This is a genomic window from Pseudomonas paraversuta, from assembly GCF_904063065.1.
GTDB lineage: Bacteria > Pseudomonadota > Gammaproteobacteria > Pseudomonadales > Pseudomonadaceae > Aquipseudomonas > Aquipseudomonas paraversuta.
This window is the reverse complement of record NZ_CAJFCL010000003.1, coordinates 458,660-574,002: the sequence shown is the minus strand read 5'-3', so window position 1 is coordinate 574,002 and position 115,343 is coordinate 458,660. Positions and strand designations below refer to the sequence as shown.

At 59.4% G+C, this 115,343-nt stretch carries 93 protein-coding genes, 2 tRNA genes and 4 pseudogenes (2 of these 99 running past the window's edge); 51 read left to right on the top strand and 48 right to left on the bottom strand.

What is annotated here, in order from left to right; translation table 11 throughout:
• The 4 genes from JQ845_RS08635 to JQ845_RS08620 all read right to left on the bottom strand — a co-directional run.
• Positions 1-1,347, bottom strand: partial view of a CoA-acylating methylmalonate-semialdehyde dehydrogenase gene (locus tag JQ845_RS08635; protein WP_127196710.1) — the 5' portion only. It extends 156 nt beyond the left edge of the window; the window shows 1,347 of its 1,503 coding nt (coding positions 1-1,347); its start codon is at positions 1,345-1,347; the stop codon falls past the left edge of the window.
• Between the two features lie 18 nt (positions 1,348-1,365).
• Positions 1,366-2,175 (bottom strand): 5-deoxy-glucuronate isomerase, encoded by an 810-nt coding sequence (iolB, locus tag JQ845_RS08630; RefSeq protein WP_010656080.1) that lies wholly within the window; start codon positions 2,173-2,175, stop codon positions 1,366-1,368.
• On the bottom strand, positions 2,172-3,065 hold the full coding sequence (gene iolE, locus JQ845_RS08625) for a myo-inosose-2 dehydratase (protein ID WP_203008881.1): 894 nt from the start codon (positions 3,063-3,065) through the stop codon (positions 2,172-2,174). Before iolE ends, iolB begins: the two co-directional genes overlap by 4 nt.
• A 375-nt stretch (positions 3,066-3,440) precedes the next feature.
• On the bottom strand, positions 3,441-5,378 hold the full coding sequence (locus JQ845_RS08620; RefSeq protein WP_161719659.1) for a bifunctional 5-dehydro-2-deoxygluconokinase/5-dehydro-2-deoxyphosphogluconate aldolase: 1,938 nt from the start codon (positions 5,376-5,378) through the stop codon (positions 3,441-3,443).
• Positions 5,379-5,664: 286 nt separating this feature from the next.
• Here JQ845_RS08620 and JQ845_RS08615 point away from each other — a divergent pair, with 286 nt between their 5' ends.
• The 3 genes from JQ845_RS08615 to JQ845_RS08605 all read left to right on the top strand — a co-directional run bounded on the left by JQ845_RS08615 (position 5,665) and on the right by JQ845_RS08605 (position 8,738).
• Positions 5,665-6,585: a MurR/RpiR family transcriptional regulator gene (locus tag JQ845_RS08615; RefSeq protein WP_003447610.1), complete on the top strand. Its 921-nt coding sequence runs from the start codon at positions 5,665-5,667 to the stop codon at positions 6,583-6,585.
• Positions 6,586-6,775: 190 nt separating this feature from the next.
• A complete protein-coding gene (locus JQ845_RS08610; RefSeq protein WP_203008880.1) occupies positions 6,776-7,486 on the top strand; it encodes an HPP family protein in 711 nt (236 codons plus the stop codon).
• 178 nt (positions 7,487-7,664) lie between these two features.
• On the top strand, positions 7,665-8,738 hold the full coding sequence (locus JQ845_RS08605) for a GGDEF domain-containing protein (protein WP_203008911.1): 1,074 nt from the start codon (positions 7,665-7,667) through the stop codon (positions 8,736-8,738).
• Between the two features lie 34 nt (positions 8,739-8,772).
• On the opposite strand, the gene JQ845_RS08600 is transcribed toward JQ845_RS08605, so the two are convergent.
• The 5 genes from JQ845_RS08600 to tpx all read right to left on the bottom strand — a co-directional run bounded on the left by JQ845_RS08600 (position 8,773) and on the right by tpx (position 18,497).
• The gene (locus JQ845_RS08600) at positions 8,773-10,215 is read right to left on the bottom strand and encodes an efflux transporter outer membrane subunit (protein ID WP_010656083.1); all 1,443 of its coding nucleotides are present in this window, start codon (positions 10,213-10,215) and stop codon (positions 8,773-8,775) included.
• Complete coding sequence (locus JQ845_RS08595; RefSeq protein WP_203008879.1) at positions 10,212-13,319, bottom strand: efflux RND transporter permease subunit; 3,108 nt, start codon at positions 13,317-13,319, stop codon at positions 10,212-10,214. Before JQ845_RS08595 ends, JQ845_RS08600 begins: the two co-directional genes overlap by 4 nt.
• Positions 13,316-16,417, bottom strand: coding sequence for an MdtB/MuxB family multidrug efflux RND transporter permease subunit (locus tag JQ845_RS08590; protein ID WP_003447603.1), 3,102 nt, complete (start codon positions 16,415-16,417; stop codon positions 13,316-13,318). The genes JQ845_RS08595 and JQ845_RS08590 overlap by 4 nt, the downstream gene beginning before the upstream one ends.
• Complete coding sequence (locus JQ845_RS08585; RefSeq protein ID WP_029612455.1) at positions 16,414-17,715, bottom strand: MdtA/MuxA family multidrug efflux RND transporter periplasmic adaptor subunit; 1,302 nt, start codon at positions 17,713-17,715, stop codon at positions 16,414-16,416. Before JQ845_RS08585 ends, JQ845_RS08590 begins: the two co-directional genes overlap by 4 nt.
• Positions 17,716-17,996: 281 nt before the next feature.
• Positions 17,997-18,497 (bottom strand): thiol peroxidase, encoded by a 501-nt coding sequence (tpx, locus tag JQ845_RS08580; RefSeq protein ID WP_003447601.1) that lies wholly within the window; start codon positions 18,495-18,497, stop codon positions 17,997-17,999.
• Between the two features lie 251 nt (positions 18,498-18,748).
• Between tpx and JQ845_RS08575 the strand changes: the two are divergent.
• From JQ845_RS08575 to JQ845_RS08565, 3 genes and pseudogenes are all read left to right on the top strand, one after another.
• Positions 18,749-19,539, top strand: a pseudogene (locus JQ845_RS08575) (hypothetical protein).
• 9 nt (positions 19,540-19,548) lie between these two features.
• Positions 19,549-19,710, top strand: a complete 162-nt coding sequence (locus JQ845_RS08570; RefSeq protein ID WP_203008878.1) for a hypothetical protein — start codon at positions 19,549-19,551, stop codon at positions 19,708-19,710.
• Positions 19,707-21,146: a DUF1254 domain-containing protein gene (locus tag JQ845_RS08565; protein ID WP_203008877.1), complete on the top strand. Its 1,440-nt coding sequence runs from the start codon at positions 19,707-19,709 to the stop codon at positions 21,144-21,146. The genes JQ845_RS08570 and JQ845_RS08565 overlap by 4 nt, the downstream gene beginning before the upstream one ends.
• A 75-nt stretch (positions 21,147-21,221) precedes the next feature.
• Here the strand turns inward: JQ845_RS08565 and JQ845_RS08560 are convergent, their stop codons facing one another.
• Positions 21,222-21,893 carry a DUF3313 domain-containing protein gene (locus JQ845_RS08560; protein WP_003447598.1) on the bottom strand — a complete coding sequence of 224 codons (672 nt, stop codon included), beginning with the start codon at positions 21,891-21,893 and terminating at the stop codon, positions 21,222-21,224.
• A gap of 315 nt (positions 21,894-22,208) precedes the next feature.
• On the opposite strand from JQ845_RS08560, the gene ccoN reads away from it, so the two are divergent.
• The 3 genes from ccoN (at position 22,209) to tal (ending at position 25,005) form a co-directional block, all read left to right on the top strand.
• On the top strand, positions 22,209-23,636 hold the full coding sequence (gene ccoN / locus JQ845_RS08555; protein WP_003447597.1) for a cytochrome-c oxidase, cbb3-type subunit I: 1,428 nt from the start codon (positions 22,209-22,211) through the stop codon (positions 23,634-23,636).
• 61 nt (positions 23,637-23,697) lie between these two features.
• Entirely contained in the window at positions 23,698-23,925 is a 228-nt protein-coding gene (locus JQ845_RS08550; protein ID WP_003447596.1) for a hypothetical protein, read from the top strand.
• Between the two features lie 156 nt (positions 23,926-24,081).
• Positions 24,082-25,005 carry a transaldolase gene (gene tal / locus JQ845_RS08545; RefSeq protein ID WP_010656088.1) on the top strand — a complete coding sequence of 308 codons (924 nt, stop codon included), beginning with the start codon at positions 24,082-24,084 and terminating at the stop codon, positions 25,003-25,005.
• Positions 25,006-25,134: 129 nt separating this feature from the next.
• Here the strand turns inward: tal and rfaD are convergent, their stop codons facing one another.
• Together rfaD and JQ845_RS08535 are read right to left on the bottom strand one after the other, a co-directional pair.
• Positions 25,135-26,124 (bottom strand): ADP-glyceromanno-heptose 6-epimerase, encoded by a 990-nt coding sequence (rfaD, locus tag JQ845_RS08540; RefSeq protein ID WP_203008876.1) that lies wholly within the window; start codon positions 26,122-26,124, stop codon positions 25,135-25,137.
• A 568-nt stretch (positions 26,125-26,692) separates the two neighbouring features.
• A complete protein-coding gene (locus JQ845_RS08535; protein ID WP_003447591.1) occupies positions 26,693-27,970 on the bottom strand; it encodes a serine/threonine transporter in 1,278 nt (425 codons plus the stop codon).
• 227 nt (positions 27,971-28,197) lie between these two features.
• On the opposite strand from JQ845_RS08535, the gene JQ845_RS08530 reads away from it, so the two are divergent.
• Together JQ845_RS08530 and JQ845_RS08525 are read left to right on the top strand one after the other, a co-directional pair.
• Positions 28,198-28,728: a DUF4946 domain-containing protein gene (locus JQ845_RS08530; protein ID WP_010656090.1), complete on the top strand. Its 531-nt coding sequence runs from the start codon at positions 28,198-28,200 to the stop codon at positions 28,726-28,728.
• Positions 28,729-28,760: 32 nt separating this feature from the next.
• Positions 28,761-29,414: an HD domain-containing protein gene (locus JQ845_RS08525; protein WP_127196716.1), complete on the top strand. Its 654-nt coding sequence runs from the start codon at positions 28,761-28,763 to the stop codon at positions 29,412-29,414.
• A gap of 504 nt (positions 29,415-29,918) precedes the next feature.
• Here the strand turns inward: JQ845_RS08525 and JQ845_RS08520 are convergent.
• On the bottom strand, positions 29,919-30,878 hold the full coding sequence (locus JQ845_RS08520) for a quinone oxidoreductase family protein (RefSeq protein ID WP_202210497.1): 960 nt from the start codon (positions 30,876-30,878) through the stop codon (positions 29,919-29,921).
• A gap of 84 nt (positions 30,879-30,962) precedes the next feature.
• On the bottom strand, positions 30,963-31,748 hold the full coding sequence (locus JQ845_RS08515; protein WP_003447583.1) for an AraC family transcriptional regulator: 786 nt from the start codon (positions 31,746-31,748) through the stop codon (positions 30,963-30,965).
• Between the two features lie 176 nt (positions 31,749-31,924).
• Here JQ845_RS08515 and JQ845_RS08510 point away from each other — a divergent pair, with 176 nt between their 5' ends.
• From JQ845_RS08510 to JQ845_RS08455, 12 genes are all read left to right on the top strand, one after another.
• A complete protein-coding gene (locus tag JQ845_RS08510) occupies positions 31,925-32,371 on the top strand; it encodes a DUF411 domain-containing protein (protein WP_003447581.1) in 447 nt (148 codons plus the stop codon).
• A 397-nt stretch (positions 32,372-32,768) separates the two neighbouring features.
• A complete protein-coding gene (gene glgA, locus JQ845_RS08505) occupies positions 32,769-34,337 on the top strand; it encodes a glycogen synthase GlgA (protein ID WP_161719639.1) in 1,569 nt (522 codons plus the stop codon).
• Positions 34,338-34,351: 14 nt separating this feature from the next.
• Positions 34,352-36,163: a malto-oligosyltrehalose trehalohydrolase gene (gene treZ, locus JQ845_RS08500; protein ID WP_127196718.1), complete on the top strand. Its 1,812-nt coding sequence runs from the start codon at positions 34,352-34,354 to the stop codon at positions 36,161-36,163.
• The gene (malQ, locus tag JQ845_RS08495; RefSeq protein ID WP_203008875.1) at positions 36,156-38,237 is read left to right on the top strand and encodes a 4-alpha-glucanotransferase; all 2,082 of its coding nucleotides are present in this window, start codon (positions 36,156-36,158) and stop codon (positions 38,235-38,237) included. Before treZ ends, malQ begins: the two co-directional genes overlap by 8 nt.
• Positions 38,234-41,002, top strand: coding sequence for a malto-oligosyltrehalose synthase (locus tag JQ845_RS08490; protein WP_203008874.1), 2,769 nt, complete (start codon positions 38,234-38,236; stop codon positions 41,000-41,002). Before malQ ends, JQ845_RS08490 begins: the two co-directional genes overlap by 4 nt.
• A 16-nt stretch (positions 41,003-41,018) precedes the next feature.
• A complete protein-coding gene (locus JQ845_RS08485) occupies positions 41,019-41,270 on the top strand; it encodes a DUF2934 domain-containing protein (RefSeq protein ID WP_010656096.1) in 252 nt (83 codons plus the stop codon).
• Positions 41,271-41,435: 165 nt separating this feature from the next.
• Positions 41,436-43,598 carry a glycogen debranching protein GlgX gene (gene glgX / locus JQ845_RS08480; protein WP_161719632.1) on the top strand — a complete coding sequence of 721 codons (2,163 nt, stop codon included), beginning with the start codon at positions 41,436-41,438 and terminating at the stop codon, positions 43,596-43,598.
• A gap of 2 nt (positions 43,599-43,600) precedes the next feature.
• Positions 43,601-44,602, top strand: coding sequence for an acyl-CoA dehydrogenase family protein (locus JQ845_RS08475; protein ID WP_203008873.1), 1,002 nt, complete (start codon positions 43,601-43,603; stop codon positions 44,600-44,602).
• A complete protein-coding gene (locus JQ845_RS08470; RefSeq protein ID WP_003447564.1) occupies positions 44,599-45,363 on the top strand; it encodes a PIG-L deacetylase family protein in 765 nt (254 codons plus the stop codon). Before JQ845_RS08475 ends, JQ845_RS08470 begins: the two co-directional genes overlap by 4 nt.
• A gap of 3 nt (positions 45,364-45,366) precedes the next feature.
• Positions 45,367-45,966: an SAM-dependent methyltransferase gene (locus JQ845_RS08465; RefSeq protein ID WP_010656099.1), complete on the top strand. Its 600-nt coding sequence runs from the start codon at positions 45,367-45,369 to the stop codon at positions 45,964-45,966.
• On the top strand, positions 45,963-46,664 hold the full coding sequence (locus tag JQ845_RS08460) for a glycosyltransferase family 2 protein (protein WP_010656100.1): 702 nt from the start codon (positions 45,963-45,965) through the stop codon (positions 46,662-46,664). The genes JQ845_RS08465 and JQ845_RS08460 overlap by 4 nt, the downstream gene beginning before the upstream one ends.
• 61 nt (positions 46,665-46,725) lie before the next feature.
• A complete protein-coding gene (locus tag JQ845_RS08455; protein WP_010656101.1) occupies positions 46,726-47,526 on the top strand; it encodes an endonuclease/exonuclease/phosphatase family protein in 801 nt (266 codons plus the stop codon).
• A 234-nt stretch (positions 47,527-47,760) separates the two neighbouring features.
• Here the strand turns inward: JQ845_RS08455 and glgB are convergent, their stop codons facing one another.
• From glgB to JQ845_RS08440, 3 genes are read right to left on the bottom strand one after another with little or no spacing between them, the layout of a single operon-like run.
• Entirely contained in the window at positions 47,761-49,986 is a 2,226-nt protein-coding gene (gene glgB / locus JQ845_RS08450; RefSeq protein ID WP_003447556.1) for a 1,4-alpha-glucan branching protein GlgB, read from the bottom strand.
• Positions 49,986-53,333, bottom strand: a complete 3,348-nt coding sequence (gene treS / locus JQ845_RS08445; RefSeq protein WP_203008872.1) for a maltose alpha-D-glucosyltransferase — start codon at positions 53,331-53,333, stop codon at positions 49,986-49,988. The genes glgB and treS overlap by 1 nt, the downstream gene beginning before the upstream one ends.
• A 60-nt stretch (positions 53,334-53,393) precedes the next feature.
• Entirely contained in the window at positions 53,394-55,391 is a 1,998-nt protein-coding gene (locus JQ845_RS08440; protein ID WP_203008871.1) for an alpha-1,4-glucan--maltose-1-phosphate maltosyltransferase, read from the bottom strand.
• 214 nt (positions 55,392-55,605) lie between these two features.
• On the opposite strand from JQ845_RS08440, the gene JQ845_RS08435 reads away from it, so the two are divergent.
• The 4 genes from JQ845_RS08435 (at position 55,606) to mapR (ending at position 59,373) form a co-directional block, all read left to right on the top strand.
• Positions 55,606-55,764, top strand: a complete 159-nt coding sequence (locus JQ845_RS08435) for a hypothetical protein (protein WP_203008870.1) — start codon at positions 55,606-55,608, stop codon at positions 55,762-55,764.
• Positions 55,765-55,921: 157 nt separating this feature from the next.
• Positions 55,922-56,158, top strand: coding sequence for a DUF3203 family protein (locus tag JQ845_RS08430; protein WP_003447543.1), 237 nt, complete (start codon positions 55,922-55,924; stop codon positions 56,156-56,158).
• 265 nt (positions 56,159-56,423) lie between these two features.
• Positions 56,424-57,845: a cytochrome c oxidase accessory protein CcoG gene (gene ccoG / locus JQ845_RS08425; RefSeq protein WP_003447541.1), complete on the top strand. Its 1,422-nt coding sequence runs from the start codon at positions 56,424-56,426 to the stop codon at positions 57,843-57,845.
• A gap of 118 nt (positions 57,846-57,963) precedes the next feature.
• A complete protein-coding gene (gene mapR / locus JQ845_RS08420) occupies positions 57,964-59,373 on the top strand; it encodes a GntR family transcriptional regulator MpaR (protein ID WP_203008869.1) in 1,410 nt (469 codons plus the stop codon).
• Positions 59,374-59,650: 277 nt separating this feature from the next.
• Here the strand turns inward: mapR and JQ845_RS08415 are convergent, their stop codons facing one another.
• The gene (locus JQ845_RS08415; protein ID WP_127196726.1) at positions 59,651-60,061 is read right to left on the bottom strand and encodes a PA0061/PA0062 family lipoprotein; all 411 of its coding nucleotides are present in this window, start codon (positions 60,059-60,061) and stop codon (positions 59,651-59,653) included.
• A gap of 216 nt (positions 60,062-60,277) precedes the next feature.
• On the opposite strand from JQ845_RS08415, the gene JQ845_RS08410 reads away from it, so the two are divergent.
• Genes JQ845_RS08410 through JQ845_RS08400 form a run of 3 tightly spaced genes read left to right on the top strand, consistent with a single transcriptional unit; the run spans position 60,278 to position 66,051 of the window.
• The gene (locus JQ845_RS08410) at positions 60,278-63,499 is read left to right on the top strand and encodes an efflux RND transporter permease subunit (protein WP_203008868.1); all 3,222 of its coding nucleotides are present in this window, start codon (positions 60,278-60,280) and stop codon (positions 63,497-63,499) included.
• Positions 63,489-64,655 carry an efflux RND transporter periplasmic adaptor subunit gene (locus JQ845_RS08405; protein ID WP_203008867.1) on the top strand — a complete coding sequence of 389 codons (1,167 nt, stop codon included), beginning with the start codon at positions 63,489-63,491 and terminating at the stop codon, positions 64,653-64,655. Before JQ845_RS08410 ends, JQ845_RS08405 begins: the two co-directional genes overlap by 11 nt.
• Positions 64,639-66,051 (top strand): efflux transporter outer membrane subunit, encoded by a 1,413-nt coding sequence (locus JQ845_RS08400; RefSeq protein ID WP_160627214.1) that lies wholly within the window; start codon positions 64,639-64,641, stop codon positions 66,049-66,051. The genes JQ845_RS08405 and JQ845_RS08400 overlap by 17 nt, the downstream gene beginning before the upstream one ends.
• 58 nt (positions 66,052-66,109) lie before the next feature.
• On the opposite strand, the gene JQ845_RS08395 is transcribed toward JQ845_RS08400, so the two are convergent.
• The 7 genes and pseudogenes from JQ845_RS08395 to JQ845_RS08370 form a co-directional block, all read right to left on the bottom strand.
• Positions 66,110-67,318 carry an acyl-CoA dehydrogenase family protein gene (locus tag JQ845_RS08395; RefSeq protein ID WP_127196730.1) on the bottom strand — a complete coding sequence of 403 codons (1,209 nt, stop codon included), beginning with the start codon at positions 67,316-67,318 and terminating at the stop codon, positions 66,110-66,112.
• Between the two features lie 24 nt (positions 67,319-67,342).
• Positions 67,343-69,055, bottom strand: a complete 1,713-nt coding sequence (locus tag JQ845_RS08390) for a dipeptide ABC transporter ATP-binding protein (protein WP_127196731.1) — start codon at positions 69,053-69,055, stop codon at positions 67,343-67,345.
• Entirely contained in the window at positions 69,052-69,915 is an 864-nt protein-coding gene (locus JQ845_RS08385; RefSeq protein ID WP_003447523.1) for an ABC transporter permease, read from the bottom strand. The genes JQ845_RS08390 and JQ845_RS08385 overlap by 4 nt, the downstream gene beginning before the upstream one ends.
• A pseudogene (locus JQ845_RS23250) lies at positions 69,912-70,478 on the bottom strand (ABC transporter permease); the annotation flags it as partial. The gene JQ845_RS08385 and the pseudogene JQ845_RS23250, both read right to left, overlap by 4 nt.
• A gap of 141 nt (positions 70,479-70,619) precedes the next feature.
• Positions 70,620-70,892, bottom strand: a pseudogene (locus JQ845_RS23245) (ABC transporter permease); the annotation flags it as partial.
• 13 nt (positions 70,893-70,905) lie between these two features.
• Positions 70,906-72,591 carry an ABC transporter substrate-binding protein gene (locus tag JQ845_RS08375; protein WP_203008866.1) on the bottom strand — a complete coding sequence of 562 codons (1,686 nt, stop codon included), beginning with the start codon at positions 72,589-72,591 and terminating at the stop codon, positions 70,906-70,908.
• Between the two features lie 281 nt (positions 72,592-72,872).
• The gene (locus tag JQ845_RS08370) at positions 72,873-73,925 is read right to left on the bottom strand and encodes an NADP(H)-dependent aldo-keto reductase (RefSeq protein ID WP_203008865.1); all 1,053 of its coding nucleotides are present in this window, start codon (positions 73,923-73,925) and stop codon (positions 72,873-72,875) included.
• Between the two features lie 689 nt (positions 73,926-74,614).
• Between JQ845_RS08370 and JQ845_RS08365 the strand changes: the two genes are divergently transcribed.
• Positions 74,615-75,394: an IclR family transcriptional regulator gene (locus JQ845_RS08365; protein WP_003447517.1), complete on the top strand. Its 780-nt coding sequence runs from the start codon at positions 74,615-74,617 to the stop codon at positions 75,392-75,394.
• Positions 75,395-75,574: 180 nt separating this feature from the next.
• Here JQ845_RS08365 and JQ845_RS08360 read toward each other — a convergent pair whose 3' ends face one another.
• Positions 75,575-76,771: an MFS transporter gene (locus JQ845_RS08360; protein WP_010656113.1), complete on the bottom strand. Its 1,197-nt coding sequence runs from the start codon at positions 76,769-76,771 to the stop codon at positions 75,575-75,577.
• Positions 76,772-76,890: 119 nt separating this feature from the next.
• On the opposite strand from JQ845_RS08360, the gene JQ845_RS08355 reads away from it, so the two are divergent.
• Positions 76,891-77,514 (top strand): TetR/AcrR family transcriptional regulator, encoded by a 624-nt coding sequence (locus tag JQ845_RS08355; RefSeq protein ID WP_202210483.1) that lies wholly within the window; start codon positions 76,891-76,893, stop codon positions 77,512-77,514.
• Between the two features lie 379 nt (positions 77,515-77,893).
• On the opposite strand, the gene JQ845_RS08350 is transcribed toward JQ845_RS08355, so the two are convergent.
• Entirely contained in the window at positions 77,894-78,811 is a 918-nt protein-coding gene (locus tag JQ845_RS08350) for a LysR family transcriptional regulator (protein ID WP_003447511.1), read from the bottom strand.
• A 128-nt stretch (positions 78,812-78,939) separates the two neighbouring features.
• Here JQ845_RS08350 and araD1 point away from each other — a divergent pair, with 128 nt between their 5' ends.
• From araD1 to JQ845_RS08330, 4 genes are all read left to right on the top strand, one after another.
• Positions 78,940-79,938, top strand: coding sequence for an AraD1 family protein (gene araD1, locus JQ845_RS08345; protein WP_010656115.1), 999 nt, complete (start codon positions 78,940-78,942; stop codon positions 79,936-79,938).
• 65 nt (positions 79,939-80,003) lie between these two features.
• A complete protein-coding gene (locus JQ845_RS08340) occupies positions 80,004-81,323 on the top strand; it encodes an MFS transporter (RefSeq protein WP_010656116.1) in 1,320 nt (439 codons plus the stop codon).
• Positions 81,324-81,351: 28 nt separating this feature from the next.
• Complete coding sequence (locus JQ845_RS08335) at positions 81,352-82,908, top strand: UxaA family hydrolase (RefSeq protein ID WP_127196740.1); 1,557 nt, start codon at positions 81,352-81,354, stop codon at positions 82,906-82,908.
• A 46-nt stretch (positions 82,909-82,954) separates the two neighbouring features.
• Positions 82,955-84,541 (top strand): aldehyde dehydrogenase (NADP(+)), encoded by a 1,587-nt coding sequence (locus JQ845_RS08330; protein ID WP_161718499.1) that lies wholly within the window; start codon positions 82,955-82,957, stop codon positions 84,539-84,541.
• 1,624 nt (positions 84,542-86,165) lie between these two features.
• On the opposite strand, the gene JQ845_RS08325 is transcribed toward JQ845_RS08330, so the two are convergent.
• The 6 genes from JQ845_RS08325 to JQ845_RS08300 all read right to left on the bottom strand — a co-directional run bounded on the left by JQ845_RS08325 (position 86,166) and on the right by JQ845_RS08300 (position 93,370).
• The gene (locus tag JQ845_RS08325; RefSeq protein WP_003447493.1) at positions 86,166-87,224 is read right to left on the bottom strand and encodes a linear amide C-N hydrolase; all 1,059 of its coding nucleotides are present in this window, start codon (positions 87,222-87,224) and stop codon (positions 86,166-86,168) included.
• Positions 87,225-87,247: 23 nt separating this feature from the next.
• Positions 87,248-87,997, bottom strand: a complete 750-nt coding sequence (locus JQ845_RS08320; protein WP_236010199.1) for a porin family protein — start codon at positions 87,995-87,997, stop codon at positions 87,248-87,250.
• 183 nt (positions 87,998-88,180) lie between these two features.
• A complete protein-coding gene (locus JQ845_RS08315) occupies positions 88,181-89,587 on the bottom strand; it encodes a purine-cytosine permease family protein (protein WP_202210481.1) in 1,407 nt (468 codons plus the stop codon).
• Between the two features lie 66 nt (positions 89,588-89,653).
• Entirely contained in the window at positions 89,654-91,495 is a 1,842-nt protein-coding gene (locus tag JQ845_RS08310) for an amidohydrolase (RefSeq protein ID WP_203008863.1), read from the bottom strand.
• 118 nt (positions 91,496-91,613) lie between these two features.
• On the bottom strand, positions 91,614-92,618 hold the full coding sequence (locus tag JQ845_RS08305; RefSeq protein WP_127196745.1) for a helix-turn-helix transcriptional regulator: 1,005 nt from the start codon (positions 92,616-92,618) through the stop codon (positions 91,614-91,616).
• A 176-nt stretch (positions 92,619-92,794) separates the two neighbouring features.
• Positions 92,795-93,370 carry a TetR/AcrR family transcriptional regulator gene (locus JQ845_RS08300; RefSeq protein WP_010656122.1) on the bottom strand — a complete coding sequence of 192 codons (576 nt, stop codon included), beginning with the start codon at positions 93,368-93,370 and terminating at the stop codon, positions 92,795-92,797.
• A gap of 103 nt (positions 93,371-93,473) precedes the next feature.
• Here JQ845_RS08300 and JQ845_RS08295 point away from each other — a divergent pair, with 103 nt between their 5' ends.
• Positions 93,474-94,964, top strand: coding sequence for an MFS transporter (locus JQ845_RS08295; protein ID WP_160627205.1), 1,491 nt, complete (start codon positions 93,474-93,476; stop codon positions 94,962-94,964).
• A gap of 336 nt (positions 94,965-95,300) precedes the next feature.
• A tRNA-Gln gene (locus tag JQ845_RS08290) sits at positions 95,301-95,375 on the top strand.
• Between the two features lie 146 nt (positions 95,376-95,521).
• On the opposite strand, the gene JQ845_RS08285 is transcribed toward JQ845_RS08290, so the two are convergent.
• Entirely contained in the window at positions 95,522-95,965 is a 444-nt protein-coding gene (locus JQ845_RS08285) for a superantigen-like protein SSL4 (protein ID WP_203008862.1), read from the bottom strand.
• Positions 95,922-97,343, bottom strand: coding sequence for an aminotransferase-like domain-containing protein (locus tag JQ845_RS08280; RefSeq protein WP_203008861.1), 1,422 nt, complete (start codon positions 97,341-97,343; stop codon positions 95,922-95,924). Before JQ845_RS08280 ends, JQ845_RS08285 begins: the two co-directional genes overlap by 44 nt.
• Before the next feature lie 173 nt (positions 97,344-97,516).
• On the opposite strand from JQ845_RS08280, the gene JQ845_RS08275 reads away from it, so the two are divergent.
• Positions 97,517-98,290, top strand: coding sequence for a class II aldolase/adducin family protein (locus JQ845_RS08275; RefSeq protein WP_003447470.1), 774 nt, complete (start codon positions 97,517-97,519; stop codon positions 98,288-98,290).
• A 68-nt stretch (positions 98,291-98,358) separates the two neighbouring features.
• Entirely contained in the window at positions 98,359-99,393 is a 1,035-nt protein-coding gene (locus tag JQ845_RS08270; protein WP_127196751.1) for an ABC transporter substrate-binding protein, read from the top strand.
• 762 nt (positions 99,394-100,155) lie between these two features.
• Here JQ845_RS08270 and JQ845_RS08265 read toward each other — a convergent pair.
• Positions 100,156-100,431: an Ogr/Delta-like zinc finger protein gene (locus tag JQ845_RS08265; protein WP_003447468.1), complete on the bottom strand. Its 276-nt coding sequence runs from the start codon at positions 100,429-100,431 to the stop codon at positions 100,156-100,158.
• A gap of 204 nt (positions 100,432-100,635) precedes the next feature.
• Complete coding sequence (locus tag JQ845_RS08260) at positions 100,636-100,968, bottom strand: hypothetical protein (RefSeq protein WP_161718484.1); 333 nt, start codon at positions 100,966-100,968, stop codon at positions 100,636-100,638.
• 173 nt (positions 100,969-101,141) lie between these two features.
• Between JQ845_RS08260 and JQ845_RS08255 the strand changes: the two genes are divergently transcribed.
• Positions 101,142-101,552: a helix-turn-helix domain-containing protein gene (locus JQ845_RS08255; RefSeq protein ID WP_003447467.1), complete on the top strand. Its 411-nt coding sequence runs from the start codon at positions 101,142-101,144 to the stop codon at positions 101,550-101,552.
• Positions 101,553-101,676: 124 nt separating this feature from the next.
• On the opposite strand, the gene JQ845_RS08250 is transcribed toward JQ845_RS08255, so the two are convergent.
• Positions 101,677-102,027, bottom strand: a complete 351-nt coding sequence (locus JQ845_RS08250) for a putative holin (RefSeq protein WP_203008860.1) — start codon at positions 102,025-102,027, stop codon at positions 101,677-101,679.
• 835 nt (positions 102,028-102,862) lie between these two features.
• Between JQ845_RS08250 and JQ845_RS08245 the strand changes: the two genes are divergently transcribed.
• Positions 102,863-103,297: a DUF3757 domain-containing protein gene (locus tag JQ845_RS08245; protein WP_236010198.1), complete on the top strand. Its 435-nt coding sequence runs from the start codon at positions 102,863-102,865 to the stop codon at positions 103,295-103,297.
• A 100-nt stretch (positions 103,298-103,397) separates the two neighbouring features.
• Here the strand turns inward: JQ845_RS08245 and JQ845_RS08240 are convergent, their stop codons facing one another.
• The 6 genes from JQ845_RS08240 to JQ845_RS08215 form a co-directional block, all read right to left on the bottom strand.
• Positions 103,398-103,844 carry a cupin domain-containing protein gene (locus tag JQ845_RS08240; RefSeq protein ID WP_203008859.1) on the bottom strand — a complete coding sequence of 149 codons (447 nt, stop codon included), beginning with the start codon at positions 103,842-103,844 and terminating at the stop codon, positions 103,398-103,400.
• Positions 103,845-104,387: 543 nt separating this feature from the next.
• The gene (locus JQ845_RS08235) at positions 104,388-104,570 is read right to left on the bottom strand and encodes a hypothetical protein (protein WP_081481301.1); all 183 of its coding nucleotides are present in this window, start codon (positions 104,568-104,570) and stop codon (positions 104,388-104,390) included.
• A gap of 11 nt (positions 104,571-104,581) precedes the next feature.
• Positions 104,582-104,899 carry a DUF2388 domain-containing protein gene (locus JQ845_RS08230; protein ID WP_003447463.1) on the bottom strand — a complete coding sequence of 106 codons (318 nt, stop codon included), beginning with the start codon at positions 104,897-104,899 and terminating at the stop codon, positions 104,582-104,584.
• Between the two features lie 32 nt (positions 104,900-104,931).
• Positions 104,932-105,315: a DUF1090 domain-containing protein gene (locus JQ845_RS08225; RefSeq protein WP_003447462.1), complete on the bottom strand. Its 384-nt coding sequence runs from the start codon at positions 105,313-105,315 to the stop codon at positions 104,932-104,934.
• 27 nt (positions 105,316-105,342) lie between these two features.
• Positions 105,343-105,726, bottom strand: coding sequence for a hypothetical protein (locus JQ845_RS08220; protein ID WP_160627188.1), 384 nt, complete (start codon positions 105,724-105,726; stop codon positions 105,343-105,345).
• Between the two features lie 408 nt (positions 105,727-106,134).
• Positions 106,135-106,500 (bottom strand): DUF4236 domain-containing protein, encoded by a 366-nt coding sequence (locus JQ845_RS08215; RefSeq protein WP_203008858.1) that lies wholly within the window; start codon positions 106,498-106,500, stop codon positions 106,135-106,137.
• A gap of 175 nt (positions 106,501-106,675) precedes the next feature.
• Here JQ845_RS08215 and JQ845_RS08210 point away from each other — a divergent pair, with 175 nt between their 5' ends.
• Complete coding sequence (locus JQ845_RS08210; RefSeq protein ID WP_003447460.1) at positions 106,676-107,041, top strand: hypothetical protein; 366 nt, start codon at positions 106,676-106,678, stop codon at positions 107,039-107,041.
• A 136-nt stretch (positions 107,042-107,177) separates the two neighbouring features.
• Here the strand turns inward: JQ845_RS08210 and JQ845_RS08205 are convergent, their stop codons facing one another.
• Positions 107,178-107,729 (bottom strand): hypothetical protein, encoded by a 552-nt coding sequence (locus JQ845_RS08205; protein ID WP_203008857.1) that lies wholly within the window; start codon positions 107,727-107,729, stop codon positions 107,178-107,180.
• Positions 107,730-107,912: 183 nt separating this feature from the next.
• Between JQ845_RS08205 and JQ845_RS08200 the strand changes: the two genes are divergently transcribed.
• Positions 107,913-108,257, top strand: a complete 345-nt coding sequence (locus JQ845_RS08200; protein WP_236010197.1) for a tyrosine-type recombinase/integrase — start codon at positions 107,913-107,915, stop codon at positions 108,255-108,257.
• Positions 108,258-108,785: 528 nt separating this feature from the next.
• Positions 108,786-109,367: a hypothetical protein gene (locus JQ845_RS08195; RefSeq protein ID WP_203008856.1), complete on the top strand. Its 582-nt coding sequence runs from the start codon at positions 108,786-108,788 to the stop codon at positions 109,365-109,367.
• Between the two features lie 391 nt (positions 109,368-109,758).
• Here JQ845_RS08195 and JQ845_RS08190 read toward each other — a convergent pair whose 3' ends face one another.
• Positions 109,759-110,859 carry a hypothetical protein gene (locus JQ845_RS08190; RefSeq protein WP_203008855.1) on the bottom strand — a complete coding sequence of 367 codons (1,101 nt, stop codon included), beginning with the start codon at positions 110,857-110,859 and terminating at the stop codon, positions 109,759-109,761.
• 183 nt (positions 110,860-111,042) lie between these two features.
• On the opposite strand from JQ845_RS08190, the pseudogene JQ845_RS08185 reads away from it, so the two are divergent.
• From JQ845_RS08185 to JQ845_RS23060, 5 genes and pseudogenes are all read left to right on the top strand, one after another.
• Positions 111,043-111,402 (top strand): annotated as a pseudogene (locus JQ845_RS08185) (S-type pyocin domain-containing protein); the annotation flags it as partial.
• 1 nt (position 111,403) lies between these two features.
• Complete coding sequence (locus tag JQ845_RS08180) at positions 111,404-111,676, top strand: hypothetical protein (protein WP_203008854.1); 273 nt, start codon at positions 111,404-111,406, stop codon at positions 111,674-111,676.
• A gap of 551 nt (positions 111,677-112,227) precedes the next feature.
• The gene (locus JQ845_RS08175) at positions 112,228-112,461 is read left to right on the top strand and encodes a hypothetical protein (protein WP_203008853.1); all 234 of its coding nucleotides are present in this window, start codon (positions 112,228-112,230) and stop codon (positions 112,459-112,461) included.
• Positions 112,461-112,892, top strand: a complete 432-nt coding sequence (locus JQ845_RS23065; protein ID WP_236010196.1) for a phage integrase Arm DNA-binding domain-containing protein — start codon at positions 112,461-112,463, stop codon at positions 112,890-112,892. The genes JQ845_RS08175 and JQ845_RS23065 overlap by 1 nt, the downstream gene beginning before the upstream one ends.
• Positions 112,893-113,597, top strand: a complete 705-nt coding sequence (locus JQ845_RS23060) for a tyrosine-type recombinase/integrase (RefSeq protein WP_236010195.1) — start codon at positions 112,893-112,895, stop codon at positions 113,595-113,597.
• An 87-nt stretch (positions 113,598-113,684) separates the two neighbouring features.
• Here JQ845_RS23060 and JQ845_RS08165 read toward each other — a convergent pair.
• A tRNA-Val gene (locus JQ845_RS08165) sits at positions 113,685-113,761 on the bottom strand.
• Between the two features lie 184 nt (positions 113,762-113,945).
• Between JQ845_RS08165 and JQ845_RS08160 the strand changes: the two genes are divergently transcribed.
• A complete protein-coding gene (locus JQ845_RS08160; RefSeq protein ID WP_010656135.1) occupies positions 113,946-115,229 on the top strand; it encodes an NAD(P)/FAD-dependent oxidoreductase in 1,284 nt (427 codons plus the stop codon).
• 110 nt (positions 115,230-115,339) lie between these two features.
• On the opposite strand, the gene JQ845_RS08155 is transcribed toward JQ845_RS08160, so the two are convergent.
• Positions 115,340-115,343: the final stretch of a peptidase C39 family protein gene (locus JQ845_RS08155; protein ID WP_203008852.1), read on the bottom strand. 677 nt of this gene lie beyond the right edge of the window; the window shows 4 of its 681 coding nt (coding positions 678-681); its start codon lies beyond the right edge, outside the window — the gene reads right to left on this strand; it ends in the stop codon at positions 115,340-115,342.

Below are 115,343 nucleotides of genomic sequence, written 5' to 3'. Positions count from 1 at the left end.
CCAGGCCATCGGCACCGGAATCGGCACATTGATGCCCACCATGCCGACCTTGATCGTGCGGGCAAAGGCCCGGGCCACGCCGCCGTCGCTGGTGAAGCAGGACACGCCGTTGCCGAATTCATGGGCATTGATCAACGCCACGGCACTGGCAAAGTCAGGCACCCGGACAATCCCCAGCACCGGGCCGAAAATCTCTTGCTGGTAGATACTCATCTCAGGGGTGACCTGGTCGAACAGGGTGGCGCCAACAAAGAACCCCTGCTCTGCGCCCGGCACTATCAGGTCGCGACCGTCGACAATCAACTGTGCGCCCTGGGCCACGCCCTGATCGATGAAACCGATGACCTTGGCCTTGTGCTCAGCGGTCACCAGCGGCCCCATTTCGCTGTCCGGCTGCAAGCCATTGCCGACCTTGAGCCGGTCGATGCGCGGTAGCAGTTTTTCGATCAATTTGTCGGCCACATCACCCACGGTCACGGCAATCGAGATCGCCATGCAACGCTCCCCTGCCGAGCCGTAAGCCGCACCGATCAGTGCATCCGCCGCCTGATCCAGATCGGCATCGGGCATCACGATCATGTGGTTCTTTGCCCCGCCCAATGCCTGAACCCGTTTGCCACGCGCGGTGCCCTGCTGATAGATGTACTCGGCAATCGGCGTGGAGCCGACAAACGACATGGCTTCGATGTGCGGATGCTGCAACAGCGCATCGACCGCGCTCTTGTCGCCTTGCACCACGTTGAATACACCATCCGGCAGGCCGGCCTCAGTCAGCAGGCGCGCCATCAGCAGGCTGGCTGACGGATCACGCTCCGAAGGCTTGAGGATGAAGCAGTTGCCGGTGACCAGCGCCAGCGGAATCATCCACAGCGGCACCATGACCGGGAAGTTGAACGGGGTGACCCCGGCGCACACGCCCAGGGGCTGGCGCAGGTTCCAGTTATCGATACCGCCACCGATGTTGTCGCTGAAATCGGTTTTCAGCAGAGCCGGCGCACCGCAGGCATATTCAACAATTTCAATGCCGCGGGTCACTTCGCCCTTGGCATCGGAAAACACCTTGCCGTGTTCGCGGCAGATGATTTCAGCCAGCTCATCATGGTGTTCGTCGAGCAGTTGCTTGAACTTGAACATCACCCGCGACCGGCGCAAGGACGACTGTTCGGACCAGGCCGGGAAAGCCTTGAGTGCCGAAGCCACGGCCTCGTCTACGGTGTGCTGGCTGGCCAGTGCCACCCGTGCCTGCACGGCGCCGGTGGCTGGATTGAATACGTCGCTGAAACGCTCGCCGCCTGTGTCCTGGAGCTGGCCGTTGAGGTAGTGACCGATAACCGGGGTAGTGCTCATTATTGTTCTCCGAAAACGTTAAAGATCCATCAGCCAGCTGTGCTGCGGGTCGTTGTGAAATTGCCAGACGCGTTTGGGACCGGCCATGACGTTGAGGTAATAGGATTCATAGCCATAGGGCACGCTGACCGGGTGGTAGCCCTTGGGCACCACCACCAGGTCGCTGTTCTCCACTGCCATGGCCTGATCGAGGCTGCGGTCATCGGTGTAGACCCGCTGGAACACGAAGCCCTGGGGCGGGTTGATCCGGTGGTAATAGGTTTCTTCGAGAAAGCTCTGGTGCGGCAGATCGTCGGTGTCGTGTTTGTGCGGTGGATAGCTGGACGAGTGCCCGGACGGGGTACGCACCTCCACCACCAGCAGCGAATGCGCAGGCTCGGTGTCGGGCAGAATGTCGCAGACATAGCGGGTATTGGCGCCTTTGCCGCGCACGCTGCGCTTCATGGCCTCGGGTTTGATCAGACGTGCACCCAGCCCGGCGGTGGCCGAACCCGGTGCGGCACAGACAGCGATTTGCACCTCGCCCAAGGCCAGTACCCGGGCCTGACTGCCTGGCGGCAGGTAGGCAGCGAACGGCGATTTGTCCTCGAATACCGAGTCGCGATCGCCAATATCGGCCCAACTGAAAGCGCCCTTGCCCGGCTCTTCGCCACTGATGGTGACCCGCCCGCTGAGCAGCACCAGGCACAGCTCCTGATCGCCGGCGCTGACCGGCAGATGTTCGCCGGCGGCCAGGCGATAAGCGCTAAAACCCACGTACTCCAGCGCCCCCTGTGGCAGTTCGACCATGGTTTTACCCGTGGCCTGACTCTTGATCAGCAAGCTCATTTTCCGGTCCTCGCATCCAGCAGGCCGCGCAGGGTTTGATAACCCTTTTGCGCATAGGCAAAACTCGGCGCCACGGCCGGGTCCTGTTCGGCTTCAACCACCAGCCAGCCGTGGTAATCGGCAGCCAGCAACACATCGAGCAATGCCGCGAAATCAATGTCGCCATCGCCGGGCACGGTGAAGGTGCCGTTGATGATGCAGTCCGGGAAGCTCCACAGGTTGTTGCGTGCCAGTTGCACCACGGCCTTGCGCACATCCTTGAAGTGCACGTGGCAGACGCGGTCAATATGTTTGCGCAACACCTCGAGCGGCTCGCCACCGCCCATGTAGCAATGGCCGGCGTCGAACAGCAGACCCACTTCGGGGCCGGTCAGGCTCATCAGGGTGTCGATGTCCGACGGCGACTCTACATAGGCGCCCATGTGATGGTGATAAGCCAGGCGCACGCCCTGGGACAGGGTGAACTGTGCCAGTTCATTGAGCTTGTCGGCATAGGCTTGCCACGCCTGTTCGGTGTGAAAGCGCGGGCGCTCGACCAATGGAATGCGCTGGCCCTGGATCGAGTCGGCGACTTCGCCATAGACCAGCACCTTGGCTCCGTTTTCGGCCAGCAACTGCACGTGACTGGCGATTGCGTCGATCTCCTCGGCCGCCGAGCGCCGGGCCAGGCGGCTGGAATACCAGCCCGAGACCAGTGCCAGATCGTAGGGACGCAGCACATCGCCGACGCCCTTGGCGTCCTTGGGGAATTTGCCGTTGAGTTCGAAACCCTCGTAACCGATTTGCTTGCCTTCACTGAGCGCCGTGCTCAATGGCGTCTCGCCGCCCAATGACGGCAAGTCATCGTTACTCCAGGAAATCGGGTTGATGCCAATACGAATAGCGGGCATGGCTGCACCTATTATTGTTTTCTGAATTAAACAGCACCCTGCGGCTGTACTTGAACCTGTGCCTGAAGCTGGATCTGGACCTATGAACCTGAACCTGAACCTGAACCTGAATCTGAACCTGAACCTGAACCTGAATCTGAATCTGGACCTCTGAACCTCTGAACCTCTGAACCTGAACCTGGAGCTCTGGACCTGGACCTGAACCTGTAGGAGCGAGCTTGCTCGCGAGCTTTTGATCTTGAAGAGCTCGCGAGCAAGCTCGCTCCTACAGATGCAGATGCAGATATATGCGCAGATGCAGATACAGGTACAGGTACAGGTACAGGTGCCGATGTAGATACAGGTGCCGATACAAGGACAGATACAGAAACCGGGTTAGCGGCGGGCCGCTTGCCAGGATTCGATAAGCTGCACAAACGTGCCCTGCACCTGTTCAATCAATGTTTGATCATTGATCTCCCCCGCCAACCAGGCACGGCTTGGCTCCTGGAAGATCGTGCGGCCCACGGCAAAACCGCGGCAGGTGCTGCTGTGACGTGCCTGGCGGAAACCTTCTGCCAGTGCTTGTGCCGGGGCATTCAGGCCCAGCAGCACCACGCCCCGGCAATAGGGGTCGCGCTCCTGAATCAGCGCATCAAGCTGCTCCCAGACCTCTGGCGTCTGGGCCTCGATTTTCCACCAGGCCGGGTAAATCCCCAGGTTGTACAAGCGCTTCAACGCGCGGTACAGCACATCGGGATGAGTCGAAGGGTGATCCTTGGGCGGGATGATCTCCAGCAACAGTTCATGGCCGCTGACCAGGGATGCCTCATACAGCCCCTTGATCTGCGCTTCCTGCTCCAGGCGCAGCAGCGGCTCGTCGTCGGGGTGAAACTGCACCAGACACTTGATGATGTGTTCCTCGGGCCAGCCAATCAGGTTGCTGCCAATCGAGCGACCATGCTCAAAGGCCAGTGGCCGTGAACCCTGGACCTCTACCGGGCGGGCAATCCACCAGCCGCGACCGGTGGCGGCATTCAGTGAGTCCTGGGCAAAACGCTGGTCGGCCAGCAACCCGACATCGGCGTCGATGCCCTGACGCCGCAGGTCAGTTTCAACCCGCTCGACCGCGCGAATAAACAGCTGTTTGAGCGCGCAGATACTGTTGTGATCGCGGCCATACTGCTGGGCCACTTCAACCAGCTGCCAGCGGTGATCGAAGGCGAACACAAACAGTTGTTTCCACTGCTTGCGCGGCACACTGACCCGGTGCAAGCGCTGTAATGCCACGTCCTGATCCGGGCGGGTGATCGGCACCGGGCTACTGAACAGGTAGTCGAGTTCGGCAGGCGTCGGCATCGCCGGAGCACAGGCATGGCGCGACACCACCAGGCCGCCGCAGGCATTGGCCAGCTGGCTGCAGCGCTCATCGCTGGCATCCTTGAGCCAGCCGCTGAGGAAACCGGACATAAATGCATCCCCGGCCCCCAGCACATTCAGTACCTCAACCCGCACGCCGGGATAAATGGCACCGTCTTCAAGCCGGGCCGGGATCTGGCCCTGGATCACCGTACAGCCCTGGGAACCGAGCTTGACCACCAGCGTTGCTGCGGTCAGCGCCCGTACCGCACGCAATGCCGCCAGCAGGTCGGTGCCGCCGCCGGCAATCAGAAATTCTTCTTCAGTGCCCACGATCAGGTCGAAGCGCGGCAGGATCGATTGCACGTGGGCGGTGACTTTGCTGTCTTCGACAAAGCGTGTTTCGCCATCGGCCTTGCCCGCCAGGCCCCAAAGCACCGGCCGGTAATCGATATCCAGAATACGTTTGACGTTGTGCTGTTCGGCGTATTCCAGCGCCTGGACGCTGGCCTGATACACGCCTTCGGTGGAGAAATGGGTACCGGTAATCAGCAGGGCCTTGCTCGAGGCTATGAAGGCCGGGTCGATGTCTTCTGCGCGCAACGCCATGTCGGCGCAATTTTCGCGGTAGAACACCAGCGGGAAGGTTTCGCGGTCTTTAAGGCCCAGCAGCACCAGGGCGGTCAGACGCTGCGGATCAACAGTGATGGCGCTGACGTCACAGCCTTCACGAGCCAGTGACTCGGTGAGAAAGCGCCCCATATGGTCATCCCCCACCCGGCTCAGCATGGCCGAGCGCAAGCCCAGGCGCGCAGTACCAAAGGCAATGTTGGCCGATGAGCCACCCAGGTATTTGGCAAAGCTGCTGACATCCTCCAGCCGCGCGCCGACTTGCTGCGAGTAGAGGTCGACGCCCAGGCGTCCAAGGCAGATCAAATCCAAATCACGCCCTGTGGCAAAACGAGTCTGTCCCATGCTGGCTCCTGTTATTTTTATCAGCCTGCACTCATCACCCCGAAGGTTGAGCGCTCTTTGTGAGATGAAGACTAAAACGTCCGGACACAATAAACAATATTTATTCCATAATTTTTTAATGTAGAATTTTTGTTCCATATTGATCCAAAGGGATCAATTTTCGACCCTGTAACGATTCAGCCACAGGGTCTTTGAACGGCCGGTCAGGATTTATTGCGCACCTACCCTGTAGACTTTGCAGGCTAAACTGCCCCATGACCTGAAGAGCCATCCATAAGGACTCCCTATGCCCTCCCCTGATCAGCCGGCACCGATCGAGCAAACGCCAGAGAGCGAACAGGCCGGCCCACCGATCAATGCCGAACGCCTGTTGCAGCTCATTACCGAGGAATACGAGAGCCTGCCGCGTCAGCTCAAACGTATTGCCAGCTATATGAGCCAGCAAAGCGACCGGATCATGGTTGACCGGATCAGTGATATTGCCCGCGAGTGCGAAGTCCACCCTTCGGCCATCGTGCGCTTCTCGCAACGCTTCGGTTTCAGTGGTTTCAGTGAAATGCAGGCGCTGTTTCGCGAGGCCTACACCCACAAGGCCACGCCGGCGCAGAATTACCAGCAACGTATTCGCAGCATGATTGCCAACAAGTCGCAAAAAGCCAGCGGCGGCGATCTGGCCCGTGAGTGCATCAACGCGACCCTCTCGGGTATCGAACGTCTGGGGCTGGAACTGGATGACCAGTCCTTCGACAAGGCCGTGGACCTGGTGGTCAACGCTGACAATATCTATGTGGTGGGGGTGCGCCGCTCTTTCGCCGTGGCCGACTACCTGGTGTACAACCTGCAGCACACCAACAAGCGCATTCATCTGGTGTCCGGGCTGGGGGGCAGTTATCGCGAGCAAATGCGCAGCGTGCGGGCCAACGACCTGGTGATTGCCATCAGCTTTACCCCCTATGGCAAGGAAACCCAGCATTGCCTGCGCATTGCCCAGTTGCATCAGGCCAAAACCCTGATCATCACCGACAGCAACCTGTCACCGCTGGCCAAACGCGCCAACAGCGTGCTGCTGGTCAATGAGGGCAGTTCGTTCGCGTTTCGCTCGTTGAGCGCAACCCTGTGCCTGTGCCAGGCCCTGTTTATTGCCGTGGCCTACCGGCTGGAACTCAAAGTGGATGAAATCCACGAGCAAGTGGGCTTTGACGACTAGGACAAACAGCTCCAAACATCAAAATTAATGCAGTTAATCAGCATTATTATGAATTTGCGGACTGTTACCAGCTGTTGCACACTGCTCCCGTTCCTCCCCCAAATGAAGGGACATTTTCAAGGGCTTGCCGGGAAACCCGCACAGCCCTTTTTTTATCCTTTCAATCGCCAACCCCCGGATTTTCCTCACCATGCATACCCGCTGGATCAGCCGCCTATTGCCTGCGGCCACCAATACCCGTCCCACCGAATGGAGCCGCGCCGCCATTGGCGTATCCCTTGGCACGCTCTTGAGTGTCTGGGTCTGCAGCCTGTTTTTCGGCCTGCCGGTGGCCATGCATTTGATTGGCCCGCTGGGGGCCAGTGCGGTTCTGCTGTTTGCCGTGTCTTCAGGGGCGCTGGCGCAACCCTGGTCGATTATGGGCGGCTACCTCTGTGCAACCCTGGTGTCATTGGCGGTGGCGCACTTCTTTGGGCGCAATCTGGACAGCGCCTGCCTGGCGGTAGGCCTGGCGCTGATTGTCATGTGCCTGTTGCGCTGCCTGCACCCGCCCGCCGGGGCGCTGGCCTTGCTGGTGGTCCTGGCAGATCCGGACAGCGCCAGCCTGGGCTGGGGCCTGCTGGCGCCGGTAATGCTCGCGGCGGCGTGCATGCTGGTGGCAGCACTGGCCTATAACAATCTGACCCGGGTGCGCTACCCGAAAAAAACCCCGGAGCCGAACCCGGTCGCCCCCCAGGTCGCGGGCGACCCGGGCATTACCGCCCAGGACTTGCAACAAGCCCTGGAGCAAATGGATGCGTTCATTGACGTGACCCCCGAAGACCTTGAACAGCTGATCCGCGCCAGCGAGCACTATGCACGCCGGCGCAGTATCGGTGAGGTGCTCGCCCAGGCCCGTTAACCGCCAGACGCAAGCGCCCCGGCCGTTGCACTGATGCCCGAAACTCCTGCTAGGGTTATCCGTGCAGCGCCCGGGTGCAGCCACTGTCAGAGTGTCTGCCGGCCCGGACGTAGAGGCCCCCTTGGCACAGTCCCACAGGTGGCCCGAATCCCGTCGGTTGATCCTGATCAAGGCCGCCATGCTCAAGACCATTGAAAAAGAGATTTCCAAGCAAGCGGCGCCCCACGCCTTGCGAGCTGAATTCGCCCAACATGACTTCGAAAAACTGCGTAACTTCTGCCGCCTCACCTTCAGCGCAAGTATCTTCATGTGGCTGTTGTTCAACCTGATCGTCAGCATCAAGGGCCGCCAGGGGTTCACCGCCCTGTCCATCCTGTTTCTGAGCACCCTGGTGGTGCTCACCATCATTCTGGGTTTCATTCGCAAGTCCTGGCATTTCGACATACTCAATGCCCTGTTCGTGGCAGTGATTGCCATCGGTATCCGCCTGATCATTTTTGGCCTGCCGGCCGATGCCCAGCCGATCTGGCTGATTCTGGCCTGCTCCAGCATCCTCTACGGCGCCTCCGTGATGCCGCTGGGCCAGCGGGGGTTTATCGCAGTGGTGGCCATCACCTGGCTGACCCTCAACCCTTTCCTGATGACTCAAGTGTCGGTCACCGATCTGCGGGGCACCCTGATCCTGTGCTATCTGGCCTTTCTCAGCAGCCTGACGATCTACAACTTTTTCAAGTTGCGCAAAATCAAGCTCTACAACTTCACCATGTTCAGACTGCTGGTGAGCCAGGCCTACATTGACCCCTTGACCGAGATTCCCAATCGCCGCTCCTTCATGACCCAGGCCGGCAATGTATTGGCGACCCGGCCACGGGAGCAGGATCACTACCTGGCGATGATCGACATCGACAACTTCAAGAAGGTGAATGATCTTTACGGCCATGATATTGGCGATGAGGTGCTCAAGCGCACTGCAGCCAGCATCCAGGCGGTGATGGCCGACCATGAGTATGCGCGGCTGGGCGGCGAGGAGTTCGCGGTGTACCTGGCGGGTGTGCGGCGCAGCGATGTCGAGGCGTTGATGGACGAGTTGTGCCGGCTAGTGCGCGTAGACCCGCACCCTTACCCGGTGACCGTCAGCATCGGGCTGACCCGGGTCGAAGACGATGACAGCCTGAACCAGGCCCTGGCCAAGGCGGACAAGGCGCTGTATGTGTCCAAGCACAGCGGCAAGGACCGGTTTACCTTTTATTAGGGCCGGTGCCTCGCTGCTGCAAGGTTCAGGCTGATTAGCGGTCCTGGCTTAAATCGGTATTGCCGTCCCAGCCACCACCCAGTGCGGCAATCAGTTTGACGCTGGCGATCAGGCGGCTTTGTCGCAAGTTGAGCACGTTACGCTCGGTGTTCAGGGCAGTGGCCTGGACCACCACAACGTCCAGGTAAGCGATCAGGCCGGCCTTGTACTGGTTGCTGGTCAGGCGTAACGACTCGCGGGCCGACTCCAGTGCCTGCTCCTGGACCACGGCCTCATCCCCCAGCACCTTCAGCTGCACCAGGTAGTTTTCCACTTCGCGCAAGCCATCGAGCACGGTCTGGCGGTATTTGGCCACGGTCTGGTCATACAGCGCCTCGTTACGGTCAACCTCGGCCGAACGCTGGCCACCATCGAACAGCGGCAAAGAGACTTTTGGCCCGACCGACCAGAAACGGTTCGGTACGCTGATCCAGTCCTGATACTGACTGCTGCTGTAACCGCCCTGCAGGCTCAGGCTGAAGTCGGGATAGTAAGCGGCTTTGGCCACCCCGATATTGGCGTTGGCGGCAATGATCGAGCGCTCCGCCGAGGCGATGTCCGGACGCCGCTCCAGTAACTGCGAAGGCAGGCTCAGCGGGATTTGCGGCAGCGCCGGAACGGTTGTGGTTTCAGCCAGGCTGAATCCGGAAGGCGCCTGCCCGGTCAGCACGGCAATGGCGTTCTCGAATTGCGCCCGCTGCCAGATCAGGTCGATCATGTTGGCCTGGGTGTTACGCAACTGGGTTTGCGCCTGGGCCACGGCGTCCTTGCCGGAAATCCCGGCCTTGTACTGGTTTTCGCTCATTTTCAACGAACGCTGATAAGCCTCGACCGTGGCTTGCAGCAGGCGTTTTTGCTCATCGATCACCCGCAGTTGCAGGTAGTTCTGCACCAGCTCCGACTGTTGGCTCAAACGCATGGCGGCCAGGTCGGCCAGGCTGGCCTCGGCACTGGCTTCGTTGGCTTCCAGCCCGCGACGCAATTTGCCCCAGACATCGGCTTCCCAGCTGACCCCCACCTGGGCGTTCAAGGTGTCGCGAATGCCGCTGCTGGAACTGGTCAGGCTGGAGTTGGAGCTACCGGTGCCCTGGCTGGAGCGGGTTTTGCCCACGCTCAAGTCGGCGCTTGGCAGAAAGGCCCCACGGGCGCTGCGCACCAGGGCCTGGGCCTGACGGAACTGGGCCTCGGACTGGGCCACTGTCTGGTTGCTGCTGTTGAGTTTCTCCACCAGGCCATTGAGCTGCGCATCGCCATACAGCTCCCACCAGGCACCACGGGCCAGCGCATCGCTGGGGTTGGCCCGGGTCCAGCCGGCAGCCTCTTTGTAATCCGCTGCTGCCGCCGATTCGGGACGCTGGTAGTCCGGACCTATTGCACAGGCGCTGAGCAACAAGCCAGATAACAGCAGCGGAGCGAGTTTAAGCAAACGAGAAGTCATAGCGGAGTGTCCAGAGCAGCATCAGTGCGCACGCCACGCCATTTGTTGAAACGATGGCGTGCGCGGTCAAGATAGAGGTAAACCACCGGGGTGGTGTAAAGGGTCAGGATCTGGCTGAAGATCAGCCCGCCGATAATGGTCAGGCCCAGGGGCTGACGCATTTCTGCCCCTTCGGCTGTGCTCAGCATGAGGGGCACGGCCCCCAGGATGGCCGCCAGGGTGGTCATCAGGATCGGGCGCAAACGTTGCAGGTAAGCGCTGCGAATTGACGCCTCGGGGCTGAACCCGGCGGTCCGCTCCAGTTGCAGCGCGAGGTCGATCATCAAGATCGCGTTTTTCTTCACCACCCCGATCAGCAGGAACAGACCCAGCAGGGAAATCAGGCTGAACTCGCCCCCCGTGAGGTAGATGCTCAGCAAGGCGCCGACCCCGGCCGAGGGCAGGGTCGAGAGAATGGTCAAGGGGTGGATATAACTCTCATAGAGAATCCCCAGCACCAGATACACCGCCAGCAGCGCACCGAGAATCATGAACGGCTGACTCTTTTGGGTGGCGGCAAAGGCATCGCCGGTGCCGGCCATTTTGGCAATCACGTCTTCGGGCAGGCCCAGCTTGGCAATGGCCCGCTCAATCGCGGCGGTGCCCTGCTCGGTCGATACCCCGGGGGCCATGTCAAAGGAAACGGTCTCCGAGGCAAACTGGCCTTCATGCTCCACCCGGTCGTCCTGCAGACTGTTCTCGTAATGGGCAATGGCCGACAACGGGATGCGCTGGCCTTCGGCAGTGATCACTTGCACCTGCTCCAGGGTTTGCGGGTCCTGGGCGTACTTGGGATTGACCTCCATCACCACCTGATACTGGTTCAGGCTGTCGTAGATAGTGGAAATCTGCCGCTGGCTGTAGGCGTTGTTGAGCACGGCGGTGACCATGTCCATGTCCACCCCCAGGCGCTTGGCCTGATCGCGGTCTACCACCAGCGTTACCTGCTGTGCGCCCCGTCCTTCACGGGCGTCGATGGCCGTCAGTTCGGGCAGGGCCTTGAGCGCAGCCACCACTTTCGGGTACCAGATGCGCAGTTCACCAAGGTCACCGCTTTGCAGGATGTAGGAGTACTGCGAACTGGTTTGCTCGCGTCCGCCGCCAAACTGCAGATCCTGGTCGGCCATCAGCATCAGGCGCCCGCCGGGTACTTTGGGCATGGTTTCACGCAGGCGTTCAATGACCTTCTGCGCCGAAATCCTGCGCTCGGAAATAGGCTTGAGGCGCACGATCATGATTGCGTTGTTGGTGCCGCCATTGCCGCCAATAAAGCCGGCAACACTCTCCACCGCCGGATCGGCCAGCACTGCCTTGCGGAAGATTTCCATCTTCGGCTGCATCACGCTGAATGACAGGCCGTCGTCACCGCGGACAAAGCCGATCAACTGCCCGGTGTCCTGTTGCGGCATGAAGGTCTTGGGCACCACCACGTACAGCGCCACGTTGACGCCAATGGTCACCAGCAGGCTCAACAGGGTCAGGCGCTTGTGGCGCAATACCCAGTCCAGGCTGCGGGCATAGCCGGCGACCATGCGCTCGTTAAGGCCCATGCTCCAGCGTTGCATGGCGTTCTCGGTACCCGGCACATGGGGCTTGAGCCAGCGCGCGCAGAGCATCGGGGTGAGGGTCAGCGACACCACCAGCGACACCACGATCGAGGCCGCCAGGGTGATGGAAAATTCACGGAACAGGCTTTCGACAATCCCCCCCATAAACAGGATCGAGAGAAATACCGCCACCAGTGAAACGTTCATCGACAGCAGGGTAAAACCGACTTCCCTGGCCCCCAGCATCGCCGCTTTCATCGGCGCAATACCGGCATCGATATGCCGCGAGATGTTCTCCAGCACCACGATGGCATCGTCCACCACCAGCCCGGTGGCCAGAATCAGCGCCATCAGCGACAGGTTGTTCAGCGAGAAGCCGTACAGGTACATGATGGCAAAGGTGCCCACCAGCGATACCGGCACCGCCAAGGTCGGGATCAGTGACGCCCGGAAGTTACCCAGAAACAGGAACACCACCAGAATCACCAGCGCCACGGCAATCAGCAGGGTCATTTCGGCTTCGTGCAGGGTGGCCTTGATCACCGGCGAGCGGTCCATGGCCAGGTTCAGTTTGACGCTGGCCGGCAACACCGCCTGCAGCGCCGGCAGTTGGGCCTTGATCGCGTTCACGGTCTCGATGATGTTGGCCCCGGCCTGGCGGTTGACCACCAGCAATACGGCCGCATCGTTGTTGAAAAAGCCACTGTTGTAGCGGTCTTCAACGCTGTCCTGAACCTTGGCCACATGGCTCAGGCGCAAGGCCGCGCCGTCCTGGTAGCGAATGATCAGCGGCTCGTAGTCCTTGGCCTTTTCCAGCTGGTCGTTGGCCTGGATCTGCCAGTTGCGATCGCCATCGGACACCGCGCCCTTGGGCCGGCGCACGTTGGCGTTGGCAATGGTATTGCGCACGTCGTCCAGGGCCACGCCGTACTGGTTGAGCAGTTGCGGCTCCAGTTCGATGCGCACCGCCGGCAGCGAGCTGCCGCCGATCTGCACTTCACCTACCCCCGGGACCTGGGACAGGCTCTGGGACAGGATGGTGGAGGCCAGGTCGTACAGCTCGCCCTTGGACAGCACGTCGGAGGTCAGCGACAGCACCATGATCGGTGCCTGGGACGGGTTGACCTTTTTGTAGGTCGGCATGCTTTTCATGCCGCTGGGCAACAGGTTGCGCGAAGCGTTGATCGCCGCCTGCACCTCACGGGCGGCGCCGTTGATATCGCGGTCCTGATCGAACTGCAGGATGACCCGGGTAGAACCCTGGCTCGAGCGGCTGCTCATGGTGTTGATCCCGGCAATCGCGCCGAAGGAACGCTCCAGCGGGGTAGCCACGGTGGATGCCATCACCTCGGGGCTGGCACCCGGCAAACTGGCCGAGACCACGATCACCGGGAAATCCATCTGCGGCAGCGGCGACACCGGCAGCAAGCCGAAACTCACCCCGCCCAGCAACATGATCGCCAGGCTCAGGAGCATGGTCGCGACGGGACGCTTGATGAACGGACCGGACAGGTTCATAGCGACGCCTGCTCGGGCGCAGCCGCATCACCCCGCCAGCGGCGGCCCAGGCGATCGAAGTACAGATAGATCACCGGAGTGGTAAACAGGGTCAGTACCTGGCTCACCAGCAGACCGCCGACCATTACCAGCCCCAAAGGCTGACGCAATTCAGCGCCCGAGCCGGTGGCCAGCATCAGCGGTATGGCGCCGAACAGCGCCGCCAGAGTCGTCATCAGGATCGGCCGGAAGCGCAGCAGTGCCGCCTGATAGATCGCTTGCTCGGGGGCCATGCCCTGATTGCGTTCGGCGTCGAGGGCGAAGTCGATCATCATGATCGCGTTCTTTTTCACGATACCGATCAGCAAGATGATGCCAATGATCGCAATCATCCCCAGATCATTGCCGCTCAGGATCAAGGCCAGCAAGGCTCCTACTGCCGCCGAGGGCAAGGTCGAGAGGATGGTGATCGGGTGGATATAGCTCTCGTACAGCACGCCAAGCACGATGTACATGGTCACCACCGCCGCCAGAATCAGCAGCAAGGTGCTCGACAACGAAGCCTGGAAGGCCTGGGCTGCGCCCTGGAACTCGGTCTTCACCCCCACCGGCATGCCGATGTCCTTCTGCACCTGATCGATCAACTCGACCGCTTGCCCCAGGGCCACCCCGGGCGCGAGGTTGAACGACACCATCACCGAAGGGAACTGGCCGATATGGGAGATCGCCAGTTGCGCCTGACGCTCTTCGACCTTGGCCAGGCTCGACAGCCGCACCTGGCCGCCATCGGTGGTTTTGACGTGGATCTGCTCCAGCGCCTGGGGGCCGATTTTCTCGCCGTCCCGGGCTTGCAGCACCACGCGGTACTGGCTGGCCTGGGTATAAATGGTGGAAATCTGCCGCTGACCGAAAGCGTCGTACAGGGCATCGGTGATGTTGGCCACCGACACCCCAAGGCGTGAAGCCGCATCGCGGTCAATCATCAGGTACACCTGCAGGCCCTTGTCCTGCAGGTCGCTGGCCACATCGGTCAACTCGGGCTGATTGTTCAGCGCCGTCACCAGTTTCTGGCTCCAGGTGCTGAGCATCTCGGCATCCGGCGAGGACAGGCTGAACTGGTATTGCGTACGGCTGACGCGGTCTTCGATGGTCAGGTCCTGCACCGGCTGCATGTACAGGCGAATACCCACCAACTGGTCGAGCTGCGGTTGCAGGCGCTCGATCACTTGCGAGGCACTTTCGCTGCGCTCGCTATGGGGCTTGAGGTTGATCAGCATGCGCCCGCTATTGAGGGTCGGGTTATCGCCGTCCACCCCGATGTAGGACGACAGGCTCTCGACATCAGGGTCCTGCAGAATGATCCGAGCCAACTCTTGCTGACGCTGGCTCATGGCACTGAACGAGATGGACTGCGGCGCTTCGGAGATACCCTGGATCACCCCGGTGTCCTGCACCGGGAAGAAGCCCTTGGGCACCACCATATACAGCACGACCGTCAGCGCCAGAGTGCCGATGGCCACCAGCAGGGTCAGTGGCTGATGCTTGAGCACCCACTGCAACATGCTGGCGTAGCGGGCGATCATCCAGTCGATGAAGGCGCCGCTGGCGCGATAGAAACGCCCCTGTTCTTCTTCCTTGGGCTCGGCTTTGAGCAGACGCGCACACATCATGGGCGTGAGCGTCAGCGAGACCACCAGCGACAGCAGAATCGCCACAGCCAGGGTGATCGCAAACTCGCGGAACAGGCGCCCCACCACGTCAGCCATGAACAGCAGCGGAATCAGTACGGCGATCAGCGACAGGGTCAACGAGATCAGGGTAAAACCGATTTGCTTGGCACCCTTGAGCGCCGCCTGCATCGGACTGTCGCCCTCTTCGATATAGCGCGAGATGTTTTCCAGCATCACGATGGCGTCGTCGACCACAAAACCGGTGGCGATGGTCAGGGCCATCAACGTCAGGTTGTTGATGGAAAATCCGGCCAGGTACATGACCCCAAAGGTGCCCACCAACGACAGCGGCACGGCAATCGAAGGGATCAGGGTAGCGCTGGCACGGCGCAGAAACAGGAACGTCACCATCACCACCAGCGCGATGGCGATCAGCAATTCAAACTGCACATCGCGCACCGAGGCACGGATGGTCTGGGTGCGGTCGGTGAGAACAGTGACGTCGATACCGGCCGGCAGGTTGTCGGTGATGCTTGGCAGCAGTGCCTTGATCCGGTCCACCACCTCAATCACGTTGGCTCCCGGCTGGCGCTGAATGTTCAGCAATACGGCCTGATTTTCATTGGCCCAGGCGGCGAGACGCTCGTTCTCGGCGCCATCGACAATTTCCGCCACATCCTTGAGCCGCAACGGCGCGCCGTTGTTGTAGGCGAGGATCAGCTCGGCGTATTCCTGGGGGGTCTTCAACTGGTCGTTGGCGTCCAGCATCGACACCCGGGTCGGGCCGTCAAAGTTGCCCTTGGGCTGGTTGACGTTGGACGCGCCGATCAGGGTGCGCACATCCGCCAGGTTCAAGCCGTTGGCGGCCAACGCTTCGGGGTTGACCTTGATCCGCACCGCCTGACGTTGACCACCGGCAATGCTGACCATGCCGACGCCGCTGATCTGGGCGATTTTTTGCGCCATGCGGGTGTCGACCAGATCATTGAGTTTGGGCAACAGCATGGTTTTGGAGGTGATCGCCAGCGTCAGTACCGGGGTGTCGGCCGGGTTGACCTTGTTGTACACCGGTGGCGCCGGCAAATCCTTGGGCAACAGGTTGCTGGCGGCATTGATCGCGGCCTGCACCTGCTGCTCGGCGACATCCATATTGATGTCGAGATTAAAGCGCAGGGTCAGCACCGAAGCACCGCCGGAACTGGTGGAAGCCATTTGCGTCAGGCCCGGCATCTGCCCGAACTGACGCTCAAGCGGTGCGGTCACCGCACTGGTCATGACATCCGGGCTCGCGCCGGGATACAGCGTCATCACGCGGATGGTCGGATAATCGACCTGGGGCAAGGCCGATACCGGCAGCAGGCGATAGGCGATGATCCCGGACAACACGATGGCGAGCATGCAGAGCGTGGTTGCGACCGGGCGCAGGATAAACAGCCGCGACAGATTCATTCGTGCGCCTTGCCCTTGACCTTGCCATCGGCCGTTGCATCGGCTTCAGGCCCGCCTTGCAGATGTTGCGCCGGGGTTGCCGGCACCTCGGCGCTGTCGTTGACCACTTCCACCGCGCCGCCATCACGCAGGCGGTCAGTGCCTTCAAGCACTACACGGTCGCCGGGCTCAAGACCTTCTTCGATCACCGTCACATCGCCATCGGTGACACCGACCTTGATGCTGCGAATCTTGACCTTCTTGTCGCCGTCCATCGCATAGACGAACGAACCGTTGGTGCCGTACTGAATCGCTGCGGTCGGGGCCAGGATCACGTTTTTCAGGGTGTCGGCCAGCAGGTGCACATTAACGAACTGATTGGGGAACAACACCTGATCACGGTTATCGAACAGGGCCTTGAATTTCAGGGTGCCGGTGGTGATATCAATCTGGTTGTCGATACTGCTCAGCACCCCTGTCGCCAGTTCCTGGGTGTCGCCGCGGTTCCAGGCCTGTACCGGCAATCTGGCGCCGCTGCGATAACGCTCAAGCACCAGTGCAAGGTCCTTCTCGGGCAAGGTGAAGCTGACCACAATCGGCTCGGTCTGGGTGATCACCACCAGCGCCGTGGTGTCGTTGGCTGCCACCAGGTTACCGACGTCCAGTTGGCGCAAGCCCACACGACCGGTGATCGGGGCGCGAATCTTGGTGAATTCAAGATTGAGCTTGGCGTCGTTGACCGCTGCCTGATTGGTCTTGACCGTACCCTGATACTGGCTGACCAGTGCCTCGGCGGTGTCCAGGGTCTGCTTGGCGATACTGTCTTCAGCGTACAGGCCGCGATAGCGCTGTACATCGACCTGGGCATTCTTCAACTGGGCCTGATTCTGCAACAGCGTGCCTTCGGCTTGCAGCAAGGCGTTCTGATAGCTGCGCGGATCGATTTCGGCCAACAGTTCGCCAGCCTTGACCATCTGGCCTTCCTTGAAATAGACCTTGACCAGCTCCCCTGCCACCCGGCTGCGTACATTAATGGTGTTGAGCGCGGTCACCGTACCCAGTGCCTTGTAGTAGACCGCAAAGTCACCCCGCGTCACGTCCGCCACCCGAACCGGCACCGCCAGGGTCGAACCGCCAAATCCGGGACGCATCATCCCCGACTTGCTGGTGTGCCCGGCGGGCTGAGCAGTGGCTGCCTTTTTCGAGGCGGATGGCCACAGCCACCAGCACAGGGCAACAACGATCAGCAGGACCAGCAGGCCAAACAGCCAGCGACGAGATTTGTGGGAAACAGACGATTGCATTGAATGATCAACCATTGGGCGGCGAGCGCTTATTATCAGGAGGCTGAAAGATAAGCAGTGCGCACGGTTATGAAAAGGTTCTTTACCGGGTATTTACGTTATAGCGCTGTCAAGGCCACGGGTTTGCCCCAGAATCCTGTGAATCGCCTGCCGGAGCAGTCGGAGCGGTTCGGTTTTAACCGACGGCTGTGACATTGACACTGGCCGGGCTCGACGCCTGCAGCGTTATTTGTAGCAGCCCACAAAAAAACGGCCGGGCATTAAATGCCCGGCCGTTTTTGCTGAAGCGTTGCGACTTACTTTAAAACAGCCAGGGCTGCTTCGTAGTTCGGCTCTTCAGCGATTTCTTTAACCAGTTCGCTGTGCAGCACGTTGTCGTTTTCGTCCAGCACTACTACCGCACGGGCAGTCAGGCCAGCCAACGGGCCGTCAGCAATTGCCACGCCGTAGTTCTCGATGAACTCACGGCCGCGCAGGGTCGACAGGTTCTGTACGTGTTCCAGACCTTCGGCACCGCAGAAACGGGCCTGGGCGAACGGCAGGTCAGCCGAGATGCACAGCACCACGGTGTTTTCCAGATCGTTGGCCTTGGTGTTGAAGGTGCGCACCGAAGTCGCGCAAGTTGGCGTATCAACACTCGGGAAGATGTTCAGCACTTTGCGTTTACCAGCAAAGCTGGCCAACGTCACATCGGACAAATTACCTGCTACCAGCGAAAACGCCGGCGCCTTGGAGCCTACTGCCGGCAGTTCGCCTTTGACTTGAACAGGGTTGCCTTTAAGCGTCACTTGAGCCATGAACGATGTCCTTCTTAACGGTTTTTGAAGAAGCCGGAGTTAAACACGAATCAGGCAGCCGACCTACGGCCCGCAGGTAAAATGTCATGGGCCGCGGAACAAAAAGACCGTGCCGGTACTGAAAAATTCCAAAAATGCCCAGCCTCGAGCAAAACAGTACCCGGCAGCAGACCCCGGGAACTGGCAGTCGCGCCATTTGCTGCTAGCTTCCTAGCGCTGCATTCTTAAGACTTCCAGGGAATTGGACGCTCATGGCTAAGACACACCTTGCTTCGGGACTCTTATTGACCCTGGCCCCTGTCACTGCTGCCCTGGCAGACAATCCCGATATAGCCAACAAAAGTAACAACCCCCTGAGCCTGGCCCCGGGCCTGAACCTGCAGGACTACTACACGCCCCGGGTGTACGACAGCAATATCCACACCAATGACGCCCTGCTGCGCGGCGCCCTGCCCGTCGCCCCGAACGACTTTATCGGCGTACCGCAACTGTTGCGTGCCACCCTGCCCATCAGCACCCGCCCCGACCCCAGGAGTGGTTACAGCACCGGTATGGGCGATCTCAACCTGTTCGATATTTTCCTGCTCAAGACCGATGGCGTGCAGTTGGGCATCGGCCCGCAAATTACGGCGCCCACTGCCGAGCATGACGAACTGGGCACCGGCAAATGGCAAGCGGGGCTGGCAGCGATTGCCATACCATAGATGCCTCACCCCGTGGCCTGCTGGGGGCACTGGTGCAGTATCAAAGCTCTTTTGCCGGTGACAGTGATCGCCAGCATGTCGAGAGCGCCACCTTCCAGCCGTTCATCATCCACAACCTGCCAAAGGGCTGGTACTTGCGCTCCACCGGCACCTGGACCTATGACCTGAAAAACAACACCCACTATATCCCCGTCGGCCTGGGTTTCGGCAAGGCATGGAAAGCCGGGGGCAACATCCTCAACGCCTACCTGGAACCACAATGGACAGTGGAACGCAAAGGCGATGACTTGCCGCAATTCACATTGTTCGCCGGCATTAATGTCACCTTCGGAAAATAAGGAAATTTCATGAATTCGCAGCTTCGTGCTTCTGGCTTCAGCGCCCGGCCCCGGGAGCACGCCCACGTCATGCTGGCCACTCCAGGCCTGGAACAGGGCAAAACCTTCGCCCAGACCGGCGCTTGCATCGATAAAAGCTGGAAACCCGATGACATCAGGTTGCTGTCATGAGCAGTCAATCCACAGTCAGGGACTTTGCCAGGTACCTCAAGCCCCCCGTTTATGCCCTGGCAGCCTGCCTGTCACTGATGACAACCCAGGTATCAGCCATGAACTTCAGCGCGTCGCCTGCAGAGGCCACAAGCATCGCCAGAGAAGCCTATGTGTATGGTTTCCCGGTGGTGGAGATGTACAAAACCCTCTACGCCCAGGCCGTGGACCAAGGCGGCAAGGACTTCAAGGCGCCGTTCAATGACATCGGCAACACCGCCATGGTGTTCAGCCCCAAAGACAGCGCTTTCGTGACCCCCAATTCGGACACGCCCTATTCATTTCTATGGATGGACCTGCGAGCCGAGCCGCTGGTGCTGACGCTGCCGGCAATTGAAGACGGTCGTTACTACTCCACGCAGTTGATCGACCTGTACACGCAAAACTTCGCCTACCTCGGTAGCCGTACCACGGGCAACAAAGGCGGGAACTTCCTGATTGTCGGGCCGGGCTGGCAAGGTGAGAAACCGGCCGGTATCGAGGCCGTGATTCCCAGCGAAAGCGAAATTGCCTACGGCCTGTACCGGACCCAGCTGTTTGATGAAAAAGACCTGCCCAGGGTCAAGGAAATCCAGCGCGGTTACACAGTGCAACCCTTGAGCCAGTTCCTCGGCCAACCCGCCCCGCCGCTGTCTGCAGCCATTGACTGGCCGGCCCCCGTGGCGAACATGAGTGACAGCCCCGAGCTGTTCAACTACTTGAATTTCATGCTCGCATTTGCCGAGCCGCAGCCCGGTGAAACGGCATTACGCGAGCGCTTCAAAAAAATTGGCATTGAACCGGGCCTGCCCTATGCAACGGGCCAGCTGTCCGCCGAGCAACGCAAGGCCCTGGAAGAAGGAATTGCAGCAGGTAAAGCCGAATTCGAGCAGTTCAAGAAAGAGCAGGTCGACACGCACAAGATCAGCAGTGGAGACCTGTTCGGCTCCCGCGAGCACTTGAAAAACAACTACCTGTACCGTTATGCGGGGGCCAATATGGGGATCTTTGGCAACTCTGCCGAAGAGGCCGATTACATCGGCTATTTCGTCGACAATCAGGGCCGCCCCCTGGACGGCTCCAGACAGCGCTATACCTTGCACTTTGACAAAAATGCCCTGCCCCCTGCCAACGCCTTCTGGTCGCTGACAATGTATGACGGCAAAAGCAAATTGCTGGTGGACAACCCGCTGGATCGCTACCTGATCAATTCGCGCATGTTGCCCGATCTCAAGCGCGACGCAGATGGCGGTGTGACCCTGTACCTCCAGCCTCAACCCCCGGCCGGGGATCTGCAAAACAACTGGTTGCCGGCGCCTGACGGGCCGTTTTACGGCGTACTGCGTATTTATATGCCCAAGCCTGAACTTGCCGACGGGCAATGGAAAATGCCCTTGCTGACACCTGTAGCACCCTGAGCTGTAACCTGCAGCACCCCGGCAAGCAGGGGTGCTGCAACTGTTTTGCCCGCACTCAGTTGCAGATCCCGGAGCTTACTGGCTCTTCAGTTTCAAATACGACTGATGAAGATCTGATGCCCAGCCATCTATCACTTTTTTCACATCGTCGGTCTTCATTTGCTGGCTGCTGTTCTCCAGCGGTTTGCCGGTGCCTTTGCGCACCACCTGCGCCACTACGTCCTGGCTCTGCCCGTCAATGAATACGGCTTCGGTTGCCAGCTGGGTTTCCTGATCGCGAATGCCCGACGCCGTACTGACCGCCGCCGCCACCAGCGCTACCGGAATATATTCGTAAGGTGCCAGGCTCTCGGTCTCGCTGCTCACGGCAGTGATCGCCGGTCGCACCACAATCACGCCCGGCCCGGGGGCGCTGGCCAGTGGCAATGATTTGCTGAGTTCACGCTTGAGTGCTTGATCGTAGTAGCGGGTAATGCCGTTCAACGTGCTTTGCGGGATCTTCTCCGTCGGCTTCGGCGCCGGGTAGAGCTGGCTTGGCTCGATATAGACGCTGGTGTACTGGTTAATATTCAGCTTGGGATCGATCCAGCGCATCACTTCGGCGCCCGAAGGCGATTTGGCTTCTTTAAGGCGACTGTAATCCTTCAAAAAACCGGAGTACTCATCCGGCTGCTGGACCTTGCTTGCACAGCCCACTACCCCGATCGAGGCAATACACAACGTACTAATCATCAGTCCGAGCTTCATTCTGTAACTCCTGTGGAGAACGTAACTATTTGTGTGCCGGATTTATGTATAGCTAATCTGCGGAAAAAGCGCTGCTTCGCCGACCAATTTTCCCGAGACACAGAGGGAAAACAGTACAGCTCAGAAGTATTTAAAAAATGTAAATCGGCTAAAAACCAGATCAGATTTTAAAAAACACTTTTAAATATGCCGCTAAATCTGCTCCGTATTAATTCTCCCCCCCTGAATCTGTCTTGTTTCCTGCCAACTTCCTAGAGTTCACCCAGCGCCAGACCACCAGGCCTGGCAGGACTTTGAACCGTGGAAGACTTGAGCATGAGCACAGCACTAAACGGGCAGGCCTATAACTATAAGGTCGTCCGCCAATTCGCCATCATGACCGTGGTGTGGGGGGTGGTCGGCATGGCCATGGGCGTATGGATCGCCTCGCAACTGGTCTGGCCGCAAATGAACCTGGATTTGCCCTGGACCACCTTCGGCCGCCTGCGACCGTTGCACACCAGCCTGGTGATTTTCGGCTTTGCCGGCAGCGCACAGTTTGCCGCCAGCTACTACGCGGTGCAGCGCACCTGTCAGGTACGGTTATTCTCGGACAAGCTGGCAGCCTTTACCTTCTGGGGCTGGCAATCGGTAATTGTGATCATGCTGGTCACCCTGCCGCTGGGCTATACCACCACCAAGGAATACGCCGAAATAGAATTCACCGGTGCCGTGTGGCTGACGGTGGTCTGGGTCGCCTACGCCATCGTGTTCTTTACTACCGTGGTGCAGCGCAAAACCAGACATATCTATGTCGGCAACTGGTTTTTTGGCGCCTTCATTCTGGTCATCGCCATGCTGCACGTGGTCAACCACCTGGCGATTCCGGTGGACTGGTTCAAGTCTTATCCCGTGTATGCCGGAGCCACCGATGCCATGGTGCAGTGGTGGTATGGGCATAACGCGGTAGGTTTTTTCCTGACCACCGGCTTTCTCGGGATGATGTACTACTTCGTGCCGAAACAGGTCGGCAGGCCGATTTATTCCTATCGCCTGTCCATCGTGCATTTCTGGGCCCTGATTACCCTCTATATCTGGGCCGGCCCCCATCACCTGCACTACACCGCACTGCCGGACTGGGCCCAGTCGCTGGGCATGGCCATGTCCATCATCCTGCTGGCTCCCAGCTGGGGCGGCATGATCAACGGCATGATGACCCTCTCCGGGGCCTGGCATAAATTGCGCACCGACCCGATCCTGCGGTTTCTGGTGCTGTCACTGGCGTTCTACGGCATGTCGACCTTTGAAGGGCCGATGATGGCCATCAAGACCGTCAATGCCCTGTCCCACTACACCGACTGGACCATCGGCCACGTCCATGCCGGGGCCCTGGGCTGGGTGGCGATGATCACTTTCGGCGCGCTCTATCACATGATTCCCAAGATCTTCGGCCGCGAGCAGATGTACAGCATCGGGCTGATCAACCTGCACTTCTGGCTGGCGACCATCGGCACCGTGCTGTACATCGCCTCGATGTGGGTCAACGGCATCACCCAGGGCCTGATGTGGCGCGCGATCAACGATGACGGCACCCTGACCTATTCGTTCGTGGAGTCGCTGAGCGCCAGCCACCCGGGCTACGTCGTACGTCTGGTGGGCGGGCTGTTCTTCCTCAGCGGCATGCTGTTGATGTGCTGGAACCTGTGGCGAACAGTGCGCGTGGCCGACCTCAAGCAAGCCGAACTGACAGCACAGATAGCCTGACCACCCACCCGATGCAGGTCGCCGGACCGGTATCGGGTGCTTTCGACAAGGAGTGCCGGACATGATCGAAATAGCCCTCAATAGCGCAGCCGTCATCAGCCTCTATTGCGCCATTAGCTGGTGTTTGAAACATAAAACCGCGACCGATATCGACGAAGCCAGCCTGATTCCCTTTGCCGACGACCCTGAAGTGGCGCGCCGGGTTGAACAGGCCACGGGCAAAACCATCAACGCAGTACAGATGAGTGAGCAAAGCCGCGAGCCAGACCGGTACACGCTGGAACTTTGAATCGAGGTAAATGGCTGCTGAGGCAGATTAAATCGCACGATCAGTTGCACTACCAAGGTATTCGGCGGCATTCTGCCAGCCTGGGTTTAACGAACTTTTGATCGACACCGCACTCAATCTTTACAGCCATTAACACCTTTTCCGACAGAGACGCTCATGACTTCCAAGCTGGAACAACTCAAGCAGTTCACCACCGTGGTCGCAGACACCGGCGACCTCGACGCAATTACCCGCCTCAAACCCGTTGATGCCACGACCAATCCATCCCTGCTGCTCAAAGCCGCAGCCATGCCGGGTTATGCCGAGCTGCTGAAAAATGCCATCGCCCACGCCAACGGTGATGTCGGCCTGGCCTGCGACCACTTCGCGGTCTCGGTGGGTAGCGGTATCTTGAAGGTCATTCCGGGCCGTATTTCGACCGAGGTCGATGCCCGCCTGTCGTTCGACGAATTTGCCTTGCTGAAAAAGGCCAACCAGTTGGTCGAGCTTTACGACAAGGCCGGCGTGGGCCGCGACCGGGTACTGATCAAGCTCGCTTCGACCTGGGAAGGCATCCGTGCAGCCGAAAAACTGGAAAATGACGGCATCCAGACCAACCTGACCCTGTTGTTCTCGTTTGCCCAGGCCGCAGCCTGTGCCGATGCCGGGGTGTTCCTGATTTCGCCGTTCGTGGGCCGTATTTACGACTGGTACAAGAAGTCCACCGGCATTGACTACACAGGATCCGATGATCCGGGTGTGCAGTCCGTGACCCGCATCTACAACTACTACAAAGCCAATGACTACAAGACCGTGGTCATGGGTGCCAGCTTCCGCAACCTGAACCAGATCGAACAGCTGGCCGGTTGCGACCGTCTGACCATCAGCCCGGACCTGCTGGAAAAACTGGCCCTGGACGAAGGCAAACTGGAGCGCAAATTGAGCCCTGGGCATCAGGGCGAACCGCGCCAGAGCCTGAACGAAGCGCAGTTCCGCTGGGCCTCGAACGAAGACGCAATGGCCACCGAAAAACTGGCCGAAGGCATCCGCCAGTTCGCCCGTGACCAGGAAAAGCTAGAGGCGTTGTTGACGGCCAGGTAATCCCGCAACAGACCGCGCAATGCCCGCTCCTACAGAAGCTGCACACAACCTGCAGGAGCGGGCCCAGCGACAGAAGCTGCGCTTATCTTGTGGGAGCGGGCTTGCCCGCGATGGCAGCCCCCCGGTAACTCAGCAAGTCAGCAGACGCCTGCAATACCCCTCCACTCCCGCCTCCAGCCCCGACATCGGTTCCTCATAACCCGCTTCACGCAGCCGGCTCAAGTCGGCGCAGGTGTAGACCTGATACTTGCCCTTGAGCTCTTCGGGGAACTCGCAGTAGCGCAACACCCCTTCAAGCACAGCCGTTTCCAGGATCAGGGAAGGTCGGCCCTGCGCTCCACGCAAACAGTTGATCGTTGCCAGCGCCAGCTCGTTGAATGAGCGGGCCACACCGCTGCCCAGATTAAAAATGCCACTGGTTTGCGGGTGATCCAGCCAGTGCAGATTGACCTTGACCACATCCTCCACCGAAATAAAATCACGCATGTGCCCGCCTGCCGGATAGCCGCCGTACTCACCGAACAACTCGACATGCCCGTGGTCGCGGTATTGATTGAAGCAATGCCGCACCATCGAAGCCATACGGCCTTTGTGTTGCTCGCGGGGGCCGAACACATTGAAGTAACGCAACCCCACCACCTGGCTGCGTGCCTTGCCCGACAATTGCCGCACATGCTGATCGAAGAGGAATTTTGAGTAGGCGTAGACATTCAACGGCCGCTCACACTCGCGAACTTCGCGAAAGTCCCGGTTGGCGCCATAGACCGCTGCCGAAGAGGCATAGATAAAGGGCGTCGCTTGCTCCTGACAGGCTTGCAGCACGTCACAGCTGTAGCGGTAGTTGTTCTCCATCATCAACCGGCCGTCACGTTCCAGCGTACTGGAGCACGCGCCCTGATGCAGAACGGCGCGTATATCGCCCAACTGACGATTGGAAAAACGATGCACGAACTCGCGTTTATCGATGTAGTCCGCGATATCGCAGTCCGCCAGATTGCGGCACTTGTCGCCATCGGTCAGATCGTCCACGGCAATGATGTCACGCTCACCGCGCCGGTTGAGTGCCTTTACCAGGTTACTGCCGATAAAACCGGCGGCCCCGGTTACGATGATGCTCATCTGTCACTACCTCCTGGAATATGGCTTGGGCTCAGGCTATGCCGGTGCGGGCCGACAGCCTTGATGCAGATCAAGCGCGCAAGTGAGTGACATAGCCGAAAGTGACATACGGCACAGGGACCACAGCGCCGAGATTCGATTGCCGCTCAACCATTCATTCGCCCATTCGCCCATTCGCCCATTCACGCATTCACGCATTCACGCATTCACGCATTTACGCATTCATTGTAGGAGCGAGCTTGCCTCGCGAGCTTTTCCTGCGCAGTCCTTCGAATCGCCAGAAGCTCGCGAGGCAAGCTCGCTCCTACAGACGCATAAGACGCATAAGACGTATGGATGTGTTACGCGGATCGCCGTAATAGCGCGCAGGCGCCGGCGCAGCCAGATCACCAACCAGCCGTATGGTCGCTATAGAGGGTATGAAGGTCTGCATGCAACGGCAGTGGGTTCGACGGGGATGGCCCACGGGAACCCTCGGTGCGCTTGCCAGACTCAAGCCTTGAACGGCTTGCGAGGGACAATCACCCGCCCGGCGCCGCCCGGAATGGCAGCGACGGGCGGAGCTGAATCAAGGAATCAGCGAGTAAACCAGCGACGAAATTGCCACCAGGCCAACGGCGGTGACAAACACGTTGGAGATCTTGCCCGAGTACTGGCGCATGGCTGGTACCCGACGAATCGCGTACATCGGCATCAGGAACAGGATGGCCGCGATCACCGGGCCGCCCAGGGTTTCGATCATTCCCAGAATGCTTGGGTTGAGCGTTGCTACTGCCCAGCACACTATCAGCATGAACGCTGCGGTCATGCGGTCCAGGGCTTTCGCTGCCGGGCGCTTGCCGGTCTTCAGGACCAGGCCTTTAAGACCTTCGCTGGCGCCGATGTAGTGACCCAGGAACGATTTGGCTATCGCTACAAAGGCAATCAACGGGGCGGCAAAGGCAATGGTCGGGTTGCTGAAGTGGTTGGCCAGGTAGGACAGGATCGACAGATTCTGCGCCTTGGCTTCAGCCAGCTGCTCAGGTGACAGGGTGAGCACGCAGCTGAAGACGAAGAACAGCACCATTGCCACCATCAACAGGTGGGCGCGGGACAGGATCTGCGAGCTGCGCTCATCGGCGTTCGCCCCATAACGGCGCTTCTGATCAACGGCAAAGGCCGAGATGATCGGCGAATGGTTAAACGAAAACACCATCACCGGAATCGCCAGCCACAAGGTGTGCAGCAATGCTGAAGGCGCCGGCAAGGTGCTCGCCGTGCTCAGAATCCCGCCATTCCAGTGGGGGATCAAAAACACCGCCAAAAACAACAGCGCGACAATGAACGGATAGACCATCATGCTCATGGCCTTGACTATCACTTGCTCGCCGCAACGCACCACGGCCAGCAGGCCGAGAATCAGCACCAGCGACAAAATCGCCCGGGGTGGTGGTGTGACATGCAGTTGATTGAGCATGAAGCTGCCGACCGTGTTGGTCAGGGCAACGCTGTAAATCAACAGAATCGGAAAAATCGCACAGAAATACAGCAGCGTGATCAATGCACCGGCCCGCAAGCCGAAATGCTCTTCAACAACATCCGTGATGTCAGAGCCTTCGCGTCCGGAGAGTACGAAGCGGGTCAAACCGCGGTGAGCATAAAACGTCATCGGAAACGCCAGCAACGCCAGAATCAGCAACGGCCAAAAGCCGCCAAGCCCTGCATTGATGGGCAAAAACAAAGTACCTGCGCCAATGGCCGTGCCAAACAGGCCCAGCATCCAGGTAGTGTCATGACGACTCCAGCGACTGAGGGTCGCGGGTGCCGCGTCAAAGCGTTCATCGACGCTGTTAGCCTGGTCATTCATCCGGTCGAATCTCCGCTAGCCGGTCGTTACCACGCAGCCGGGGCGGACAAAACACACCTTACAGACAACGCCCCGGCCGTAAGAAGGGCGCGATTCTCCGGGATTAGTCATAAGAAGCAAAGGTTTAGCTGAGCAATGGTACAAATGATCTTCCATCCCAAAGCAAGAGCTGGACACTAATTGATACACTATGCTTGCCATGAAACCGCCCTAAAGGCCTGTCGCCCATGACTTTTTCGCACCGTTACACCGCACTCATCGGACTTCTCGCCGCCCTTTCGCTGCCGACGGCGAATGCCGAAAGTCTGACGATTACCTGGCCCGGCGACTGGGAGGTGCAGGCCGTGCCACCTGCCCCCGATGACAATGGCCAGCGCCAGCGGGCGGTAAAAAATGACCCCAACGGTGATCCGTTGATGGTGATGGAGCTTACCCAGACCACATTGGCTCCTGACCACAAGGTCAATATGGAAGCGGTACTGCTGCAGATGCGCAAGACCTTGCAGAAGAACTTCGCCGGCGCCGGCTACCAGAGTGCCTGTAACAAAATTCACAGCAGCACCCTGGGCGGTCTGGAGGCATTGGAAACCACCTGCAAAATCACCCAGAACGGCAACCACGTGATCACCCAGACCCTGGTCGCCGCCACCCATGACAGCAACGCCTATGCCCTTTCCTACGCAGGTCCTGCAGACGGCTACAAAGCCAACGAAGCTGAAGTACTGGGGATCCGTGCCAGCCTGCGTCTGGCGCAATAAGCCCTTTACCTGTCCGGACCGGAGCCTGCCCCGTGAACACTCAGCCATTCTTTCCCTTTCAGGCTCTGGCCGACACCTTGCAGGCCTGGCTGGCGGAGGACAACGGGGACGGCTCCCACGATCTGTCACATATCCACCGTGTGTGGACCAATGCACAAGTGATTCAGGCCAGGGAAGGCGGCGATCTGGAAATTCTCCTGGCCGCCACCCTTCTGCACGACTGCGTGGCAGTGGAAAAGGATTCGCCTTTACGGGCGCAGGCCTCAACCCTGTCTGCGAATAAAGCCGCGACCATCCTGACGGGGCTGGGCTGGCCCGAGTCGCGAGTGAACGCAGTGGCCCACGCGGTACAGACCCACAGTTTTTCCGCGGCACTGACGCCCGCCACCCTGGAAGCAAAGATACTGCAGGACAGTGACCGCCTGGATGCCATCGGCCTGATCGGCGTAGCACGCTGCTTTTATGTATCGGGAAGAATGGGGTCGGCGCTGTATGACTTCACAAACCCGCAGGCGACGGGACGCGAGTATCAGGACAAGCGTTACACCCTCGAGCATTTCCATACCAAGTTGCTCAAGCTGGCGTCAGGTTTTCAAACCCCGGAAGGTGCGCGACTGGCAGCCATCAGACATAAGCGCCTTGAATGGTTTGTGCAGGATTTCATGGATGAAATAGCCGGCCTGTAGGAGCGAGCTTGCTCGCGAGCTGTTGCAGCCTCAAATACCGCAGCGAAAAGATCGCGAGCAAGCTCGCTCCTACAAGAATTTCACCAACCCCTCCCTCTGTAGGAGCGAGCTTGCTCGCGAGCTGTTGCGGCCTTAGATACCGCAGCAAAAAATCGCGAGACAAGCTCGCTCCTACAAGAATTTCACCAACCCCCGCCTCTGTAGGAGCGAGCTTGCTCGCGAGCTGTTGCGGCCTCAGATACCGCAGCAAAAAATCGCGAGACAAGCTCGCTCCTACAAGAATTTCACCAACCCCCCGCCTCTGTAGGAGCGAGCTTGCCTCGCGAGCTGTTGCGGCCTCAGATACCGCAGCAAAAAATCGCGAGACAAGCTCGCTCCTACAAGAATTTCACCAACCCCCGCCTCTGTAGGAGCGAGCTTGCTTGCGAGCTGTTGCGGCCTCAGATACCGCAGCGAAAAATCGCGAGACAAGCTCGCTCCTACAGGGTTTGGCCGGCAGTGCGCCTACGGGATCAGCACCACTTTGGCGCAGGTCCCTGCATTGACCTCGGCATAACTGCTCAACCCGTCTGCCAACCGCGCTTCTTGCAGCCCACGGGGCACGGGCAGCAGGCCCTGGTCGAAATACTGGCCAAATTGATCAAGCATCCGGGCGCACTCGCCACAGCTGTAAAGCAGCGAGTTAACCCCGATCAACGTGCCGCCCTTGCGATACAGCGCCAGCGCCGGCAAGTGCACATGGCCGTCCAGTGGTGCAGCAATGAAGGCCACACGACCAAAAATCCGCAACGCCGCAACGGTCGCTGGCAGCCAGTGCCCGGTGGTGTCGAATATGACTTCAGCACCATCGCTGAACACTGCGCTGACCTGAGCGGCCAGATCTTCGGGCTTGCCCAGCACAATCACTTCAATCCCTTGCTCCCGTAGCACTTGAGCCTGGTCAGGGCGCCGCACCGCAGCCAGCACCCTGGCACCGAGTACTTTCGCCAGCGCAATGGCGGCACTGCCTACAGCACCGTTGGCACCGATCACCAATAAACAGGTATCTGCCCCTACATCACTGCGCTGTAGCGCATCCCATGCCGTGGTATAGGGCACGCCCAGGCTGGCGGCCTGAACAAAGCTCAATGTGCGGGGCTTGAGCGCGACTCCCGCAACCGGCAAGCGCAAAAAATCCCCATGGGAACCATCACCATAGAAGCCCAGTTCCTGGCCGGTACCCCATACCTCCTGCCCCACCAGCGCCGCTGGTCCCTCGACAATCACCCCGGAAAAGTCACGCCCCGGAATACGCGGCAAGGTGGTGTAGGGGAAACGCCCGAGCACATTCTTCACATCGCTGGGGTTCAGGCCGGCCGCCTTGACCTGCACCAGCACCTCGTCTGCACCGGGTACGGGGGTTGGCACTTCAACCAGGGTCAGTGCGGCCAGATCGCCGGTTCTGGAGAATTGCAGTGCTTTCATGCTCAGCCCTCTGGGTGGTGTATTGATGCCCCCAGTGTATGACCGACAGCCGACAGGTATCGGCCAAAGCCTTCTGCCTATCGGTCAAACCGCCGTTGCTGCGCCCTGGCGCAGTGCATATAACGAAGGACTGACCCCCAACTCGCGTCGGAACATGTCGCTAAAACTGCTGGGGGAATAGCCCAGCGAGCGTGCGACCTGGCTGACACAAGTCCCCTGAATCAGTTCGGCAGCTGCGGTCGCCAGTTGCACCTGGCGCCGCCACTGCGCAAAGCCCGTACCCAGTTCCATCTGAAACAGCCGCGCCAGGGTACGGACACTGGCTCCGGCGTTCTGCGCATGTTGCTCGAAGGAAATATCCAGGGTCGGGCTGGCCATTACCGACTGGCACAGGTTCAGCAGGCGCCGGTCAGGTGTATCGGGCATCGGCACCCTGAGCAAGGTACGCCCCGCGCGTTGCAACTCGAGCAGCGTCAGATTGAGCACAGCCTCGGTGTAGGACGATTGCCCAGCAGCCTGCTCCACCAGATTGATGATCAATTCGCGCAGCAAACGTCCGACTTCAATCACCTGCACGGTGCTGTCCAGAGTGCTGGCCAGTGCCGGAGGCAGATAGATATTGCGCATCTGCAAGTCCGAGACCACCCGGATCCCGTGGGGCACCCCCGGCGGTAGCCAGACCGCCCGTTGTGGCGGAACCGCCAGGGCTTCCTCCGGGGTGTCGACCCACATCACCCCGGACATGGCATATAACAATTGGCCCCATTCATGCTCATGGGGATCAATGTATAAACCACGCGGATAGGTACGGGCCAACGGCTGAACCGGCACGCCGGGATCAGACAAATCAGGCGGGACTGCAAGTGCCATGAACTGAAGACGTCAGAAAAGTGAAGAGCCATGGTAGCCAAGCTGCTGCTCGACAACCAGACTGAGGTCTTGAATGCACCAAAAATGCCCCTACCTGACAAAATCGTCATCTTGTTATCAGCTGCCTGACAGTGCCCGGCACTCAGGCTGAAACTTTTTGGATTAAGAGAAACCCGATGAAAACCCCATTGCGTCTTGTCGCCCTTTCGGCCCTGTTGCTGACCTCAATGGCACAGGCTGCCGAGCAACTGACCATCGATGTTCACCGCGATGCCAATTGTGGCTGCTGCAAAACCTGGATCTCCCACCTGCAAGCCAATGGTTTCAAGGTCAATGACCATGTTGAAGCGGACATGAGCAGCTTTAAACAGCAGGCTGGCGTAGAGCCGCGACTGGCTTCTTGCCACACCGGCATGATCAACGGCAAGTTCGTGGAAGGTCATGTGCCGGCCGATCAAGTGGTCGCCCTGAGCAAACGCAACGACCTCAAGGGTATTGCCGTACCGGGCATGCCGGTGGGTTCCCCGGGCATGGAAATGGGCGACCGCAAGGATGCCTACCAGGTGATAGGCCTGCGGAACGACGGCAGTGATGAGGTCATTGCGCAATATCCGGGCAACTGACCCCCTGCCTGCGCAAACGCACCGAACAGGTGCGTTTGCGGACAAGACCGCCTGGCTGCCAGGACTTACCGCTCAGCCGAATCCCCACCTTATGGCGCTTATTTCAGGCACCTGTCCCACAGCCTCCCGGCATCCCTCCTACACTTGAGGCTGTCGCAATTGCGACGCTTGATTTTCGCGCTTAAATAAACCGAACCTTCTGCATTGGCTACAGGTCAAGTTAAAGGCAAGTCACCCTTTGTGGTGCATTCCTTGCAGCGATCTGTCAGCCGACTGCGCGCCCATGGCTTCGGTGGTCAACCGCTTAACAATCTGGAGTTGAATGTCGCCCCTGAGGAAATGATTGTTTCCCTGCCGGACAGACAAAGTGAATCTATAAGTACAAAGGGAGAGAGTCATGATCAGTGCTGCTGCTTCCCAACAAGATGATCGGCTTGACCCGCAGGCCTCCAATCTGATTTCACTGTCAGATTCAGGCCCTGCAGGGAAGGCAGTACTGCCGGCAGGAAATGCCAACCCCAATAAAAAGAAGGTGCTGTTTGTCACATCGGAACTGGCCGATCTGGTTAAAACCGGCGGCCTTGGAGATGTATCCGCCGCACTGCCCCGGGCCATGCGCCACCTGCATGATGTGCGGGTCCTGATTCCGGGCTACCGCCAGGTGCTAAACAGCGACAATCCGATCCATATCATCGGCGAACTCAGCGGTCACGCAGCCTTGCCCCCATGCAAGATCGGGCGCATGGACCTCAAGGACGGGCTGGTCATCTATGTACTGATCTGCCCCGAACTGTATGAGCGCGAAGGCAGCCCATATGGTGCCAACAATGGCCGTGACTGGCCGGACAACCATATCCGCTTTGCCCGCCTGGGCCTGGCTGCGGCCGATATTGCGGCCAATCTGGCACAAATTCACTGGCAGCCCGATCTGGTGCATGCCCATGACTGGCCGGCCGGGCTGACACCGGCGTATATGCATTGGCGCGGACAGCGCACCCCCACCCTGTTCACTATCCACAACCTGGCCTATCAGGGTGTATTCAGCCGGGCCTGCTGCCCCGAGCTGGCCATTCCGGACCATGCCCTGCAACAGGACGGTATGGAGTTTTATGGCAAATTGTCATTTCTCAAGGCCGGGATGGCCTATTCGAGCCATATCACCACCGTCAGTGCCACCTATGCCGCCGAAATCACCACCCCCAGCTTTGGTTGCGGGCTTGATGGTTTCCTGGCCAGCAAAACCCAACAGGGCCTGCTCAGCGGAATCCCCAACGGCATTGATGAAAGCTGGGAGGCATCTACCGATCCGCATCTGGTCGCGCCGTTCAGCATTGGCGACTGGAAGGGCAAGGCCCTGAACGCCGATCACGTGCGCAACCTGTTTGGCCTCACACCATCCAAAGGCCCCTTGTTCGCCGTGGTGTCGCGTCTGGTGTACCAGAAAGGGCTGGACCTGACCGAGGCCGTGGCGGCGTATATCGTCGCCTCGGGCGGGCAGATTTGCATCATAGGGCGCGGCGAACCCGAAGCAGAACAGGCCATGCGCGACCTGGCCCTGCGCTTTCCCGGACAGGTCGGCGTGCGCATCGGATTCAACGAAACCGACGCCCGCCGCATGTTCGCCGGCAGCGACTTCTTATTGATGCCCTCGCGCTATGAACCTTGTGGCTTGAGCCAGATGTACTCGCAACGCTTCGGCTCGCTGCCCGTGGCGCGCAATACCGGCGGCCTGGCTGACACCATCGACGATGGCGTGACCGGTTTCTTGTTCGATGAGTCCACTGTCCAAAGCTACCAGCAGGCCCTGTGCCGGGCGTTCAAGGTGTTTGCCTACCCGGGCCTGCTCAATGCCATGCGATGCCGCGCCATGACTGCGCCGTTCAATTGGTGCAAGGCCGTGGAACCCTACGCCGAACTCTATGAACAATTGGTCAGCACGTCTCTGAGCAACGCCGGCAAATTTTAAAGAGGCCTTAGTCGATGCCTTCACAGACATTGCAAACCTGGCCCCATGGCGCCCACCTGCTGGACGCGCAACACACACGCTTCACCCTCTGGGCCCCGGATGCGCATTCGGTCAGCCTTGAGCTGGATAACGGCCGGTCGCTGCCAATGCCGGCCCGGGCGCAGGGCTGGTTTGTGCTGGATGCCCCCTGCCCCAAGGGCACCCGTTATCGCTACTGCATCAATGGCGAATTTACGGTGCCGGACCCGGCCTCCCGGGCGCAGGACGGCGGGCTCGAGGGTTACAGCGTGGTGCTCGACCCCAATGATTACCACTGGCGCAACCGCCACTGGCAAGGCCGGCCCTGGCATGAAGCGGTGATTTATGAACTGCATGTCGGCGTGCTCGGTGGCTATGCCGAAGTGGCCAAGCTGTTGCCGCGCCTGGCACAAATGGGCGTCACCGGCATCGAACTGATGCCTTTGGCGCAGTTCAGCGGCGAACGCAATTGGGGCTATGACGGCGCCCTGCTGTACGCGCCCCATGACACCTACGGCTCACCCCAGGCACTCAAGCAGTTGATTGACCAGGCCCATGGCCTGGGCCTGATGGTCATAGTGGACGTTGTCTACAACCATTTCGGGCCGCAAGGCAATTACTTGCCCACCTATGCCAACCCGTTTTTCAACGAGCAGGCCCACACCCCCTGGGGGGCCGGCATCAATTACGAACGCCGTGAGGTACGTGACTTTTTCATCGGCAACGCGCTGATGTGGTTGCTTGAATATCGCTGCGACGGGCTGCGCCTGGATGCAGTGCATGCAATCAATCACCCGGGGTTTATGCATGAACTGGCGCAGCATGTACGCCAGCGCGCAGGCCCGGAACGACAGCTGTGGCTGACCCTGGAAAACGAGGCCAATCAGGCCTTTCTCCTGGAAAAAGACTACGACGCACAGTGGAATGACGACGGGCACAACGTCTTGCATGTACTGCTGACGGCAGAAACCGACGCCTATTATTCCGAGTTTGTCGAAAACAACACCCAAAAGCTGGCTCGTTGCTTGAGTCAGGGCTTTGTCTTTCAAGGCCAGAACGATCGCCACGGCAATGCCCGGGGTGAATCCAGCAGCCATTTGCCGCCCACCGCCTTCGTCCTGTTCTTGCAAAATCACGATCAGGTCGGCAATCGCGCCCTGGGTGATCGCCTGCATCAGCTTTGCCCGCCCCAGGCCTTGCGCGCCGCGACCACCTTGCTGCTGTTATCGCCGATGATTCCGTTGCTGTTCATGGGCGAAGAAAGTGCAGCGCCCGAGCCCTTTCTGTTTTTCACCGACTACACCGGCGAACTGGCCCAGGCCGTCACCGAGGGCCGACGCAAGGAATTCGCCGACTTCAGCAGCTTCAACTCGATAAGCCAGGGGCCGGAAATTCCCGATCCCAACCTGTTATCGACCTTTAGCCATGCCCGCCCGTCATTGCCCGGGGTCGATGACGGGCAGCGCAACAACATGCTGGCGCTCTATCAAGAATTGCTGCGCATACGCCATCAATCGATCATTGCGCGCCTGCCCGGAACCCAATCCCTGGGGGCCCATGTACTGGCGGCAGGCGCCGTGGCCGCTCACTGGCGCATGGGCGACGGCAGCGTGCTGAACATCACCCTCAATCTGAGTTCCCGCGCGGTGCCCCACACCCCGGCGCCTGCTACCGAAATCTTGTTTCAAAGCCAGCCCCAAGTGGCCTCGCAACTGCACGAGCAGCATCTGCTGGCCCCCTATTGCGCGTTGGTCAGCCTGCTTGCCGCCCCCCGTCAATCGCCCCCACCGGAGAGCGCCCATGAGTGAAGCGCAACTTGAAATACTGGCCAGTCGTGCCGGCCTGGCCGTGGACTGGGTAGATGCCAACGGGACGCCCCAGCATGTACCGGCCCACGCACTGAGAGCGGTACTGGCCGGGCTCGGTCTGCCTGCCGATACGGCCGAAGCCATAGAAACCAGCCTGCTTAACCTGCAGCTGGAACAGCAAAACAAACACCTGCCGCCGCTGCTGACTGCCGACGTGGGTAAAAGCCTGAACCTGGCGCGGTATTTCAACCCCCATAGCCAATGCGTCATCCATCTGGAAACCGGCGGCACCCTGGACATTCAACTGGACGCCGACGCCTGGCTTCCCGGCATGATCGGGGTGGGTTATCACCGGGCCCAGGTCGAAGATCAGCACTTCATCCTCGCCGTAGCTCCGGCCCGGTGCTACAGCATGGCGGACGCGGTCAACAGTGCCACACCCCGGGCCTGGGGTTTGAGCACGCAACTGTACGCCCTGAAACGCCAGGGCGATGGCGGTTTTGGCGACACCCGGGCCCTGGCGCACTTTGCCCAGGCCGCCGGCGAGCGTGGCGCCGATGCCCTGGCGATCAGCCCGATGCACGCCATGTTCAGCTGCGACCCGTATCGCTACAGCCCCTACTCGCCCTCCAGCCGGCTGTTTCTCAACAGCCTGTACGCCGCCCCCGCCACTGTACTGGGTGAGGTCCCGGTGCAACGGGCCATCGAGACCTGCGGTCTTGCCCCCGAACTGCACCGGCTGGAGCAACTGCCGCTGATTGACTGGCCAGCGGCAACCCTGGCCAAACAAACCCTGCTGCGCCAGCTCTACGAAGACTTCCTGCTCGGTGAACAGCCGCTGCTGGACGACTTCCTGCAGTTTCGCGACGAAGGCGGTGAAGCCCTGGAAAACCACTGCCGGTTCGAAGCCCTGCAGGCGCAGCATGTGGCCGAGCAGCAAAGCCTGGACTGGCGGCAGTGGCCCGAACAGTGGCGCGATCCCGACAGCCCGGCACTGCTGATATTTGCCGAAGAACAAGCCCACAACATCGGCTATTACGCCTTTTGCCAGTGGCTGATTGCCCGGTGCCTGGCTCAGGCGCAAAAGGCCGCCCGCGACAGCGGCATGGCGGTTGGCCTGATCGCCGACCTCGCGGTGGGCGCCGATGGCGGCGGCAGCCAGGCCTGGTGCCGTCAGGATGAACTGCTGGCGCACCTCACCGTCGGTGCTCCACCGGACTTGCTCAATCGTCAGGGCCAGGGCTGGGGCATCTCCGCATTTTCCCCCGATGGCCTCAAGCGCAACGGCTTCCGCGCCTTTATCGAAATGCTGCGGGCCAACTTCGCCCACGCCGGCGGCTTGCGTATCGACCATGTAATGGGCCTGCAACGCCTGTGGGTCATCCCCCTGGGCGCCCCGGCCCATGAAGGGGCCTACCTGTACTACCCGCTCGAAGACATGCTGCGCTTGCTGGCGCTGGAATCCGTACGCCATCAAGCCATTGTCCTGGGCGAAGACCTGGGCACAGTGCCCGACGGCTTGCGCGAAAAACTCTGCGAGCGCTCGATTCTGGGCATGCGCGTGCTGTTGTTTGAACAGGATTACGGGGCCCATTTCCGGCCCATTCTGGACTGGCCGGATAACGCACTGGCCACCACCAGCACCCATGATCTGCCAACCCTCAATGGCTGGTGGCTGGAGCGCGACATCGACTGGAATGCCCGGCTGGGCATGGTGGATCAGGCAACCGAGGCCCACTGGCGGGAAAACCGCCAGCATGAACGTAATGGCCTGCACCGGGCGCTGAGTCAGGACCGGCAGAATTTTCTGGACGAATCCACCGGGGCCGACCAGGTGCTCGACGCCAGCGCCCGCTTCCTTGGACATACCCGCGCGCCGCTGGTGCTGCTGCCCATCGAAGATGCCCTGGGCCTGCAAGAACAGGCCAATCTGCCCGGGACCATCAGCAGCCACCCCAACTGGTGCCGACGCCTTCCCGCAGACTGCGACACCCTGCTTGATTCAGCAGACGTTGCCCGACGCCTGGAACTGCTCGCCTGCGCACGACTGCAAGCCCAGGAGCGCGATCAATGAACGGGCAGCCGCCACTGCCCGTGCGCGCGACCCAGCGCGTGCAATTGCATGCCGGTTTCACACTGGATGATGCGCGACTTCAGGTGCCCTACTTCGCGCGCCTGGGCATCAGCCATCTATATGCCTCGCCCTTGCTCACCGCCCGCGCAGGCTCGATGCATGGTTACGATGTGGTGGACCCGGCCCACGTCAGCCCGGCGCTGGGCGGCGAATCGGCGCTGCGGCGTCTGGTGGCCGAGCTGCGGGCCCACGACATGGGCCTGATCCTCGATATCGTGCCCAATCACATGGCCGTGGGCGGGTCTGACAATGCCTGGTGGCAAAACCTTCTGGCCTGGGGCCGGGCCAGCCCGTACGCCGAGTTTTTTGACATCCAGTGGCACTCCTCCGACCCCTTGCTAAAGGGTCAGCTGTTGCTGCCATTTCTGGGCAATGACTACGGTGCAAGCCTGCAAGAAGGCAGTATCCGTTTGCGCTTCAATGCCGACACGGGCGCTTTTCACGCAGAGTATGGCACCCATCATTTCCCCATTTGCCCGCTGCACTACGCCACCCTCCTCGGCAACAGCCCGCAGCAGTCCTTGCAGGTGCTGGCAGAGCAATTTTCGGCGCTTAAAGACAGTGACAGCCCCCGGGAACAGGCCCTGGCGCTGCAACAGCAACTGGCCGTATTCAGCCAGTCGCCCGGCGCTGATGACGCCATACAGCAGCTGTTGTCACAGTTCGATTCACGCCACGCCCAGGGTTTTGCCCGCCTGCACCAGTTGCTCGAGCGTCAGGCCTACCGACTGGCCAGCTGGCGCACTGCCGCCGACGACATCAACTGGCGCCGCTTCTTTGATGTCAACGAACTCGCGGGTTTGCGCGTTGAGCGCTCCAGGGTCTTCGATGCCACCCACGGCAAAATATTCCAGCTGATTGAACAGGGCCTGGTGGACGGGCTGCGCATCGATCACATTGACGGCCTGGCCAACCCGCGCGGGTATTGCCGCAAATTGCGCCGCCGGGTAGATAGCCTGAGCCCGGGCCGGCATATACCCATCTATGTCGAAAAGATCCTCGCCATGGACGAGCTGCTGCCCGGCGACTGGTGTGTCGACGGCACCACCGGCTATGAATTCATGGATCAGGTGTCACTGCTTCAGCATCAACCTGAGGGTGAGCAACCCCTGGCGCAGTTATGGTCCGGCCTTAGCCAGCGACCAGCCGACTTTCACGCCGAAGCCTTGCTGGCACGCCAACAGATCCTCAACGGTTCCCTTGCCGGTGATTTTTCAAGCGTGGCCCAGGCATTGCTGGACGTTGCCCGCGACGACATCATGAGCCGCGACCTGACCCTGGGCGCCATACGCCGGGCTCTGGAAGCGCTGGTGATGCATTTTCCGGTGTACCGCATCTATATCGGCGCGAACGGCCGCAGCGCGGCCGATGAGGTCTTCTTTGAACAGGCAATGGCTGGCGCCCGGGAACAGCTGGGTGAAGCCGACTGGCCCGTGCTGGACAATTTGCAACAGTGGCTGGGGGGCGCTGCCTGGCGCAACTGGCCTGCAGGCCTTTCACGCAAACGCCTCAAGCATGCCTGTGTGCGTTTTCAGCAACTGACCTCGCCCACTGCCGCCAAAGCCGTGGAAGACACGGCGCTCTATCGCTATGGACGATTGTTGTCGCGCAACGATGTCGGCTTCAGTACCGAACGTATCAGTGCCCCGAGCGAAGACTTTCACCGCGTCTGCGAGCAGCGTTCAAAGCACTTCCCGGACAACCTGCTGGCCACCGCCAGCCATGATCACAAGCGCGGCGAAGACAGCCGCGCGCGCCTTGCCGTACTCAGTGAGCGCAGTGCCTGGTACGTGCAGTGCGTGCAGCGCTGGCAACCCCTGGCACAGGCACTGCGGGCAGATGCCAGTGGCCCGACGCCCGGCGATGAGTTGATCCTGTATCAAATCATCCTCAGTACCTGGCCGCTGGATCTGCGGCTTGACGATGCTCCGGGCCTGCAGCAATACCACGACAGAATCTGGCAGTGGCAACTCAAGGCCTTGCGCGAAGCCAAGCTCGAGAGCCAGTGGGACGCCCCTGACGAAGCCTATGAGCAAGGGGTCAAAACCTTTGTTGCCCGACTGCTGCTGCAACCGGCCGGGCTCGCTTTACGCACCGAACTGTTTCAGGCCTGTGAAGACATCGCCAGTGCCGGGGCCGTCAACGGGCTGGCGCAATGTCTGTTGAAACTGACCACCCCCGGGGTTCCCGACATCTATCAGGGCACCGACCTCTGGGACCTGAGCCTGGTGGACCCGGACAACCGCCGGCCCGTGGACTTCGAACAGCGCCAGCAACTGCTTGCCAGCCCTTTGAGTGAAGACCAGCTGCTGCAGCAGTGGCGCAGTGGTGCGATCAAACAGGCATTGATTGCCCGCACCCTGCATCTGCGCGCGCGCCACCCGCAGCTGTTCAGTCGCGGCAGCTATATCCCGCTGACGGTAAGCGGTCCGCGGGCCACCCAAGTACTCGCATTTGCCCGTCGCTGGCAGGATCAACTGGCGGTGATCGTGGTGCCACGCTTGAGCGCCGCCGACCTGCAAAAACAGGCGCCCGTCTTTAGTTCAAAGTCCATTTGGGCAGATACCTGCATCGATTTACCGTTTGACGGATTAAACCTCAAATTAAAGGGACTTTTTGAAACACCGGTAGTCACTAAAAGTAAGACGCTGCGGGTCTGCGATGCTCTCGATACCTTCCCCGTCAATCTCATGATCAACCCTTGAGTTCAGGAGCTTTGCGATGAGTAACAACGAAAAACGCATCCGTGAGTTTGCTTACCAGATCTGGGAATCCGAAGGCCAGCCCGAGGGCCAGGAAGCCCGGCATTGGGAGATGGCGCACAAACTGGCGCAGGCCGAAGCACTCGCCCCGTCCCAGTCCGAACCTCGCAAGGCCCGGGCCAAACCAGACCCTGGCGCGGCCGCCAGACCGGCTGCGAAAGAGCCCGTGGCGAAAAAGCCCAAGGCAACCCGCAAGCCGGCAAAACCCTAACCCGGTTTTTGCAGTGCGCAGACCTGTCTGCGCACTGAATCTTTGATCAGATTTTTAGCAGGCCAGTAATGCCTGACGGCAAAGCTATGCCCTGAAAACACGGTGCCTTCGCCAGTCGCGCTGCGAATTAACGTTCAGGATTTAACCCATTACCCAGGAGCAGTCATGACCAAGCCCAAGTCGCCCCCCCCTGCAACTCCGGACGTTGAACCCTCGCGCATTCGTGAAGGCCTGCCCTTTCCGCTCGGCGCCACCTGGGACGGGCTGGGGGTCAACTTTGCATTGTTTTCAGCCAACGCCACCAAAGTCGAACTGTGCCTGTTCGATCCCAGCGGCGAAATCGAGCTTGAGCGCATTGAACTGCCCGAGTACACCGACGAAACCTTCCACGGCTACTTGCCCGATGCCCACCCGGGGCAAATCTACGGCTACCGTGTCTATGGCCCCTATGACCCGGAAAATGGCCACCGCTTCAATCACCACAAACTCTTGATCGATCCCTATGCCAAACAATTGGTCGGCGAGCTTAAATGGTCTGAAGCGCTGTTTGGCTACACCATCGGCCATCCCGACGCCGACCTGAGTTTCGACGAACGTGACAGCGCGCCCTTCGTGCCCAAATGCAAAGTGATAGACCCCGCCCACACCTGGGGCCACGACCATCGGGTGCAAGTGCCCTGGGACCGTACGATTTTCTACGAAACCCATGTTCGCGGGATCAGCATGCGCCATCCGGCGGTACCCGAAGATGTGCGCGGCACCTTTGCCGGGCTGATGGTTGACGAAGTGATCGAGCACATCCGCAAGCTGGGGGTCACCAGCGTCGAACTGCTGCCGGTGCATGCGTTCGTCAACGACCAGCACTTGCTGCAAAAAGGCATGACCAACTACTGGGGCTACAACAGCATCGCGTTTTTTGCCCCCGACCCGCGCTACCTGGCCAGCGGCAAAATCGCCGAATTCAAGGAGATGGTCGCGCACCTGCACGAGGCCGGTCTGGAAGTCATTCTCGACGTGGTCTACAACCACACCGCCGAAGGCAACGAGCAAGGCCCCACCCTGTCGATGCGCGGGATCGACAACGCCTCCTACTACCGGCTGATGCCCGATGACAATCGCTACTACATCAATGATTCCGGCACCGGCAACACCCTGGACCTGAGCCACCCCTGCGTGCTGCAGATGGTCACCGACTCGTTGCGGTACTGGGCCCATGAAATGCACGTGGACGGTTTTCGCTTCGATCTGGCGACCATTCTGGGGCGTTATCACGAAGGCTTCAGCGAGCGGCACAGCTTCCTGGTGGCCTGCCGTCAGGACCCGTTGCTGCGTCAGGTGAAGATGATTGCCGAACCCTGGGACTGCGGCCCCGGGGGCTATCAAGTGGGCGGTTTCCCGCCGGGCTGGGCGGAGTGGAACGACCGCTTTCGCGATACCGTACGGGCCTTCTGGAAGGGCGATGAGGGCCAACTGGCCGATTTCGCCGCGCGCATGACCGCTTCCGGCGAGCTGTTCAATCAGCGTGGGCGCAGGCCCTATGCCTCGGTCAACTTCATTACCGCCCACGACGGTTTCACCCTGCACGATCTGGTGTCCTACAACGACAAGCACAACGAGGCCAACGACGAGGACAACCAGGACGGCAGCAACAACAACCTGTCCTGGAACCACGGGGCTGAAGGCCCTGTCGACGATCCCGAAATCAACGGCCTGCGCCTGCGCCAGATGCGCAACTTCTTTGCCACCCTGCTGCTGGCCCAGGGCACACCCATGATCGTCGCCGGTGACGAATTCGCCCGTACCCAGCACGGAAATAACAACGCCTATTGCCAGGACAGCGAAATTGGCTGGATCAACTGGGACCTGGACGAAGACGGCAAGTCGCTGCTCAAGTTCGTCAAGCGCCTGATCAAACTGCGCATGAGCTATCCGATCCTGCGTCGCAACCTGTTTCTGGTCGGCCACTACAACGAAGAACTGGGGGTCAAGGACGTGACCTGGCTGGCCGCCGACGGCAATGAAATGAGTATCGAGCAGTGGCAGGACGCCAATGGCCGCAGTCTGGGCATGCTTCTGGACGGCCGGGCCCGGGTCTCGGGGGTACAACGGGCCGGGGCCGACGCCACACTGCTGATTGCCGTCAACGCGCACCATGACGGGGTCGATTTCACCCTGCCCGAAGTGCCCGAGGGCACCGGCTGGATTTGTAAATTCGACACCTTCGACCCGGACATCAAGGGCCAGGAGGTCTTGGCATTCAACAGCACCTATTGCGTCAATGGACGTTCGATGGCGCTGTTCGAGCTGATGCGTGAACAAGGGACCTGAACATGGATCTGCACGCATTTTTTGAAATCCACGCGCCGCGCCTGGACACCCCTCAGGCGTTGGGCGATTGCCTGCGGCAAATGGTGCAGGCCGGCCTCGATCAACTGCCGATGCCGGGCAGCGGCCAGACCCTGGAGCGCTGGCAGCGACTGGGGCGGGTCGCCGGCCAGGACCTGGGCCTGTGCAAGCTTTATGAAGGCCATACCGATGCCCTGGCCACCCTCCACGAACTGGGTGCCCCCCGGCCTGCACCGGGCAGTACCTGGGGATTGTGGGCGGCAGAACCGCCGGATGCCCGGGTCGATGTGCATTTGGTCGATGGCCAGGCCATCCTCACCGGCCGCAAGGCCTGGTGTTCGGGCGCGGCGGTGGTCAGTCATGGCCTGCTCACCGCACGGGATGAGCAAGGCGCGGTGCAACTGGTCGCGGTGGACATGCACCAGCCACACATCAGCGTCTCGTCACACGGCTGGGAAGCGGTTGGCATGCGCGCCACCGCCAGTGTCGAGGTGACCTTCGAGCAGGCGCCCGCCACCTGCATCGGCCGCCCCGGCGACTACTTGCAGCGCCCGGGTTTCTGGCACGGCGCCATCGGTATCGCCGCCTGCTGGCACGCTGCAGCCAGCCGGCTGGGCAGTTACTTGCAACAGCACTGCAGCCAGCGCGAAGAGCCCCACGCCCTGGCCCATCTGGGCGCGGTGAATGCTGCGCTGTACAGCGCCTCCTGCGTTCTGCGCGAGTGCGCCCGGCGGGTCGATGAGAGCCCAGAGGCCGACGCGCAACTGCTGGCACGTCAGGCCCGGGCGCACATTGAAGCCTGCGCCGAACAGGTGATTCAGCATGTAGGCCGGGCACTGGGCGCAGGCCCTTATTGCCAGAATCCGCACTTTGCCCGGCTCAGCGCCGACCTGCCGGTGTACCTGCGCCAAAGCCATGCCGAACGCGACCTGCAAGCCCTGGGCAAACTGGTGGCGCTGCAACCTGACACCTGGTGGCCACTATGAAAACCAATCTGATCGTAGGGGCCGGTACCTCGCTGGAGCACTGGAGCGAATCCCGGCGCCTGGCCGGGTTGCCGGAAATACAGCTGTCGGACCTGGTACCCGAAGGCGCCCGCGCGGTGATCATTGCCCCGCACCCGGATGACGAAATACTGGGCAGCGGTGGCTTGCTGCAAATGATCGGCGCGTCCGGCCGTGAGTTGCTGCTTATCTCGGTCACCGACGGCACTGCCAGCCACCCGGGGTCAACCCGATGGCCCGCGCAGCAGCTGGGCGCGTTGCGCGTTCAGGAGTCCGAAGAAGCGCTGCGCCGCCTGGGGCTCGCGCTACCCCAGTGGCAATGGCTACGAGCAGGGTTTGAGGACAGTCAGGTCGCCACCCGGGAGGCCGCGGTGGCAGTGTTTATCGAGCAGCAGTTACGCCCCGGTGATGTGCTGTTCGCGACCTGGCGCGAGGACGGCCACAGCGATCACGATGCGGTCGGCCGCGCCAGCAGCACCGCCGCCAAAGCGGTGGGCGCGACCCTGCATGAGCTGCCGATCTGGACCTGGCACTGGGCCCGCGATGACGATGCCCGGGTGCCTTGGGCCCGCGCGTACAAAATCAACCTCAGCCCCAGTGCCATGGCGCGTAAACGCTATGCGGCCAGTGCGTTCAGCAGTCAGTTGCAGGACGACCCGAGTACCGGCTCAGGCCCGATTTTGCCGGCCCTGGCACTCGAGCGCCTGCTGCGCCCCTACGAAATAGTCTTTGTACAGGAGTGAAACATGGGTGTTTCCACGGCTTTTTTTGATCAGCTGTATGAGCAGAACCCGGACCCGTGGGCTTTTCGCGAGCGCTGGTACGAACAGCGCAAACGCGCACTGACCCTGGCCAGCTTGCCGCGTCAGCATTATGGGTCGATCTATGAGTTGGGCTGTGCCAATGGCGAGTTAAGTGCAGGCCTGGCCCAGCGCACTGACCGCCTGTTGTGTTGCGACGCAGCCGCCAGGGCGGTCGAACTGGCACAGCAACGCCTGAGCCACTGCCCGAACGTTGAAGTTCGCCAGAGCCGGTTACCGGCCGATTGGGCCAGTGGCCGTTTTGACCTGATCGTACTCAGTGAACTGGGCTACTACCTGGATGCCAACGAGTTGCAGTCCATGATTGAGCGGATCGCGGGCAGCCTTGCAGAGCAGGGACAGGTACTGGCCTGTCACTGGCGCCCGGCCATCGAGGGCTGCGCCCTGACCGGGGATCAAGTGCATGGCCTGCTGCATGCCGGCCTGGGGCTGAGCCGGCTCGCGCAGCACCTGGAAGATGATTTTGTACTTGAAGTCTGGGGCCTCGACCCTATGTCAGTGGCAAGCCAGGAGGGCCTGCGATGATCGGCATTCTGATACCTGCTCACAACGAGCAAGATCTGCTCGCGCAATGCCTGCAAGCTGCGCTCACGGCAGCCCGGCACCCCGAACTCAACGGCGAGGCGGTCAAGGTGACGCTGGTGCTCGACAGTTGCAGCGATGGTTCGGCAGACATAGCCGCCAAGTACGACATCAAGGTGCTGCACATCAAGGCCCGCAATGTCGGAGTCGCCCGGGGCACCGGTGCGCAGTGGCTGCTTGAGCAGGGGGCGCGATGGATCTCCTGCACCGACGCAGACAGCCTGGTAGCCGATGACTGGCTGGTGGCGCAACTGGCGCTCAATACCGATGCCGTATGCGGCACCGTGCGGATCGATGACTGGGGCCCCCTGGTCGATGCCCCTGCCCGCGCCCGATATCTGGCGGCCTATGAGGCCCGGGACGGGCATCGGCACATTCATGGCGCCAACCTGGGCTTCAGTGCCCGGGCATATCGCGATGCTGGAGGTTTTCAGCCGTTGGCGTGCCATGAAGATGTGCATCTGGTGAAGCGGCTGCAGGCCAGTGGTGCCTCCATCGCCTGGAGCCACCGGCCCAGGGTGACCACCAGTGCCCGGCTGGACTGTCGCGCCAGGGGTGGCTTCGGCGATTACCTGAAGTCACTGCTGATCGCCCCGGCAGCTGATCAACATCAACCGGACCCACGGCCCGGTGCGCTATAAATAGCCTGTGTTGAACGGCCAGGCTCGCACCGGGTCGGACCCTGACAACCCAGGAGAAACCATGACCCTTGATATTGCCGGTAACGACATTGAGTCACCCGCCCCGGGCGCAGTGCCTGATGTACACCGAATGAAGGTGCTCACGGTCAACATGCACAAGGGCTTCACCGCCTTCAATCGCCGTTTCATCCTGCCCGAACTGCGCGACGCCGTACGCAGTACATCGGCCGACCTGGTTTTTCTGCAGGAAGTGCTGGGCGAACATGAGAAGCACGCATCGCGCTACGATGCCTGGCCACAGGTATCGCAATATGAATTCCTGGCTGACAGCATGTGGACCGACTACGCCTACGGGCGCAATGCGGTATACCCCGACGGTCATCACGGCAATGCGGTGTTGTCCAAGTACCCGATCAAGTCATACCGCAACCTCGATGTATCCATCACCGGCCCGGAACGGCGTGGCCTGCTGCACTGCGTGCTGGATGTCCCGGGGCACGAGAACGTGCATGCGATATGCGTCCACTTGAGCCTGCTGGAAAGCCACAGACAGTTGCAGATCGTGCTGCTTAATCAGTTGCTCAAGTCCTTGCCGCCTGACGATCCGGTGATCATTGCCGGTGATTTCAATGACTGGAAAGAGCAAGGCAATGCCATGCTTTCCCAGCGTGACGACCTGCACGAAGTATTTGAACGTCACCACGGCAAACTGGCCAGGACCTACCCGGCGCGCTGGCCGCTGCTGCGTCTGGACCGGATTTACCTGCGCAATGCCTCCAGTCACCACCCGACCATCCTGGGCCACAAACCGTGGCCCCATCTATCGGATCACCTGCCGTTGGCGGTGGAAGTGCATCTGTGAACAATCGTTGGTAGCGGCAGTTGCCGAAGGCTGCGCCCGGTTGCCCTGGGACCGTCACACTTGTGGGGCCTTTCACCGGTAGTCGCTGACGAGGCTGCGATGGACTGCGTAGCAGGCCCCGCAACTGAAGGGCCTGCTGCCCCTTGTCGCAGCCTCGTTGCTCGTCAGCGACTACCCGGGAAAATCTGCCCCGGCAGGCTGAAAAGGAAAAGCACCGGGGCATACCACCAGGCATCACGTCGGCTGTAAAATCAGAACCCCCAGCGGCGGCAGATTCAATGCCAGCGAAACCTCCTGACCATGACTTGGCAAGGCCTGGGTCATCACTCCCCCGCCATTGCCATAGTTGGAACCGGCATAAGTATCCGCATCACTGTTGAGCACCTCTTGCCAGGTACCGGAAAACGGCACGCCAATGCGATATCCCGGACGAGGCACCGGGGTGAAGTTGGCGACCACCAGCAGCGGTTTGCCCGCCTTGCTCCAGCGCAGCCAGGCATAGACACTGTTGGTCGCATCATCCCCGATCAGCCATTGAAAGCCTTGCGCCACATCGTCCTGGTCATGCAGCGCCGGTTCTTCGCGGTACAGGCGATTCAAATCACCCACCAGCTTCTGCACCCCCTGGTGGTCATGGTATTGCAGCAAGTACCAGTCCAGTTGCTGATCGTGGTTCCACTCGCGCCACTGTCCGAACTCACAGCCCATAAACAGCAACTTCTTGCCCGGATGCGCCCACATAAAACTCAGATAGGCCCGCAGGTTGGCGAATTTTTGCCAGCGATCCCCGGGCATCTTGTCGATCAGTGAATGCTTGCCGTGCACCACTTCATCGTGGGAAATCGGCAGGATGAAGCGCTCGCTCCAGGCGTACACCAGGCCAAAGCTCAACTCGTTGTGATGATGGGCACGGTACATCGGGTCCTGCTGGATGTAGTGCAGCGAATCATGCATCCAGCCCATGTTCCATTTGTAGGCAAAACCCAGACCGCCCTGCTGGGTACTCTGACTGACCCCCGGCCACGCGGTGGACTCTTCGGCAATCATCAGGGCGCCGGGGGCCTCCAGGGCCACCACGTCGTTGAGATGGCGCAAGAACTCAATGGCTTCGAGGTTTTCCCGGCCCCCATGAATGTTCGGCACCCACTCGCCCGCTTTGCGCGAGTAATCGCGATACAGCATCGAGGCCACCGCATCCACCCGCAGGCCGTCGATATGGAAATGCTTGAGCCAGTGCAACGCCGAGGCCAGCATGAAGCCATGGACTTCGGTGCGCCCCAGGTTGTAGATCAAGGTGTTCCAGTCCTGGTGATAGCCCTCCAGCGGGTTGGCATATTCATACAGCGCCGTGCCGTCAAATTGCGCCAGGCCATGGGTATCGTTGGGAAAATGCGCGGGCACCCAGTCCAGAATCACCCCGATCCCGGCCACATGACAGGCATTGACGAAGGCTGCGAAATCATCCGGCGAACCGTATCGGGCACTCGGCGCAAACTGGGACAAGGGCTGATAGCCCCACGAACCGCCAAACGGGTGTTCCATGATCGGCATCAGCTCGATATGGGTGAACCCCAGTTTCTGTACGTAAGGGATCAGGCGCTCTGCCAGTTCATGCCAGTTATACAGGCGCGCAACTTCGCCGATATCATCGACCTCGCACTGCCAGGAGCCGGCGTGCAATTCATAAATGGACAATGGCGCGTCCGGCTTCTGATGTTCAGCGCGACTCTGCATCCAGGCCGCGTCCTGCCAGTCCACCTGCAGCGGCGAGGCCACCCGGGAGGCCGTATCGGGCGGCAACTGGGTGGCCAGCGCCACCGGATCAGCCTTGAGCGGCAAGATACCGTTGGCCCCAAGAATTTCGTACTTGTAGGCTTCACCGGGCGCAAGACGCGGAATAAACAGCTCCCAGACCCCGCTTGGATGGCGCAGGCGCATGGGGTGCCTGCGGCCATCCCAGATATTGAAATCCCCCACCACCGACACTCGCCGCGCATTCGGCGCCCACACCGCAAAACGCACACCGGGAACGCCATCGACGCTCATGACCTGGGCGCCGAAACAACTGCTCAAGTCCCGGTGATTACCCTCTGCAAACAGATACAGGTCCATTTCCCCCAGCAAAGGCCCAAAGCTGTAAGGATCTTCACTGGTCTGCTCGCCACCGGCCCAACTGATACATAGCCGATAGCCGCGGACATCGGCAAAATGCCCGGCAAACAGGCCCGGGACCTCGCTGCTGTCCAGCGTGCCAATCACCTCGTCCGAGTCGCGGGCCACTACCTTGACGCTCAGGGCACCGGGCAAAAATGCCCGTATCACTTGCCCGCCCACACCGTCCGGGTGCGGCCCCAACACCGCAAAAGGGTCCCGGTGCCGAGTGTTGATCAGTGCTTCGATGTCGTCGCGCGCGGGCAGCACAGCCATTTTCCCCGGGCCAGGAACCTTGTTTGAACTCATCACTTCTCTCCATCCGGTAAAGGCTTGGCCGTACTTGGCAAGTGGGTGAGCAAATCGCTTAAACCCTGCAAGGGAACCCGCAACCAGGCAGGCCGATTTGCCGCTTCATAGATAATTTCATAGGCCGCCTTTTCCAGACTGAACAGCGCCAGTGCGGCATCCTCGCCCCCGGCCACTTTCCAGTCATGGGCAAGGCTAGCTGTTGCTTGCCGGTATGCATCGACCAATGCTGTCCGGGCTTCTTGCAAATAGCGTTCAACCACCCGTTGCCGTGCATCGTCAGCCTGATCCGAGTGATCCGACTGTTGCACGTTGCTGACCGCCATGGCCGCTGCGTAATCGAAGGAGCGCAATAACCCGCTCAGGTCTTTATAGGGGCTGTGCTTGCTGCGCCGGGCTGACAGCGGGCGCGCAGGCTCACCTTCAAAGTCGATGAAGTAGGCATCGCCCTTGACCACCAGCACCTGCCCCAGATGCAGGTCGCCATGCACCCGGATCTTCAGGCCACCCTGGGTTCTCTTGGCCAGTTGCTGGACATGGGCGGTGATCGCGCCTTGTTGCGCCAGCAGTTTTTTCACCTGTTTTTGCTCAGGCTCGCCAAGCTCGGGCAGATGTTGTTTGAGCAGTTTCAAGGCCTGCTTCAATTGCCCGTTGATATGGCTTGCCCACTGCCGGGTATCGGCCTCGGACGTGGTCTGAGGGGCAAAGTCAGGGTTGTCGCTGGCTTGCGCCAGCACCCCGTGCATCTCCCCCAGACGCTGGCCGAGCAAACCGGCAAAATCTGCCAGTTCGACCAGGGCGTTGTAATGCTGTTCGTGCTCGGACATGGCGTCGGCCATTTCGTCGCGAATGGCCCGTTCCAGGTTGTTCTGGGTCCAGGTCCAGGCATCGCCCTGGTTACTCAAATAGCCCTGGGCAATCATCAGCAAGGTCTCTTCGCCCCCGGTTCCATGGCGCACCACTGCCCCCAGCAACGGAGAAATATGCTGATACCCGGCCTCGGTCAGGTAGGCACCCAGCTCCAGCTCCGGATGCTGGCCACTGCTGATTTTGCGGATCAGCTTAAGCACCATGGCGCCGCCGATCACCACCGAGCTATTTGATTGTTCGGCCGTGAGATAACGCACTTCACTCTGTTCGTTGAGCCCCAGGGCCGCCAGCTGCGCGGTCGCGGTAAAACTGATAGTACCGGCGCTGCTGCTGATTTTCTCGCCGCTTTGCATGCCCGCCAGTACGGCCCTGACAAAGGCTTCAAGAGCAAAAGCATCGGTCATGAAACCGACCTGAGGGCCACGCCGCAGCCGCGACAGTACCGATTGCTGGGCCAACGTGCTGCTTGCCTGATCCTCGCCCAATACCCCAAGGGGCACTTGATAATGGTGTTGTTCGCCGCCGCTGGTGACTTGTACCTCGGTCAGCAACATGGGGTGCAAGGCATCGCCAAAACGGGTGCCGTGGAGAATTTTGACCTGCTCGACCGGTGCATTTTTTTGCCCGAACCAGCGGCGTTTGGGTAACCACGCCGGCAGGATCACGTTTTCCAGAGTGGTCCGCGGCGGGGTATCGAGCAACTCTTCAAGGCGCTGTTTGAGCACCAGGGTCAGCAGTTCGGGCAGGCTTTGCGCCGGTTCTGCGTGCCAGCTCGGCATCTGATTCTCGGTAGCCAGCAAAAACCAGTAAAAACCGTAGGGCGCCAGGGTCAGCATGAAGTCCATCTGGCCAATGGGCGGAAAGGCATTGCCCCCCAGCATCTCCACCGGTACCCGCCCGGCGAATTCGGACAGCTCCAGCTCTGCCGCCTGGGCGCTGCGCGACACGTTGGCCACGCAGAGGATAGTTTCAGTCTTGCCGTCGCCGTCGGTGTATTCGCGAATGTACGCCAGAATCCGCCGGTTGCTGGGGGACAGCATTTTCAAGGTGCCGCGACCAAAGGCTTGTTGCTGCTGGCGCACGGAGAGCAGGCGCCGGGTCCAGTTGAGCAATGAATGCGGATCGCCGGATTGGGCCTCAACGTTCACCGATTGATAGCCATACAGCGGATCCATGATCGGCGGCAACACCAGGCTCGCCGGGTTGGCCCGCGAGAATCCGCCGTTTCGGTCAATCGACCACTGCATCGGCGTACGCACCCCGTCGCGGTCGCCGAGGTAAATATTGTCCCCCATGCCAATTTCATCGCCGTAATACAGGGTCGGCGTGCCCGGCATCGATAACAACAGGCTGTTGAGCAGCTCGATGCGCCGGCGATCACGTTCCATCAACGGCGCCAGACGCCGACGAATCCCCAGGTTAATCCGCGCCCGCTTGTCGGCGGCGTAGTAGTTCCACAGGTAATCGCGTTCCTTGTCGGTGACCATTTCCAGGGTCAACTCATCATGGTTGCGCAGGAAAATCGCCCATTGGCAATTCGCCGGAATTTCCGGGGTCTGGCGCAGGATATCGGTGATCGGGAAGCGGTCTTCCTGGGCCAGGGCCATGTACATGCGCGGCATCAACGGAAAGTGGAAGGCCATGTGGCACTCATCACCATTGATGCCATCGCTGTCGCCAAAATACTGCTGGGTGTCTTCGGGCCATTGATTGGCCTCTGCCAGCAGCATGCGGTCGGGGTAATGGGCATCGATTTCGGCGCGGATCTGCTTGAGGATCTGATGGGTCTCGGGCAGGTTTTCGTTATTGGTGCCATCGCGCTCGATCAGGTACGGAATGGCATCCAGGCGCAGGCCGTCGATGCCCATGTCCAGCCAGTAGCGCATCACCGCCAGCACTTCTTTCATCACCTGCGGGTTGTCGAAATTCAGGTCCGGCTGGTGGGAGTAAAAGCGGTGCCAGAAGTACTGGCCGGCGACCGGGTCCCAGGTCCAGTTCGAGGTTTCGGTGTCGAGAAAAATGATCCGGGTGCCGTCGTATTTTTCATCGGTATCCGACCACACGTAGTAATCCCGAGCCCTGGAGCCAGCCTTGGCACGGCGGGCCTTTTGAAACCAGGGATGCTGATCCGAGGTGTGGTTGATCACCAGTTCAGTGATTACCCGCAGACCGCGCTTGTGGGCCTGGGCGATAAAGCGTTTGACGTCGGCCAGGGTGCCGTAGTCCGGATGCACGCCTCGATAATCGGCAATATCGTAGCCATCATCGCGCCGCGGCGAGGGATAGAACGGCAGCAGCCACAGGGTGTTGACCCCCAGCTCGGCGATGTAATCCAGCTTGCTTATCAGGCCGGGAAAGTCGCCGATACCGTCGTTATTGGAATCGAAAAATGACTTGATATGCACCTGGTAGATCACCGCGTCCTTGTACCAGAGCGGGTCCTTGATAAAGCTGGCCGATGCGGGTTGGTTTGCCATAAGGGAAATACCTGCTGATTCGGTTGCCCGGGGCCAGTGAAGCCGCCCGGCAAGAGGGGCTTAAAGGGGTTTGATCCGCCAGATGCCGAACGGCTGAAGCCAGGGCTCGATGCGCATCCATTGGGTTTTGCCATACCAGGTCCATCGATGGCCGTTCATCAAATCTTCCCCCGAGGTCCAGGCGTCATCGGCCAGGCCCATTTCCCACAACGGCAACTCGAAATGAGCTTCCTGGGCGTTATGGGGATCGAGACTGATAGCCACCAGCACAAAATTGCTGCCATCGGCGCTGCGTTTGCCGAAGTACAAAATGTTGTCATTCCAGGCGTTGTACAGGGTCAGGCCCAGGTGGCTGTGCAAGGCCGGGTTCTGGCGGCGGATGCGATTGAGCTGGGCAATTTCGGCCACGATATTGCCCGGCGCACTGAAATCACGGGGGCGGATCTGATACTTCTCCGAGTCCAGATATTCCTCTTTGCCCGGCACCGCCGCCGACTCGCAAAGCTCGAAGCCGCTGTACATGCCCCACAGGCCCGAGCCCATGGTTGCCAACGCGGCCCTGATCAAAAAGCCGGGGCGCCCCGAGTCATGCAAGAAGCCGGGGTTGATGTCCGGGGTATTGACGAAGAAGTTGGGCCGGAAGCACTCCCGCAACGGGCTTTGATTCAGCTCAGTGAAATAGGCTGCCAGCTCGGCCTTGGTGTTGCGCCAGGTGAAATAGGTGTAGCTCTGGGTGTAACCGACCTTGCCCAGGCGCGCCATCATGGCCGGGGTGGTGAACGCCTCGGCGAGGAACATCACCTCGGGGTTCTGGGCACGTACATCCGCGATCAGCCATTGCCAGAACGGCAGAGGCTTGGTGTGCGGGTTGTCGACGCGGAAGATTTTTACCCCCTCGTCCACCCAGCCCAGCACGATGTCGCGCAACTCCAGCCACAGGCCGGGAATCGCATCCGGGGCATAGAAATCGACATTGACGATGTCCTGATACTTTTTCGGCGGGTTTTCCGCGTAGCGAATGCTGCCGTCGGGGCGCCAGTTAAACCATCCGGGGTGCTGTTTGAGCCACGGGTGGTCCTGAGAACACTGAATGGCAAAATCCAGAGCGATTTCCAGGCCGTGGTCCGCGGCAGCGGCCACCAGGCGCCGGAAGTCGTCACGGCTGCCCAGTTGCGGATGGATCGCGTCATGCCCTCCCTCTTCGCTGCCGATGGCATAGGGGCTGCCCGGATCGTCCGGCCCGGCCTGCAACGCGTTATTGGGGCCCTTGCGATGTCGGCGGCCAATGGGATGGATCGGCGGGAAATACAGCACGTCAAAGCCCATGTCGTGAATCATCGGCAGGCGCTGGTGTACATCATTGAAAGTGCCGTGGCGTGCAGGATCGTCAGTGACCGAACGGGGGAACAGCTCGTACCAGCTGGCGAACTGCGCCAATGGCCGTTCAACCTCCACCGGGTACTCGGGGCTCAGGCTCAAATACGCGTGGTTTTGTGCCTCGGCCATCAATTGCGCACTGTGTTCGTGCATGAACAGCGCCACTTGCTCGGTCTCCAGCAGACCAGACAGTTGCCCGAGCAACGCCTGCAACTGTTCGCGCCGTTCACCCTGACTGAGCTCGATGGCGTGCTGTACCAGAATCCGCCCTTCCTGCAACTCCAGACTGACGGCAATGCCTGCCTGATGCTTTTTCTCCAGCTCATGGCAAAAGCTGGCATAGCGATCAATCCAGGCCTCGATGCAAAACAGATAGCGCCCCACTTCGGGCACCGGGAACTGTGCGTTCCAGCTGTCATTGCCTAAAAAATGCATAGGCGTTGCCGACCAGTGCGCGGAACTGGCCAGACGCCAGTGCAGCATGACTGCCAGCTGCTCGTGACCGTCAACAAACACTTTGCTGAGCACGTCGACCTGCTGCCCCGCAGTCGCCTTGACCGCGAACTCACCGTTTTCGAGCACCGGGGACGTGGCTTCAATAACAATGCGCGGCAACAGCAATGCCTGGGATAACGGCAACGTCACAGTGGAATCAGGGTCTTGCGGGAAATCAGCAGTCATCGAGCAGCACTCCTCACGCCCGCAGACGTTTATGGGTGGTCGTATCAAAGCCATTCCCGGCATCGATCACCGGGCACCTGGTTGGGAGCGGGGGAAAGAATTAAAAGTTCAGACTAATTGCCGATACTCCGTTGGTCATTGGCCGGGGAACCGAGCGGCCTTCAATGAGGTCGACCGGCTGTAATCCTTTCCATGCAGCAATGAGGCCATGTCCATGAATATCCCCATTCCCGCAGAAACCCCCGATCCCAATATTGACGACCCGGTGTTACCGCCCGGTGATGCCGAGCCGGTTCCGGAAGAGGATCCGCCGCTCAAGGACCCCAACCCGATTGGCGATCCTCCCTGCGAAGATGCGCCGATGAGAATCTGATGCCCGTCTTGAGCGCTGTTTGACCTGCCCGGTCGCTGACGGTTGCGATCGGGGGCGCAGCGGGCACAACCCGCAGCCAATGACCGCCAATCCATTCGATCGAACCCGGCCGGTTTTCCACGCACTAACCTTTAACCCCCATAAAAGGACCATGCTGATGACTATCACAATCGATGCCGACAAAAGCTGCTGGTATGAATCACCCGAAGGCTCGGAGCACTCCCCGGCCGAGCGGGTAGAAGTCATCACAGACCACGCCTCGAGAATGTGCATGGCGCTGATGAACGGCCTGCGCATTGCCATTACCTCGGACGAGGCCGAAGCCCTGGTCGCGGCGGGCGCCAAGGACAGCCGCGAGTTGCTGCGGGCCGGGGGCAGTGAGTCAATTATCTGAAGCTGCAGGACTGATGAGCCCCAGCATGGGCTCATCCTGGGTGATTCGGTGATTTAATTGACCCCGATCAGGATTACCCGCCGGCGCCTGGGTTAAAGGCGCCCGGCCCCTGCTGCACGTGGCCGCGACCAGGGTGCAGCAAGTTGTCGCAGGTCACCCTGAAAACTCATCTGATCCGGTTTTTAATAAAATAACTGAGTCTGTTATGCAAACAGTTCGCAGGGGATAGTGCTCAGGCCTGATGGAGGCTGATGAGCGAAAGACCATGAGCGAACAAATTCCCGTCCAGATACTTGAAACATTCGAGGCTTCGCGACCCCGGGCCGCAAAAAACAAAAGCCGCTCCAGCGACAACTTGATCCACACCCGCAGTTTCACCGGTCTGTTCCGAACCTTGCGCATAGTCGGTGCCGGCTTTCTGTTTTTGCTGTTCTTTGGCACGGTCTGGCTCAATTGGGACGGTCGACAAGCCGTCCTCTGGGACCTGTCCGAAAGCAAGTTCCATATTTTCGGGGCGACGTTCTGGCCGCAGGATTTCATCCTGTTGTCGGCGTTGCTGATCATTGCCGCCTTCGGCCTGTTTGCGATCACGGTATTCGCTGGCCGGGTGTGGTGTGGTTACACCTGCCCGCAAAGTACCTGGACCTGGCTGTTTATGTGGTGCGAGAAGATCACCGAAGGTGACAGGAATCAGCGCATAAAACTCCAGGCTGCACCCTGGCGCCTGAACAAGATCCTGCGCCGCACTGCCAAGCACGCGCTGTGGATGGCAATCAGCGTGATGACGGCGCTGACCTTTGTCGGTTATTTCACCCCGATCCGACCCCTAGCCACTGAGCTGCTGACCCTGGAAATGGCCGGCATCAGTCTGTTCTGGGTGCTGTTTTTCACCGGCGCCACCTATATCAATGCCGGCTGGCTGCGGGAGGCGGTGTGCATGCACATGTGCCCTTACGCGCGGTTCCAGAGCGTGATGTTCGACAAGGACACCCTCGCCATTTCCTATGACGTGAACCGTGGCGAAAGCCGCGGCCCGCGCAAACGCGGGGTCGAACCGGCGCAGGCAGGTCTGGGCGATTGCATCGACTGCCAGATGTGCGTGCAGGTCTGCCCCACCGGCATCGACATTCGCGATGGCCTGCAGATGGAATGCATCGGCTGCGCGGCCTGTATCGACGCCTGCGATACGGTGATGGACAAAATGGGCTACGCCCGCGGGCTGGTGCGCTACACCTCCGAACACCAGTTACAGGGCGGCACCACCCATTTGCTGCGCCCGCGCCTGATTGGCTACGCAGCGGTGCTGGTGCTGATGATCGGGGCCCTGGTGGTGGCGCTTGACCAGCGCTCAATGGTGTCACTGGATGTAATCAAGGACCGGGGGCTGTTTCGCGAAAACAGTCAGGGCCAGATCGAGAACATCTACAGCCTCAAAATCATCAACAAGACCCAGGAGCCGCAGCATTACCGGGTATCGCTGCAAGACAACCAGGACTTCCGCCTGCAGGGCAAGACCGAGCTGACCCTGGCCCCCGGCGAAATTGTCGATGTGCCGGTATCTGTCGCGCTGTTGGCCGAACGCCCGAAAAGCAGTTCGCAAACCATCGGGTTTGTGGTCACCGACACAGATCAACCGAGCGTACGCAGTGTGGCCAAGAGCCGTTTTGTGGCACCGTTGAATCGATAAACGATAAATCCCTGTGGCAGCGGGCGTGCTCGCGATAGCATCAGCACGGTCAATCAGACTGACCGGAGTGAGCCATCGCGAGCACGCTCGCTCCTGCAGGATTAGCCGAGCCTTATTAATGAAACGCTACGAAAAATTCGCCGACGATATTGCTGAACTGATTCGCAGCGGGGTGCTCGGCCCCGGCCAGCGCGTGCCTTCGGTACGTTATGCCAGCCAGACCTACGGGGTTAGCCCCTCCACCGTGTTTCAAGCCTATTACCTGCTGGAACGCCGTGGCCTGATCCGGGCCAAGCCGCGTTCCGGCTACTTCGTCAATGTGCATGCGCCGAGTCCGTTTTCCGAGCCGGTATTCAGCAGCCATGTAACCGAGTCCACCGAAGTGGATGTCAGTGCTCTGGTGTTCTCGGTGCTGGACTCGATGAAAGACCCGCACACCGTGCCCTTCGGTTCGGCGTTCCCCAGCCCGACCTTATTCCCGCTACAGCGGCTGGCCCGCTCCATGGCCACCGCCAGCCGTGAAATGGACCCGCGCATGGTGGTCACCGACATGTCCCCGGGCAACCCGCAACTGCGGCGCCAGATTGCCCTGAGGTATATGGTCGGGGGGCTGATGCTGCCCATGGAAGAGCTGCTGATCACCAATGGTGCCCTGGAAGCCTTGAACCTGTGCCTGCAGGCCGTCACCGAGCCCGGCGACCTGGTGGCCATCGAAGCGCCGGCGTTCTATGCCTGCCTGCAAGTGCTGGAGCGGCTCAAACTCAAAGCCGTGGAAATCCCGGTGCATCCCCGTGACGGCATCGACCTGGGGGTGCTGGCGCAAATCCTGGAGCGCCATCCGATCAAGGCGGTGTGGTGCATGACCAGTTTTCAGAACCCGATTGGCGCGACCATGCCCGAGGCCAAAAAACAGGCGCTGGTGGAACTGTTGCGCGGCCACCAGGTGCCGTTGATTGAAGATGACGTGTACGCCGAGTTGTATTACGGCCAGCACGCGCCCAAACCGGCCAAGGCCTTTGATAGCGAAGGGTTGGTGATGCATTGCGGCTCATTTGCCAAAAGCCTGGCCCCGGGCTATCGCATCGGCTGGGTGGCGGCGGGTCGATATGCGCAGAAAATAGAGCGTCTCAAACTGATGACCTCGCTGTGCGCCTCGATGCCGGCCCAGGCCGCGATTGCCGACTACCTGCAACATGGCGGCTACGATCGCCACCTGCGCAAACTGCGCTATGCCCTGGAAGAACAACAGAGCGCGATGCTGGCGGCGATAGCTCGCTACTTCCCGGCGCAAACCCGGGTCAGCCAGCCGTCGGGCGGGTATTTTCTGTGGCTGGAACTGCCCGAGCAAATGGACTCTCTCAAGTTGTTCCAGATGGCCTTGGCCCAAGGCATCAGCATTGCCCCGGGGCCCATTTTTTCGGCCACCCAGCGCTTTCGCAACTGCATCCGCCTGAACTACGGCAGCCCGTGGAACGAAGCCAGTGAAAAGGCCATGGAGACCCTGGGCAAGATCGTCCGCTCATTCTAAAGCCCCCGAAACACCTGTAGGAGCGAGCTTGCTCGCGAGCTTTTCGGCGAAAATCGCAACAGCTCGCGAGACAAGCTCGCTCCTACAGGTGTGCGGGGTGTCAGTGAAATCGTATCCCGCAGTACAAGAGCTTTTCGGCGCGACTCGCAACGGCTCGCGAGCAAGCTCGCTCCTACAGGTGTTGCGGGGTGTCAGTGAAATCGTATCCCGCAATACACGAGCTTTTCGGCGAAAATCGCAACAGCTCGCTCCTGCAGAGGCTGTGGGTCCGGGGATCTCAGCCCGGCATGCAGGTGAAGTCCGCGGTGTGCGCCACTTCCTTGCCGTGGGAGTCCACCAGCGTCGCGCTGACTTCAGGCCCCAGGCTCGACTCGATCAGTTGGTAACGCTCTCCGGCCTTGAATTGCCGGTAATTGACCCTGCCCTGGCAATCGACCTGGTTTTCATCACCGGTGGCCCCCTCAAACAAGGTCACGTCCAGCCGGTGAGCGCCAGGGGTGACTTCAAAATAGCGACCATCATTGATGTTCTTGCCGTCTACCCGCTCGGCCATCAGGTCACTGTTGCCCTCTTCCTTAAGACCGATCCAGGCTTCACCCGGGTCTTGTTTGGGCATCGGTCCGGCACAGGCCGACAGCAACAACACCAGGCCCAGGGACGGAACCAGCAACAGCGGTTTAAGAGTCATCGCAAGTACGCCTCGCACAAAGTTGAAAAGGGACGACAGGCTGACCCGTCGAACAGGCCTCAAGCTTGCGACTCAGCGTGTGTTGCGCCAAATGAATGAAAGTGAAGGGATTTTCAGCTCTTTCCTAAAGGATCCTTCACCTCGCTGAAAGCGGATCGTTAAGATCCGGCGGTAAGACTGCCGAGGTTTGCAATTCCACTCCTCGGAGGTTCAGGCATGCTCGGGCTGGTAAAGACCGCACTGCACAAGCCCTACACGTTTATCGTGCTGGCGATTTTCATCTGCATCATCGGGCCGCTGGCAGCTCTGCGCACGCCCACTGATGTATTTCCCGACATTGGTATTCCGGTGGTCGCCGTCGTCTGGCAATACACCGGCCTGGCTCCGGCAGATATGGCCGGCCGGGTGATTTACACCTACGAGCGCTCGCTCAGTACCACGGTCAACGACATCGAACACATCGAGTCGCAGTCTTTGCCCGGCATGGGCATCGTGAAGATTTTCTTCCAGCCCGGCGTCGATATCCGCACCGCCAATGCCCAGGTGACCGCGGTATCACAAACCGTACTCAAACAGATGCCGCCGGGGATCACCCCGCCGCTGATTCTGAACTACAGCGCCTCCACGGTACCGATCCTGCAATTGGCGTTTTCCAGCCCCACGCTCTCGGAAGCCAAAATCCGCGATCTGGTGCAGAACAACATCCGCCTGCCCCTGAGCTCACTGCCCGGTCTGGCCATGCCGACCCCCATGGGCGGTAAACAGCGGCAGATCACCCTCGACCTCGACCCCCAGGCTCTGGCAGCCAAGGGCTTGTCGGCCCAGGACGTGGGCAACGCACTGGCGGCGCAGAACCAGATCATCCCGGTGGGCACCGCCAAGCTCGGCACCTATGAATACACGGTGTTGCTCAACAACAGCCCCAAAGCCATCGACGAACTCAATGACTTGCCGATCAAGACCGTCAATGGCGCCCTGATTACCATCGGCCAGGTGGCCCACGTGCGTGACGGTTCGCCGCCACAAACCAACATCGTGCGGGTGGACGGGCAACGGGCAGTACTGATGCCGGCCTTGAAGAACGGCAATATCTCGACCCTGTCGATTGTCGACGGCATCCGCTCGATGCTGCCGCGAATCAACGAAACCTTGCCTCCTTCACTCAAGACATCCCTGCTGGGCGATGCTTCGGTATTCGTCAAACAGTCGGTGGGCAGTGTGGCCCAGGAAGGGATCATCGCCGCCCTGCTCACCAGCGCGATGATTCTGCTGTTCCTCGGCAGCTGGCGCTCGACCCTGATCATTGCCGTGTCGATCCCGCTGGCGGTGCTCTCGGCCATTGCCCTGCTGGCCCTCAGCGGGCAAACCCTGAACGTCATGACCCTCGGGGGGCTGGCGTTGGCGGTGGGGATTCTGGTGGACGATGCCACGGTGACCATCGAGAACATCAACTGGCACCTTGAACAAGGCAAGTCGGTACGTGATGCGATTCTCGATGGCGCCAGGCAGATCGTCGGCCCGGCATTCGTTTCGCTGCTGTGTATCTGCATCGTGTTTGTGCCGATGTTCATGTTGCAGGGGATTGCCGGCTTCCTGTTCCGGCCGATGGCGCTGTCGGTGATTTTCGCCATGGGCTCGTCCTTCATTCTGTCGCGCACCCTGGTGCCAACCCTGGCGATGTTCCTGCTCAAACCCCATGTTGCGGAGCAAGGCCCGGGCCATCACCCCGAAGATGGCTACATCAACCATCACGAGGGCGACCGGCACACCCCACAACATTGCGCAGCGGTGCGGGCGCTGCTGAGTTTTCAGCAAGGGTTCGAACGGCGCTTCTCGGCCGTGCGCGATGGGTACTACGGCGTGCTGGAATTGGCTTTGGCCCATCGCAAAGGCTTTTTGTCCGGTTTCATGGCCTGTGTGCTGGCGTCGTTCGCGTTGCTGCCGAGTCTGGGCCAGGACTTCTTCCCGGCCACCGATGCCGGGGCACTGGCCCTGCATGTGCGCCTGCCGCTGGGTACGCGCATTGAAGAAAGCGCGGCGGCCTTCGACCGGATCGAATCGCGCATTCGTGAAATCATCCCCGCCGACCAGCTGGACACCATCATCGACAACATCGGGATTCCGTTGAGCGGCATCGACATGGCCTACAGCAGCAGCGGCACCATCGGCCCCCAGGATGGCGATATTCAAGTCACCCTCAAAGCCGACCACAGCCCGACCGCCGACTATGTGAAACGCTTGCGTGAAGCCCTGCCCGAGAGTTTCCCCGGCAGCCAGTTTGCCTTTATGCCGGCCGATATCAGCACCCAGATCCTCAACTTCGGTGCTCCGGCTGCGCTAGACGTGAAAATCTCGGGCCGCGACGACGCCGCCAATCGCACCTATGCCCTGGAGCTGCAACGGCGCCTGCAACATGTGCCGGGGATAGCCGATCTGCGGATTCAGCAATCGGTCGGCTACCCGTCCCTGCAAGTCAAGGTTGACCGGCTACGGGCCAATGGCCTGGGGATCACCGAACGTGACGTTACCAACAGCATGGTGGCCACACTGGCGGGCAGTTCCCAGGTGGCACCGACTTTCTGGCTCAACCCGCAGAACGGCGTGTCTTACGGGGTAGTGGCCGCGACCCCGCAATACCGGCTGGACAGCCTGCCCTCGCTGGAAGCCTTGCCGGTCACCGGCAGCAGCGGCCAGTCTCAAATTCTTGGCGGGCTGGCGACCATCACCCGGGGCGAGAGCCCGGCGGTGGTCACCCATTACAACATCGAGCCAACCCTGGATCTGTACGCCAACATTCAGGGCCGCGATTTGGGCTCGGTGGCCGCCGATGTGCAAAAAGTGATTGATGGCGCCTCGGACCTGCGGCCCAAAGGCGCCACCATCACCCTGCACGGCCAGATCGACGCGCTGCATGAAGCCTTCAGCGGTTTGAGCCTGGGCCTGCTGGGGGCGGTGGTGCTGATCTACCTGCTGATCGTGGTCAACTTCCAGTCGTGGCTGGACCCGTTCGTGATCATCACCGCTCTGCCCGCCGCCCTGGCCGGGATCGTCTGGATGCTGTTCCTCAGTGGCACCTCCTTGTCGGTGCCGGCCCTGACCGGGGCCATCCTGTGCATGGGGGTGGCCACTGCCAACTCGATTCTGGTGGTGAGTTTCTGCCGCGAGCGCCTGGCGGAACATGGCGACGCCCTCAAGGCTGCGCTCGAAGCGGGCTACACCCGGTTCCGGCCGGTGTGCATGACTGCCCTGGCAATGATGATCGGCATGCTGCCGCTGGCCCTCTCAGAAGAACAGAACGCCCCGCTGGGCCGCGCTGTGATTGGCGGGCTGATGCTGGCCACTGTTGCCACCTTGTTGTTCGTGCCCGTGGTGTTCAGCCTGGTGCACGGTCGTGAAAAAAATCGCTCTGCAGCTGGAGAAACCACCCATGTCGTCTGATCCAAAACCTTCGCCCAAGCGCTTGATGTACCTGGGTATCGGTGGCCTGACCCTGGCCGCGTTGCTGGTGGCCAATGGTCTGGCGGCCCGCAGCCGCCACGAGCATGAGGTTGCCAACTGGACCGAAGTCGCCGCCCTGCCAGTGGTCAGCGTGTTCCAGCCGCTGCAGAACGCCCATGGCGACACCCTGCGTTTGCCCGCGCATCTGGAAGCCTGGAGCAAGGCCTCGATCCATGCCCGGGTCAGCGGCTACCTGAAAAGCTGGCACAGCGATATTGGCAGCAAGGTCACCGCCGGACAGGTGCTGGCGGTCATTGATAGCCCCGACCTGGATCAGCAACTGGCGCAGACCCGGGCCCACATGCTGCAAGAGCAGGCCAATGCCAGACTGGCTGCCACCACCGCGTCGCGCTGGCAAAACCTGCTGGCCAGCCACTCGGTCTCACGCCAGGAGGCGGACGAGAAAACCTCCAACGCTGCCGCCGCCAGGGCCAGTGCCCAGGCCGCCGAAGCTGACTACGCGCGCCTGTCCAGCCTGGAAGCCTACAAGACCATTCGCGCGCCCTTTGCCGGGACCATCACCGCGCGCCATACCGACATCGGCCAACTGATCAAGGCCGATACCGACAGCGACACCGAGCTGTTCGACATCGCCGATACCCATCAGCTGCGCCTGTACGTGCCGGTGCCACAGAACTACGCCAGCGTGATTCGTCCGGGCATGCCGGTGCAGCTCAGCGTGCCGGAGCATCCGGGGCAGACTTTCAGCGCGAAATTGATCGGCAATTCGGCCGCCATTGATCAGCACTCGGGCACCCTGATGGCACAGTTTGTCGCGCCAAACCCCGGCGATGTGCTGATGCCCGGGGATTACGCCGAGGCGACCCTGGCGATCCCGCCCGACACCCATGGCGTCAGCATTCCGGCCAGTGCCTTGATCTTCCGCGCCCAGGGCACCCAGGTGGCGGTGCTCGACAGCGCCCGGCATGTGCACATGCAAAACATCCATATCGGCCTGGATCTGGGTGACCGGCTGGTGATTGATCAAGGGCTCAAACCTGCCGATACCGTGATCGACAACCCACCAGACGCCCTGCGCGAAGGTGACCCGGTGAAACTTGCCGATGCAGGAGCCGCCCATGCAGCCAAAGCTTAAACGCGGCGCCCTGTTGCTGGCCCTGGCGTTGCAGGGCTGCTCGCTGGCACCGGCCTACAAGCCGCCGCAACTGGACCTGCCACAGCACTATCGCGAACAGAGCAGCGACAACCCGTGGCACAGCGCGCAACCGGCCGATCAACTGTCACCCCAGTGGTGGCGGCTGTATCACGACGAGCGCCTGAATGCACTGCAGCAGCGCCTGCTCAAGACCAACCCGGACCTGGCGGCAGCCCTGGCCCATTACCAGGGTGCCCAGGCCTATGCCAGCCAGCTGCATGCCGGGCTATTGCCGCAAATAACCGCCAGCGGGCAACCGCTGCGCCAGCGCCAGTCGGACAGTCGGCCTCTGCGCGGTTCCGACCAGCCTGCGGTATACAACAGCAATACCACAGGCTTTGCGCTGAATTTCGATCTCGACCTGTGGGGTAAAATCCGCAACCAGGTGGCGGCGGGCGATGCCCGGGCTCAGGCCTCGGCAGATGACCTGGCCGTGGCTCGCCTGAGCTTGCAGCGCCAGCTTGCCAGCCTGTATGTGCAGCTTGACGGGCTGGATGCGCAGCAGCGCATTCTCTCCAGTTCGCTGGATGATTACAGCCAGGCCCTGCAACTGACCCGCGCCCGCTATCAGGGGCAGATTTCATCCGAGCTTGACCTGACCCGCGCCCAGAGCCAGCTGGCCGAAGCCGAGGCCCAACTGGACGATGTGCGCGGCCAGCGCAACCTCACCGAACACGCCATTGGCGAACTGCTGGGCGAACCGGCCAGCAACTTTGAATTGCCGGCCGGCAAGCAGACCCTGAGCCTCCCGGCGCAACCGGGCGCCTTGCCCAGCACCCTGTTGCAGCGCCGGCCCGATATCGCCGCGGCGGAACGGCGGATGTTTGCCGCCAATGCGCAAATCGGCGTGGCCAAAGCCGCCTGGTACCCTGACTTCAGCCTGACCGGACTACTGGGCGGGCAAACCCAGGGCAGCGGTAATTTACTGGCCGCGAGCAATCGTTTCTGGGCCTTGGGGCCGCTGGTCAACCTGCCGATTTTTGATGGCGGGCGACTGAATGCCGAGGAGCGCCAGGCCAGGTCCGAATTCGAAGAAGCCTCGGCACACTACCGCAGCCAGGTGCTGCATGCGGTGCGCGAGGTCGAAGACAACCTGGCGCAGTTGCGCGACCTGAGGCAGCAAGGTCTGGACCAACAGGCGGCGGCCAATGCCGCCGAGCACACCCGGGCGCTGGCCACCAACAGTTATGAAGCCGGAGCCGTGAGCTACCTGGATGTAGTCACGGCGCAGACCGCGGCGTTGCAGGCCCAGCGCGCGGTACAAGCCCTGCGTACCCGGCAGTTGCAGGCCAGCGTGGGATTGTTGACGGCACTGGGAGGGGGCTGGGCAGGCTGAGCCTGCGCTCGACGACGCAGTCGGCGTAACAGCCCACGGCCCTGCCCACAGACCTTGATCAGAACAACCCGGAGGTCGGGGGTGGGGTGCCTTTGAGTTGCCAGGCCCCCACCGCCGCGGCTTTCCACTGCCGGGGGTTGTGGTTGGCCACAGTGCGGGCATTGCGCCAGTGCCGGTCAAGGTTGTGCGCCCGCCCCGTGGTCGAGGCCCCGCCCACGTCGAATACCAGCTCCGCCGCCTTGAGCGCAGACTCCGCAGCAATATATTGCGCCTGCGCCACGTCCACCGCCGCCCGGTCTACCAACAGCGGATCAAGATCCCCTGCCCACGCCCGGTCTATGGCCTCAGCCGCACGCAGCACCACCGCCTCGGCCGTGAATGCCCGGGCCGAGATGTCCCCCACGCTCAGCTCCACGTAAGGGTCGTCCACCGAACGGTTGGCGCTGCTGTGCTTGATCGGCCGCGCATGCTCATTGGCAAACGCCACCGCATCATTCAAGGCATTGCGCGCAATACCCGCCTGCACCGCCGCCAGGAACAATTGCAAAAATGGCGTGACGATGGTGCGCTTGCCCTCCTCCACGGTCCGGGTGCGAATCTCTTGCGCCAGCACCTGTACGTTGTTCAGGCGGGTAGTACCGCTGGCCGTCAGGCGCTGGCCCATGGAGTCAAAATCGTCCAGCAGCTCAAGCCCCTGACGGTTACGCGGCAAGATGAACGACACCGGCTGATCGTTTTCGTCCAGCGCCACCGCGCTGACCCAGTCGGCATACAACGAACCGGTGCTGTAGTACTTGTTGCCCGTGGCCCGGTAATGCTCGCCGTCACGCACTATCCGGGCGCTGATCGAGCCGTTGGCGCCACCGACTTCCCAGCCCGCATTGCCGATCACCGCGCCCTGCAGGTAGCGCTCGAACCAGCGTTCGCGCTCGCCTTCGGCATCATCCGCCCGGGACGCCAGCAACCCTTCGACAAAGCCGAAGCCGGGACGCAATGCCTGGGCAACGTTGGAGTCCACCGCCGCGATACGGATCAATAAACCGATGACCTCTTTCACCGAGCCGCCACTGCCGCCATAGCGGACCGGAATTCTGGCGCTAAAAAAGCCGGCTTTGGCAATCTGCGCCACCGCCTCAAACGGCAGCAGCCGGTCGCGTTCGCGCAACGCCGCGCCCTGGCCGATCTCCGGCAACAGGCGATCGGCACGGGCATTGAGTTCTGCCACCGTAGCAACGGGACGTTCGGTTACAGCAAACAGCTTACTCATGGCAATTCCTTGGGTTGATGACGCTTAAATGGCGATTTTCCAAAGCTGTGATTCATCAAACAGCCACGCGCTGTTCTCTGCTTCCAGCGGCGGCACCACCAGTTGCACCTGGGCACCGGGCAGACGCGGTACGGCCCCCAGCAGGCGACGGGTATATTCATGCTGCGGGTTGTCAAACAGCGCCTCGACTGGGGCGCTTTCCACGACCTTGCCGTGACGCATCACCAGCACTTCGTCGCTGACATGGCGGATCACCCCCAGGTCGTGGGAGATAAACAGATACGCCAGCCCCAGGCTGGCCTGCAGGTCCGCCAGCAGGTCGAGCACCTGGGCCTGTACCGATACGTCCAGGGCCGATACCGGTTCATCGCAGATGATCACTTTCGGGTTGCTGGCAATGGCCCGGGCGATCGCCACCCGCTGGCGCTGACCACCCGACAATTGCAACGGGCGGCGGGTGGCCAGGTCGGCCGGCAAGCGCACCTGCTCCAGCAACTGGCGGATGCGCACAGCCTGTTGCCCGGCCTCGAACCCTGCTACATCCAGGGCGTCGGCAAGGATCCGCGCAACACTCCAGCGCGGGTCGAACGAGCTGAGGGGGTCCTGATAAATGACGCTGATATCCCGTCGATGCAGGCGCCGCTGTTTTTCCGTGACCCGCTGGCTGCCCGCCGCCGTCCACGGCTGACCGAGAAACTCGACCCGTCCCGCATCCGGTTCCAGCAGCCCCAGCACCATGCGCGCGACAGTGGTCTTGCCCGAGCCGGACTCGCCGACGATGCCCAGAGTACGCCCGGCCCGCAGTTCAAAACTGACGCCATCAACCACTTGCCGCGATTGATGATCGGGGCCGACATAAGCCTTGCCCAGCCCGCTGGCCCTGAGCAGCAACGGCGAGTCAGCCGCCGGACGGGGCTGCCCGCCCACTGCCGGCTGCCCCGGCGACAGGCGCGTACCCCGCGCATGTTCGGCAGGTACCGCATCCAGCAAGGCGCGGGTGTAAGGGTGGCGCGGGTTGCGCAACACCTGCTGCATTGGCCCCTGCTCCACCGTTACGCCGTGGCGCAGCACCAGCACTTCATCCGCCAGCTGCGCCACCACCGCAAGGTCATGGCTGATGATCAGCAACGAGTCGCCGCGGGCCTTGATTTCCTGCAGCACTTCAAGGATCTGCGCCTGCACCGTGGCATCCAGTGCGGTGGTCGGTTCATCGGCGATTACCAGCCCCGGACTCAGCGCCAGCGCACTGGCAATCAGCGCCCGCTGACGCAGGCCACCGGACAGTTGATCGGGACGTTGCCGGGCACGCAACCGGGGCTGCGGCACTCCGACTTTATCCAGCAACTCGATCACCCGCTCGGCGCGGCTGCGACGATCGCCCCAGTTGTGGGCCTTGAGCACTTCAAGGATTTCCTTGCCCACTGGCCGCAAGGGGTCAAGGGACACCAGCGCATCCTGCAGCACGAAACCGATGCCCTTGCCCCGCAGTCGACGCCAGCCGCGCTCGGACAACCCCAGCAGATCCTGCCCGCCATAACTCAGAGTGCGCGCAGTCACCCGCGCACCGGCGCCCGCCAGGCCAATCAGGCTGCGGGCAGTCACGCTCTTGCCGGAACCGGACTCACCGACCAGGGCCAGGGTCTTGCCCGGGGCCAGGGTAAACGACAGGTTGTGCACCACGGTCTGGCCGTCGAATTCGATGGACAGGCCTTCAACGATCAAGTGTTTGTCACTCATGACAGGCGTCCCTCCAGACGTTGTTGCAGATAGCGGCCCGCGACCGTGGTCGAGAGCGTGGTCAGTACGATGAACAGCCCGGGGAAGAAGGTCAGCCACCAGGCATTGGCAACAAAGTCACGCCCCATCGACAGCATGGTCCCCCACTCCGGCGCGGGCGGCGGCGCGCCCAGCCCCAGAAAGCTCAGGGCCGAGGCCCAGACAATGGCCTGACCGACGCCCATGGTCAGGGTCACGATCAGTGGGCGCATGGCATTGGGCAACAGCTGGCGCAGGATGATCCGCCGTGTCGGATGCCCCAGGGCCACGGCGGCTTCGATGTAGCCGGCGTTACGCACCGCCAGTACTTGACCGCGCACCATGCGCGCATAGCCCGGTGCCCCGCCCAGCCCGGTGGCGACGATCAACGGGCCGACGCCACTGCCAAAGATCGCCACGAACAGCAGCGCCAGCACCAGACTGGGGAAGGCAAACAGAATCTCCAGCAGCCAGCCGACACCGCGATCCAGATAGGCGCCGCCCAGGCCACCCAGCAAACCCAGGACAATCGCAATGCCCATGGCCAGTGCCGTGGCGGCCAGGCCGATGAACAAGGACTGGCGGGTGCCGTAGATAACCCGCGAGAAAATATCCCGCCCCGATTGATCGGTGCCGAACCAGTGCGCCCAGCCCGGCGGGTGAAAGGCATCGTGGGGAACAATCGCCAATGGATCGCTGTGGGCAAACAGTTGCGGCGCCAGCGCCGCGATGATCAGAAAGGCCAGGAAGGTTACGGCCAGCAAGGGGCCGGGACGCAGCCGGGACGCTGTGCGCTGAACCCGGACAGCGGGCAGCGTGGTTTCGAAAGTCAGTTCACTCATGCTGTTTTCCCCTGTTGCCGGGGATCGATCCACAGGTACAGCAGATCGATCACAATGTTGGCCAGCACATAGACGGCGGCCACCGCCAGACTGATGCCGATGGTCAGCGGCAAGTCCTGCGCCTGCACTGCCTGGTACAACTGGCGGCCCAGGCCCTTGCGCGAAAAGATCACTTCAATCACCACCGCGCCGCTGATCAGCGCGCCGATGGCCCAGCCAGACAATGAAATACCGGGCAACACCGCATGGCGCAGGGCGTGCTTGAAGCGCACGGCGGTGTCGCTCAGACCCCGGGTGCGGGCAGTCAGGACAAAGGGTTGTTCCAGTGTCAGTTCAAGGGATTCACGGGTGACCTGGGCGATAAAACCGGCCAGCGGAATGGCCAGTGCCACCGCCGGCAATACCAGGGTGCGCCAGCCATCGCTACCGGCCGGGGGGAACCAGCGCAGGCCGAAGGCGAACACCGCCAGCAGCAAAATACCCAGCCAGAAGTGCGGCAAGGCAGCGGCCAGGGTTTCGGCCAGCGAGGCCAGGCTGGACACCCAGCGGCCACGGCCGGCGGTGAGCACGGTCAGCGCCAGGACCAGCAGCCAGGCCAGCGCCAGAGCACTGAAGGTAAGCTGCAAGGTCGCCCAGGACTGCTCGGCGAGCACCTGCGTGACCGGTAAGTGCTGGGAGTAGGACATTCCCAGGTCGCCTTGCAACAGACGCCCCAGGTACAGCGCATATTGAACCGCCAACGGCTTGTCCAGACCAAACTCACGGGTGGCTTGAGCAATGGTCTCTGCGGTCGGGTTGCCACTGGCGCCGCCAAGAATGGCCAGCACCGGATCACCCGGCATCAGGTGCAAGGCGAAGAAGGTCAGGGTCGCGACGGCCCACAGCACCAGCACCCCGCCTGCCAGACGCCATGTCGCGCGACGGGCCAGCCGGGCCAGACGTTCGTGCCGCGCATTGGAGTATGTGATTGCGCTCATTGGTTTACCCCTCTCATTTGTTCACCCAGGCGTCATACAGGTAAGTCACCGCCAGCGAAGGCTCCAGACGCACGCCCTGGGTGGTCTTGTAGATCCCAAGACGCGAGCTTTGCGGGTAGGTGGTCAGTTGCAGGTATTGCTGCGAAGCAATCTGCTGGGTCTGGTAGTACAGGGCTCGACGCTGCTCGGGGTCCTGGGTGGCCAGGGCTTGCTGGTTGATTGCGTCAAACTGCGGGCTGGAGAACCCTGCGGTGTTCTGGTGGTAGCCACCGACGCCTGCCGGCTGCACGAACTCCGAGCCGAACACAATGCGCAGCACGTCTGCGCTGTTGGTGTTCCAGTAGCCCACCCGGATGTCGTAGTCCCAGTCGGCCTGACGCTGGGTCGCCTGGACATCGCTCATCTGCTCCACCAGCAACTCGAACCCGGCCTTGCGTGTGGTGGCCTGGACCTGCTCCCACAGCGTCAGTTCCGAGGGTGGCGTGCGGTTGCCAATCACCACATGCACCTGCAGGCGCTTGCCGTCACGGGTGCGATAACCCTCGGCGTCGCGCCCGGTCCAGCCACTTTCATCCAGCAGCTGCGCGGCCCGGCCCTGATCGTAATCCTGGGCATGTTCGAAGTCCGGACTGTAAAAGCGCGTGGCCGAACTCAGCGCGCCACCGGCCCGGGGGAATTCATTGAAGTACACGCTTTTCAGCGCGCCCTCGACATCGGCGCTGCGCACAAAGGCTTCACGCACCTTCAGGTTATCGAAGGGTGCGCGGGTGATATTCAGCGTGCCGTTGGTGGGGTTGCCCGGACGCAGGGCGACCAGCATGGTCAGGTCCGGATTGCGCCGCGCCGCCTCGTGGGACTCGGGCGGCAGCGCCTCGATCACGTCGACCTCGCCTGCCTGCAACGAGGCAAAACGCACCGATGGCTCCTGGATGAACTTCCACACAATGCGCTCCAGCCATGCCGGGCCCTGATGCCTGGCGGTGGGTGGCGCCCAGTTGTAATCCGGGTTGCGTACCAGTTCGACCTGGCTCTGGCGGTCCCATTTGACGATCTTGAACGGGCCGCTGCCCACCGGGCTTTCACAGTTCTGGTCACGGGAGCGCAGCAATGCCGTCGGCGATTCAATGCCCAGAAAGCCTTGGGCCAGCACCTCCAGAAACGCGGCATAAGGTGTGGCCAGATGCACCACTGCCGTGTAGTCATCGAGCACCTCGGTGCTGCGGTACTGGCGGATATAACCACCGGCGGTACTGGACTGGGTTTTCGGATTGGCCATGTGGTCCAGGTTGGCCTTGACCGCTGCCGCGTTGAACGGCGTGCCGTCGGTGAAGTGCACGTCATTGCGCAGATGGAAGGTGTACACCAGGCCGTCGGCCGACACCTCCCAGCCCTTGGCCAGCCACGGACCTATTTGCCCCTGCTCGTCCATCGATACCAGCGAGTCGAGATACTGCTGGCCGATAAACACCTGAGGCATGTCCCCGCTGACATGGGGGTCCAGGCAAGTGGGTTCGCGGTCAGTGGCGTACACCAGCGTGCCGCCGCTGACCGGCTTGTCACTGCGCGCGACCGTGGAGGTATCCGGGCCGCAGCCGACCAGCAGACTGCACAGTGCAGCAAAACCGATGAGGGGTGTGCGTTTGAGCAGCGACCTGGATCGTCTGCCTTGAGATCGCAGATGGGGTGAGCGTTCGAGCATGGGGCTTACTGCCTAAAGTCCGGGAACAGGGCTATTGCACAAGGCATGCCGGGTTTTTCGGCCAGTAAACAGGGGTAATGGGCGGGGGGATGCGGGGTAAAAACCAACACTGTGTGCGGTCACTGTTGGTGGGCCAACAGTTGCCGGACGTCAGCTGCGGCAACGGCCAGGAAAAGCCTATATCTCTTGTGCAGTCGCTGACGACCCACGAGGCTGCGATAAGGGCCGCAGGCCCGTCATCCATGGGGCCTGCGGCGCTGTCCATCGCAGGTGCCGTACTCCTAAGGCGCCGGGTTGGGTGTGCGCTGATGGACGGCCTCGATCTGGGCCAGGATTTCTGGATCGAGGGTCAGGTGCAGCGCGCCGAGGTTTTCGCGCAACTGGGCCAGGCTGGTCTGGCCGGTCAGTGCACTGGCCACAAAAGGTTTGTTGATGACGTAAGCCAGGGCCAGTTGCGCCGGGCTCAGGTTGTGTTGTCTGGCGATCTCAAGGTAGCCATTGACGGCCTGGTCCACCGCCGGGCCGTCATAGCGGTTGAAGGTGCGGTACACCGCTGCCAGGCGCGAGCCCTCGGGACGCGCACCGCCCAGGTATTTGCCGGTCAGCGAACCGAAGGCCAGGGGCGAATACGCCAGCAGCCCTACGCCTTCGCGATGGCTGAACTCCGAGAGCCCGCCCTCATACAGGCGGCTGAGCAAGCTGTAGGGGTTTTGCACGCTGACAATGCGCGGCAAGCCCAGACGCTCGCTCTGCTTGATGAACTCGGCCACACCCCAGGGGGTTTCATTGGACACGCCAATGTGGCGGATCTTGCCGGCCTTGACCTGCTCGGCCAGCACCGACAGGGTTTCTTCAATGGCCACGCTCTGGTTGTCTTCGGCATAGGGGTATTCACGCTGGCCGAAAAAATTGGTCGCCCGGTCCGGCCAGTGCAGTTGATAGAGGTCCAGATAGTCGGTGTTCAGACGCTTGAGACTGCCGTCCAGCGCTTCGACAATATTGCGCCGGTCGTGCCGGGTCAGGCCGTCACGAATGTGCAACTGCCCGCCGGGTTCACGGGCCGGGCCGGCAATTTTACTCGCCAGGACCACATCGTCGCGACGGCCGCTGCGGGCCAGCCAGCTGCCGATGTAGCGTTCAGTGGTGCGCCAGGTATCGGCATGGGTCGGGGTGGGATACATCTCGGCGGTGTCGATCAGATTGACGCCTTCAGCCAGCGCCAGCTCGATCTGCTGGTGGGCATCGCTTTCGCTGTTTTGATGGCCCCAGGTCATGGTCCCAAGCCCGATGACGCTGACCTTGATGTCACTTCTGCCCAGTTGGCGATAACGCATGGGTAATCCTTTGATTGAGGTTTAAAACGCAGGCGGATCCTTGCAGCTAGCATGCCACGTAGCACAAGCCCGTGTCCCCGGGCCCAATGAACGCCCAGGATGGTTGAAGGCCGGACAGATAGCTTTTTAAACATCAACAGCTCGCGAGCAAGCTCGCTCCTACGGAGGAGCGGCGGGATATTCAGGACAACTGCTACCACCCTGTGGGAGCTGGCTTGCCAGCGATGGCGGTGGGTCGGTCTATGCATCCGGCAATGACATTGCGCCATCGCGAGGCAAGCTCGCTCCTACGGTGGGATGGGTGGGATGCAACCGCTACCACACTGTGGGAGCTGGCTTGCCAGCGATGGCGGGGAGTCAGTCAATGCATCCGGCAATGACATTGCGCCATCGCGAGGCAAGCTCGCTCCTACAGTGGAGCGGGCGGGATATTCAGGACAACCGCTACCACCCTGTGGGAGCTGGCTTGCCAGCGATGGCGGTGAGTCAGTCTATGCATCCGGCGCTGACATTGCTCTATCGCGAGGCCAGCTCGCTCCTACGGTGGGTAACCCGCCAGCATTGAAGTCACCCCGACCATACAGGCCAGCAACGAAACTCCTGTCACCGTGGCAACCGCCAGCACCCCGGGGGCTGTCACCGGGGTGCCATTGAGCAGCTGACGATGGCGCCACGCGCCATACACCAACGTGGCGGATGAGTTCGCGGATGACCGGCAATTTGCCGCGACCCTGGCCCGCGGCCTGGAGATCCTGCATTGCTTTACCCCGCGGGACACGCAACTGGGCAATGCCGAACTGGCGTCACGCACCGGTATGGCGAAAGCGACAATCTCGCGTTTCACCTACACCCTGGTGCGCCTGGGCTATTTGCGGATCAATCGGCTGAACAATAAATACCAGTTGGGTTCGGCTGTTTTATCCCTGGGCTATCCGTTGCTCGCCAGCCTCAACATCCGGCAAATCGCCCGGCCTTTCATGAAAGAGATGGCCGATCATATTCGCGGTTCGGTTTCCCTTGGCATGCGTGACCGGCTCAGCGTGGTGTATCTGGAGAGCAGCCGCAGTGCGGCGCCCATGAGCCATCCACCGGATGTTGGCTTGAGCTATCCGATTGTGCGCACGGCCATGGGGCGGGCATTGATTGCTGCCTCTTCACGGGAAGAGCGCACGGCATTGCTCAACGAAATCAAAGTCAAAACCCCTGACGACTGGAAGATGTTCCAGACCCGCATCGAAGAGAGTGTGCAGGAATATAACCAGCGCGGATTTTGCGTGTCCTATGGTGATCTGCGGCGTGAGATCCATGCGGTTGCGGTGCCGATGCGGCCCATGCCGGATGGCGAAATCCTGGTATTCAACTGCGGGGTTTCGGCCTTTATGTTGAATGAGGGGCAACTTAAAAACGATATCGGGCCAAGGCTGGTATCGATGGTGCGCAGCATCGAGGGCATGCTGGGGATTTACTGATCGGGGCTTGAGGTCGCTGACCAGGCACCAGGCGGCGATGGACTGTGCAGCAGGCCCCGCAGCTGAGGGCCCTGGGGCCCTTATCACAGCCTGGTTCCTGGTCAGCGACTACACAATCCGCGCATTTTGTAGCCGTTGGCGCAGGCTGCGTCCGGTCACGCAGCGATTATCATCGGGGGGCTACGATAAGTCTGGCAATTGCCGCTGACCTTCGGGAAAGCCGTGGTTACGGGCACTGAATACAATCCACAGTCCCGCCAGCAACAGCACCAGCAATACCCAGGGAAAGATGCCAACCCCGACCTGATCCAGCAACACGCCACCGGTCAGTGCGCCGATCGCAATGGCGCTGTTCCAGACCACCACGTTCAATGACAGCGCAACATCGGCACCCTCGCCTGCAGAGTCCGCCAATGCGGTTTGCAGCAAGGTGGCAGCACCGCCAAACGATAAGCCCCACACCAGCACGCCGGTGTATATCACCGCCACTGATTGAGCAAAAAAACCAAATACCAGCGCGATCGCAGCGAATGTCCCAAGGCTTGCCAGCACCGCTTTGCGCAAGTGCCGATCCACCAGCCTGCCGGTGAGCCAGATCCCCACCAGCGCCGCAAGACCGAATACCAGCAGCACGATATCGACGTCATTGCCCAGACCTGCCGGCGCCACGAAAGGTGCGATGTAGGTGTAGAGAATGTTGTGCGCCAGCATCCAGGTCATCACCACCCCAAGCACGGAGCGCACCCCCGGCGTCAGCAGCACCTGCCGCAGACCGGTGCGCTGCGATGCCGACTGCCCCGGATAATCGGGCACCTTGACCAGAACCCAGACCATCAGCACCAGGGTCAGACCCGACATCAGGCCAAAGGCCGTGCGCCAGCCCACCATTGCCCCCAACCATGTGCCCAAGGGTACGCCGAGCGAGAGCGCGATCGGCGTGCCGACCATGGCCACTGCCATCGCCCGCCCCTGCAGGTGCGGTGCCACCATGCGCCGGGCATACCCCGCCAGCAGGCTCCAGGCCAGACCTGCAGAGGCACCGGCAAAAAAGCGCGCAACCAGGGTCACGCCATAGCTGGAAGACCAGGCGGTAATCGAGTTGAACAGCAAAAAGCCGACAATCGTCAACAGCAGCACATTGCGCCGACGCCAGCCCTGGGTGGCAATGGTCAGCGGGATGGCGGCCAGCAGGGATCCCAGCGCATACACCGTGACCATCTGCCCTGCCAGAGAAGATGAAACCTGCAGACCGCTGCTGATTTGTGCCAGCAAACCCGCTGGCAAGGTCTCGGTCACGATACAAATGAAGCCGGTCATGGCCAGCGCGAGCAGTGCCCCCATGGGTAATCGTTCAGTGTTGTGTTGTGCTGCCGCCATCGCTTGTTCCAGCCTTGTTAGTTATGTATCGATGAGTACATATGTAGTCACGGGAAAGAACAATGGTCAACGACTTTTGTATCGAATAGTATTTAAGTCCTGTTACCGAGGAGACTCCAATGGCACAGATGGGACGCCCGCGTACGTTTGACCGGGATGCGGCAATCACCCAGGCCATGCACCTGTTCTGGGAGCACGGCTACGACTCGACTTCACTCAGCCAGCTCAAGGCGAGCATCGGCTCCGGCATCTCCGCGCCCAGTTTTTACGCGGCCTTCGGCTCCAAGGAAGCCTTGTTCAAGGAAGTCATGGAGCGCTACCTGAACACCCATGGCCAGGTCACCGAATGCCTGTTTGACCTGCAGTTGCCTGCCCGCGAGGCAATTGAAAGGACATTGCGTGGCTCCGCCAGAATGCAATGCGAGGATGGCCACCCCCGGGGTTGTCTGGTGGCGTTGGGACTTATGAGTGCCAGCTCGGCTGAAGCCATCGCCATTTGCGCCCCGCTCGCCGCAGCCCGGGCGCGCAACCGGGCCGGGTTTGTTGCCTGTGTGGAGCGCGGCATTGCCTCGGGCGAGTTGCTGGCAAAAACCAGTCCCGTCGCCCTGGCCACGGTGTTTGAAAGCTTTTTGCTGGGGCTTACAACCCTGGCCAGAGATGGCGTAGCCCATGGCGTGATGGAGGCTGCCATTACTCAGGTAATGAGCGCCTGGGATGCCATGCGCAGCGACACGGCGGATTGAAAGGGCTCGCTCATCTCTGGCCCGGACACCCTGTAGGAGCGAGCTAGCTCGCGAGCTTTTCAGTGCGGTATTTCGAATCGCCAACAGCTCGCGAGCAAGCTCGCTCCTACGGTGGGATGGGTGGGATGCAACCGCTACCACCCTGTGGGAGCTGGCTTGCCAGCGATGGCGGTGAGTCAGTCTATGCATCCGGCGCTGACATTGCTCTATCGCGAGGCAAGCTCGCTCCTACGGTGGGGTGGGTGGGATGCAACCGCTACCACCCTGTGGGAGCTGGCTTGCCAGCGATGGCGGTGAGTCAGTCTATGCATCCGGCGCTGACATTGCTCTATCGCGAGGCAAGCTCGCTCCTACAGGGGCTGGTCTGCAGATGGCGCTCCTACAGGGCCAGCTGGTCCACCAGCAACTGAGCTGCCGGCGTGAGCGATATGCCGTGGCGGGTGACGATTTCGTAAGGCTCGCTGCGGGATTTCAGCTCTAGAGGCAAATGCACCAGCATGCCGTGGGTAACCGCCATCTGCGCCACATCCACCGGCATCACGGCGACCAGATCCGGGTCTTGCAGCAATAACGAGAGCGTGGTGAAGGTGGATGAGGTTTCAATCGGGTAGGTCGGGAAGTTCAGCCCCGCCTCTCTGAACTCGCGCTCCAGGGTCAGGCGCATCGGCATGTTGACCGGGAACACCACCCACGCCGAATCAGCCAGATCACTCAACTCCAGGGATGCGCGACCGGCAAACCGATGGCGGGGGCTGGCGACCACCACCAGCGGTTCCTGATCCCGCAGGTGGCAGTCATATGCCGCCGGGTGCCGGCTGACGCTGGTGCGACAAAGGGCAAGGTCCAGCCGCCCTTCATCCAGCAGTAGCAGCAAGCGGGCGCTGGTGTCTTCGACAATCTCCACCGACAGCTGCGGCTGTTTGGCCCGCAAACGCGCCAGGCACTCCACCAGTGCCGGCACTGCGCCCATGATCACCCCCACCGACAGGCGACCCCCGTGGCCCTGCATGATGCCGAGCATTTCTTCACGCAAATGCGCCACGTCAGTGTGGATCAGCCGCGCATAACGAATCACGCAGCGCCCAAGGTCGTTGGGGGTCAGACCTTTGGTCGTGCGCTCGAACAGGGTTGAACCCAGGGTCGATTCGATTTCATGCAACGCCTTGGTCGCACCGGGCTGGGTGATCGCCACGGATTCGGCCGCCTTGTGCAGGGAGCCGTGTTCGTCCAGGGCAATCAGCAAACGCAGTTGCTTGAGGCGCAGGCGGGAAATGATGGTGGTGAGGGATGGCAGCATAGGGGATGACTAATGGTTATCGCTCAATCAGCATCTGTCATTAGGCAGCATCTCTGACAAAAATTAAAGTGAGCCCCAGAAGAGCCGTTACGGCTCGCCATAAAAATAACCTGCGAAGAGCTCACTCCATGCGTTTAATCCAGTTTGAAACCACCCGTGGCACACGACAGGTCGGTGTTATTGAAGGCGATGAAATCCATGTGGTGCGCGCCACCGACACTACCCGGGAGCTGGCGCTCAGCGCCATTGCCAAGGGCCACGGCCTGGTGGAAGAGGTGCTGGAACGCGGCACCGAGCCAAGTCCCTACAGTTATCGCCAGACTTTGCTCGAAGGCCGGGTCTTGCCGCCGCTCGATCACCAGGACCCGGCCCATTGCCTGGTCAGCGGCACGGGCCTGACCCATCTGGGCAGCGCTTCGACCCGCGACAAAATGCACCAGAAAAACGCCGGCGAGCAGGCCGCCATGACCGATACCGCACGGATTTTCCAGTGGGGCATCGAAGGCGGACGCCCGCCTGCGGGCACCCCGGGGGTCCAGCCCGAGTGGTTCTACAAGGGCGACGGATCGATTGTGGTTCGCCCCGGCGCGGCCTTTGACACGCCGCCATTCGCCGAGGATGCCGGCGAAGAGCCCGAGTTGACCGGCCTGTATGTGATCGGCGAAGACGCCAAGCCGTACCGCGTCGGTTTTGCCCTGGGCAACGAATTTTCCGACCACGTCATGGAGCGCCGTAATTACCTGTACCTGGCCCACTCCAAGTTGCGCAACTGCAGCTATGGCCCGGAACTGCGGGTCGGTGAGCTGCCACGTCATCTGAGCGGGATGAGCCGCATCCTGCGGGGCGATGAGGTGATCTGGGAAAAAGAGTTTCTGAGCGGTGAGGACAACATGTGCCACAGCCTTGAAAACCTTGAATACCATCACTTCAAATATGCGCAATTCCTGCGCCCCGGCGATGTGCATGTGCACTTCTTCGGCACCGCCACCCTGTCCTTTGCCGACCAGATTCAGACCCGTGAAGGCGACCGGTTCGAAATCAGCATGGCCGAGTTTGGCGAGCCTTTGGTCAATGGTATCCAGGCCGGTGCTGCCGAGCTGCCCGCCGGCAAGGTAAAACCACTGTAAATCGCTTTGCGGGTCTGCCAAAAGACCCGCCTCGCTTGATAAAAAATATAAAAATCGAGACACGTATGAACCTCAAAACTTCAGCGCCTGCGTCGTCCACGCTGGCCGATCACGCGGATGCGTCGCGTCCCACCACCGTGCGCTGGCGCATATTCCTGATCCTGCTGCTGTTGTCGGCGATCAACTACATCGACCGCGCTTCGCTGTCGGTGGCGATGCCGCTGATTTCCGCCGAGTTTGAAATGACTCCGGCCTTGGAAGGCTTGATGCTCAGTGCGTTTTTTTGGTCGTACGCATTAATGCAGATCCCCGGCGGGATGCTGCTGGACCGCTTTCAAGTGCGCAATATCGTCGGTGTTGCCACCGTGGGCTGGGGCTTTTTTCAAGCCATTGCCGGTGGTGCCCACAGCTGGATCACGCTACTGGCCACCCGTATCGGCCTGGGCGTTGCCGAATCACCGATCATGCCCGCCGGCGCCAAGTTGAACGGCGCTTGGCTAACGCCTAACGAACGGGGACGCGGCGCGACCCTGGTGGACGGCGGAGCCCCCCTGGGAACCGCGTTCGGCGCCATCATCATCGCCGGGCTGATTACCTGGTTTGACTCCTGGCGGATTGCGTTCGTGATTGCCGGGGTCGGCACCATGATCGTCGGCGTCTGGGCCTGGTGGTACATCCGCAACAGCCCGGCCGAGCACCCCAAGGTCAACGCGGCCGAACTGGCTTACATCACCGACGCCAATGCCGAAGCGGCCCGCACCCACGGCGAACGCAAGGCCATTCTCAAGGACCTGCTCAAAAGCCGCTCGGTGCTGGCCATGTTTGCCGGGTATGCCTGCTACAACAGCGTGTTCTACGGCCTGTTGACTTGGATGCCGAGCTATCTGCACAAGGCCCACAACCTGGATATCAAGGCCATGGGCGGCGCCACGTTCCTGATTTTCATGTGCGGTTTTATCGGTGAAATCTTTGGCGGCTGGCTCGCGGACAAATGGAAAGACGCAGGCGGCGCGCCCAACAAGGTGATGCGTTGCATGTTCGGCGGTTCGGCGGCCATTGCCGCGCTGTGCATCCTGCTGGTGGCTTACACCCCGGACGCCGTCACCGTCATTTCCCTGCTCTGTGTGGCGCTGTTTTTTATCCGCTGGTGCGGTATGTACTGGTGCCTGCCGGCCATTCTGGGGGGCAAATCCAAAGCCGGAGTACTGGGTGGCAGCATGAACTTCTGCGGCAATATGGTCGGAGTTATCGTGCCCATCCTGATCGGCCTGATCGTGCAGTTCACCGGTTCGTATTTCCTGGCGCTGATCTTCTTTGTGGTCATGGCGTTCGGCCTGATGCTGTTTTCTTCCCTCATTGACTACCGTGAACGCGGACTGGCCTGAGCCACTGCGCTCCATTGGGGTAACCGTGATGCAACTGATAACTAAAACAGGCAGCGAAAATGCTGCCAATGCCGTGATCCGCCTCAACCCGCTGGACGATGTACTGATTGCCCGGCAGCCCATTCCACAGGGCCTGGTGCTGGAAGCTGAAGGGCTGGTGGCGTTGAACCCGATTCCTTCCGGGCACAAGATTGCGACCCGCACTATCGAACCCGGCCAGCCGCTGCGCCGCTACGGCCAGATCATTGGCTTCGCCAGCCAGCGGATCAAGGCCGGGGAGCATGTGCATGTGCACAACCTGGTGATGGGCGACTTCTCCCGCGATTACGCTTTTGGCGTCGACGCGCGCGGGGTCGGGCCCCAGACCAGCGACACCTTCATGGGCATAGTGCGGGCCGATGGCCGGGTCGCCACCCGCAACTACATCGGCATCCTGACTTCGGTTAACTGCTCGGCAACCGTAGCCAAGGCCATTGCCGATCATTTCCGTCGTGATATCAATCCCCAGGCCCTGATCGACTACCCCAATGTTGACGGGGTGGTTGCCCTGACCCACAGCTTCGGCTGTGCCGTGGACCCGGGCGGCGAAGCCCTGGCCATGTTGCGCCGCACCCTGGGCGGTTATGCGGTGCACCCCAATTTCGCATCGGTGCTGATGATCGGCCTGGGTTGCGAAACCAACCAGATCGCCGATTTGCTGGCGGCCCAGGGCCTGGAAAAAGGCGAGTTCCTGCGCGCCTTTACCATCCAGGGCACGGGCGGCACCTCGAAAACCATCGCCAGCGGCATCGAGCAGGTCAAGTCCCTGCTGGCCCGGGCCAACCAGGTAGAACGCCAGCCCGTCAGCGCCAGCCACTTGATTATCGGCCTGCAATGCGGCGGCTCGGATGGCTACTCGGGCATCACCGCCAACCCGGCGCTGGGCAATGCGGTCGACCGGCTGGTGGCGGCAGGCGGTACCGCCATCCTGTCCGAAACCCCGGAAGTCTATGGCGCCGAGCATTTGCTTACCCGCCGCGCCGTCAGCCAGGAGGTGGGCGAGAAGCTGATCAAGCGCATCCACTGGTGGGAGGACTACTGCAAGCGGATGAACGCCGAGCTCAACAACAATCCGTCGGCGGGCAACAAGGCCGGAGGGTTGACCACCATTCTGGAAAAATCCCTGGGTGCGGTGGCCAAGGCAGGCTCCAGTGATCTGGTGGATGTTTATGAATATGCCGAAACAGTCCGCGCCCACGGCCTGGTGTTTATGGACACCCCGGGCTACGACCCGATTTCGGCCACCGGGCAAGTCGCTGGCGGCGCCAACCTGATCGCCTTTACCACAGGCCGGGGCTCGGCATACGGCTGTGCGCCCTCGCCTTCGATCAAGCTGGCGACCAATACCCGACTCTGGGAAACCCAGGAAGAAGACATGGACGTGAACTGCGGCGGCATAGCCGATGGCAGCATGACCATCGAAGAACGCGGCGAATACATCTACCGCATGATGCTGCGCATTGCTTCGGGCGAGCGCAGCAAAAGCGAGCAGCACGGGTACGGTCAGAACGAATTTGTACCCTGGCAGATCGGGGCTATTACCTGAGTCCACACCCCCTACAGGTTTCACCGATTCTCTTGAGGACACACAGATGACACACATCAGCGGTCAAAATTTTATCGCCGGGCAGCGCTGCGCTGCCGGCACCGTACATTTGCAAAGCCTTGATGCCAGCACCGGCGAAGCATTGCCCTATACCTTTATCCAGGCCACCGAGGCCGAAGTCGATGCCGCAGCCATGGCTGCCAGCGCCGCATTCCCGGCGTTCCGTGGTTTACCGGCAAGCCGCCGGGCCGAGTTTCTGGAAGCCGTCGCCGATGAAATCGACGCCCTGGGGGACGATTTCGTGGCCATTGTGTGTCGTGAAACCGCCTTGCCTGCCGGGCGTATCCAGGGCGAGCGTGGCCGCACCAGCGGGCAAATGCGCCTGTTCGCCAGCGTACTGCGCCGGGGGGATTTTTACGGTGCCCGTATCGATCAGGCCCTGCCCGACCGCCAGCCCCTGCCCCGGGCAGATCTGCGCCAGTGGCGCATCGGGGTCGGCCCGGTAGCCGTGTTTGGCGCCAGCAATTTTCCGCTGGCATTCTCCACTGCCGGCGGCGATACCGCATCGGCCCTCGCAGCCGGTTGCCCGGTGGTGTTCAAGGCCCACAGCGGGCATATGGCGACTGCCGATCTGGTGGCCCAGGCCATTGAGCGCGCAGCCACCCGCACCGACATGCCGGCCGGGGTATTCAACATGATCTACGGCGCCGGTGTCGGCGCCACCCTGGTCAAGCATCCGGCGATTCAGGCCGTCGGCTTTACCGGGTCGCTGGCGGGCGGACGTGCCCTGTGTGACATGGCAGCGGCCAGGCCGCAGCCAATCCCGGTATTTGCCGAGATGTCGAGCATCAACCCGGTGTTGATGCTGCCCCGGGCCCTGGCTGCACGCGGCGAGAAACTGGCCCTGGAGCTGGGCGCTTCCGTGATGCAGGGTGCCGGCCAGTTCTGTACCAGCCCGGGTCTGGTGCTGGGTATCCGTTCCCCCGAGTTCAGTGGCTTTGTCGAAGCACTCAGCCAGTTTTTCAGCAACCAGCCTGCGCAAACCCTGCTCAATGCAGGCGGTTTGCACAGCTACAGCAAAGGCATCAAGCGCCTGGCAGAAGTGGCTGGCATCCGTCATCTCGCAGGCTCCGGGCAACACGGCAATCAGGCCAGCCCGCAGCTGTTCCAGGCCGATGCCAGCCTGTTGATCGACGGCGCCGAGGTGTTGCAGGAAGAAGTGTTCGGACCGACCACCGTGATTGTCGAAGTGGCAGACAAAGCCCAGTTGCTGCAGGCGTTGCATAGCCTGCATGGCCAACTGACTGCGACACTGATTGCCGAACCTGCTGACCTGCAGGCGTTCGCCGAGGTGGTGCCGGTGCTGGAGCAGAAGGCCGGACGCCTGCTGCTCAACGGCTACCCGACCGGCGTCGAAGTCTGTGACGCGATGGTCCACGGCGGGCCGTACCCGGCGACCTCCGATGCCCGCGGCACCTCGGTCGGCACCCTGGCCATTGACCGTTTTCTGCGCCCGGTGTGCTACCAGAACTACCCCGACAGCCTGCTGCCGGACGCGTTGAAAAACGCCAACCCGTTGGGTATCCAGCGTCTGGTCAACGGCGAAAGCAGCCGAAACCCGCTGGCTACCTGAGGGAGGGATGTTTTTTGCAGGAGCGAGCTTGCTGGCGATCCGCTAGCACCTCGCTCGTTCAGACAGACCGCAGTGATGCCATCGCTGGCAAGCCAGCTCCCACAAGATTACCGCCGGCCACCACAAATTCCTGTAGGAGCGAGCTTGCTCGCGATCCATTGGCACCTCGCTCGTTCAGACAGACCGCAGTGATTTCATCGCTGGCAAGCCAGCTCCCACAAGATTGCTGCCGGCCACCACAAATCCCTGTAGGAGCGAGCTTGCTCGCGATCCACTGGCACCTCGCTCGTTCAGACAGACCGCAGTGATTTCATCGCTGGCAAGCCAGCTCCCACAAGATTGCCGCCAACCACCACAAATTCCTGTAGGAGCGAGCTTGCTCGCGATCCACTGGCACCTCGCTCGCTCAGCCAGACCGCAGTGATGTCATCGCTGGCAAGCCAGCTCCCACAAGATCCGCCAACCACCACAAACCCCTGTAGGAGCGAGCTTGCTCGCGATCCATTGGCATCTCGCTCGCTCAGCCAGACCGCAGTGATGTCATCGCTGGCAAGCCAGCTCCCACAAGATCCGCCAACCACTACAACCCCTGTAGGAGCGAGCTTGCTCGCGATCCACTGGCACCTCGCTCGCTCAGCCAGACCGCAGTGATGTCATCGCTGGCAAGCCAGCTCCCACAAGATTACCGCCGGCCACCACAAATCCCTGTAGGAGCGAGCTTGCTCGCGATCCACTGGCACCTCGCTCGTTCAGCCAGACCGCAGTGATGCCATCGCTGGCAAGCCAGCTCCCACAAGATCCGCCGGCCACCACAAACCCCTGTAGGAGCGAGCTTGCTCGCGATCCACTGGCACCTCGCTCGTTCAGCCAGACCGCAGTGATGCCATCGCTGGCAAGCCAGCTCCCACAAGATTGCCGCCGGCCACCACAAATTCCTGTAGGAGCGAGCTTGCTCGCGATCCATTGGCATCTCGCTCGCTCAGCCAGACCGCAGTGATGCCATCGCTGGCAAGCCAGCTCCCACAAGATTGCCGCCGGCCACCACAAATCCCTGTAGGAGCGAGCTTGCTCGCGAGCCATTGGCGTCTCGGTCGTTCCGCCAGACCGCAGTGATTTCATCGCTGGCAAGCCAGCTCCCACAAGATTGCCGCCGGCCACCACAAATCCCTGTAGGAGCGAGCTTGCTCGCGAGCCATTGGCGTCTCGGTCGTTCCGCCAGACCGCAGTGATGCCATCGCTGGCAAGCCAGCTCCCACAAGATTGCCGCCGGCCACCACAAATCCCTGTAGGAGCGAGCTTGCTCGCGATCCACTGGCATCTCGGTCGTTCAGCCAGACCGCAGTGATGCCATCGCTGGCAAGCCAGCTCCCACAAGATCCGCCGGCCACCACAAACCCCTGTAGGAGCGAGCTTGCTCGCGATCCACTGGCACCTCGCTCGCTCAGCCAGACCGCAGTGATGTCATCGCTGGCAAGCCAGCTCCCACAAGATCCGCCGGCCACCACAAATCCTTGTAGGAGCGAGCTTGCTCGCGAGCTTCTCAAGATTGCCGCGTTCACATGGCATCAATATCGGCTCGATAAAAAGCTCGCGAGCAAGCTCGCTCCTACAGGGTCAGGTGTCCTCAGGCCCCTTCGAACTTGAAGGCCGGGGTCACTTGAAACCGGTTTGAAACTTCACCCGAGTAAATCGTGCTCTGGTCCGGCCCCAGGTCCAGTTTTTTAACCGCTCCCGTGGCTTTCGAAAAATCAATCCGGTTCAGGTCGACCCAGAACGTGTTGGGGCTGATCGCCGATTCAAAGAAGTACAAACCGCGCTTGTGGTCGATCACCGATCGCCAGCGGGTCGACGAGATGTTCGGCTCGCCGGGCGTGGTAATGCCGTAAGGCACCGAAACGTTCCTGATCACACTGAATACGCTGGCCAGTGAGGAGCGCGGGTCTTCGGATTTGGGCACGGCATTGACATAAAAGGATGCCCGCGCAAAACGGTCGGCCGAACGGTTGGTGCCGGGGAGCATTACCGTGCCGCCAATGGCTTGCCAGTACGCATTCATTGCCAGTTGCGCATCGAATGCTGGCGAGTTGGTCATCACTTGATAGCGTCGGTCATGGTGGATCACCTGCTTGCCATCGATGTATTCAATGATTGCACTGTCACCCGAGGCGTCAGACATCGAAAGATGCAGGGTGGCCAGACGACTTTCACCCGGCACCTGCGCAGTGACCACGGTGAAGGGCTCGGTTTCCAGCACCGCAACCGCTTCGGCAACACTGCTGAAATTATCCAGAACATACTGCGCCCAGGCCGCAATGCTCAGCCCGGGTTTGCCTTTATGCACCGGCGGATACTCGGACTCCACCAGCCACAGCAGGTTGGCCGAGAGCCCGGCTTCGTTCACCCCGTCGGTGGTGGAAATGTCATAGCCGGTGGCAATCACACTGCCGTATTTAGAGGTCCATTTCAGTGAGCCGGCGCCCACTTCTCCAGTTCGCTGCATGCCTTGCGGGAAGATCCACAGATTGGTCGCCACATCGGTTTTCCAGTCCATGGAGCGTGCCGTAATCACATTCTGGTTATCGCCCAGGTACACCAGGCGGGTGCAGGCATCGGCCACCGGTAGCGCCAGGCTAAAGCCTGCCAGCGCCAGCGCCAGGTATCGGGTTTGTTTGAGCAACTGCATTCCTTGGCCTCCTTGAAGACGGACTAAAACCGCATGGACAGGCCCAGCACCGGTCCGCGCTGGGTCACATCGTATTTGAACTTGTTGCCGGTAAAGTCGGTGGTCCGGTACTCCTGGGACAGCACCCGATAACCGACGCGAATGATGGCGGGGTGATCAGCAACGTACATTCGGTAGCCCAGATATCCCTGGGCGTTCCAGGTTTTCTTCGAGGCTGTATCCATGCCGCCGATGTCGGCCTCACCGGAAAGGACCCAGCGATCAGTCAGGTCGACCTGAGTGCGCAAGCCCACAAATGGATCCGTCCACTCGGTTTTTTTGCTGATACTGAACCCCAGGGCGTTGACGTCCAGCTTTGTCGAGAGCTTGGTCCAGCGCAGGCCGACAGTGGGTTCCAGGCGCCAGGTGCGCGGCTCGGAAAAGACCGTTGCGCCCCCCAGCGCGTGTTCATACACCCGGTAGTACACACCGCCGGCAAGGGTGGTCTGGGTGATCGCCAGCCCGACCTTGCGCCCGTAGACCCTCTCGGACTGATCGGTTTTGGCATACACACCATCGAGGTAGAACCCCAGGGTGCGATTGGTCAGTTCCAGGTTGCCCATGAATACTGAGCTGAGGTTGTGCACGACCTCTGAGAACGGTACATCGACCCTGCTGTTGACCCCGCCCAGTGCCGCCTGCCCGTGCATGGACGGCGCCCACACAAACGGACTTGCCAGCAGCAGCCACTCTGGCCCGGCGGGTGTCGCCGCCGGGCCTTCACCATGGGCCATGTGCATGCAAGCCAACAGCGGCACAGCCACTGATGCAGACTTGAATGTCTGTCTTGTCAAAGGTTTGAGCCTCATTGCCTGTCGTCCCGATTGACCCGCTAGCGAATTGATCAATAGGTATAGCAAAGAAACTCACTGCAGCCTGTGCCCTGCGTCAAGGGCTGCGGGGGTTTGGCAGTGACGCTATTGAGGGATCACCGCAGGCACGACGCGCACTGAAGTTCTGGCCAGCAGGTAATAGAGCATGCCTGGCACCACCAGCCCTACGATCCAGGAAATATCCACCCCGCCGAGCTGCGCAACCATCGGCCCCGAGTAGAAGTGACTGTCGACAAAGGGCAGCTGGATCAAGACACCTGCCACATACACGCTGATGCCCAAAACGTTCCAGCGACCATAGCGGCCCCGCGGGTCGGACAACGCCTTGAGGTCGTAGCGCCCCTTGTTGATGAAGTAGTAATCCACCAGGTTGATGGCGCTCCAGGGGGTAAAAAAGGTCAGCAGGAACAGGATGAAGTACTTGAAGGTATTTAAAAACGAGTCCTGCCCCAGCAACGCGAGGGTGGTCGACGCCGCGACAATCACCAGCACAAACAGCATGCGCTGGCGGGCAGTTATTTCCAGGTGGCTGCGCCAGCCGCTGATGATGGTGGCGATGCACATGAAGCTGCCGTAGGCGTTGAGGGTCGACACCGTGACCTTGCCGAAAACGATGCTCAGGTACAGCAATGAAGCCATCAAACCGCTACTGCCCAGTCCGACAATAGTGGCCACTTCATGACCACGAAAGTTGCTGCCCGCCAGTGCTGCGGCGAACACGCCGAGCACCATCGAGGCCTGGGCCCCCACTACAGTGCCCAGGCCCACGGCAGCAAAGGTTTTCCAGGACGACGTGGCGCTCGGCAGGTAGCGCGAGTAGTCCGCCACATAGGGACCGAAAGCGATCTGCCAGGAGGCCGAAAGTGACACCGCCAGCAGGAAAGATCCCCAGCTGAAGTGGCGATTTTCCAGCAACAGGCCGATATCGTGCAGCGTCATCAGCCGGGTAAACAGATAGGCAAAGGCAATGATCCCCAGCACGCTGGCCACCTTGCCAACGATGTGGATGACGCGATAACCGAAAATGGTCAGAAACGCGATACAGGCCGAAAAGATCAGGATCCCGGCGCTGTCACTGACATCGATCAACTGGGCAATGGCCTGCCCGGACAGTACCGCGCCAGTGGCGCTGAAGCCCAGGTACATCAGGCACACCAGCACTATCGGGATGGCAGCTCCGTAGACCCCGAACTGCACCCGGCTGGAGATCATCTGTGGCAAGCCCAGTCTGGGTCCTTGAGCGGCATGCAAAGCAACCACGGCTCCGCCAAACAGCTGACCGATAAACAAGCCGATCAACGACCAGAACACATCCCCGCCGAGTACTACGGCCAGAGCCCCGGTGACTATTGCGGTGATCTGCAGGTTGGCGCCGAGCCAGAGGGTGAACTGGCTATAGAGGCTGCCATGGCGCTCGGCCTCGGGAATGAAATTGATCGAGCGGGTTTCAATCAGCGGACTTCGCTGATGACTGACACTGGGATTGCTCATCAGGGTACTTCCTTTATTTTTTTTATTGGAAACGCTTGTTGCATGTTCTGCGCCCGGGCGCTGCCCTCACGGGGCAAGTGCAGCCCGGGACAACCCTTTCGGATCAAGGCCGGACGCATGCTCCTTGCGCCACACCACCTGGCCGCCGACAACGGTCATCAGCACTTGATTGCGCGCCAGCTCCTGCTCGGGCACTTGCATGAAGTTTTTGTCCAGTACGATCAGGTCGGCGAATTTTCCCACCTCGAGCGAACCCAGGACTTTGTCCAGATTCAACTGTTGAGCGGCGTTGAAAGTAATGGCGCGAATCACCTCGGCGCGGGACAGCGCCGGCTCGGCGTTTAACTTGCCCGCGTATTCGGGACCGAAACTGTGGGGGTTCAGCGGATCACCCGAGCGGGTGACCCCGACCTTGAGTGCCAGGAACGGATCGAGAGGGTCCACCGGCCAGTCACTGCCGTAGGCAATACGCCCGCCGGCATTATGGATACTGCCGAAGGGCTCCATGCGTTCCAGACGCTCGGGCCCCAGATGATCGCCGGTACTGTCGAGCACCGACGGCGACTGCTGGGCCCACTGCAAAGACATGGTGGCCGTCACGTCGAGCGCCTTGAAACGCGGGTAGTCCGCAGGATCCACCGTCTCGGCGTGGGCGATAGCGGGCCTGAAAGCATTGTCCGGCAACTGCTGGCGCACGTACTGGATACTGTTCAGAGCCTCACGTACGGCGCGCTCGCCAGTGGCATGCAAGTGCGGGTCGAGGCCGGCCCGGGCCGCCTGCAACAGTAGAGGGTCGAGCACTTGCCTGGGGAAGTACAGTTCCCCCAGGTTTTTGCCGGGAGTCCATTCTGGTGCCGTATCGGAGCCGGCGTTATGCAAGTAAGGGGTCAGCAAGGCACCGGTGTCTGCGGGAGCGTTGATGATGCCATCCATGAACAGTTTGACATGACGCAGGCTCACCCCCGGCGTCACTTTGGTTTCACCCTGATCGTAGGCTGCAGCCAGTGACTTGACCCCGGCGATGGTTTTGACCGGGTCTGCAGCTGCAGCATGGGGGTCCAGCCTGATCGCCAGCAATGCCCGGGCGGTCAGCTCCCCCGAGTGCTGCAAGGTGGTAAAGGCTTTGCCATTTTCAGCGCCGGAGTAGGCATCCATAAAGCTGGTGATGCCTTGCTCACGCATGGCATCGAGCGCTGCGCGGATCTGCTTGAGCTTTTGTGCGTCAGTGACGGGGGGCACCACCGAAGCGACCATATTGGCAGCACCGTCTTCACAAATACCGGTCGGGTTGCCGGCCTTATCCCTGACGAACTTGCCATCTGCCGGGTTGGCCGTGTGCCGGTCGACCCCGGCCAGAGCCAGGCCACGGGAGTTGCTGAGCACCGTATGAAAGTCGGAGGAGCGCACCTGAATCGGGCGTTTGGTGTCGAGGGCATCCAGGGTCGATTTATCGGGATCGCCGTCAAGACCGACCATTGCCATTCGATCCCAGCTGCCGACTTCCAGCCACACATCGGGCCCCTTGTCCGCGCTGGCATCCAGGCACGCCTGGATCGCCGCCTGGAACATCGGGCGAGTCAGGGGCTGGTATTTCAAGTCACACAAGGTCAGGGCGCGCCCCCCATCCCCGGGGTGCATATGAGCATCGATAAAGCCCGGCATCAGCATGCGTCCCGCCAGATCGATCACCTGGGTCTGTTGGCCGATATACGAACTGACCCCCGCATCGTTACCCACATAAACGATCTTTCCACCTGCAACGGCGATCGCTTGCTGTACCGAGTCCTGACCATCAACGGTGTACACCTGACCGTTGCGCATCACCATGTCTGCCGGAGCAGTACTGCGGGTCTGACAGCCCACCAGTGCCAGAGTGGCAACAGCCATGAACAAGCCGGAAAACTTCAAGTGCCTCACCTCTGTTTTTATTGTGGGGTGCGAATCAGCTGCCACGCCCCGTGACAGGCAGGGCCCACCCTATAGAACGCAGAAACATTTCGAACCTCCACAAATGAGGAGGGTGAGGTCATGGGCTGCTGACAGCCACCGCCGGATTCAATCCAAGTGCCGCACCCAGTTCGACCTTGCTTTTAACCCCCAGCTGCAGATAGCTGTTGCGCAGATAGGTACGGACCGTCGCGGGGCTCAGTACCAGGATTCTGGCTATTTCCTTATAGGAATGACCTGCTGCGAACAGCAAGGCGACGGTTCGCTCCCGGGGCGCCAGTACCGAGGCCCGCGACGGCGCTGCAAGGGACAGAATGACGTGCTCTGCGTGGGGACTCAGGGTCAGTACCGAGCGGCCAAGGCGGATCACCGAGGGTGCCTGTTGCAGTTGCCTGCTTACCTGAGCGGGCAACACTGACCCGCTCCATCCGGGAAATTCACGCTCGATCACTGCACACAGGCGTGCTCCCACGTAATGCAAACTGCCGTCCAGGCGCGCAACGGCAAAATCACTCAGCCCGTCCTGGCTGTCGAAGCGGATCAGGTCTTGCACCTGAAAGCGCCACAGTTGCAGTAAATGCTCACAGAAGGCTGAAAACAGACTGCGCTCCATGGCGCAGAAAGCCGCGGCGGATGAACCACGGTACAGACAGACAAAAAACATCAAGCCGCTTTCGGGCAATTCAAAGCTGATACACATCACATGAAACAGATCATGGCGCCGCGCAAAGGCATCGACTTGCGCGCAGGGATCGGTAAAACCGCTTTCACATATGACCTTACCGGGTTGACCCAATGTGTCGCGGGAAAAGCTGTCACTGCCTGCGCCCTTGTGCCATTCGCCGGCAAACGACTCGGGCAGGTCGATACGCCCGTGCATCCAGGTTTGCGGAGGTACATCGAGGGCTGAGGTCGACATCTCGCCCCACCATGCACTGGCAAAAGGCACCACCTGGCGAAATGCCTGCAGGCCCTCTTGCATGAAGTGAGAACCGCCGCGGGTCCGGGCAAGTCGCCCCAGCTCAAGCAGGCAACTGTTGAACGCCAGGAGCCTGGTCATTTCCTGCTTGCTGCGCGTATCCATCGCTGAAATCCCAAGGGTTAGGTAGCCTTTCTCGACCGGCCCCCTGCAGGAGCGAGCTTGTCTCGCGGTGATTGTTAACGTCGAGACCATCGCGAGGCAAGCTCATGGTTGCAGCATTGAAAAAAGCTCGCGAGCAAGCTCGCTCCTACAGGCAGTCCACGCCCTGTCAGTAGCGATCAGCAAGGATCGGTCTGTTCCGCGGGCGCTGTGCTGTCCGCTGCCAGCAATGTCTGGATGTCGGAAAAAATGCTTTGCCACTCGTCTTCTGTCATCGCCAGAAAGCCGAAGCTGCGCAGCAGGAAAGCACCTTCAGAGGCCAGGAATGCCAGGCGGGCCCGACGTCCATCTGCTGTCTGCGGGTCTGCCAGATTCATCCGCGCCCGGTACCAGTCACGGGTTGGCTGGCGCAGCGAGTCGACCCCGAGCAACGCCGTCATCATGCCTGCCGCCCGGTCTGCCTGCATGCCATCGGTGGCACGGGTGGCTGCGGTGTGGGCAGCAATCAGCTGTATGCCCCCGGGCTCGTCCCCCGCCAGGCTGTGCACCTGATCATCGAACTCCAGGCTCCAGCGCTCATACATCGCCTGTATGAGGTTGTCCTTGGTGCCAAAACACGACTGCACCCCGCCTTTGCTGACTCCGGCAGCCTTGGCCACTTCGCCTATGGTCAGGCTGGCGATGCCCCCCTCGCGCACCAGCGCCTCTGCAGCGTCAAGCAGCTGGTTGCGATCAATAACGGAAGGTCTGGCCATTTGAAAATTCCCGAATTAGAATACGATCGTATTGTAATCAGTGGGCGTCACTCTTGATAGGCCCATCATGACCAATATTTGAACAGGATTTAACGGTGAAACCATGATGCATTCACAACGCTGGCTGATCCTGGCGATCATTTCCAGCGCCCTGTTTTTGATCGTTATCGACATGACCGTGCTCTATACCGCACTGCCGACTTTGACCCGGGAGCTGCAGGCATCGGCTTCGGAAAAGCTCTGGATCGTCAATTCCTACGCGCTGGTGGTGTCCGGCCTGCTGCTGGGTATGGGCACCCTGAGTGACCGCCTTGGCCATAAACGGCTGTTTATCGCTGGCCTGGCGATCTTCGGGGTGGCTTCGCTGTGCGCGGCATTCTCGCCCACGCCCGGGTGGTTGATCGCTGCCCGCTCGTTACTGGCGGTGGGGGCTGCGGTCATGATGCCTGCGACCCTCTCCATCATCCGCATGACCTTCACCGATGAGCGTGAGCGTTCGATGGCGATCGGTATCTGGGCCGCCGTGGCGTCAGGCGGTGCCGCATTCGGCCCGGTGCTCGGTGGCGCGTTGCTGGAATACTTCTGGTGGGGCTCGGTGTTTCTGATCAATGTGCCCATCGTGCTGGTCGCGCTGGTACTGGGAGTGATGTTGATTCCCGGGCACCCGGGCAACAGTAAAAAACGCTGGGATTTGTGGGGCTCGGTTCAGGTCATGATCGGCCTGATCGGTATCGCCTATGCCATTAAAGAGCTGGGTAAACGCGCTCCGTCGTTTGCTACGGCGGCGGTTGTGTTCGCGATTGGCCTGGCGTTCATGGTTTGGTTCGTTCGTCGTCAGCGCCATAAAGCCCAACCGATGATCGACTTCAAGATCTTCAACAACCCCGGGTTCACCGCAGCAGTGGCCTCGGCGATGGTTGCCACCACCGCGCTGATTGGTATGGAGCTGGTGTTCACCCAGCGTTTACAGCTGGTGATGGGCCTGTCGCCACTGCAGGCCGGGTTGTTTATTTTGCCTCTGCCGCTGGCCTCATTTGTCTCCGGGCCATTGACCGGGCACTGGCTGCAGCGCGTCGGTAGCCAGCGGATGCTGTTCTGGGCGCTGCTGGTATCGAGCATCGGCATGGCCGCTTACCTGCTGCTGTACAACGCCAATATCGGGGCACAAATCGCCAGCCTGATCGTGCTGGGACTGGGGCTGGGGGCAACCATGACTGCCGCTTCAAGCACCATCATGAACAGTGCCTCCCAGGATCAGGCAGGGATGGCGGCCTCTATCGAGGAAGTGTCATTCGAACTGGGCGGCGCGATTGGTGTGACCCTGATGGGCAGCATCCTGTCGGCGGTCTACGCGGCCAGCATGGTGATTCCGGCCGGGATGCAGGTGCCGGCCATGGTCAGCGACAGTCTGGACGAAGCCCTGATCACGGCCGAGGCCATGACCACAGAATCGGCTGCCACCCTTACGGCACTGGCCCGGGCTGCGTTTGACCAGGGGTTTGTTGCGGTACTGGCGGTATCCGCGCTGTTGCTGTTGGTGGCCGCCATCGTGGTGCGCCTGAAAACCACGGATCAGGTGCCAGTGAAGGCTTAGCCAGCCTTCACTCCTGTTGCTGGGGCCACCTTGCCGGGCTTTGAATCGCGGACAGATTTGCCGATGACACAAATCTGTCCGCGACCTTTAATCATCTGGCGCCGTGCCTGGAATATGGGTGCTGGACAGCGAATTGGCCCAATTTGATAGTAACCAGCTGTTTTTACGAGATTTTTTTCAATTAGTGCTTCCCATATGAAACAAATGTTGGTAAATTTCCGCGCATTGTTGGAGCGGGCCAAAAACAAGGTTCGCAACGACGGTAACCATCCTCTCGATGCCACTCGCAATGAGTGACCTCACAAGAGATCGATGGGCAGTAAATGCAGTTGATACAGGGGCGTCGCCAAGCGGTAAGGCAGCAGGTTTTGATCCTGCCATGCGTTGGTTCAAATCCAGCCGCCCCTGCCATTTACTTGATTCATCCACGTGTAATTCAGCCGTCAGGCGCTACACGTTTAAAAACCTCCCCCCCCTTTTGATTTTCCGTTTCAAGCCGCCAGTCATCCCTGCGCGAAGCATAAACCGGTGCTTGCCGTTGCATATGGCGCGGGCCGCTAACCCCCCGGGGTGTCTATATCGGCGTCATGCCGGGGTTTGGGTTCGGGTTCGGATTTGAAATTCGGGCTGTACGGATTTTCTTCAGCTTCGGCGTTGGGCCTGGGTTTGTTTGGCACCTTTTGCGGACCTGCCGGATCGAGGGCCGGCCCGGACGGGTCCGGGGCAGCGGAGTCGGGTTCTGCACCCTTGCTTGCGGCACCCTGAGCAGTTGATCGCGGTACTTCTGGCACGTTAGTACCCATATCCACCTCCACATCTTTGGCTTGATCTTCATGACTCAAGGAATTGGAGCCCTGCCCTGCCCGATCGTGCTGGCGAATCGACGAGCGGGCAAACGTGAACTCTCGCGGGTGATACTCGGTGCCGATGGCGCCCGCCAGCAGCGCGCCTGTCCGGTCAGTCGGCGCGGATTTCCCCCAGAAAGCGGTAGATCCGGTCATCCATGGAATGGGCCACGTTGAAGCGGATCCAGGGCACGACACGGGCATCGGGCATGAACAACTGCCCCGGGGCAAAGAGGATTTTTTCATCCCTGGCCTGCATCGCCAGAGCCGTGGAGTCTTCGATCTGCGGGTGCCGCGCCCACAGGAACAAGCCTGCATAGGGCTCGACATAGGGCTCCATGCCAACACTGCGCAAACGCCGGCCAACCACCTCGTGGGCCTCGGCCAGACGGCTTTGCAGCTGTTTGACGTGTTTGCGATGGCGTCCCTGCAGCAGCACTTCGAGGGCCAGCTCTTCGGTGATTTGCGAGGTGGTCAGGCCACTGACCAGTTTCAGCGGCAGCAACTCGTCGATCAGCTCCTGGCGGGCAGCGATGAAGCCCACCCGCAATGCCGGCGCTATGGTCTTGGAAAAGCTGGCGATATAAATCACCCGCGACAGCTGATCCATACCTGCCAATGCCTGCTGGCCGCTCGGGTCCAGGTCGGCATAGATGTCGTTTTCGACAATCAGGAAATCATGCTTGTGCGCCAGTAGCAGCAAGCGATGGGCGATGGCCAACGACAGGCTGGTACCGGTGGGACATTGCAGGCGGGTGTTGGTGAAAAACACCTTGGGCCGGTGCTGCACGATCAGTTGTTCAAGCTGTTCCAGGTCGATGCCGTCACGGGTGCGCGGCACACCCAGCAGCCTGGCGCCTTGCAAATGCAGATTGAAAAACAGGTTGTGATAGCCCGGCTCGTCAACCAGCACCGGGTCGCCCCGCTGCACCAGGTAACGCACCACCAGATCCAGTGCATGACTGGCGCCGCCGGTCAGGATGATTTGTTCGGGGTGGGCCGCAATCCGGCTGTCGGCCAGTTTCTCCACCAACCTGGCGCGCAGTTTCGCGCTGCCTTTGGCAATGCCGTAACCGGAAAAATCCCCGGGCGCGCTTCGGGCCAGCAACCGCAGGCTACGTTGCAGGCCATCGTCGTCCGCCCACTGTTCAGGCAGCAGACCGACCCCGGGACGCACCTCTGTACCCATCGGCTGGAAGGCCCGCTGCAATAACAGGTAAGCGTCGAAATCGAACTCGCCGTGCGCATCCACATCCGCAGCCTCTGCCGGCGCCGGCGCCGCGCAAATAACGCTGTCCGCCAGTTCGCGCACGAAGAAACCGGCATTGGGCACCGCTTTCAACAAGCCCGCTGCCACCAGCCGGTCATAGGCCTCGACAACGGTGAAGTGGCTGACCTTATGGGATTGCGAGAGCTTGCGGATCGAGGGCAACTTGCTGCCCGGGCGTAACTGTTGCTGTTTGATCGCCAGACTGATGCCAGCAACGATCTGGCTAACCAGCGGCGCCTGCGAAGCGGAATCCAGGAACATCATGAGAACGTCCGTACAAGCAAGGTTTGGGCAGGCTGGTGTACTGGTAAAAAGACCATAACAGTGATGCCGTCATAAGGCCTGTTGTGTGTCTGGTCGCCAGCAGGGCACTACGTCAGGATCGGGGCATGGCCGATCGATTTATCGGCAGAACATACCACGAACCTGGAACCGCCATGCACGATACCCCCCTGCAAATCGACCGCAGCCAGATCAGCGCACAAGAGTGGCAAACCCGTTGTGACCTGGCAGCGCTCTACCGCCTGCTCGCGCATTTGCGCATGACCGATCTGATCGACACCCACATCTCCGCCAGGGTTCCAGGTGAGCACGACCACTTCCTGATCAATTGCTATGGGGTGCTGTTCCACGAAATGCGCGCCTCGGATCTGATCAAAATCGATCATCAAGGCAATGTCCTCGATCCCTGGCGCGGGGCCGACAGTGTCAACCGTGCCGGCTTCAATATTCATTCGGCGATCCATGGGGCGCGCCCGGATATCGATTGCGTGGTGCACACCCATACCTCGGCAGGTATCGCCGTATCCGCCCAGGAAAACGGCTTGTTACCGATCAGCCAGCATGCCCTGAAGTTCTACCGGCGCCTGGCTTACCATGATTATGAGGGCATCTCTTTGAACCCCGATGAACGCGCCAGGCTGGTGGCCGACCTGGGACCGCACATGGCGATGATCCTGCGCAACCACGGGCTGCTGGCAGCCGGACGCAGCATCGCTGAAGCCTTCAACCAGATCTACTTCCTGGAACGCGCTTGCCAGGCCCAGGTGCAGGCACTGGCCGGTGGACAGGCATTGCGCTTGCCCTCAGAGGCCGTATGCGAATTGACCGCGCAACAGTCCGATGACGAAATCGACCAGCAGCTGCACCAACTTGCCTGGACCTCGGCCCTGCGTCTCATCGCCGGTGACCCGGTGGATTATCGCACCTGAGCGGCGAGCGCCAGACACCGCCATTGATTCTTCTACATCTGCCAAAACCAACAATCCTAGAGGTAGACATGAAAAGCAAAGCCATTGGAACCCTGTTGCTCGCCGTCGTGGCGTCGAGTGCCATGGCCAGCGAAATAACCGTGATTTCGTTCGGCGGCGTCAGCAAGGATGTGCAGTCGCAAGCCTTCTACAAACCCTTTGAAAAAGCCACCGGCAACCAACTGATAGCCGGGGAATACAACGGCGAAATGGGCCGGATCAAGGTCATGGTCGATACCGACAGCGTCAACTGGGACGTGGTTCAGGTCGAAGCACCGGAACTGATTCGCGGTTGCGATGAAGGCATGTTCGAGCCACTGGATGCCGCGCAACTGGGCAAGGCCGAAGACTTCGTGCCCGGCACATTCTCGGAATGCGGTGCCGGCTTGCTGGTCTGGTCCATGGCTATGGCTTACAACAGCGACAAACTGAGTGCTGCGCCCACTGGCTGGAAGGATTTCTGGGATGTGCAGAAGTTTCCCGGCAAGCGCAGCCTGCGCAAAGGAGCCAAGTACACCCTGGAAATCGCCTTGATGGCCGATGGCGTGGACTATGCCGATATCTATAAAGTACTTGGCAGCAAAGAAGGTGTGGATCGCGCATTCCGCAAACTGGATCAGATCAAGTCCCAGCTTCAATGGTGGGAAGCAGGCGCGCAGCCAATGCAGTTCCTGGCCAGCGGTGATGTGGTCATGAGCACCGCCTTCAATGGTCGCGTGTTCTCGGCCCAGGAATCCGGAGCCCCGGTCAAGATCGTCTGGAACGGCAGCATCTATGCCATCGACTCCTGGGCTATCCCAAAAGGCAGCAAGAACAAGGCCGTCGCGGAGCAGTTCATCAGTTTCTCCTTGCGCCCGGAAAACCAGAAGATCCATACCGCGACCCTGGGTTATGGTTCGACCAGTCTGCATACCGCAGCCCTGCTTGATCCCGCCCTGGCAGCACGCCTGAACACCGCCCCGTCAAACCTGGCGCAGGCAATGCCCATGAACAATGGATTCTGGGTCGATCATGGCGAAGAGCTAGAACAGCGCTTCAACGCCTGGGTGGCTAAAACCCACTGATCCCGCGCCGCTGCCCCGCCAGCTCCGGCATGTCGGTCAAACGGCAGAGCGGAGTTCCAAAGCCCGGCATCTGATCGACCCGGGAAAGGGCCGGTCAGACTGGCAATATCCACTGCAGCGCGGGGATGAACCGATCCCCCCCATAAACAGCACAGCTTGCCCAAGCAGGTGTGGTCAGTAGCCCTACGCTACGTTGAGGCATGCCAAGTGTTATCTCCACGTTGAGGAGCAGACAACACAGGGCAGTTACTGCCTGCGCACCCGCGGGATAACCTTAAACGTCTTTCAATATAAAAAGAGTCAATTAAAAAACGATAGACAATAAACATACAAGGGTATCTGTTGCGAGCCCCATCATTGCAGCATGGCATGCTGCCCAAGCACTTGCGAAGTAAAAATATATCGCCAGCTGCAGGCCAGGCCCTTGCGAAAGACAAGGCATTACGAAGCAAGAAAAATGGTCGGGCAGTAGGCGCGCGCAGGCCTGACAGATTCAAAAATCCTGGAGTGGTGTACAACCTGCAGGGTATAGCGTTATACAAGCGTCGCTATAGAGTAGAGGTATTTTTAATACCGCTAATTCATCTGTAGGACTGGAGAGAGGGACGGATAAGCACTCCATATCCCGCTGCAATAAGGACGCCCCATAGAGTGGATAGTTTGAAGGGCGCCCATTGAATGGATAGTTTGAGTTACACAGGGAAAGCAGCGCCTGATGCCGCTGTTTCCACCTCGCTGCCAGGTCAAGGTTTTGCTATTGATCTAACTCGTCTTTTTATTGCCCCTTGGAAGAGGCGCCTCAGGCTTCATTGCTGTACGACGAAGCGCACCGTCTGCGATGGGTAGCTTGACGGAAGGATTGGCCATACCACTTGGACTCATCTCGTGGGTCATTTCAAACTCGGCCCTGACCGACCATCCGCAGCCCTCAAACACGCATTGCAGATAGGCAATGCGCAAAAAAATATGTCGCCCTTCGCTAGTACGTATGCGCATTTTGTTGGAACAATGGGGGCAAACCAGTTTATAGGCACTCATATTCAAAAATCCATATTGAAGAAATAATTATTGGTCGCGGCTGAAGCTCTAATTAGGAATCAAACTTATTGGTAATAACACACCTTGCTACCCCCCCACAGCTGTTCCCATCAACACACCTGCTAAACTGCACATGACTTTCCCGCCCCACGGAGCAAAATCCAGACACCCCATACCCTAGCCTCCAAACCACTTAGTTATTGATCACTTGATGACACCTGATCCGATTAAACATCGGCATTGACCGAAATAGCCCGGAACTTGATTTTGCAAGTATCGCTTGATACGTTCAGCGCTATCCACACCACCACTAAACAACCATTTTAAATCGCGTACAGTCACCAAAGTTTGACGAAGCGCAACAAACCCGAAAACAACACTGACCATCCATCCAGAGCCAGGCACTACTGTAAAGAAATCCATCTTATACAAATGAGTTTTTAGGAGTTTTCTTATTGTGTTTTTTGCAGTTTCGGCAGAATACATAACAAAAGGTATTTTATTTCGCTCGATACAACACTTCGCTTTAGTACTCACAGACTATTGAACCTCTACTTATAGCGTCCCTGCTATCCTTGTTGTGTAAGCACTGACCAACCATCTCGACGATAGTGCTTGTGCATGCGCTCGCGCTTGCTAAATACCGTGTAGTCCTTAGTAATATCAAAGCTACATGCCCAATTGAGATTATGTCAAGGAAGGAGCCCCAAATGGGTATTGAAAATAGAATTAGATTAGCAATCGAACTGAGTAACCTGTCGCTAAAGGATGCTGCGATGTTATGTGAAATCCCCTATAGCTCGCTACAAAATTGGGTCAGTGGCGCACGGGACCCGCGGTCAGATGCTTTGATATCTTTAGCGTCCCATTTGGGAGTATCGATTGACTGGCTACTCACCGGACAAGGCCCTATCCGGCGTACCCACACCCCGGAGAGCGCTGTGCTGGAGTCGCGCTTAAGTCCCGCAGAAGATTCTCTAATTACCCTGTTCCGCTCTGTAAATGAAGATGATCGTCTGCATATAAAAAACATTATTCTGGAGCGCAAACGCTTTCGAGAACTGGAACAGCGCATACATGATATCGATAGGCTGTTGTCTAACCACATAACCAGCAACTAACCCGGGTACAGATTGAATGTATTCATGCTGCAGGCCTGTCAATAGTGTATTGCGGCGCTTCAGTAATCAGGCGTTTTGAAACACCGGGAAAAGCAACGGATCTCGCTGCGCATCATGCTGGATTTTATCGCCCTCCTCGCAGCCGCTTGATGAGTTCAGGGAGGTCCGCTTGCCTCACCCAGACATTCACCTTGATCCCGATGGGAACCACAATCAAGGCACAACCGAATGCAGCACCTCCAGCGGTGAATACGGGAGCGATTTCCATGGCCATCGGTGCAAATATATAACCGGCCCCTGCTGATAAAAAAAGAGTGGTGAGACGCTGCCTGATACTGGAATTCCTTTTGCCGCTCATAATTAGCCAGGCTCCTAGCGCTGCACCAATCATGACTTCGATATCTATTCCCGATACTATGCATCCGCAGCACTTGGCACTGAGTTCCACCAGCTCCTTGAATGAAGACTCATCCATTATGAAATACTCCTGAGGCCAAATCTTTTCGAGACCATCTAAAGCTCGTAACTTTCTCGCAAACACCCAACATCCTGGATCGAACATTCTATTTTCAGACCCGGAGCACATTATTCAGGCGCACATTAATATCCCTCTTGAAACCTGTAAAACCAATAGAAAAAAGCATGCTTTAAAAGCCTGAACGGGGCAATGTTGCAAAACTGTAAAAGCGTCGACCACAAGAGCCTGACCGCCGCCCGGCAAAACACATCCCCGTGAAGAACGAGGCCAGGCCAACGCGTCAGTACCCTGTGGGGATTGCTACTTCTTACACGATAGGCACGGGCACTATGCCTGTTTACCCCGCTGTCTAAAGAACGGGCGCTTCTCGGCGTCGACATTAATAGCTGGCGCGCCTCCGGCAGTTCCTGCCCATGTCCATGAACCTCGAGCCGGCACCCGACTTTATACAAATGCTGTGGGTTGGGCGCCCGGCTCTAACTGCAGCCGAATCTTGCGCAGTAACAAATTCCGGCGCTGATTGAGAGCCCGCCCGCTCCACTAATCCTCCCCCAAATGTCCCGACATATTTGCCCCTACGAAGTGCTCCCTCCAACCCCCGTGGCAGTGGGAGTTGTACAGTCGCACTTTACAAATGCGATGTCTGACACAGGGCCCTGGCCAAGTGTATGGTCAATGACAACTCGGCAACACGAAGTTCTTGTTAGCAGGCACCTGCCTGCCTTTAATTGAATGTATCGAATACACACCCACAAACAGGCTTACTCAATCAACCTGTAACAGCCAGTGCTATTCAACAACTCGCCAGTACAGGTAGCCAAGGAATATCATCGTGAAACCCTATTTAACACTTACTACCCTAGCGTCACTTATGGCGATCGCCACAACTTCCCAAGCCCTGGAAAATTGCCCTGAAGTTTCAGAGATAGAACAAATCGCCCCCGGTATTTATCGCGCAAACGGGGAGCATGGAGAGTGGTCTGGCGTTCTCCAGGGCGTCGTGGCGAAAACAGCACCTGTGCAGTACTTTGAAATGGCGCTTGCCATTCAGGAGCAACAGCCCGCCCCCCAATACTTTCAGTACTGCACCTACAGCCTTGGCGATCAGGACCTGCTCGACCTGCGATTTCTGGCAAAAAATGAAAGTGACTTCAACATAAAAACTGAAGGCGACACCTGGAAAAATGAGCACGGCCCTTTCGGTATCATCTACCACGTGTGCGAGAACACCGCACCGCAAGACTGCAAGTTCTCTCTCATTCAATAATGCAGTTTCAGCTGTTGCAGAGCCTGCAAAGTGGCAACAAACCTGCCTGCTGAAGTGGCGAGCAGGTCTGCGGTGATTTAGCGGGCTCCCGGGCCTGAGTTCACTGCGCCGATCCGTCCTGCGGCGCGCCCGAACTGGCGGGCCTGGACAACTTAAGGCCCGGTACTGCCGCATAAAACATAAGAAGCTCCACACCGCGGTCGCCTGTCATGCCACGATGAACAATATCAACAGACTCTGCCATTACAGCACCTTGGGTAAACAATCGCTGCTTGCCAGTCGCTCGTATCTCTACTCTGAACTCACCCGATAATACGTATACCGCCATAGGGCAAGGATGGGTGTGCCAGTCCATTATGGAGTTGGCCGGTATCCGGGTAATTGCCAGCGTTAACTCCGGCGTCCCCTCAGGATAAGCGATATAAGGCGTGCCCTCCCAGGACGAACTGGACCTGAGTAAAACTTCACTTGTTACCCCCTCTTTGGCAATCGTGGTACAGCAATCGAATATGGGCGGGATTGCTTCGCCCGTGTGAGATTTCTTCATGATTTTGATCCCGCGCGGATAAGAATGAAGTAGGGATCTGCCTTGCCAAGTCGCTAGATCCAGCTTTCTCAATAATGAGTAATTCTCACCGGCGGTAGCCTAGACCATGAATGTGGGTCCGAGGCTAAATGATCAGGACGCCCCCGGGATCACGGCGGAACGCGAATCCGGGCCGTTAAATGTCCAGGCGCACTGTAGGGAGGGAGTGTCGTTTCTACAGTCGGAACCAGGCTGACGGGATGCATAGAGCCCGGCACAAAGGCCGGGCTTTTTAACTACACAAACCTCAGGCGGGAAACCCCAGGGAATCGCGCATCCGGTACCAACTGATTGCCAGTGCAGCCCCCAGTTGGCGGGCGGGGTACATGCCGGTCGGTCGTCGTATCCCCATGTACGGCTCATCGACGGCGCGCGCCCAGGGGTCGATGATTCGGACGGGGTTTAAATCAAGCACCGCCAAGGGTGAACGGCTAACTGAGAAGGCGGGGGTTTTGGCAACGCTCTTGAGCCACTGGCACTTCTCAGTTACGCGTGGCCACTTTATTAATTCTTTACCCGAGAGGACGCGGCATTGGCTTTTTTTAGCCGTTCAATACGACTTTTTTTGGCGTAATCGTCACGGGCTTGTGCAGCACCCCCCACTGCTTGAATCCAGTCTCTGGTCGTGCAACCTGAGAGACTGGCAGTCAACATAAGGACGCCGGCAAGTAAAATCTTGAGTTTCATGGACACGCCCCCTACTCAGATACCGACAGCAGCAATAAACCTGTGGCCAGTTCCATATCACTGACACCCCGGGCAGATTCAGACGCCCGCAGCGCATTGATTGACGCCTCCAGGTAAGGGCCGCGGATAGCACCATCGCTTGCCACAAAAGAACTCGCATCACCCAGTAATGACGTGTTCAGTTTGTTGTCCCTGGACGTGAGATAGGTTGTTCCTCCGGACGTACTGGAGATGAGTGTTTCAAGCCAAAAATCATTCATGGCCATTGCCGAACTGGAAAATGTTGCCAGTGCGCAAACCGTCATGACCTTAACCCATGCATTGCTCATGTAGACTCTCATCATTTAATAACCGTACACCGTTAATCTTCTGTCGCGCGGGCTAATTGCCGGCGAGCGTCATGCAGCTTTTCCCGGCATACTTTAATTCTGCCTGGCGCGCCCTCTTCCAACGCCTTTTCAAGTTGCTCACTTCTGTAAATAACCTCAGCCGCAGCGCTTGCCATTTTATTTTGATGACGATCAAGCGGATCGTCCTGACAGTACCGCTGCACGTTGCGCAAGGCTGTTTCCAGCCCCGACTGTTTATATCGATTACCGCTTAGTTTGGCCTGCTCCAATTGATAGAGTATTTCATCACGACGCTCTGCACAGGTACTGTCATTATGAGCCGCAGAGTAACCACTCATTAACAGGCAACCCAACCCAACGCCTAATGTCCATTGACTGACTAGTTTCTTACGCATCTTCAGGCCTCGGCACCACAACTTTAATTAAATACGCACATCTAACAGAGCCCACTCAGGGGGCTGAACATGGCTTTCAACAGTACTTAGGTAACTCCCCAGCGCCTTTCGCAAATGAGCACGGGAGAACTGTGTACTGCAACGGCTCGGGTTATCTGATGAATCGTGAGAGTGTGCATTATGGTTATGACGGGCACGGACTTTAACAATGCGCAGCGCTTCCATGACCATGGGCTGACACCTGCGCCTGGACAACGGAAAGTTTTCAAACAACCAATCGACAGGAACATACACGTGACCAAAACAGACCAGCGCAGGTGTGATCTTGCGCAGGGTTAATACAACCACTTCCTGTTCTTCGCCGCCGAATGTTGCAGCCACAAATAAAACCCCTTGTTTATTCACGGCCACTGAGCGTTCCCAGACAGCGCACCCGTCACAGTCTCCACTTTCAATATACAGCCAATCCAACTTTACCCCCTGGCAGCACGCTATATTCAGAACCGGCTTTAAACTACTTGTCGCCAGTTGCATGCCACCATCATAAAAGGCAGTTCTGTATAAGTCCTTAAGTGCGCATTACTCAACCTTACTCAATCTTACCTGCCTCCCACGTGCTCCCCAGGCCCCCGCCCGTTGCCGGCTCAAGGGCCATTCAGACTGACTACATTGGTCCTGCCGGAGCCATGAAGGGACAGAGATTTCAATTCAGCTTCGCTGAAGCAGAGTGAGCAGCATCCCATGTTAATCAACGCCTGCTACTGGGTTGATACCTCTATCGGCGCAGATCAGGTAAGCCCCTGCACACAGGTGCACGCTTCAAACAGCAGGTTTCGAACGATAGTAAAGAAACATACCAAGTGGGATGAACACAGCCAATGCGCCGCACAGTAGCCGAAAGCCTCCATCAAGCATAAACCAGCCGACAATGGCCGCAATTTCGCCAATAACCCAAGCGGTGACCCATTCAGCTGTTGAGTATTCACGAGGCACAGCAGGTGCTGCTTGCTTTTGTTTAGCTTTGTAGAAAGTAGAGCTGGAAATACCAGTGCCCGGAATACCAGTCGTGATCCGCGTACCGCGTTTACTTAGATTGGCTGTTGCACCTTTCACGCCTAGAGATGTGCTGACACCAATCCGAACACCAGGAGCAATTTTAATGCTCTTCCTGATTCTGAGGGCCATGACTCACTTCCTTTACGAAAAAAAACACTTTAGCATTAAAAGGCCACTATCGAAATTCAGCTTAACTAGGCACAATCCTGACTGTAAACATAAATGGCAAGCCAGTGTCTGTACGGGGCCCAGACAGCGGCGCTTAGCCATAACACCTGACCAGGGCGAAGGAATAGTGAGACTGATGGCAATAGGCGACAGAATCAGAGCAGCAGCATCAACACCAAGAGATGATAAACAATGGCGCTATGGACTGCGCTACGCAATCATGCTTGATATTGAAGCATTCAAGGAGCGAGAAAGCTTTCGTAATCCCCTTTCCCATGAACAGCTTGATGCAATCGGTGCAAATGATCTTCTCGCATACAAATTCAGCCAATCATCAGAAATAATGGACTTGATAGCTCCAATTGAGAGTCAGGATCCTGCCTGGATCGCTGCGATGGCAAACGAGTTTGCTAACTATCTTGCAGCCCGGGATAAAGAGCCAAATTGCGAGGCCCCCAACTTGCTTAAGGGAAAAGTGTTTGTAACAGAGTTAGGGATTTAAGTGACCGACCTCCCCAGTGCTTTACCTAAAAAACCAAGGACTGGGGTTGCGCCATTTTCGGAGCGCTTGATTCAAACGGCACCAAATGACAAAGGGCCTCAATGAGACCCTTATGGATCAATTAATCTGCCGCTTGTTATGGAAGTTCCATATAGCCTATTCCATTTTTATCGGCAGATTTATATTGTTCTGGGGTCATTTTTTCTAAATTGCTCACTGCCTTCTCTCGGGCGGGCATGTAATCGCTGATCATCAGTTCCAGTTTCGACGGTTCACCACCATTCTCACCAGTAGCGAGGCGATGGGCTTTCAGTTCATCTAATTTCTGCTTATGTTCAGCCAGTTCCACCCTGGCTTGTGCGAGATGTTTCGCCTGAGCCACTTTAGCTTCCGCCAGCTCTTTTTCAGCCTGTGCTTTGGTTATTGCGGCGGATAGGGCAATGACAGCATCAGCATCTTTACCATCCAAAGCCTTAGCCATGCCTGCACGGTCACTTCCGTAAGACGCCCGCACCACTGAAAGAGAACGATCAAACTCGTCCTTTTTTGCAATATCAATATTTTGACTGATGGAAGTCATCGAGGCTGCAAACTTGGCTTCTGTGGAGCCGTCAATTTTGTCACTGCCACCGCAAGCTGCGAGCAGGGCAAACGAGGAAGCCAGAAAAGTCATTTTGAACACGGTCATAAAACTACACATCCATGGAGCGCTATCGAAGGTATCGATGATGCCAAAGGAACCATAGATATCAAGATAACATCACGAAAGACGCCCGTTCTAGAGCCTTTTATTACGATTTATAAGTCACGAACTGCTTTGGCCGCTAGAGCGACGATCGAGAGGTTGTAAGCGAATGTTTGCCCTCCCCCCGTGGCTTCGCCCTACCTGATCCATTACAGGCCCAAGGCGAGAAAGCGCGAGCAGATAGCCGCCAAGGATCACTGCACCTCGGTCACTCCTAAGTATCTGAGCAACGAGTTCAGCAAAGCCCGGGACGCAGCACATGCGTATGACCATATTCCAGCCACCGAACGACCCACCTTCCACGGGATCCGCGCTTTGGGCGCATGGCTATATGAGCAGCAGAACTTCCCGCAGGAATACATCCAGGCGCTGATGGGCCACGCGGACGCGAAGATGACCAAACACTATCAGGAGGGACACACAGAGAAAGGTATCGAGTATCTGGAGGTGGGTGCTGATTTGGCGTTCTGAGGTGGGGGTTTTGCAAATCGCAGACAACAAAAAAGGGCCCACCTTTCGGTGAGCCCTTCTAGACCGCCCAGCAGAGCGGATTTTGTTTGGTAGGCGCGATTGGACTCGAACCAACGACCCCCACCATGTCAAGGTTGACCGTTATTAAGGCGTAACCTATTGAAATTTATAGAATTTATCCGAATTTTTTGTTGCGTAAAATCAAGTTAAGCTCCTCATAAGAATCAATAACTTAGCGCTGTATTTTGCTACAGCTTTTTGTACTCCCTCCGATGCATGCAATTTCAGTTCTCTTCATGCAGTAGGGCTTTACGTTTGCTTTTCTATCAAACAATCTCCTTGAACTGATTTTTAGTACCTGCCGTGCCACGGTGCAGATCCGTTTTTTCGACTCAGCAACACGCTGCGCACTCCAATAAAGAGTCATGTCTGTAAGAATTATTCTCTGGATATTAGCCTTGCAGGATTGAATACTGGATTGAGATCGCTCTAGCCCTAGCGATTCGTGCCCTTAAACGAGAGCTACTCATGCCCACCCCAGTACCCCCCTTGTACGAAAATGTAACCTTGATAGATGTCAAACTGGCATCAGCCTACTATCCGATACTAGTTGACCTCGCACGACACAAGCACTGCCTGACGTATGGCGAACTGGTTCAACGCGCGAAGGATGAATACCCTAAAAACGACATCGTGCAGAGCGCAATCCCTGTATCCACTGGACGTCGCTTGGATGTCGTCCGTATGTTCACCAATGAGCGCGATATGCCCGACCTTACCTCGCTGGTCATCAGCAAGGGCTCGGGAGAATGCGGCTCAGGATTCAGGCGTAACTTTGATCCGGTGACGACCCGTGAAGCGGTTTTCGCATTCGACTGGAGCGACGTGACTATGGAGTTCGACGGTTTCATCAACCACACAGAACAAGCGATCAAGCCTCGCAAGACCGTGAGCAAAGGGGTGGCTCTCAAAATGATGTCGGATTACCACCTTCAGCATCGCAGCACGCTATCGACAGACATTCGCGAGCGACGCGAGGAGATCATTGATCTGATCATGGAAGGATTCACGCAAGAGCAAGCCTTCCAAATGGTGCAGCAACCGATATGATCCTAAGGGCGAAACGGTGCTTGTGCCGAACTCGTCGCTTACGAGCCCGTTTCAAGTCACTTTATCTGTAAGCAAGCGGCGTGATAATGACTCGCCCCACTTCTGTAGGTACTTTTGAGTGTTAACTTTTGACCGATTTCTGTCTGGCACCAAAGGCAATAATCGGCCAGAAACGGACATTTCGCGACTCATGCTACTGGAACCCTTTTAAAGCTTTACTTCTTGTCTGCTCCAACACGATAAGGTCTAGGGATATATTCTGATTATCTGCTTCCATGCGAACTGGCCTCTGCGAACGGTACCTAGGGGGGGGCTATAGCAGCCTGTCACTAAGGGCTACTTCCGGCTGTGCTGACCCGCAGTCTGACCGGGAGTAGCTAGCTTAACTTGGTTATTTAATATCTGTTGTCTCAACTATTGAGGTCACATCTAAGACAACACCGCTTGACAGGTTTCCCGTCGGCATTTTCGTGATATTGGACTCAGCAATATTGGTTACTGCAATGTCAGCGGCAACAACCGCTGCTGCAGCTGTCGCATTAGACACAGCTGCAGCAGCTGCTGTCTCAGCACTGGATTCAGCAACAACTGCGGTAGCAGTTGCATTGTTAGAGGCAACAAGAGAGGCCTTGCTGGGTGCAGATTTACCACGAGGCGCTACACTTTCTGCCATATCCGCAGCCTCTTTTGCAATATTTGCAGCAGTAAGTGCCGTAGTCGCTGCAGTTACATCCGCAGCTCTGGCTGCCGTAGCTGCCTTAGCTGCTGAAGCAGCAGCAGCTAGCGCGACCGTCATATTATTCTCAGTTACCGCCGCACCTCGAAATCCGACATACAATCCTTCGCTAGATATAACTTTATCTGAACCACTACTATAGTTAATCCCCAGCTTTGCTAAAATAATTTTTGCCACTTCAGGCGGGAGATTGATAGCGGCACTTCCGCCACTACCGCTAGAAATATGATAGATCACATCATAGGAGTACATATGTGTCGGCATATACAGCTTAATGCTTTCATCTCCATCCCTGTATACCGCCACATCTGCAGCACATGTGGTTGTGTGGATTTTCTGTAGCACCTCAGAAATGCTGATGCCAGGTAAAGAGTAGACTTTGCCATTAGCAAGCACAAGTTCAACCCTGTATTTCGCGGCGTAATTTGCATTCAATTGGCCAATGTCATCGCTTTTCAATTCAACATCAAAACTTGCTGTTGAACCTCTAATAAACCCAGTATCTGGCGTAATACTAGTTGTTCTTATAGCCTTTATTTTGTCCTCGCTCAATCCGGTAAGCATTGTGGCAGAGCAAACTTGCTCAAAATTGCTACCTTTCCTAGCCATAAACAAACTATATGGATGTCCCTCATCACTTGAGGGTACAAATACATTGGGTATCTGCAATTCTTCTTTAATAAACGATTCGTAGGTGTGCTGACACCCACTGACAAAAATAATGCCGACTAGCAGTCCGGATTTTATTGCTTTCATCTAGAAACCCCCAGCTTTTAGTGGTTTTTTTCAGATGGCATGGAGTTCGATTGTTCAGAAGTTAATAAACGGGTCAGTTAAGCACATCGTTCCAAAGTTACATGCGAGAAAATGCATCGCGGCATAAAAAAAACGATAGCCCAAAACTGACTTCTTCGCTAATTTAGGTTGGCTTCCCCAGATGGCCCAACCCAAAATCTCGACTGGAAGAAAGCTTCGGTCACAAAAACCGGCATAGATCTGGTAAAACTGCATACGGGGCGATTCGCCCCCTCAGATGCTAATAAAATCATAATTGAGCGTCTCGGAAAAATCCTAAAAGGCGAAATTGCTATCACTGACGTCGACAAACGCTTTTACACGCACGAACTGAGGGAGCTTGAGCGATACAGGTCTCTTGGGGTTGCCGACGGCATTGAAGGAAACGGATGGAATAACGCTCACTCTGCAACTCTAGAAGACTTCAAACTCAAAGATTCTTCTGATTTATTCTATACACCAGATGCAATAACTGCTGAAAATAAACAAGTATATGGAGAATAAAATGAACGACATTAATGAAGTAGTTATTGCAGAAAGCCCACGAGACGTTATTCTTTTCGCTACTAGAAATGAAAAAATTATCTCATACCCTGCTCTGGATAGACTTTACAGCAGAAATAACTGGGCAAATATCTCTAACAATGTTGAACTCTTAAAGCTCGTTGAGGCAATGACGCTGGAAGGCTTGATTGAACATGCAGACGGAGGCTACAGAAAAGGGCCTAACTGGAAAGAGCCAGCATTCATTACCAAGAAAAAACACCCCACCAAGTAAATAGCATACTCCCAAGAAAACCCAGACACACTGGGTTTTCTTTAACTTTATAATTCACACCACCAAAAAACCTAGCACACTTTGTGCTTTTATTTTTCACGCACCCCAAAACAACCAAAAACCATTTTATAAATATATCAAACCAAACTTTCTTTCCCAGTGCAGGGCCAAATAATCCGCAACACACGCTACAGAGCTCTAACTATTACATCCGAGAAACCCTCGAACTAATGACAAGATATTTAGCCAACTCCACCAGGCACTGCCGCCTGTGGGCGATATGGAGCCATCTCTATGCTTACAAAAAATATTGGCGAACGTATCGACGCCCGATGCACCCGTTGCGGCGGGCGGTACTTTCAGATTAACGAAGAATTCATCAACTTAGTCAGCTACGAGGTGCTTGCCGGCAAGATCAGCACCGTCAGCTCTACGGATAAACTTAAAGCAACAGGGCGCCTACTCGGCCGCTGTCGTCAGTGCGGCCACGACTGGGCTTTCCGAAAGAATCCACTCACTTCATAAACTCCCCCCCAGAGAATGGAATCAACATGGCAAAGATCATTGCCCAGATCACTGCCCGCCTCCCTCGCTTGATGGAGGCCGGCGAATACAGAAAGCTGCGTTACGCAGGCGACAAGCCCAGCCTGCAACAACTCAAAAAATGGATTGAGGAAGGCGAGGTGTTGGGGGAGGTAAAAGGCGGGATGTATTTCGTAGACCTGCAGGCCGCGATTATGGGGTCGAGCGATCCGCTGCTCGCTCAAATGCTGGAGCTTGGGTAATGGCTTCTCGGCCTCGCACAATCAAAAACCGCAAGCTTCCCCCCAACCTCTACCCCAACGGCAAATACTGGCGGTACCGCAACCCCATCACCGGCCTGATGACCAGCATCAACCGGCCACTTGAGGACGCTATCAAGCTGGCCAGGGCCGCCAATGCAAAGCTGGCCCCTGTGATGGCCGGTGACGGTGAGCTACTCATGATCCTGACAGGCGATCGTCTGCCCACGATGCGCAACCTGGTCGAACGCTTTGAGGCCGAATGGTTGAAAGATCGTGGCTATGCCGCCCGTACCCTGGTTGAGATCCAGTTCAAGCTTGAGCGCTACAGGCAGGACTTGGGAGATCAGTTGGTCGGCCAGCTCGATGTGCTTAGCATCGCGGAGTACCTGGATGGCTTCAGCAACAACGCTTACACCAAGCACCGCGGTTAGTTGATCCAGATTTTTGCCTTCGCGGTGGCCAAGGGTTTGGCTGAGCGCAACGTGGCCGAGCTGACACTGATCAAAAAGGAAGCCGAGAAGAAGCGTCAGCGACACACGCTGACGGGCCTGATGACGATTGTGGACGCGGACACCACGCCAATCTGGCTGAAACGCGCCATCCGCTTGGCGTTGGCCAGCCTGCAGCGGCGTGACGATATCGTTTCGTGGCTCAAGTCTTCGGTGGACCTTGAGAACAACACGATCAAGGTTTCGCCCGGCAAGACCCAAGGCTATGACAACCCGATTCACTTGCAGATCAAAGTGGGCAAAGCCCTACGAGAGGTTGTGAGCGAATGTTTGCGCTCCCCCGTGGCTTCGCCCTACCTGATCCATTACAGGCCCAAGGCGAGAAAGCGCGAGCAGATAGCTGCCAAGGATCACTGGACCTCGGTCACTCCCAACTATCTGAGCAACGAGTTCAGCAAGGCCAGGGACGCGGCGCATGCGTATGACCATATTCCGGCCACCGAACGACCCACCTTTCACGGGATCCGCGCTTTGGGCGCATGGCTATATGAGCAGCAGAATTTCCCGCAGGAATACATCCAGGCGCTGATGGGCCACGCGGACGCGAAGATGACCAAGCACTATCAGGATGGGCACACAGAGAAAGGTATCGAGTATCTGGAGGTGGGTGCTGATTTGGCGTTCTGAGGCGGGGGTTTTGCAAATCCCAGACAACAAAAAAGGGCCCACCTTTCGGTGAGCCCTTCTAGACCGCCCAGCAGAGCGGATTTTGTTTGGTAGGCGCGATTGGACTCGAACCAACGACCCCCACCATGTCAAGGTGGTGCTCTAACCAACTGAGCTACGTGCCTGCTGTGGGGTCGCATTCTATAGATTTGCGGAGGGGTGTCAACACCTTTTTTGCAGCTAACTCTATGAATAGTCGAATTATTTATAGGAGACGCAAAAAACCGCTTCCGCAGGTGGCTAGCCGCTGGATTTCAACTCAGGTAGCATCGCCCTTACTCGTCAAATATATTAAACAGAGGCTGCAGAATGTCGAACACCCCCTACCCCCAGTCTTACTATGCAGCTTCTGCCAATCCGGTTCCCGAACGCCCCGCCCTGCAGGAGGAGATCGAGACTGACGTCTGTGTCATCGGCGCTGGCTATACCGGGCTGTCGAGCGCGCTGTTTTTGCTGGAGAACGGGTTCAGGGTCACGGTTCTGGAAGCCGCAAAGGTCGGTTTCGGCGCGTCTGGTCGCAATGGCGGGCAGATTGTTAATAGTTACAGCCGTGACATTGATGTCATCGAGCGGACGGTGGGGGCCAAGCAGGCGCAGCTGTTGGGGCAAATGGCGTTTGAGGGCAGCAAGATCATCCGCGAGCGGGTGGCCAAATATCAAATTCAGTGCGACTTGAAAGACGGCGGTGTGTTTGCCGCCATCACTGCCAAGCAGATGGGTCATCTGGAAGCCCAGAAGAAGCTCTGGGAGCGTTATGGCAATACGCAACTGGAGCTGCTGGATCAGCGCCGGATTCGTGAAGTGGTCGCCTGTGACCAGTATCAGGGCGGGCTGCTGGACATGAGTGGCGGCCATATTCATCCACTCAACCTGGCTCTCGGCGAAGCCGCAGCCGTTGAGTCACTGGGCGGTACGATTTACCAGCAATCACCGGCCATCCGCATTGAGCGCGGCGCCAACCCGGTGGTGCATACGCCTCAAGGCAAGGTCCGCGCCAAATTCATCATCGTTGCCGGTAACGCATATCTGGGTAATTTGGTGCCCGAGCTGGCAGCCAAATCGATGCCATGCGGCACTCAGGTGATCACTACCGAGCCCTTGAGTGATGAGCTGGCCAAGACCCTTCTGCCACAAGACTATTGCGTCGAAGACTGTAACTACTTGCTCGACTACTACAGATTGTCGGGGGACAAGCGCCTGATTTTCGGCGGCGGCGTGGTGTATGGCGCGCGAGACCCGGCCAATATCGAGGCGATTATTCGCCCGAAGATGCTGAAAGCCTTTCCGCAACTCAAGGATGTGAAGATCGACTACGCGTGGACCGGCAATTTCCTGCTGACTCTTTCGCGTCTACCCCAGGTGGGCCGGATCGGTGACAACATCTATTACTCGCAGGGTTGCAGCGGTCACGGGGTGACATATACCCATCTGGCCGGCAAGGTACTGGCCGAAGCCCTGCGCGGTCAGGCCGAGCGCTTCGATGCCTTCGCCGATCTTCCGCACTACCCTTTCCCCGGCGGCCAGCTGTTGCGTACACCGCTGACCGCTTTGGGGGCGTGGTACTACAGCCTGCGTGACAAGTACGGCTTTTAATTTACCTTGTGCAACCCGGGGAGCTGGCTGGCCGGCGATGCAGACGGCACCGATGGCCCCCCGTGAGGCCATCGCGGGCCAGCCCGCCTCCCAGACGATGGTTGTGACCGTTAT

What these genes read in the sequence shown, in the direction of transcription:
- iolB (WP_010656080.1), bottom strand. Translation starts at nt 2,175, where the DNA reads ATGAGCTTGCTGATCAAGAGTCAGGCCACGGGTAAAACCATGGTCGAA.
- iolE (WP_203008881.1), bottom strand. Translation starts at nt 3,065, where the DNA reads ATGCCCGCTATTCGTATTGGCATCAACCCGATTTCCTGGAGTAACGAT.
- JQ845_RS08620 (WP_161719659.1), bottom strand. Translation starts at nt 5,378, where the DNA reads ATGGGACAGACTCGTTTTGCCACAGGGCGTGATTTGGATTTGATCTGC.
- JQ845_RS08615 (WP_003447610.1), top strand. Translation starts at nt 5,665, where the DNA reads ATGCCCTCCCCTGATCAGCCGGCACCGATCGAGCAAACGCCAGAGAGC.
- JQ845_RS08610 (WP_203008880.1), top strand. Translation starts at nt 6,776, where the DNA reads ATGCATACCCGCTGGATCAGCCGCCTATTGCCTGCGGCCACCAATACC.
- JQ845_RS08605 (WP_203008911.1), top strand. Translation starts at nt 7,665, where the DNA reads ATGCTCAAGACCATTGAAAAAGAGATTTCCAAGCAAGCGGCGCCCCAC.
- JQ845_RS08600 (WP_010656083.1), bottom strand. Translation starts at nt 10,215, where the DNA reads ATGACTTCTCGTTTGCTTAAACTCGCTCCGCTGCTGTTATCTGGCTTG.
- JQ845_RS08595 (WP_203008879.1), bottom strand. Translation starts at nt 13,319, where the DNA reads ATGAACCTGTCCGGTCCGTTCATCAAGCGTCCCGTCGCGACCATGCTC.
- JQ845_RS08590 (WP_003447603.1), bottom strand. Translation starts at nt 16,417, where the DNA reads ATGAATCTGTCGCGGCTGTTTATCCTGCGCCCGGTCGCAACCACGCTC.
- JQ845_RS08585 (WP_029612455.1), bottom strand. Translation starts at nt 17,715, where the DNA reads ATGGTTGATCATTCAATGCAATCGTCTGTTTCCCACAAATCTCGTCGC.
- tpx (WP_003447601.1), bottom strand. Translation starts at nt 18,497, where the DNA reads ATGGCTCAAGTGACGCTTAAAGGCAACCCTGTTCAAGTCAAAGGCGAA.
- JQ845_RS08570 (WP_203008878.1), top strand. Translation starts at nt 19,549, where the DNA reads ATGAATTCGCAGCTTCGTGCTTCTGGCTTCAGCGCCCGGCCCCGGGAG.
- JQ845_RS08565 (WP_203008877.1), top strand. Translation starts at nt 19,707, where the DNA reads ATGAGCAGTCAATCCACAGTCAGGGACTTTGCCAGGTACCTCAAGCCC.
- JQ845_RS08560 (WP_003447598.1), bottom strand. Translation starts at nt 21,893, where the DNA reads ATGAAGCTCGGACTGATGATTAGTACGTTGTGTATTGCCTCGATCGGG.
- ccoN (WP_003447597.1), top strand. Translation starts at nt 22,209, where the DNA reads ATGAGCACAGCACTAAACGGGCAGGCCTATAACTATAAGGTCGTCCGC.
- JQ845_RS08550 (WP_003447596.1), top strand. Translation starts at nt 23,698, where the DNA reads ATGATCGAAATAGCCCTCAATAGCGCAGCCGTCATCAGCCTCTATTGC.
- tal (WP_010656088.1), top strand. Translation starts at nt 24,082, where the DNA reads ATGACTTCCAAGCTGGAACAACTCAAGCAGTTCACCACCGTGGTCGCA.
- rfaD (WP_203008876.1), bottom strand. Translation starts at nt 26,124, where the DNA reads ATGAGCATCATCGTAACCGGGGCCGCCGGTTTTATCGGCAGTAACCTG.
- JQ845_RS08535 (WP_003447591.1), bottom strand. Translation starts at nt 27,970, where the DNA reads ATGAATGACCAGGCTAACAGCGTCGATGAACGCTTTGACGCGGCACCC.
- JQ845_RS08530 (WP_010656090.1), top strand. Translation starts at nt 28,198, where the DNA reads ATGACTTTTTCGCACCGTTACACCGCACTCATCGGACTTCTCGCCGCC.
- JQ845_RS08520 (WP_202210497.1), bottom strand. Translation starts at nt 30,878, where the DNA reads ATGAAAGCACTGCAATTCTCCAGAACCGGCGATCTGGCCGCACTGACC.
- JQ845_RS08515 (WP_003447583.1), bottom strand. Translation starts at nt 31,748, where the DNA reads ATGGCACTTGCAGTCCCGCCTGATTTGTCTGATCCCGGCGTGCCGGTT.
- JQ845_RS08510 (WP_003447581.1), top strand. Translation starts at nt 31,925, where the DNA reads ATGAAAACCCCATTGCGTCTTGTCGCCCTTTCGGCCCTGTTGCTGACC.
- glgA (WP_161719639.1), top strand. Translation starts at nt 32,769, where the DNA reads ATGATCAGTGCTGCTGCTTCCCAACAAGATGATCGGCTTGACCCGCAG.
- treZ (WP_127196718.1), top strand. Translation starts at nt 34,352, where the DNA reads ATGCCTTCACAGACATTGCAAACCTGGCCCCATGGCGCCCACCTGCTG.
- malQ (WP_203008875.1), top strand. Translation starts at nt 36,156, where the DNA reads ATGAGTGAAGCGCAACTTGAAATACTGGCCAGTCGTGCCGGCCTGGCC.
- JQ845_RS08490 (WP_203008874.1), top strand. Translation starts at nt 38,234, where the DNA reads ATGAACGGGCAGCCGCCACTGCCCGTGCGCGCGACCCAGCGCGTGCAA.
- JQ845_RS08485 (WP_010656096.1), top strand. Translation starts at nt 41,019, where the DNA reads ATGAGTAACAACGAAAAACGCATCCGTGAGTTTGCTTACCAGATCTGG.
- glgX (WP_161719632.1), top strand. Translation starts at nt 41,436, where the DNA reads ATGACCAAGCCCAAGTCGCCCCCCCCTGCAACTCCGGACGTTGAACCC.
- JQ845_RS08475 (WP_203008873.1), top strand. Translation starts at nt 43,601, where the DNA reads ATGGATCTGCACGCATTTTTTGAAATCCACGCGCCGCGCCTGGACACC.
- JQ845_RS08470 (WP_003447564.1), top strand. Translation starts at nt 44,599, where the DNA reads ATGAAAACCAATCTGATCGTAGGGGCCGGTACCTCGCTGGAGCACTGG.
- JQ845_RS08465 (WP_010656099.1), top strand. Translation starts at nt 45,367, where the DNA reads ATGGGTGTTTCCACGGCTTTTTTTGATCAGCTGTATGAGCAGAACCCG.
- JQ845_RS08460 (WP_010656100.1), top strand. Translation starts at nt 45,963, where the DNA reads ATGATCGGCATTCTGATACCTGCTCACAACGAGCAAGATCTGCTCGCG.
- JQ845_RS08455 (WP_010656101.1), top strand. Translation starts at nt 46,726, where the DNA reads ATGACCCTTGATATTGCCGGTAACGACATTGAGTCACCCGCCCCGGGC.
- glgB (WP_003447556.1), bottom strand. Translation starts at nt 49,986, where the DNA reads ATGAGTTCAAACAAGGTTCCTGGCCCGGGGAAAATGGCTGTGCTGCCC.
- treS (WP_203008872.1), bottom strand. Translation starts at nt 53,333, where the DNA reads ATGGCAAACCAACCCGCATCGGCCAGCTTTATCAAGGACCCGCTCTGG.
- JQ845_RS08440 (WP_203008871.1), bottom strand. Translation starts at nt 55,391, where the DNA reads ATGACTGCTGATTTCCCGCAAGACCCTGATTCCACTGTGACGTTGCCG.
- JQ845_RS08435 (WP_203008870.1), top strand. Translation starts at nt 55,606, where the DNA reads ATGAATATCCCCATTCCCGCAGAAACCCCCGATCCCAATATTGACGAC.
- JQ845_RS08430 (WP_003447543.1), top strand. Translation starts at nt 55,922, where the DNA reads ATGACTATCACAATCGATGCCGACAAAAGCTGCTGGTATGAATCACCC.
- ccoG (WP_003447541.1), top strand. Translation starts at nt 56,424, where the DNA reads ATGAGCGAACAAATTCCCGTCCAGATACTTGAAACATTCGAGGCTTCG.
- mapR (WP_203008869.1), top strand. Translation starts at nt 57,964, where the DNA reads ATGAAACGCTACGAAAAATTCGCCGACGATATTGCTGAACTGATTCGC.
- JQ845_RS08415 (WP_127196726.1), bottom strand. Translation starts at nt 60,061, where the DNA reads ATGACTCTTAAACCGCTGTTGCTGGTTCCGTCCCTGGGCCTGGTGTTG.
- JQ845_RS08410 (WP_203008868.1), top strand. Translation starts at nt 60,278, where the DNA reads ATGCTCGGGCTGGTAAAGACCGCACTGCACAAGCCCTACACGTTTATC.
- JQ845_RS08405 (WP_203008867.1), top strand. Translation starts at nt 63,489, where the DNA reads ATGTCGTCTGATCCAAAACCTTCGCCCAAGCGCTTGATGTACCTGGGT.
- JQ845_RS08400 (WP_160627214.1), top strand. Translation starts at nt 64,639, where the DNA reads ATGCAGCCAAAGCTTAAACGCGGCGCCCTGTTGCTGGCCCTGGCGTTG.
- JQ845_RS08395 (WP_127196730.1), bottom strand. Translation starts at nt 67,318, where the DNA reads ATGAGTAAGCTGTTTGCTGTAACCGAACGTCCCGTTGCTACGGTGGCA.
- JQ845_RS08390 (WP_127196731.1), bottom strand. Translation starts at nt 69,055, where the DNA reads ATGAGTGACAAACACTTGATCGTTGAAGGCCTGTCCATCGAATTCGAC.
- JQ845_RS08385 (WP_003447523.1), bottom strand. Translation starts at nt 69,915, where the DNA reads ATGAGTGAACTGACTTTCGAAACCACGCTGCCCGCTGTCCGGGTTCAG.
- JQ845_RS08375 (WP_203008866.1), bottom strand. Translation starts at nt 72,591, where the DNA reads ATGCTCGAACGCTCACCCCATCTGCGATCTCAAGGCAGACGATCCAGG.
- JQ845_RS08370 (WP_203008865.1), bottom strand. Translation starts at nt 73,925, where the DNA reads ATGCGTTATCGCCAACTGGGCAGAAGTGACATCAAGGTCAGCGTCATC.
- JQ845_RS08360 (WP_010656113.1), bottom strand. Translation starts at nt 76,771, where the DNA reads ATGGCGGCAGCACAACACAACACTGAACGATTACCCATGGGGGCACTG.
- JQ845_RS08355 (WP_202210483.1), top strand. Translation starts at nt 76,891, where the DNA reads ATGGCACAGATGGGACGCCCGCGTACGTTTGACCGGGATGCGGCAATC.
- JQ845_RS08350 (WP_003447511.1), bottom strand. Translation starts at nt 78,811, where the DNA reads ATGCTGCCATCCCTCACCACCATCATTTCCCGCCTGCGCCTCAAGCAA.
- araD1 (WP_010656115.1), top strand. Translation starts at nt 78,940, where the DNA reads ATGCGTTTAATCCAGTTTGAAACCACCCGTGGCACACGACAGGTCGGT.
- JQ845_RS08340 (WP_010656116.1), top strand. Translation starts at nt 80,004, where the DNA reads ATGAACCTCAAAACTTCAGCGCCTGCGTCGTCCACGCTGGCCGATCAC.
- JQ845_RS08335 (WP_127196740.1), top strand. Translation starts at nt 81,352, where the DNA reads ATGCAACTGATAACTAAAACAGGCAGCGAAAATGCTGCCAATGCCGTG.
- JQ845_RS08330 (WP_161718499.1), top strand. Translation starts at nt 82,955, where the DNA reads ATGACACACATCAGCGGTCAAAATTTTATCGCCGGGCAGCGCTGCGCT.
- JQ845_RS08325 (WP_003447493.1), bottom strand. Translation starts at nt 87,224, where the DNA reads ATGCAGTTGCTCAAACAAACCCGATACCTGGCGCTGGCGCTGGCAGGC.
- JQ845_RS08320 (WP_236010199.1), bottom strand. Translation starts at nt 87,997, where the DNA reads ATGGCCCATGGTGAAGGCCCGGCGGCGACACCCGCCGGGCCAGAGTGG.
- JQ845_RS08315 (WP_202210481.1), bottom strand. Translation starts at nt 89,587, where the DNA reads ATGAGCAATCCCAGTGTCAGTCATCAGCGAAGTCCGCTGATTGAAACC.
- JQ845_RS08305 (WP_127196745.1), bottom strand. Translation starts at nt 92,618, where the DNA reads ATGGATACGCGCAGCAAGCAGGAAATGACCAGGCTCCTGGCGTTCAAC.
- JQ845_RS08300 (WP_010656122.1), bottom strand. Translation starts at nt 93,370, where the DNA reads ATGGCCAGACCTTCCGTTATTGATCGCAACCAGCTGCTTGACGCTGCA.
- JQ845_RS08295 (WP_160627205.1), top strand. Translation starts at nt 93,474, where the DNA reads ATGATGCATTCACAACGCTGGCTGATCCTGGCGATCATTTCCAGCGCC.
- JQ845_RS08285 (WP_203008862.1), bottom strand. Translation starts at nt 95,965, where the DNA reads ATGACCGGATCTACCGCTTTCTGGGGGAAATCCGCGCCGACTGACCGG.
- JQ845_RS08280 (WP_203008861.1), bottom strand. Translation starts at nt 97,343, where the DNA reads ATGATGTTCCTGGATTCCGCTTCGCAGGCGCCGCTGGTTAGCCAGATC.
- JQ845_RS08275 (WP_003447470.1), top strand. Translation starts at nt 97,517, where the DNA reads ATGCACGATACCCCCCTGCAAATCGACCGCAGCCAGATCAGCGCACAA.
- JQ845_RS08270 (WP_127196751.1), top strand. Translation starts at nt 98,359, where the DNA reads ATGAAAAGCAAAGCCATTGGAACCCTGTTGCTCGCCGTCGTGGCGTCG.
- JQ845_RS08265 (WP_003447468.1), bottom strand. Translation starts at nt 100,431, where the DNA reads ATGAGTGCCTATAAACTGGTTTGCCCCCATTGTTCCAACAAAATGCGC.
- JQ845_RS08255 (WP_003447467.1), top strand. Translation starts at nt 101,142, where the DNA reads ATGGGTATTGAAAATAGAATTAGATTAGCAATCGAACTGAGTAACCTG.
- JQ845_RS08250 (WP_203008860.1), bottom strand. Translation starts at nt 102,027, where the DNA reads ATGGATGAGTCTTCATTCAAGGAGCTGGTGGAACTCAGTGCCAAGTGC.
- JQ845_RS08240 (WP_203008859.1), bottom strand. Translation starts at nt 103,844, where the DNA reads ATGAAGAAATCTCACACGGGCGAAGCAATCCCGCCCATATTCGATTGC.
- JQ845_RS08235 (WP_081481301.1), bottom strand. Translation starts at nt 104,570, where the DNA reads ATGAAACTCAAGATTTTACTTGCCGGCGTCCTTATGTTGACTGCCAGT.
- JQ845_RS08230 (WP_003447463.1), bottom strand. Translation starts at nt 104,899, where the DNA reads ATGAGCAATGCATGGGTTAAGGTCATGACGGTTTGCGCACTGGCAACA.
- JQ845_RS08225 (WP_003447462.1), bottom strand. Translation starts at nt 105,315, where the DNA reads ATGCGTAAGAAACTAGTCAGTCAATGGACATTAGGCGTTGGGTTGGGT.
- JQ845_RS08215 (WP_203008858.1), bottom strand. Translation starts at nt 106,500, where the DNA reads ATGGCCCTCAGAATCAGGAAGAGCATTAAAATTGCTCCTGGTGTTCGG.
- JQ845_RS08210 (WP_003447460.1), top strand. Translation starts at nt 106,676, where the DNA reads ATGGCAATAGGCGACAGAATCAGAGCAGCAGCATCAACACCAAGAGAT.
- JQ845_RS08205 (WP_203008857.1), bottom strand. Translation starts at nt 107,729, where the DNA reads ATGACCGTGTTCAAAATGACTTTTCTGGCTTCCTCGTTTGCCCTGCTC.
- JQ845_RS08195 (WP_203008856.1), top strand. Translation starts at nt 108,786, where the DNA reads ATGCCCACCCCAGTACCCCCCTTGTACGAAAATGTAACCTTGATAGAT.
- JQ845_RS08190 (WP_203008855.1), bottom strand. Translation starts at nt 110,859, where the DNA reads ATGAAAGCAATAAAATCCGGACTGCTAGTCGGCATTATTTTTGTCAGT.
- JQ845_RS08180 (WP_203008854.1), top strand. Translation starts at nt 111,404, where the DNA reads ATGAACGACATTAATGAAGTAGTTATTGCAGAAAGCCCACGAGACGTT.
- JQ845_RS08175 (WP_203008853.1), top strand. Translation starts at nt 112,228, where the DNA reads ATGGCAAAGATCATTGCCCAGATCACTGCCCGCCTCCCTCGCTTGATG.
- JQ845_RS23065 (WP_236010196.1), top strand. Translation starts at nt 112,461, where the DNA reads ATGGCTTCTCGGCCTCGCACAATCAAAAACCGCAAGCTTCCCCCCAAC.
- JQ845_RS08160 (WP_010656135.1), top strand. Translation starts at nt 113,946, where the DNA reads ATGTCGAACACCCCCTACCCCCAGTCTTACTATGCAGCTTCTGCCAAT.